At 67.8% G+C, this 111144-nt stretch carries 115 protein-coding genes, 3 tRNA genes and 1 other RNA gene (1 of these 119 only partly in view); 56 read left to right on the forward strand and 63 right to left on the reverse strand.

Going from position 1 to position 111144, the window contains the following annotated elements; translation table 11 throughout:
- Positions 1-247 precede the first annotated feature (247 nt).
- A tRNA-Cys gene (locus C5B91_RS07090) sits at positions 248-324 on the forward strand.
- 63 nt (positions 325-387) lie between these two features.
- Here C5B91_RS07090 and C5B91_RS07095 read toward each other — a convergent pair.
- Positions 388-3939 (reverse strand): tetratricopeptide repeat protein, encoded by a 3552-nt coding sequence (locus C5B91_RS07095; RefSeq protein ID WP_233514257.1) that lies wholly within the window; start codon positions 3937-3939, stop codon positions 388-390.
- A 216-nt stretch (positions 3940-4155) separates the two neighbouring features.
- On the opposite strand from C5B91_RS07095, the gene C5B91_RS07100 reads away from it, so the two are divergent.
- On the forward strand, positions 4156-5010 hold the full coding sequence (locus C5B91_RS07100; protein ID WP_115819779.1) for a hypothetical protein: 855 nt from the start codon (positions 4156-4158) through the stop codon (positions 5008-5010).
- Positions 5011-5022: 12 nt separating this feature from the next.
- Here the strand turns inward: C5B91_RS07100 and C5B91_RS07105 are convergent, their stop codons facing one another.
- The 3 genes from C5B91_RS07105 to C5B91_RS07115 all read right to left on the reverse strand — a co-directional run bounded on the left by C5B91_RS07105 (position 5023) and on the right by C5B91_RS07115 (position 8623).
- Positions 5023-5250, reverse strand: coding sequence for a hypothetical protein (locus tag C5B91_RS07105; RefSeq protein WP_049913687.1), 228 nt, complete (start codon positions 5248-5250; stop codon positions 5023-5025).
- Between the two features lie 49 nt (positions 5251-5299).
- Positions 5300-7882: a heavy metal translocating P-type ATPase gene (locus tag C5B91_RS07110; RefSeq protein ID WP_115819778.1), complete on the reverse strand. Its 2583-nt coding sequence runs from the start codon at positions 7880-7882 to the stop codon at positions 5300-5302.
- A 141-nt stretch (positions 7883-8023) separates the two neighbouring features.
- Complete coding sequence (locus C5B91_RS07115; RefSeq protein ID WP_115819777.1) at positions 8024-8623, reverse strand: AsnC family transcriptional regulator; 600 nt, start codon at positions 8621-8623, stop codon at positions 8024-8026.
- 132 nt (positions 8624-8755) lie between these two features.
- Here C5B91_RS07115 and C5B91_RS07120 point away from each other — a divergent pair, with 132 nt between their 5' ends.
- The 7 genes from C5B91_RS07120 (at position 8756) to C5B91_RS07150 (ending at position 13734) form a co-directional block, all read left to right on the forward strand.
- Positions 8756-8953 (forward strand): heavy-metal-associated domain-containing protein, encoded by a 198-nt coding sequence (locus C5B91_RS07120; protein ID WP_004976528.1) that lies wholly within the window; start codon positions 8756-8758, stop codon positions 8951-8953.
- A gap of 112 nt (positions 8954-9065) precedes the next feature.
- Positions 9066-9248 (forward strand): hypothetical protein, encoded by a 183-nt coding sequence (locus C5B91_RS07125; protein WP_004976527.1) that lies wholly within the window; start codon positions 9066-9068, stop codon positions 9246-9248.
- A gap of 110 nt (positions 9249-9358) precedes the next feature.
- The gene (locus tag C5B91_RS07130) at positions 9359-9718 is read left to right on the forward strand and encodes a hypothetical protein (RefSeq protein ID WP_004976525.1); all 360 of its coding nucleotides are present in this window, start codon (positions 9359-9361) and stop codon (positions 9716-9718) included.
- A gap of 225 nt (positions 9719-9943) precedes the next feature.
- The gene (locus C5B91_RS07135; protein ID WP_008096692.1) at positions 9944-10480 is read left to right on the forward strand and encodes a DoxX family membrane protein; all 537 of its coding nucleotides are present in this window, start codon (positions 9944-9946) and stop codon (positions 10478-10480) included.
- 247 nt (positions 10481-10727) lie between these two features.
- Positions 10728-11741, forward strand: a complete 1014-nt coding sequence (locus C5B91_RS07140) for an FAD-dependent oxidoreductase (protein WP_008096691.1) — start codon at positions 10728-10730, stop codon at positions 11739-11741.
- A complete protein-coding gene (locus C5B91_RS07145) occupies positions 11738-12853 on the forward strand; it encodes an iron ABC transporter permease (protein ID WP_199519527.1) in 1116 nt (371 codons plus the stop codon). The genes C5B91_RS07140 and C5B91_RS07145 overlap by 4 nt, the downstream gene beginning before the upstream one ends.
- 32 nt (positions 12854-12885) lie before the next feature.
- Entirely contained in the window at positions 12886-13734 is an 849-nt protein-coding gene (locus C5B91_RS07150) for an ABC transporter ATP-binding protein (RefSeq protein WP_394325021.1), read from the forward strand.
- Between the two features lie 85 nt (positions 13735-13819).
- Here C5B91_RS07150 and C5B91_RS07155 read toward each other — a convergent pair whose 3' ends face one another.
- The 5 genes from C5B91_RS07155 to fer all read right to left on the reverse strand — a co-directional run bounded on the left by C5B91_RS07155 (position 13820) and on the right by fer (position 18206).
- Entirely contained in the window at positions 13820-14293 is a 474-nt protein-coding gene (locus tag C5B91_RS07155) for a peptidylprolyl isomerase (RefSeq protein ID WP_115819776.1), read from the reverse strand.
- Positions 14294-14361: 68 nt separating this feature from the next.
- Complete coding sequence (locus C5B91_RS07160) at positions 14362-15858, reverse strand: hypothetical protein (protein ID WP_233547671.1); 1497 nt, start codon at positions 15856-15858, stop codon at positions 14362-14364.
- 49 nt (positions 15859-15907) lie between these two features.
- Positions 15908-16735 carry a hypothetical protein gene (locus tag C5B91_RS07165; protein WP_008096680.1) on the reverse strand — a complete coding sequence of 276 codons (828 nt, stop codon included), beginning with the start codon at positions 16733-16735 and terminating at the stop codon, positions 15908-15910.
- A complete protein-coding gene (locus C5B91_RS07170; protein WP_049967368.1) occupies positions 16729-17328 on the reverse strand; it encodes a hypothetical protein in 600 nt (199 codons plus the stop codon). Before C5B91_RS07170 ends, C5B91_RS07165 begins: the two co-directional genes overlap by 7 nt.
- A gap of 113 nt (positions 17329-17441) precedes the next feature.
- Complete coding sequence (gene fer, locus C5B91_RS07175; RefSeq protein WP_115819774.1) at positions 17442-18206, reverse strand: ferredoxin Fer; 765 nt, start codon at positions 18204-18206, stop codon at positions 17442-17444.
- A gap of 146 nt (positions 18207-18352) precedes the next feature.
- Here fer and C5B91_RS07180 point away from each other — a divergent pair, with 146 nt between their 5' ends.
- Positions 18353-19354: a lysylphosphatidylglycerol synthase transmembrane domain-containing protein gene (locus C5B91_RS07180; RefSeq protein WP_008096674.1), complete on the forward strand. Its 1002-nt coding sequence runs from the start codon at positions 18353-18355 to the stop codon at positions 19352-19354.
- A 57-nt stretch (positions 19355-19411) separates the two neighbouring features.
- On the opposite strand, the gene C5B91_RS07185 is transcribed toward C5B91_RS07180, so the two are convergent.
- Both C5B91_RS07185 and C5B91_RS07190 read right to left on the reverse strand, forming a co-directional pair.
- The gene (locus tag C5B91_RS07185; protein ID WP_115819773.1) at positions 19412-20371 is read right to left on the reverse strand and encodes a hypothetical protein; all 960 of its coding nucleotides are present in this window, start codon (positions 20369-20371) and stop codon (positions 19412-19414) included.
- A gap of 181 nt (positions 20372-20552) precedes the next feature.
- Positions 20553-21092, reverse strand: coding sequence for an Lrp/AsnC family transcriptional regulator (locus C5B91_RS07190; protein WP_004976509.1), 540 nt, complete (start codon positions 21090-21092; stop codon positions 20553-20555).
- Positions 21093-21284: 192 nt separating this feature from the next.
- Between C5B91_RS07190 and C5B91_RS07195 the strand changes: the two genes are divergently transcribed.
- From C5B91_RS07195 to C5B91_RS07255, 13 genes are all read left to right on the forward strand, one after another.
- Positions 21285-21767 (forward strand): hypothetical protein, encoded by a 483-nt coding sequence (locus C5B91_RS07195; protein ID WP_115819772.1) that lies wholly within the window; start codon positions 21285-21287, stop codon positions 21765-21767.
- Between the two features lie 303 nt (positions 21768-22070).
- Positions 22071-23759, forward strand: a complete 1689-nt coding sequence (locus C5B91_RS07200) for an ABC transporter substrate-binding protein (RefSeq protein WP_008096668.1) — start codon at positions 22071-22073, stop codon at positions 23757-23759.
- 51 nt (positions 23760-23810) lie between these two features.
- Positions 23811-24830 (forward strand): ABC transporter permease, encoded by a 1020-nt coding sequence (locus tag C5B91_RS07205; RefSeq protein ID WP_008096667.1) that lies wholly within the window; start codon positions 23811-23813, stop codon positions 24828-24830.
- Between the two features lie 2 nt (positions 24831-24832).
- The gene (locus C5B91_RS07210) at positions 24833-25738 is read left to right on the forward strand and encodes an ABC transporter permease (protein ID WP_004976505.1); all 906 of its coding nucleotides are present in this window, start codon (positions 24833-24835) and stop codon (positions 25736-25738) included.
- 1 nt (position 25739) lies between these two features.
- Positions 25740-26864 (forward strand): ABC transporter ATP-binding protein, encoded by a 1125-nt coding sequence (locus C5B91_RS07215; RefSeq protein ID WP_115819771.1) that lies wholly within the window; start codon positions 25740-25742, stop codon positions 26862-26864.
- Positions 26861-27925, forward strand: a complete 1065-nt coding sequence (locus C5B91_RS07220; protein WP_008096661.1) for an ABC transporter ATP-binding protein — start codon at positions 26861-26863, stop codon at positions 27923-27925. Before C5B91_RS07215 ends, C5B91_RS07220 begins: the two co-directional genes overlap by 4 nt.
- A complete protein-coding gene (locus tag C5B91_RS07225) occupies positions 27922-28284 on the forward strand; it encodes a hypothetical protein (protein ID WP_008096659.1) in 363 nt (120 codons plus the stop codon). Before C5B91_RS07220 ends, C5B91_RS07225 begins: the two co-directional genes overlap by 4 nt.
- A complete protein-coding gene (locus C5B91_RS07230; protein WP_008096658.1) occupies positions 28281-29450 on the forward strand; it encodes a DUF917 family protein in 1170 nt (389 codons plus the stop codon). Before C5B91_RS07225 ends, C5B91_RS07230 begins: the two co-directional genes overlap by 4 nt.
- 8 nt (positions 29451-29458) lie before the next feature.
- Complete coding sequence (locus tag C5B91_RS07235) at positions 29459-30376, forward strand: DUF1177 domain-containing protein (RefSeq protein WP_049967374.1); 918 nt, start codon at positions 29459-29461, stop codon at positions 30374-30376.
- A 1-nt stretch (position 30377) separates the two neighbouring features.
- On the forward strand, positions 30378-31037 hold the full coding sequence (locus C5B91_RS07240) for an AroM family protein (RefSeq protein ID WP_008096656.1): 660 nt from the start codon (positions 30378-30380) through the stop codon (positions 31035-31037).
- Position 31038: 1 nt separating this feature from the next.
- Positions 31039-31986, forward strand: coding sequence for an aminopeptidase (locus C5B91_RS07245; protein ID WP_008096655.1), 948 nt, complete (start codon positions 31039-31041; stop codon positions 31984-31986).
- A complete protein-coding gene (locus tag C5B91_RS07250) occupies positions 31983-32906 on the forward strand; it encodes a nitroreductase family protein (protein ID WP_049967375.1) in 924 nt (307 codons plus the stop codon). Before C5B91_RS07245 ends, C5B91_RS07250 begins: the two co-directional genes overlap by 4 nt.
- Positions 32906-33565: an aspartate/glutamate racemase family protein gene (locus tag C5B91_RS07255; RefSeq protein ID WP_115819770.1), complete on the forward strand. Its 660-nt coding sequence runs from the start codon at positions 32906-32908 to the stop codon at positions 33563-33565. Before C5B91_RS07250 ends, C5B91_RS07255 begins: the two co-directional genes overlap by 1 nt.
- 178 nt (positions 33566-33743) lie before the next feature.
- Here the strand turns inward: C5B91_RS07255 and C5B91_RS07260 are convergent, their stop codons facing one another.
- The gene (locus tag C5B91_RS07260; protein WP_008096652.1) at positions 33744-34544 is read right to left on the reverse strand and encodes a TrmB family transcriptional regulator; all 801 of its coding nucleotides are present in this window, start codon (positions 34542-34544) and stop codon (positions 33744-33746) included.
- 385 nt (positions 34545-34929) lie between these two features.
- Between C5B91_RS07260 and C5B91_RS07265 the strand changes: the two genes are divergently transcribed.
- Positions 34930-35724, forward strand: a complete 795-nt coding sequence (locus tag C5B91_RS07265) for a TrmB family transcriptional regulator (protein WP_008096651.1) — start codon at positions 34930-34932, stop codon at positions 35722-35724.
- Between the two features lie 49 nt (positions 35725-35773).
- On the opposite strand, the gene C5B91_RS07270 is transcribed toward C5B91_RS07265, so the two are convergent.
- Complete coding sequence (locus C5B91_RS07270; protein ID WP_008096649.1) at positions 35774-36100, reverse strand: hypothetical protein; 327 nt, start codon at positions 36098-36100, stop codon at positions 35774-35776.
- Between the two features lie 351 nt (positions 36101-36451).
- Between C5B91_RS07270 and katG the strand changes: the two genes are divergently transcribed.
- On the forward strand, positions 36452-38608 hold the full coding sequence (katG, locus tag C5B91_RS07275; protein ID WP_008096648.1) for a catalase/peroxidase HPI: 2157 nt from the start codon (positions 36452-36454) through the stop codon (positions 38606-38608).
- A gap of 203 nt (positions 38609-38811) precedes the next feature.
- On the opposite strand, the gene C5B91_RS07280 is transcribed toward katG, so the two are convergent.
- The 6 genes from C5B91_RS07280 to C5B91_RS07305 form a co-directional block, all read right to left on the reverse strand.
- On the reverse strand, positions 38812-39885 hold the full coding sequence (locus C5B91_RS07280) for a methyl-accepting chemotaxis protein (RefSeq protein ID WP_233514255.1): 1074 nt from the start codon (positions 39883-39885) through the stop codon (positions 38812-38814).
- Positions 39886-40202: 317 nt separating this feature from the next.
- Positions 40203-40275, reverse strand: a tRNA-Arg gene (locus C5B91_RS07285).
- A gap of 62 nt (positions 40276-40337) precedes the next feature.
- Entirely contained in the window at positions 40338-41804 is a 1467-nt protein-coding gene (locus tag C5B91_RS07290; RefSeq protein ID WP_304999687.1) for an MATE family efflux transporter, read from the reverse strand.
- 209 nt (positions 41805-42013) lie between these two features.
- Positions 42014-42595 carry a 2Fe-2S iron-sulfur cluster-binding protein gene (locus tag C5B91_RS07295; protein ID WP_049913683.1) on the reverse strand — a complete coding sequence of 194 codons (582 nt, stop codon included), beginning with the start codon at positions 42593-42595 and terminating at the stop codon, positions 42014-42016.
- Between the two features lie 161 nt (positions 42596-42756).
- Positions 42757-43656, reverse strand: coding sequence for a phosphogluconate dehydrogenase (NAD(+)-dependent, decarboxylating) (gnd, locus tag C5B91_RS07300; RefSeq protein ID WP_008096639.1), 900 nt, complete (start codon positions 43654-43656; stop codon positions 42757-42759).
- 74 nt (positions 43657-43730) lie between these two features.
- On the reverse strand, positions 43731-44603 hold the full coding sequence (locus C5B91_RS07305; RefSeq protein ID WP_008096637.1) for a RimK family alpha-L-glutamate ligase: 873 nt from the start codon (positions 44601-44603) through the stop codon (positions 43731-43733).
- A 141-nt stretch (positions 44604-44744) separates the two neighbouring features.
- On the opposite strand from C5B91_RS07305, the gene C5B91_RS07310 reads away from it, so the two are divergent.
- Entirely contained in the window at positions 44745-45839 is a 1095-nt protein-coding gene (locus tag C5B91_RS07310) for an aminopeptidase (protein WP_008096635.1), read from the forward strand.
- Between the two features lie 116 nt (positions 45840-45955).
- Positions 45956-46453, forward strand: coding sequence for a high-potential iron-sulfur protein (locus C5B91_RS07315; protein WP_049913682.1), 498 nt, complete (start codon positions 45956-45958; stop codon positions 46451-46453).
- A gap of 3 nt (positions 46454-46456) precedes the next feature.
- On the opposite strand, the gene C5B91_RS07320 is transcribed toward C5B91_RS07315, so the two are convergent.
- A complete protein-coding gene (locus C5B91_RS07320; protein ID WP_004976476.1) occupies positions 46457-46759 on the reverse strand; it encodes a rubrerythrin-like domain-containing protein in 303 nt (100 codons plus the stop codon).
- Positions 46760-46914: 155 nt separating this feature from the next.
- Between C5B91_RS07320 and C5B91_RS07325 the strand changes: the two genes are divergently transcribed.
- The 3 genes from C5B91_RS07325 to C5B91_RS07335 are packed head-to-tail and all read left to right on the forward strand — an operon-like array spanning position 46915 to position 48261.
- A complete protein-coding gene (locus C5B91_RS07325; RefSeq protein ID WP_004976475.1) occupies positions 46915-47316 on the forward strand; it encodes a 30S ribosomal protein S6e in 402 nt (133 codons plus the stop codon).
- Between the two features lie 24 nt (positions 47317-47340).
- Entirely contained in the window at positions 47341-47778 is a 438-nt protein-coding gene (locus C5B91_RS07330; RefSeq protein WP_008096630.1) for a hypothetical protein, read from the forward strand.
- Positions 47779-47832: 54 nt separating this feature from the next.
- Complete coding sequence (locus C5B91_RS07335; RefSeq protein ID WP_008096628.1) at positions 47833-48261, forward strand: DUF5807 family protein; 429 nt, start codon at positions 47833-47835, stop codon at positions 48259-48261.
- Positions 48262-48306: 45 nt separating this feature from the next.
- On the opposite strand, the gene C5B91_RS07340 is transcribed toward C5B91_RS07335, so the two are convergent.
- Both C5B91_RS07340 and C5B91_RS07345 read right to left on the reverse strand, forming a co-directional pair.
- Entirely contained in the window at positions 48307-49572 is a 1266-nt protein-coding gene (locus tag C5B91_RS07340) for a DHH family phosphoesterase (protein ID WP_115819769.1), read from the reverse strand.
- A gap of 103 nt (positions 49573-49675) precedes the next feature.
- The gene (locus tag C5B91_RS07345; protein ID WP_004976471.1) at positions 49676-50137 is read right to left on the reverse strand and encodes a universal stress protein; all 462 of its coding nucleotides are present in this window, start codon (positions 50135-50137) and stop codon (positions 49676-49678) included.
- A 101-nt stretch (positions 50138-50238) separates the two neighbouring features.
- On the opposite strand from C5B91_RS07345, the gene C5B91_RS07350 reads away from it, so the two are divergent.
- Positions 50239-50694: a universal stress protein gene (locus tag C5B91_RS07350; protein WP_004976470.1), complete on the forward strand. Its 456-nt coding sequence runs from the start codon at positions 50239-50241 to the stop codon at positions 50692-50694.
- A 36-nt stretch (positions 50695-50730) separates the two neighbouring features.
- On the opposite strand, the gene C5B91_RS07355 is transcribed toward C5B91_RS07350, so the two are convergent.
- On the reverse strand, positions 50731-51285 hold the full coding sequence (locus tag C5B91_RS07355; protein ID WP_008096624.1) for a GNAT family N-acetyltransferase: 555 nt from the start codon (positions 51283-51285) through the stop codon (positions 50731-50733).
- The gene (locus C5B91_RS07360) at positions 51282-51650 is read right to left on the reverse strand and encodes a universal stress protein (RefSeq protein ID WP_004976468.1); all 369 of its coding nucleotides are present in this window, start codon (positions 51648-51650) and stop codon (positions 51282-51284) included. The genes C5B91_RS07355 and C5B91_RS07360 overlap by 4 nt, the downstream gene beginning before the upstream one ends.
- 121 nt (positions 51651-51771) lie before the next feature.
- On the opposite strand from C5B91_RS07360, the gene C5B91_RS07365 reads away from it, so the two are divergent.
- Positions 51772-52536, forward strand: a complete 765-nt coding sequence (locus C5B91_RS07365) for a DUF5806 family protein (protein WP_008096620.1) — start codon at positions 51772-51774, stop codon at positions 52534-52536.
- 49 nt (positions 52537-52585) lie between these two features.
- Here the strand turns inward: C5B91_RS07365 and C5B91_RS07370 are convergent, their stop codons facing one another.
- A complete protein-coding gene (locus C5B91_RS07370) occupies positions 52586-53107 on the reverse strand; it encodes a hypothetical protein (RefSeq protein WP_008096618.1) in 522 nt (173 codons plus the stop codon).
- A gap of 124 nt (positions 53108-53231) precedes the next feature.
- On the opposite strand from C5B91_RS07370, the gene C5B91_RS07375 reads away from it, so the two are divergent.
- On the forward strand, positions 53232-53684 hold the full coding sequence (locus C5B91_RS07375; RefSeq protein ID WP_008096615.1) for a hypothetical protein: 453 nt from the start codon (positions 53232-53234) through the stop codon (positions 53682-53684).
- Positions 53685-53716: 32 nt separating this feature from the next.
- Here C5B91_RS07375 and C5B91_RS07380 read toward each other — a convergent pair whose 3' ends face one another.
- Positions 53717-55006, reverse strand: a complete 1290-nt coding sequence (locus C5B91_RS07380) for a dihydroorotase (RefSeq protein ID WP_115819768.1) — start codon at positions 55004-55006, stop codon at positions 53717-53719.
- Between the two features lie 114 nt (positions 55007-55120).
- Positions 55121-55807 (reverse strand): lipoate--protein ligase family protein, encoded by a 687-nt coding sequence (locus C5B91_RS07385; RefSeq protein WP_115819767.1) that lies wholly within the window; start codon positions 55805-55807, stop codon positions 55121-55123.
- A 54-nt stretch (positions 55808-55861) separates the two neighbouring features.
- Between C5B91_RS07385 and C5B91_RS07390 the strand changes: the two genes are divergently transcribed.
- Together C5B91_RS07390 and C5B91_RS07395 are read left to right on the forward strand one after the other, a co-directional pair.
- Positions 55862-56773 (forward strand): hypothetical protein, encoded by a 912-nt coding sequence (locus C5B91_RS07390; RefSeq protein ID WP_115819766.1) that lies wholly within the window; start codon positions 55862-55864, stop codon positions 56771-56773.
- 219 nt (positions 56774-56992) lie between these two features.
- Positions 56993-57694 carry a helix-turn-helix domain-containing protein gene (locus tag C5B91_RS07395; protein WP_049967391.1) on the forward strand — a complete coding sequence of 234 codons (702 nt, stop codon included), beginning with the start codon at positions 56993-56995 and terminating at the stop codon, positions 57692-57694.
- 200 nt (positions 57695-57894) lie between these two features.
- Here the strand turns inward: C5B91_RS07395 and C5B91_RS07400 are convergent, their stop codons facing one another.
- The gene (locus C5B91_RS07400) at positions 57895-59022 is read right to left on the reverse strand and encodes a hypothetical protein (protein ID WP_008096605.1); all 1128 of its coding nucleotides are present in this window, start codon (positions 59020-59022) and stop codon (positions 57895-57897) included.
- Between the two features lie 83 nt (positions 59023-59105).
- Positions 59106-61697, reverse strand: a complete 2592-nt coding sequence (locus tag C5B91_RS07405) for a PAS domain S-box protein (RefSeq protein ID WP_115819765.1) — start codon at positions 61695-61697, stop codon at positions 59106-59108.
- Between the two features lie 114 nt (positions 61698-61811).
- On the opposite strand from C5B91_RS07405, the gene C5B91_RS07410 reads away from it, so the two are divergent.
- Complete coding sequence (locus tag C5B91_RS07410; RefSeq protein WP_008096600.1) at positions 61812-62297, forward strand: PaaI family thioesterase; 486 nt, start codon at positions 61812-61814, stop codon at positions 62295-62297.
- 54 nt (positions 62298-62351) lie between these two features.
- Here the strand turns inward: C5B91_RS07410 and C5B91_RS07415 are convergent, their stop codons facing one another.
- Positions 62352-62924: a cysteine hydrolase family protein gene (locus C5B91_RS07415; protein ID WP_008096598.1), complete on the reverse strand. Its 573-nt coding sequence runs from the start codon at positions 62922-62924 to the stop codon at positions 62352-62354.
- A gap of 99 nt (positions 62925-63023) precedes the next feature.
- Between C5B91_RS07415 and C5B91_RS07420 the strand changes: the two genes are divergently transcribed.
- The 3 genes from C5B91_RS07420 to C5B91_RS07430 all read left to right on the forward strand — a co-directional run bounded on the left by C5B91_RS07420 (position 63024) and on the right by C5B91_RS07430 (position 67219).
- Positions 63024-64469, forward strand: a complete 1446-nt coding sequence (locus C5B91_RS07420; RefSeq protein ID WP_049913680.1) for an Hvo_1808 family surface protein — start codon at positions 63024-63026, stop codon at positions 64467-64469.
- A 45-nt stretch (positions 64470-64514) separates the two neighbouring features.
- Positions 64515-65945, forward strand: a complete 1431-nt coding sequence (locus C5B91_RS07425) for an Hvo_1808 family surface protein (protein ID WP_008096596.1) — start codon at positions 64515-64517, stop codon at positions 65943-65945.
- Between the two features lie 116 nt (positions 65946-66061).
- Positions 66062-67219: a nicotinate phosphoribosyltransferase gene (locus C5B91_RS07430; protein ID WP_049967392.1), complete on the forward strand. Its 1158-nt coding sequence runs from the start codon at positions 66062-66064 to the stop codon at positions 67217-67219.
- Positions 67220-67307: 88 nt separating this feature from the next.
- Here C5B91_RS07430 and C5B91_RS07435 read toward each other — a convergent pair whose 3' ends face one another.
- Positions 67308-67910 carry a TIGR00296 family protein gene (locus tag C5B91_RS07435; protein ID WP_004976452.1) on the reverse strand — a complete coding sequence of 201 codons (603 nt, stop codon included), beginning with the start codon at positions 67908-67910 and terminating at the stop codon, positions 67308-67310.
- A gap of 150 nt (positions 67911-68060) precedes the next feature.
- On the opposite strand from C5B91_RS07435, the gene rnpB reads away from it, so the two are divergent.
- From rnpB to C5B91_RS07455, 4 genes are all read left to right on the forward strand, one after another.
- Positions 68061-68492: RNase P RNA component (gene rnpB, locus C5B91_RS07440), an RNA gene on the forward strand.
- A 125-nt stretch (positions 68493-68617) separates the two neighbouring features.
- Positions 68618-69733, forward strand: a complete 1116-nt coding sequence (locus C5B91_RS07445) for a matrixin (RefSeq protein ID WP_115819764.1) — start codon at positions 68618-68620, stop codon at positions 69731-69733.
- Positions 69734-69841: 108 nt separating this feature from the next.
- Positions 69842-70153 (forward strand): hypothetical protein, encoded by a 312-nt coding sequence (locus C5B91_RS07450; RefSeq protein ID WP_004976450.1) that lies wholly within the window; start codon positions 69842-69844, stop codon positions 70151-70153.
- Between the two features lie 232 nt (positions 70154-70385).
- On the forward strand, positions 70386-71618 hold the full coding sequence (locus C5B91_RS07455) for a digeranylgeranylglycerophospholipid reductase (protein ID WP_008096593.1): 1233 nt from the start codon (positions 70386-70388) through the stop codon (positions 71616-71618).
- An 81-nt stretch (positions 71619-71699) separates the two neighbouring features.
- On the opposite strand, the gene C5B91_RS07460 is transcribed toward C5B91_RS07455, so the two are convergent.
- Complete coding sequence (locus tag C5B91_RS07460; RefSeq protein WP_049967394.1) at positions 71700-72053, reverse strand: hypothetical protein; 354 nt, start codon at positions 72051-72053, stop codon at positions 71700-71702.
- 85 nt (positions 72054-72138) lie between these two features.
- On the opposite strand from C5B91_RS07460, the gene C5B91_RS07465 reads away from it, so the two are divergent.
- The gene (locus C5B91_RS07465) at positions 72139-73371 is read left to right on the forward strand and encodes an MBL fold metallo-hydrolase (protein WP_008096591.1); all 1233 of its coding nucleotides are present in this window, start codon (positions 72139-72141) and stop codon (positions 73369-73371) included.
- A 50-nt stretch (positions 73372-73421) separates the two neighbouring features.
- Here the strand turns inward: C5B91_RS07465 and C5B91_RS22345 are convergent, their stop codons facing one another.
- Together C5B91_RS22345 and C5B91_RS07470 are read right to left on the reverse strand one after the other, a co-directional pair.
- Positions 73422-73562, reverse strand: coding sequence for a hypothetical protein (locus C5B91_RS22345; RefSeq protein WP_181950668.1), 141 nt, complete (start codon positions 73560-73562; stop codon positions 73422-73424).
- A gap of 168 nt (positions 73563-73730) precedes the next feature.
- Positions 73731-74114 (reverse strand): SHOCT domain-containing protein, encoded by a 384-nt coding sequence (locus C5B91_RS07470; protein ID WP_008096587.1) that lies wholly within the window; start codon positions 74112-74114, stop codon positions 73731-73733.
- Between the two features lie 238 nt (positions 74115-74352).
- On the opposite strand from C5B91_RS07470, the gene C5B91_RS07475 reads away from it, so the two are divergent.
- A complete protein-coding gene (locus tag C5B91_RS07475) occupies positions 74353-76461 on the forward strand; it encodes a PAS domain-containing protein (protein WP_115819763.1) in 2109 nt (702 codons plus the stop codon).
- Positions 76462-76477: 16 nt separating this feature from the next.
- Here C5B91_RS07475 and C5B91_RS07480 read toward each other — a convergent pair whose 3' ends face one another.
- Positions 76478-76753, reverse strand: coding sequence for a hypothetical protein (locus C5B91_RS07480; RefSeq protein WP_008096583.1), 276 nt, complete (start codon positions 76751-76753; stop codon positions 76478-76480).
- A 44-nt stretch (positions 76754-76797) separates the two neighbouring features.
- Positions 76798-77286, reverse strand: coding sequence for an Lrp/AsnC family transcriptional regulator (locus tag C5B91_RS07485; protein WP_004976442.1), 489 nt, complete (start codon positions 77284-77286; stop codon positions 76798-76800).
- A 202-nt stretch (positions 77287-77488) separates the two neighbouring features.
- On the opposite strand from C5B91_RS07485, the gene C5B91_RS07490 reads away from it, so the two are divergent.
- Positions 77489-78436: a DMT family transporter gene (locus C5B91_RS07490; RefSeq protein WP_115819762.1), complete on the forward strand. Its 948-nt coding sequence runs from the start codon at positions 77489-77491 to the stop codon at positions 78434-78436.
- A gap of 39 nt (positions 78437-78475) precedes the next feature.
- On the opposite strand, the gene C5B91_RS07495 is transcribed toward C5B91_RS07490, so the two are convergent.
- The 4 genes from C5B91_RS07495 to C5B91_RS07510 form a co-directional block, all read right to left on the reverse strand.
- Positions 78476-79396, reverse strand: a complete 921-nt coding sequence (locus C5B91_RS07495) for a DMT family transporter (protein ID WP_115819761.1) — start codon at positions 79394-79396, stop codon at positions 78476-78478.
- Between the two features lie 318 nt (positions 79397-79714).
- Positions 79715-79999 (reverse strand): DUF6360 family protein, encoded by a 285-nt coding sequence (locus tag C5B91_RS07500; RefSeq protein ID WP_008096578.1) that lies wholly within the window; start codon positions 79997-79999, stop codon positions 79715-79717.
- 85 nt (positions 80000-80084) lie between these two features.
- Complete coding sequence (locus C5B91_RS07505; protein ID WP_008096577.1) at positions 80085-81863, reverse strand: nitrite/sulfite reductase; 1779 nt, start codon at positions 81861-81863, stop codon at positions 80085-80087.
- 88 nt (positions 81864-81951) lie between these two features.
- Entirely contained in the window at positions 81952-82275 is a 324-nt protein-coding gene (locus C5B91_RS07510) for a hypothetical protein (protein WP_008096576.1), read from the reverse strand.
- Positions 82276-82579: 304 nt separating this feature from the next.
- Between C5B91_RS07510 and C5B91_RS22350 the strand changes: the two genes are divergently transcribed.
- Both C5B91_RS22350 and C5B91_RS07515 read left to right on the forward strand, forming a co-directional pair.
- Positions 82580-82750 (forward strand): hypothetical protein, encoded by a 171-nt coding sequence (locus tag C5B91_RS22350; protein ID WP_199519526.1) that lies wholly within the window; start codon positions 82580-82582, stop codon positions 82748-82750.
- A gap of 180 nt (positions 82751-82930) precedes the next feature.
- Positions 82931-83605: a hypothetical protein gene (locus tag C5B91_RS07515; protein WP_004976434.1), complete on the forward strand. Its 675-nt coding sequence runs from the start codon at positions 82931-82933 to the stop codon at positions 83603-83605.
- Here the strand turns inward: C5B91_RS07515 and C5B91_RS07520 are convergent.
- Positions 83593-84837 carry a M20/M25/M40 family metallo-hydrolase gene (locus C5B91_RS07520; RefSeq protein ID WP_049967397.1) on the reverse strand — a complete coding sequence of 415 codons (1245 nt, stop codon included), beginning with the start codon at positions 84835-84837 and terminating at the stop codon, positions 83593-83595. The genes C5B91_RS07515 and C5B91_RS07520 overlap by 13 nt on opposite strands.
- Before the next feature lie 86 nt (positions 84838-84923).
- On the opposite strand from C5B91_RS07520, the gene C5B91_RS07525 reads away from it, so the two are divergent.
- Positions 84924-84997 (forward strand) — tRNA-Lys (locus C5B91_RS07525).
- A gap of 77 nt (positions 84998-85074) precedes the next feature.
- Here the strand turns inward: C5B91_RS07525 and C5B91_RS22065 are convergent.
- The 3 genes from C5B91_RS22065 to C5B91_RS22355 form a co-directional block, all read right to left on the reverse strand.
- The gene (locus C5B91_RS22065; protein ID WP_156037871.1) at positions 85075-85248 is read right to left on the reverse strand and encodes a hypothetical protein; all 174 of its coding nucleotides are present in this window, start codon (positions 85246-85248) and stop codon (positions 85075-85077) included.
- 393 nt (positions 85249-85641) lie between these two features.
- A complete protein-coding gene (gene pepF, locus C5B91_RS07530; protein WP_008096571.1) occupies positions 85642-87441 on the reverse strand; it encodes an oligoendopeptidase F in 1800 nt (599 codons plus the stop codon).
- An 84-nt stretch (positions 87442-87525) separates the two neighbouring features.
- Positions 87526-87681, reverse strand: a complete 156-nt coding sequence (locus tag C5B91_RS22355) for a hypothetical protein (protein ID WP_013035426.1) — start codon at positions 87679-87681, stop codon at positions 87526-87528.
- 138 nt (positions 87682-87819) lie between these two features.
- Between C5B91_RS22355 and C5B91_RS07535 the strand changes: the two genes are divergently transcribed.
- Positions 87820-89157 carry a M28 family metallopeptidase gene (locus C5B91_RS07535; protein WP_049967398.1) on the forward strand — a complete coding sequence of 446 codons (1338 nt, stop codon included), beginning with the start codon at positions 87820-87822 and terminating at the stop codon, positions 89155-89157.
- 9 nt (positions 89158-89166) lie between these two features.
- Here the strand turns inward: C5B91_RS07535 and C5B91_RS07540 are convergent, their stop codons facing one another.
- The 10 genes from C5B91_RS07540 to C5B91_RS07585 form a co-directional block, all read right to left on the reverse strand.
- The gene (locus C5B91_RS07540; protein ID WP_008096569.1) at positions 89167-89490 is read right to left on the reverse strand and encodes a hypothetical protein; all 324 of its coding nucleotides are present in this window, start codon (positions 89488-89490) and stop codon (positions 89167-89169) included.
- Between the two features lie 81 nt (positions 89491-89571).
- Positions 89572-90219: an HAD family hydrolase gene (locus tag C5B91_RS07545; RefSeq protein ID WP_008096568.1), complete on the reverse strand. Its 648-nt coding sequence runs from the start codon at positions 90217-90219 to the stop codon at positions 89572-89574.
- A gap of 64 nt (positions 90220-90283) precedes the next feature.
- On the reverse strand, positions 90284-91177 hold the full coding sequence (truA, locus tag C5B91_RS07550; RefSeq protein WP_115819760.1) for a tRNA pseudouridine(38-40) synthase TruA: 894 nt from the start codon (positions 91175-91177) through the stop codon (positions 90284-90286).
- 98 nt (positions 91178-91275) lie between these two features.
- Positions 91276-91722 (reverse strand): universal stress protein, encoded by a 447-nt coding sequence (locus C5B91_RS07555; RefSeq protein ID WP_008096566.1) that lies wholly within the window; start codon positions 91720-91722, stop codon positions 91276-91278.
- Positions 91723-91839: 117 nt separating this feature from the next.
- On the reverse strand, positions 91840-93135 hold the full coding sequence (hisS, locus tag C5B91_RS07560; RefSeq protein WP_008096565.1) for a histidine--tRNA ligase: 1296 nt from the start codon (positions 93133-93135) through the stop codon (positions 91840-91842).
- Positions 93136-93256: 121 nt separating this feature from the next.
- Positions 93257-94162 carry an EamA family transporter gene (locus C5B91_RS07565; RefSeq protein ID WP_008096564.1) on the reverse strand — a complete coding sequence of 302 codons (906 nt, stop codon included), beginning with the start codon at positions 94160-94162 and terminating at the stop codon, positions 93257-93259.
- 75 nt (positions 94163-94237) lie between these two features.
- A complete protein-coding gene (locus tag C5B91_RS07570; protein WP_008096562.1) occupies positions 94238-94828 on the reverse strand; it encodes a hypothetical protein in 591 nt (196 codons plus the stop codon).
- A 3-nt stretch (positions 94829-94831) separates the two neighbouring features.
- Positions 94832-95197 (reverse strand): DNA-binding protein, encoded by a 366-nt coding sequence (locus C5B91_RS07575; RefSeq protein WP_004976420.1) that lies wholly within the window; start codon positions 95195-95197, stop codon positions 94832-94834.
- Between the two features lie 105 nt (positions 95198-95302).
- Positions 95303-95758, reverse strand: coding sequence for a 30S ribosomal protein S19e (locus tag C5B91_RS07580; protein WP_004976418.1), 456 nt, complete (start codon positions 95756-95758; stop codon positions 95303-95305).
- Between the two features lie 115 nt (positions 95759-95873).
- On the reverse strand, positions 95874-96902 hold the full coding sequence (locus C5B91_RS07585) for a lysylphosphatidylglycerol synthase transmembrane domain-containing protein (protein WP_008096559.1): 1029 nt from the start codon (positions 96900-96902) through the stop codon (positions 95874-95876).
- Positions 96903-97068: 166 nt separating this feature from the next.
- On the opposite strand from C5B91_RS07585, the gene thiL reads away from it, so the two are divergent.
- Positions 97069-97959 carry a thiamine-phosphate kinase gene (gene thiL / locus C5B91_RS07590; RefSeq protein WP_115819759.1) on the forward strand — a complete coding sequence of 297 codons (891 nt, stop codon included), beginning with the start codon at positions 97069-97071 and terminating at the stop codon, positions 97957-97959.
- A gap of 27 nt (positions 97960-97986) precedes the next feature.
- On the opposite strand, the gene C5B91_RS07595 is transcribed toward thiL, so the two are convergent.
- The 4 genes from C5B91_RS07595 to C5B91_RS07610 form a co-directional block, all read right to left on the reverse strand.
- Positions 97987-99126: a site-2 protease family protein gene (locus C5B91_RS07595; protein WP_115819758.1), complete on the reverse strand. Its 1140-nt coding sequence runs from the start codon at positions 99124-99126 to the stop codon at positions 97987-97989.
- A 437-nt stretch (positions 99127-99563) separates the two neighbouring features.
- Positions 99564-99809: a hypothetical protein gene (locus tag C5B91_RS07600; RefSeq protein WP_008096551.1), complete on the reverse strand. Its 246-nt coding sequence runs from the start codon at positions 99807-99809 to the stop codon at positions 99564-99566.
- Positions 99810-100116: 307 nt separating this feature from the next.
- Complete coding sequence (locus C5B91_RS07605; protein ID WP_049967402.1) at positions 100117-100899, reverse strand: molybdopterin synthase; 783 nt, start codon at positions 100897-100899, stop codon at positions 100117-100119.
- Between the two features lie 24 nt (positions 100900-100923).
- The gene (locus tag C5B91_RS07610; protein ID WP_008096547.1) at positions 100924-101268 is read right to left on the reverse strand and encodes a hypothetical protein; all 345 of its coding nucleotides are present in this window, start codon (positions 101266-101268) and stop codon (positions 100924-100926) included.
- 93 nt (positions 101269-101361) lie between these two features.
- On the opposite strand from C5B91_RS07610, the gene pyrH reads away from it, so the two are divergent.
- Together pyrH and lysS are read left to right on the forward strand one after the other, a co-directional pair.
- Positions 101362-102075, forward strand: a complete 714-nt coding sequence (gene pyrH / locus C5B91_RS07615; protein WP_004976409.1) for a UMP kinase — start codon at positions 101362-101364, stop codon at positions 102073-102075.
- A gap of 1 nt (position 102076) precedes the next feature.
- Positions 102077-103750: a lysine--tRNA ligase gene (gene lysS / locus C5B91_RS07620; protein WP_008096544.1), complete on the forward strand. Its 1674-nt coding sequence runs from the start codon at positions 102077-102079 to the stop codon at positions 103748-103750.
- 39 nt (positions 103751-103789) lie between these two features.
- Here lysS and C5B91_RS07625 read toward each other — a convergent pair whose 3' ends face one another.
- Positions 103790-104305, reverse strand: coding sequence for a BGTF surface domain-containing protein (locus tag C5B91_RS07625; RefSeq protein WP_115819757.1), 516 nt, complete (start codon positions 104303-104305; stop codon positions 103790-103792).
- 97 nt (positions 104306-104402) lie between these two features.
- Positions 104403-104942, reverse strand: a complete 540-nt coding sequence (locus C5B91_RS07630; protein WP_008096540.1) for a hypothetical protein — start codon at positions 104940-104942, stop codon at positions 104403-104405.
- A gap of 131 nt (positions 104943-105073) precedes the next feature.
- Here C5B91_RS07630 and C5B91_RS07635 point away from each other — a divergent pair, with 131 nt between their 5' ends.
- The 3 genes from C5B91_RS07635 to C5B91_RS07645 all read left to right on the forward strand — a co-directional run bounded on the left by C5B91_RS07635 (position 105074) and on the right by C5B91_RS07645 (position 109062).
- Positions 105074-105526: a hypothetical protein gene (locus tag C5B91_RS07635; RefSeq protein WP_115819756.1), complete on the forward strand. Its 453-nt coding sequence runs from the start codon at positions 105074-105076 to the stop codon at positions 105524-105526.
- Positions 105527-105665: 139 nt separating this feature from the next.
- Positions 105666-107453 (forward strand): site-2 protease family protein, encoded by a 1788-nt coding sequence (locus C5B91_RS07640; RefSeq protein WP_115819755.1) that lies wholly within the window; start codon positions 105666-105668, stop codon positions 107451-107453.
- Positions 107454-107559: 106 nt separating this feature from the next.
- Complete coding sequence (locus C5B91_RS07645) at positions 107560-109062, forward strand: heme-binding protein (RefSeq protein ID WP_049967404.1); 1503 nt, start codon at positions 107560-107562, stop codon at positions 109060-109062.
- Between the two features lie 175 nt (positions 109063-109237).
- Here C5B91_RS07645 and C5B91_RS07650 read toward each other — a convergent pair whose 3' ends face one another.
- The 3 genes from C5B91_RS07650 to C5B91_RS07660 all read right to left on the reverse strand — a co-directional run.
- Positions 109238-109486, reverse strand: a complete 249-nt coding sequence (locus tag C5B91_RS07650; RefSeq protein WP_008096533.1) for a hypothetical protein — start codon at positions 109484-109486, stop codon at positions 109238-109240.
- A 134-nt stretch (positions 109487-109620) separates the two neighbouring features.
- Entirely contained in the window at positions 109621-110067 is a 447-nt protein-coding gene (locus tag C5B91_RS07655; RefSeq protein ID WP_115819754.1) for an SHOCT domain-containing protein, read from the reverse strand.
- Between the two features lie 49 nt (positions 110068-110116).
- On the reverse strand, positions 110117-111144 hold the 3' end of the coding sequence (locus tag C5B91_RS07660) for an alkaline phosphatase PhoX (protein WP_115819753.1). It continues 1135 nt past the right edge of the window; only the last 1028 of its 2163 coding nucleotides appear in the window; its start codon lies beyond the right edge, outside the window — the gene reads right to left on this strand; the stop codon is at positions 110117-110119.

The following is a 111144-nucleotide window of genomic DNA, read 5'->3' on the forward strand; positions in this document are numbered from 1 at the left end:
TAAGCTCACCTGCGTTCTGGTCAGTACTGGAGTGAGCGATCCTCTGGGAAATCCAGTTCGCCGCCCCCACTCATACAGAGCCCACTGGACTTCGGTCCAGTGGGCTTTTTTCATTTATAGCGAGCGGTAATCGCTCGCTCGCACACCGCACAGACAGCGACTGCTCTCTCGGTCGAGACAGCGAAAACGCCCGACTCAGGTCGCACACCGTCAGGCTTAAGCACAAGACAGGGATACCAGTAACTGCGCCAAGGTGGCAGAGTTCGGCCCAACGCATCCGCCTGCAGAGCGGAACCCCCGCCGGTTCAAATCCGGCCCTTGGCTTTTCTCTTCGAACGCAACTCTCGCGAGCGACGCGTCTCGGTATCGAAGCAGCGACTGACGACGCTATCGTACGAGCCGCTGTTCGAGCGCGCTGACCGCGTCGGCGTCGCCCAGTTCGTGTGCGAGTTCGAGGGCGTCAAGTGCAGTCTTCCGCGCTCGAACCCCGGCTTCGACAGAGGAAAAGCACGCTGCAGCGCGTCGTAATTCGGCGAGTGAATCGGAAACGTCTCCGGTCTCACAGAGCGCCGTAGCGTACTGTCGGCGACACCGGCCTTCGAGAGCTGCCGTCGGGGCGGATTCGATTGCAGTTCTGAGCAGGGAAATCCCGTCGTCAGTCTCTCCCGACCGCACGTACACCTCTCCGAGCGTCACGCTCGCGAGCGTCCTCGGCTCGTCGCCGAGTCCGGACGCTCGTTCGTGGGCGCGTTCTGCGACCGTTCGCGCGTCGTCGAGATCGCCGCTGTCCAGGAGGGTTCGAGCGCGGACTGTCTGGAGTTCGGTCCGCTTCGACTCGTTTTCTTCGAGGAGGTCGATGGCGCGTTCGGCGTATTCGATGGCGGTCTCCGGTTCACCGAGTTCAGAGAGCGTTTGGGCGAGACCGTAGTACACGTCCCTTCGAATCCAATCGAACTCCGGGTCCTCGACGTCGTCGAGAAGCGATTCGTAGCGCTCGCGCGCGTCCTCGAGCGCGCCGCGGTCGAACGCTATCTTTCCGAGGTTGTTCGATGTCGACGCGATGCCGATGGAGTCGCCGATTTCGACGCGGATGTCGAGCGCGAGTCGGGCGTATCGCTCCGCTTCGTCGAGCGTCCCGTTTTCGAGTTCGATACGGCTGAGAACGGCGAGGCTCAGCGCTTCCCCCCACGGATACTGAATCTCGCGGCGAATCTGGAGACTCGTACGGGCGTGCGCTGCGGCTGACTCGAACTCTCGGAGCGTTATCTCGACGAGTCCGAGGTTCGCGAGCGTGCTCGCAACTTTCGTATCGTCTTCGAGGTCGCGGCGGAGTCCGAGCGCTCGCTGGTAGTAGACTTTCGCGGCCTCCGGATTGTCGGTCTGTGCCTCGATACCACCTAGTGCGTTCAACACGTCGCTGCGGCCCACCTCGTCGTCGATTCGACTGAATCGTTCGAGGGCCTCCTGTGCGTATTCGCGGGCGGGCTCGAACGAACCGCGGTAGCGTCCGACCTCGGAGAGTCCGGCAAAGCCGTCGGCGCGCGCGCGGACCAGTGCCGTCTCGTCGAGGCGCTCGTCGTCGAGCGACGCGAGCGACTCGAACTCTCGTTTGGCGCGTTCAAGTTCGCCCCCGTTGACGAACATGCGGGCGCGCCACCGACGAACGTCGAGTCGGAGCGTCCCGTCGCAGGCCCGCGGCACGTCGACGTCGGAGTAGTCGGTCTCGGCGTACAGCTCGGAGAGCGTCGGCGTGTTGACGCCGAGTTCGAACACGCTACGGACGAGTCGTTCTCCCCACGTCGCGGGGTCGCTCTCGATAGTGCGAACGATATCGGCGGTGCCGCCGAACACCGATTGGACGGTCCGGCGCGCGTCGCCGTCGTCGACGAGCGAGCAGAGCGCGTCGAGACATCGCTCGAACCGGCGGCGGGCGCGACGCTCGGATTCGAGGTCGAGCAGCCGCTGGAGGAAACGAGCGGACCACGTCTCGTGGACCGCGCGAACCCGCTCGCCGTCGGACTCGTCGTCGCCGAACGCGGAGTAGAGGACGGTCCGTTCGAGCGCGTCGAGCGCTTCTTCGACGACCGATTCGTCGCGCTTCGACTCGGTGAGCGCGTACGCGAGCGGCGGCGAGACGCCGATGCCCGAGGCGTTCAGGAGATTCACGAGAACGCCGACGTCGATGCCGAGTCGCTCGTCGACGCGTTCGAGGTCGGCGTAGACGGAATCGATATCGTCGAGGAGGCTCGTCGGGGCGGCGTTCCCTCCGGCTGCCGGCTCGGCGTGCCGGGCGAGTCGATGCAAAAAGAGATACATCTCTCCTGGTTCGAGGTCTCCGCCCTCGTTCGGGGTGAGTTCCTCGGGGTCGATATCGACGTTCGTTCCGACGGTCGCCTCGAAGTGCTCGACAAGTCTGGCCCGCTCGCGGGCGTCGACGACGGGAACGGGGACCACGTCTATCGATTGTCTCCGGTGGAATTCGAGGCGAGCGGTGCCGCGGAGCGAGTCGTCGCGCCACTCGCTTTCCCGACTGTCGAGGAGGAACGTCACGCGGTCGTCGTCGTCGAACTCGCGGACGAGTTCGAAGATGCTGTTCGCCTCGGTCCGGGTCGCGTCCTCGACGACGACGAGGACGTGCCCGCTGGCTTCGGCGAGGTACGACCCGAGGTGCGCCGCGGAGGTAAACGGGTCGTGCTGGCCGGACTTTCGGTAGAGGACGGTACCCTGCTCGTGGTCGTACCACCGGCACGCGACGGACATACAGACCGTGCTCTTTCCCGCGCCGGGCGGACCCGTCACGACGTGGTCGGTACCCGAGCGGAGACGGGAGAACAGGTCGTCAGTCACGTTCTCGCGTCCGTCTTCGGTCGGGCGTTCGCGGTCGAGCGCGTAACCGGCGCGGACCTCGCCGAGGTCGAAACCGGCGCGCCAACACGCCAGCGGCGGCGAGACGCCGACGCGGTCGAAGTACGCCGGAGCGAGTCGGGCGAACCCTTGCGACCGCAGCACCGTGGAGAGCGCCGGGCCGCGAATCGCTGCACTCCCACCGCGGTCGTCAGTTACGCTCCGGGGACCAGCCGTCGTCGCTTTACCGTCCGCATCGCCCGCTTTGGCGTCCGCGATGTCGGCTTCGGTTTCGGGAGCGTCACCGTCGGCGTTTCCGTTGAGGTCGAACGGGCTCGCGGCTTCCCAAATCGACTGCACGCGGCTCCGGGCCCACGCCACGGCGCGCTCGCTCGTGTTCTCGATGACGCAGCGGGCGCGCGCGTCGTCGTCGTAGGCGACTACCATCGCGTGGGGCGTCCCGTCGAGCGTCGTCTGCGCGATGGCGAACGGGGGAACCTCGCCGACCCGAAGCTCGCAGTCCGGGACGGTCTGTACGGTTTCGAGAAACGCCGGGTACGCCCGCCAGATAGCGGTGACGACGGAGTCGGGCGCGACGAACCGACAGGAGTGCCCGTCGACGAGCCAGGTCGTACACCGGTCGACGAACGTCTGACTCGGCAGGTACGGGAGGACGAACGTCCCGTTGGTCGTCGCTTTGAGCCTGTTTCCGAGCGCATCGAACGGGTGTGAGACGCGCGGGTCGGTCCGCAGTTCGTCGGCCCCGACGACGGCCTCGACCGGAAGCGGGTAGTCGGCGGCCGCTCCGGCGACGAACGAGTCGAGTTCGAGCACGTCGGCGGCGGCGTCGCGAGTGGCGCGAAACAGCGAAATGAACTGTCCGCCCTTCAGCGACGTGGTGTAGTCGCCGTCGTCGACGACGAACCCCGCGGCGGTCAGGTCGCGTATCGCGCGGTCGACCGTCGAGCGGGAGTACGGCAGCGCCTCGGTCAAGTCTCGCTTGTCGAGGCGCGTACCGTCCAGCGCGTTGAGGAAGTCGAACCGATCGGCGGCGAGTTCCAACTGTTCTGTGACGAGGTCGTCGTCGCGCGTCACGACCAACTCCCGGTTCGGCTCCGTCGAACGACTGGTCGGTATCTCATTGGCGGGAGGTTCGGCCAATAGTTTCAAAAACCCTTGTCAATCCACAGCTTCGACTGTTCGTCTGCACCGTCGTATTGGGGGCGGGAGTCGCCGCCGGCAGTCGCGCGACGCGGTGACACGCTCCGAGGAAAAGTAATCGTTATACGCCGCGTGGCCCATGCCGAAACCATGCAACGACGCGCCGCGGTCATCTCCGTCGTGTTCTTCCTGGTCATCGGTGCCGGTGCATACTCACTTATCGCGACTGCATCGACGCCGTCGGTCAGTTTCGAGAACCCCGAGTACTCGCTGGCACAGGGGGACGAGTTCTCCGTCCCCGATAGCGACCAGGCGTACACAGTGTCGTCGATAACCGAAGAGGAGGAGTCGGGCGGTCACGGTGGTGGCACCACGCTGGTCGGCTCTGGTGAACTCACCTACGTGAACGACTCCGCTCGCTTCACCGAGACGTGGGACAACGAGAGCACCGTCACGCTCGACGGCACGGACTACCGTGTCGAAATCGCCAACGTCTCCGACCCCACCGAGGCGACGCTGGTCGAACTGTACAACGAGACCGCAATCCTCCAAGCCGACTCGAACGCCGACAACGAGACCGTCACCCGTGACGGCGAGCGCTACGTCGTCGTCAACGATTCGACGCTCGTCTCGGTCGACGAGTACTTCCCGGCGAACGAGACGCGCACCGTCGCCGAAGGTGACTCCTTCGACTACAACAACCAGTCCGTCACCGTCGACGCGGTCGAGACCTCCGGCGTGACCCTCGAGTGGTTCGCGTCCGAGGAGAACACCGTCACCGTCGAAAACGAGGCGAATCTGACCCTCTCGGGACAGCAGTACCTCGCGTACTTCCCGGACGGCGAGACGCTCGTCCTGACGCAGAACTACGACAGCTACCAGGCACAACTGTCCGAAATCGACAGCTTCCACGAGACCGAAAACGGCCTCTGGGGCATCGCCATCGTCTCGTTCACCACGGTCATTCTCCTCATCGGCATGGCGTTCCTCCCGTCGCGGTACTGAACGCCCCGTCCGTCACCGTTTTTCGCGCGCTCCGACCGCCCCGAGCCACGCGGCTCCGGCACCGATGACGACCGCCGACAGCGACCCGACTATCTGGAGCGCGGCGACCGCGACGACCGACCCGCCGGCCGCGTAGCGCCACGGGGCGCTCGCGAGCGTTCCGAGGCCGACGAGAACGAGGAACGCGCCGACGGCGACCAAGAGCCACGGCTCCGTCCGCGCGGGGGTTCGAGTGGACATACCCTGAGAGAATCGCCGCGCGAGGACAAAAGCGAGACGGCGAAACGGACTACCGCCGGAGGAAGTCGAGGAAGCGGTAGTCGTGGTCCGGCGTGTAGGCCCGGAATAGGAGACTGTTCGTGAGGACGGACACTGACGACAGCGCCATCGCGCCCGCGGCGAACACTGGCTGGAGGAGGCCGAGCGACGCGAGCGGAATCATCGCGGTGTTGTAGCCGAGCGCCCAGAACAGGTTCTGTTTGATTTTCGCGAGCGTCCCGGCGGAGATGCGGATGGCCTTCACCACGTCGAGCGGGTCGTCGCGCATGAGCGTCACGTCGGCCGCCTCGATGGCGACGTCGGTTCCCGAGCCGAGCGCCGTGCCGACGTACGCGGCGGCGAGCGCGGGCGCGTCGTTGACGCCGTCGCCGACCATCATGACTCTCGTTCCGTCGGCCTGCAGGGACTCGACGGCGTCGGCCTTGTCCTCGGGGAGGACGCCGGCGCTGACGTTCTCGGGGTCGATGCCGACCTGTTCGGCGACGGCGCGGGCGGTCCGCTCGTTGTCGCCGGTAATCATGTGGACGGTCGCGCCACGGTCGCGGAGCGCGGCGACGGCCTCCGCGGCCGACTCCTTGATTTCGTCCGCGTCGGCGACGACGCCCGCGAGGTCGCCGTCGACCGCGACGAGCATCGCGGTCTTCCCCTCGCTTTCGAGGTCCTGGAGCGCGTCCTCGGCGGGGGCGGGGTCGACACCCGCGTCCGAGAGGAATTTGCGGTTACCGACGAGGACGGTTTTCCCGTCGACGGTCGCGCGAATCCCGTGACCGGGGACGTTCTCGAAGTCCTCCGGGTCGGCGAGGTCGAGGCCGCGGCCTTCCGCGCCGGCGACGATGGCGCGGGCCAGCGGGTGTTCGCTGTTGCGCTCGGCCGAGGCGGCGTACCGGAGCACCGCGTCCTCGTCGAGCGTCTCGTCGTCGGCGGTGACGACGCCGGAGCCGTCGGCGGCGGGGCCGACGGCGACCACGTCGGTCAGCGTCATCTCGCCTTTGGTGAGCGTGCCGGTCTTGTCGAAGACGACCGTCTCCACGTCTTTGACGCGTTCGAGCACGTCGCCGCCCTTGAACAGGACGCCGTTTCGCGCGCCGATTGCCGTCCCGACCATCGTCGCGGCCGGGGTGGCGAGGCCGAGCGCGCAGGGGCAGGCGATGAGCACGGCCGACGCGAAGACGACGACGGCGAACTCGAACGTCGAGACCGCGCCGCCCGCGGCGACGGGGCCGCCCGCGACGAGCCCCCAGACCGGGAGCGACCGGATGAAGCCCGCGAGCGCCTCGGGGAAGAGGAACCAGACGACGCCCCACAGGAGGGCGTTGGCGATGACCGCGGGCACGAAGTACGCCGAGATGCGGTCGGCGAGGTTCTGAATCTCGGGTTGGCGGCCCTGCGCCTCCTTGACGAGCGAGACGATCTGCTGGATTGCGGTCTCGGAACCGACCTTGGTCGCCTCGACCACGAGGACGCCGTTTTGGTTCACCGTCGAGCCGACGACCTCGTCGCCTTCGGCCTTCGAGACGGGGACGGACTCGCCGGTGACCATGGACTCGTCGACCGCGGAGTCGCCGTCGACGACGACGCCGTCGGTCGGAATCTTCTCGCCGGGACGGACCTTCATGCGGTCACCGACCTCGACCTCGTCGAGGGGGACCTCGCGTTCGGTCCCGTCGTCGTCGACGAGCGTCGCGGTGTCGGCTTCGAGTTCGAGGAGCGTTCGGAGCGCCTCCGACGCCTGTCCCTTCGAGCGGGCTTCGAGATAGTTCCCGAGCGTGATGAACACCAAGATGAGCGCGGCGGTGTCGAAGTAGAGGCTGCCGGCGAGGAGGCCGACGAGGACGGCGACGGAGTAGAGGTACGCCGTCGAAGACCCCATGGCGATGAGCACGTCCATGTTGGCGGTTCGGTTCCGGACGAGCGCCGTGTAGGAGTTCTCGTAGAACTCGCGGCCGAGGTAGACCTGCACCGGCGTGGCGAACGCGAAGCCGACCCAGCCCATGGGGACGCCCGTGCCGGGAATCGTCTCGGGGAGGCCGCCGCCGAACAGTTCGACTGCGAGCATCCCGAGGAGCGGCAGCGACAGCGCCGCGCCGAACAACGTCAGGCGCTTCTGTCGGCGAATCTCCTCGTTGCGGGCGGCGTCGCGGGCGTCTTCCGCACCCTCCTCGTCGCCGGCGTCTTCGCGGACGGGCGTGTAGCCGGCCGCTTCGACCGCCCGGTACATGTCGTCGAGGCTCGCGTCGGCGGGGTTGTAGGTGACGTGCGCCTCGTCGGTGGCGAAGTTGACCTCGGCGGCGACGACGCCCGGAACCGACTCCAGCGACTTCCGGTTCGCGTCGGCGCAGTTCGCACAGCTCATCCCGGTGATGCCGATGGTCCGGGTCTCCGAGAGCGCCTCGTAGCCGGCGTCCTCGACGGCGTCGTATATCTCGCCGAGCGATACCTCCTCGGGGTCGTACTCCACGGAACCCTCGTCGGTGGCGAAGTTGACGCTGGCGCTCGCCACGCCGTCGAGTGACTCCAACGCCTCGCCGACGGTGCGCGAGCAGTTCGCGCAACTCATTCCGCGGATGTCTAAGTGGGCCGTTCGGCTACTCATCTCATCTATACGTACGTGCCCCTCTCTTACCTCGATTGTCCCTTCAGAACCGAGCGTCATCGAGGGGCCGAACTTTGGATTCGAAACCGCTGGCTTCGAGGCTCAGTCGCCGTTCACGCCACCCACTCGTCGCCCGCCCGGTCAATCATCGTTCGCGCCGGCTTCGAGGCGGTCGTACCGGTCTTCGAACCGGCCGAGACAGGACGAACAGCAGAAGTGGTAGAGCGTCCCGCCGATGCGGGCGCTCTCGCCCTCGCTCGTCACCGTGTTGCCGCACTCGGCGCACTCGAGGGCGAAGCCGGTTCCGTTGACCGTCGGCGTCCACTCGGCGGATTCCACGAGGCTCACCTCGTAGTCGCGGACCCGCGAGAGGTCCACGAGCTTGTCCAACTGGGCGCGGACGGAGTCCCCGTCGAGCCGGGCGTGAACGGTCACTTCGCCGTCCGCCGCGACGAACAGGTGGTGGACCGGGTCTGCCGCTCGGAGGGCGTCGCGGACCTCGTCGACGAACTCCGGGCGGACGGTGAGTCTGACGAGTACGGGCGTCCCCCCCGAGAGCGTCGACTGGTCGAGGCCGACGGTGAATCGGCGAATGATGCCCTCCTCGCGGAGGCGGTCGATACGGTCGGAGACCGCCGGCGCGGAGAGGCCGACTTCGGCGGAGATGTCGCTGAAGGGTCGGCGGGCGTCTTCGGCGAGGAGTTCGAGGATGTGGAGGTCTGTTTCGTCGAGCGCGCGCATGCGACTCAGTTGGTACCACGATGTCATAGGTGTTCCTCGCGTTTGGCTTTCGAATCGAAAGTTAACGTCGGGAGTTTGTCGACCCGACGAAAGGGAAATCCACTAAATCGGGAAGCTCCTATCTCGAACCGCATGTCGACCACGCTCACCGTCACCGGGATGACCTGCGAACACTGCGAACAGCGCGTCGCCGACGCCCTCGCCGGCGTCGACGGCGTCGAGGACGCGACCGCCGACCGCGAGGCGGAGCGGGCGACCGTCGAGGGCGACGCCGACACCGACGCCCTCGTCGCGGCCGTCGAAGAGGCGGGCTACGACGCGAGCGCCTGAATCCGAGACGCGCCCGACCCGGACGGCGGGGAGAACTGGGTGTCACGACTGGGGGTACCGGTTCGATGCGCCGACCTGAACGGTTTTCACCGGCGACCCGCTACCCCCGACCATGCACGCGCGGTCGTGGGCGGCCGTCCTGTTCGCGCTCGTCATCGGACTCCTCCTCGCGCTCGGCGTCGTCCGACTCGCCGCCGGCGACACCGGCGACTTCGCGCGGAACGCCGGCATCGCCGCCCTTCTGACGGTTTTCGCCGTCGCGCTGGTCAGAGACTGGGCGTCGAACGCGGAGTGAGGGTCGGCGACCGGGAGCCTCGCCCGGCCGATTCCACGGGAATTTATCAACAGATTGTCTTTCACTTCGGGGGCAGGCGGTTACAAGAGGCCGCGGTCCCAATCCCGCCTGTGTCTCCACCGAGCGACGACGACTTTCGCACGCACTCTCCGACGGCCCCGATAGACGATACGCCGACCGTCTCGTGTTCGCGGTGCGGCGAGGAGTGGGACCTCTCGTACGAACTGGACGAGCTACAGCTCGGCAACCAGTCGGTCGAGCAGTTCGCGCTCGACCACCGTCGCCACACCGGACACTTCCCGGACGACGTCTCGCCGTGGGTCGTTAGCTGCCGACAGTGTCCCGACGGCGAGCAGTTCCTCTCCGAGGCCAGCGCCCGTCGATGGGCCCGCACCCACGCCCGCCACACGCGACACGAGGTGGCGATGGACCACGCCGACGACGACGGGGTCGTCATCACGCCCGAGTGAGTCGGGGGGACGGGTCAGTCTCGCCCGACGACGGCGGCCGTCGGCCGCGTGACCGGTGGAACCCACGACACCGCGTCGAGACGTATCTTCGCGTCCGCGCCCGCCGAGGGTACCGGTTCGAATCGACGTGGACGGCCCGCCGATTCCCAGTTTCCGAGGATTCGAAAATCGGTCCGGGTTTATAATCTCCCGGCGGCCCACGCTTCACATGTGAGGTGACAGACGATGGCCGCAACCGGCGAAATCGAGATGCTGGGGAACCGGATGGAGTTCGACTACGCCGAGGGCGTCACCGGCTACGTCCTCGTGTTCGCCCGACTGGTCACGGGGTATTGGTTCCTCCACGCGGGGGTGACGAAGTACCTCGCCGCCGAGCCGTTTAACGCGGGCGGCTGGCTCGTGAACGGCACCACCGGCGCGCCCGGCCCGGTCCACGCGTTCCTCGCGTGGGTCGGCCAGACGCCGTGGATGCTCGAGTTCACGAACTTCATGGTCCCGCTGGGCGAGACGCTCATCGGGTTCGCGCTCATCACCGGGGCTGCCGTCCGACTCGCCGCCGCCGGGGGGACGTTCCTCATGACGTTCTTCTACCTCGGCAACGCCGACTGGGGACACGGGCTGGTCAACGGCGACCTGCTGGGGCTCGTGCTGTTCCTCGTCGTCGGCGCGCTCGCGGCGGGCCGCATCCTCGGCCTCGACGCGTACCTCGAGGAGATAGAGTTCGTCCGCCAGCGACCGAAGCTCCGGTACCTCCTCGGCTGAGGGGATTTCGGCCACGCTGGGCCGCGTTCGTCCGGCAGTCTGCCGGCCTTTCTCTCGGACGTCGTTACCGCTGATTCGCGTGCGCCAGCCGCTTTGCGGGCCGTTCTCCGCGTGTCGGTGGATTTAGGAGTCCCTAAAATCCGAAAGTGGTTTATTGTATTAGGGACGCCTAAAACGTATGAACGAAGACGGAGCCGGCTTCGACCACGCGTTTCGACGGGCTGTTCTCACGGGGGCGGTCTGAGCCGTGACCGACCAAGGCACCGAACCCGACTCGACGGACGTGGTCGTCGTCGGCGGCGGTCCCTCGGGGTGCGCCGCGGCCGTCTTCACCGCGCGATACGGCCTCGATACCGTCGTTTTCGACCGGGGCAACGCCGCCTTCCGCCGGTGTGCGTACCTCGAAAACTACCTCGGCTTCCCCGCTGGTATCGGCGTCGACACCTTCACCGCGCTCATGCACGAACACGTCGCGGAGGTCGGCGCGGACTACGTCGCGGACATGGTCGTCTCGGTCGAGCGACCGGGCGACGATGCGGGTGGAAACGCGAGTGACGCCGACGAGAACGCGGACGCGAGCGAGACCAAGTCGAGCGTGTTCGACGCCGACGCCCGGCGCTTCGTCGTCCGTACGCAGGACGGCCGCCGGGTCGAAGCCGACTACGTCGTCGCCGCCGCGTGGTACGACGGCGACTACCTCCGCGGCCTCGACGACGAGGACGCGATGTTCGAGGAACACGACCACCACGGCGAGGTCCACGAGCACTTCGATTCCGACTACGCCGACGACGACGGGCGGACCCCGGTCGAGGGGCTGTACGTCGCCGCCCCGTCGGGCGAGCGGAACGCGCAGGTCGGTATCGCCGCCGGACATGGCGGCCACGTCGCCCGGTGTCTCGTCGAGGACCGCCGGCGCGAACGCGGCTTCCCCGGCGACCTCGCGGCCCACTACGACTGGCTCCGCGCCGACACCGAGTTCCAAGGCGAGTGGGGCGACCGCGACCGCTGGCGCGAGTGGTTCGAAAGCGAGGTCCCCGACGACGCCGACCTCGACGACGAGCGCCTCGCGGAACTCCGCGAGTCCTACATCGACCGGGCGTTCGACACCCGCCGGACCGACCACGAGGTCGAGACCGCCGAACCCCGCGGCATCCGGCGACTCGTCGAGGTGATCGGCACCGAACGCGTCCTCGACGCGCTCCCTGACGAGGCGCTCGCGGACTCCCTCGACGGACGCGAACTCGGAGGTGTCGAGCAGTGAGCGGGACGACGCCGACAGAACAGTCCTCGGGGTCGGTGCTGAACCGGCTGTTCGGCTGGATAGACGGTTCCCTCGTGTCGCTTTGTCTCGTCAGCCTCGTGGTCGTCGTGGCCGGCGGCCTCGTGCAGGTCAGCTTCGGCGCCTTCTCGATGACCATCGGCGAGGCGTGGCGCGCCGTCTTCGACCCCGCGGTCATCTTCGACCCGCAGGTCTGGCAGGTGTTCCTCCTCGGCGGCGAACTCCCAGACCTCAGTCGGCGGACGCTCATCGTCTGGAACATCCGGCTCCCGCGGGTGTTCGTCGCCGCTCTCGTCGGCGCGAACCTCGCAATCTCGGGCGCGATTTTCCAGGCGGTCACCCGGAACGAACTGGCCAGCCCGTTCATCCTCGGCGTCTCGTCGGGGGCCGGACTGCTCATCCTCCTCACGCTCGTCGTCTTCTCGGGGCTCGCGGCGTACCTCCCGCTTCTGGCGGCGCTCGGCGGGATGTTCGCGTTCGTCCTCGTCTACCTCATCGCGTGGAAGAACGGCACCTCGCCGGTCAGGCTCGTCCTCGCGGGCGTCATCGTCGGCACCGTCTTCCAGAGCCTCCAGACGGGGCTGTTCTTCTTCGTCGACGACATCGGCGTCGTCCAGTCCGCCATCGCGTGGACGACCGGCTCGCTCACCGGAACCGACTGGGAGCAGGTTCGCATGGCCCTCCCGTGGTCGATTATCGCTATCGGCCTCGCGCTCGGGAGCTCCCGACAGCTCAACGTCCTGCTTCTGGGCGAACAGACCGCCCGCTCGCTCGGGATGTCCATCGAGAAGGTCCGATTCGCCCTCTCGGGCGTCGCGGTCCTCGCGGCCGCGGCGAGCATCGCCGTCGCCGGCATCGTCGGCTTCGTCGGACTCGTCGTCCCGCACTTGGTCCGGAACGTGGTCGGCAGCGACTACAAGCGCCTCGTCGTCGGCTGTCTGTTCGCCGGCCCGGCACTGATGGTCGCCGCCGACGTGGGCGCGCGCCTCGCGCTCAACCCGATTCAGCTCCCGGTCGGGGTCGTCACGGGCCTCGTCGGCGGGCCGTACTTCCTCTACCTCATGCGCAAACAGCAGAACATCGGTGAAGTGTGATGTCCGAACAGCAATCAGGAGACTCCCAACAGATGGTACAACACGGCGAAACGGACGCGACCACGGACGGACGCGCGAGCGTCGAAGACGGCTCGACACGCGAGAGCGCGCTCACCGGTGACGCACTCGAACTGTCGTATCCGACGAGCGAGGAGCCGGTCGTCGAGTGTGACCGAATCGACATCCCGCGCGGCGAAATCACGGCGCTCGTCGGACCGAACGGCTCCGGCAAGAGCACGCTCCTGAAGTCGCTCGCCAAACAGCTCTCGCCCGACACCGGGAACGTCTATCTCGACGGGAAGTCCATCACCGAGTACGACGACAAGGCGTTCGCGCGCGAGCTGGGACTGCTCTCTCAGCAACACGACTCGCCCACGTCGCTCACCGTCGAGGACCTCGTCTACCACGGCCGGTACCCCCACCGGAGCTTCTTCGAGCAGGTCAGCGACGACGACCACGACGCGGTCGAACGCGCCATCGACCTCGCGGGCGTCGAGCACATCCGCGACAAGCAAATCGGCAACCTCTCGGGCGGACAGAGTCAACTGGCGTGGATTGCGATGGTGCTCGCACAGGACACCGACGTGCTCCTCCTCGACGAGCCGACGACGTACCTCGACTTGCACCACCAGCTCCGCGTGCTGGAGACGGTCCGCCAACTCAACGAGGAACGCGGCGTCACGGTCGCGGTCGTCCTCCACGACATCGCGCAGGCGGCGCGCTTCGCCGACTACCTCGTCGCCATGCAGGACGGCGAACTGTACGACTGGGGCCCGCCGCGCGAGGTCGTCACCGAGGAGCTCCTCGCCGACGTGTTCCGTGTTGAGGCCGCGGTCAACTACACGCCCGACCCAGAAATCGTCCCCAAGCACTCGCTGTAGCGGTTCGGCGCTCTTTATAGACTCTCAGTTCCGTTCCGTTCCGTTCCATCGCCACGTCACAGCTGCTCCGACCGGCCGCGACCGTCTACCGGACGGCGACGATTTCGATGTCGAAGACGAGCGCCTTCCCCGCCAGTTCGTGGTTGAAGTCAACCTCGACGGCGTCGTCGCGGACGGCGATAACGTCGCCGTGGAGCCCGTTTTCGGCGTGGACGTGCAGGCCGACCTCGGGCGTCTCGCCGACCATTCCCTCGAACGTCTCGGGGTCGTAGGTCCGAATCCGGTCGGGATCGAACTCGCCGTAGGCGTCTTCCGGCGGGACCGTCACGGAGGCCTCCTCGCCGGCCGACATCCCGACGACGGCCTCGTCGAGCCCCGGAATTATCTGCCCCGCGCCGACGACGAACGTCTGGGGGGCGTAGTCGTCGCGGTCCTTCTCCTGGGCCTCGTACAGGCCGTGTTCGACCGCGACCTCGTACCGCGAGGTGTTGAAGACGGTCCCGTCTTCGAAGCGTCCGACGTACGCGAGCGCGACTCGGTCTCCCGACTCGATTGCCATAGCGGGGCTCGGCGGAGGACGCGCATAAAAGTCGTCATCGAGGCATCCCGCCGGGGGTTTACTGCGGTTCAGGCGGGCGTCCGAAGCGCCGGCGGCCTGTTGCTGTCGGCTGTCGTCGCCATCCCAGCTACGGTCCCGTTTTCGACGCCCTCGACCCACGCCGGGGGTGCCACAGTCGTCTCGCCGACGCGGCCGTAGGTCCACTCGAAGCGCACCCAGTAGAACCCCTCGTCGGAGACGAGCGCGTAGGTCGCCGTCGCGTCGGCGACGAACCCCTGCTCGTCCACGTGAGCGACGAACTGGTAGTCCTGGACCGGTTCGACGCCACCGATGGCCGGGCGTTGACTCCCCTCGATTCGGTAGTACGTGACGTTCTCGTCGGTCACTTTCCCGGTCACGTTCGTCGCCCGCGTGTCGAGGTACTGGCGGACGAGCCCGCGGTTCAACCCCCGTGGCTCGAACTGCACCGGCGGCGCGGTGGTGTTGCCGTTGACCCGCCGGGTCCGCTCGACCCCGTCTTCGGTCTCGGCGACGTACCACGCGTCCCCGTCGTAGTAGACCGTCTCCAGTCGGGTCCGCTCGCGGCCCGACTCGACGGTTTCGGCGATAACGTACCGCTCTCCGGCGACGGCGATGTCGGTGTCGTACTGTCTCCGCGTCGAGTTCGGGCCCGCGCCCTCGGGTCGGTAGATGTCGACCCACAGCGTGTAGGACTCGTCGGCCAGCGCGCGCTCGTGGGCCGCGCTGAGAGCGGTCAGATTCTCGATGCCGTCCGGCCCGACACCCGGTACGCGCTCCAACTCGCCGGGTTCGATGGGTTCGACCGGCCCGGGGCGCTGGCCGCTCCCGAGTCCCGGCGCGCCGGCGTTCCGCGGTTCCGACCCGGAGGCGGTCTCGGTCGCCGCGGTTTCCGACGGTTCCTCCGCCGCCGCGTCGTCGCGCTCGGGCGTGGCCGTCGGCGGTCCCGACTCACCGGCCCCGCCCGTCCCGACTCCGGCGGACTGCATCGACCCATCGAGCGGCGAGGGAACGAGGTCGAGGGCGACAGCCGCCCCGCTCACGACGGCGACGACGACGAAGAGCGCGGTGATTCCCCGGGCGGCGTCGCGGCCGACCGCGGCGGTTCGGTCCCCGAGCCGTCGGACCCTCCGCCGGGCGCGCATCCGGAGCGGCGGCCGGAGGTCGTCGAGCGACGCGCCGAACTGGCGGCGACAGACCGCATCGGCGTCCTGCCGGTCGATGGCGTACAGGAGTGCCTCGGCGATGTCACCGGCGTCGAGGTGTCTCACGCCGGCCGTGTCTCGCTCGGCCGCCGCCGACGCTCTCGACCGACGGCCGAAGACGGGTCGAATCCGAACCGACCGGCCGCGGCGCTCGGCGCGGACGACCCCCGCCTCGACGCGCGTCTCGAAGCCGCGGGCGGCCCAGAGGTCGGAAACGAAGGCCAGTCGCGCCCGTGTCGGGAGGCGTTCGAGGCGGGCGACGACCGTCCGGTACCGGTCTGCTCGCTGGTCGGCGTTCATCTGGTGCTTCTCTAGATAGAGGGGGCCGACGGTGATAGGCACTTCTGCGGGTCCGGGGTTCGCGACGGTCTCCGCCGGTCGAGTTCCCGGCTCAGACGACCCCGTCGAGGAGCGATTCGAGGACGGGCGCGACGCCGAGCACGTCGAAGACGACGAGCAGGTAGTAGGCGCTGACGACGAGCATGACCGCGCCGGTGACACGGTTGATGGCGGTGGTGTGTCGGGCGAACCACCGGGTCGCCCGTCGGCTGTACCGCTCCGAGACGAGGGCGAAGGCGAGAAGCGGCGCGCCGATGCCGAGGCCGAACGCGAGGAACCCGAGGAGGCTCTCGGCGGCGGTGTCGAACAGCACGGGGACGCGCGCGAAGAACAGGGCGATGAAGCCGGGGTTGCAGGGCAGGACGATTGCGCCGAAGAAAAAGCCGTAGGCGAACGCCGACAGCGCCGGGTGGCGCGTCTCCGGCGGCTCGACCGTGGGGAGCCGCGCGAACACCTTCGCGTCGAAGAGGAGCGCGAGGCTCACGACGAAGAGGACGCCGAAGGCCGCCGGCGAGACGACCTCGACGACCGCCGTGAGCGACAGTTCGAGGAGGAACGAGAACACGACGCCGACGACGAGCATGAACGATACCGCGCCGGCGGTGACGAGGCCGCCGAGGACGGCTATCGGGAGGCCACCGTCTCCGTCTCTGTCTCCGTCCTCACCCTCGCCTCCGTTCCCGTCGCCGCGGCCTCTCGAACCGCGTCCGTCGGCGGTCCCGCCGGCTGGTGACGGCGACTCCGCGTTCGCCCGCGAACTCTGCCGCGCGAGGTACGCGAGGAAGCCGGGATACAGCGGGAGGGCGCAGGCCGCGGTGAGCGGGGTGCCGACGCCGAGGACGAACAGTTCGAACAGCCGTGGCGCGAGGTCGGTCAGCACTCGTCGACCCGCTCGCGGAGGAACGCGGTCGTCTTGTGACCGTCCTTGAGCCGCGTCGCGCTCCCGTCGGGACAGAGCCGGACCATCGGCACAACCGGGGCGCTCGCCATCGACGAGCCGAACTCGGCGGTGAGGGTCTTCGTGACCGGTTCGGGCGAGACGGCGTAGCGCCAGTCGAAGCCGTGGTCCTCCGCGTGTTTCCTGACCTTCTCGGCGTCCTCGTTGGGGTCGATGTCGAGCGCGACCGTCAGCACGTCGTCGCCGACGGCCTCGTGAAACTCGACCAACTCGCGCTGTTGGCGCAGGCAGTTCGAACACCACACCGCGAACGTCTCCAGGAGAATCGGTCGGTCGAGGAGCCCCTCGATAGTGAACGTCTCGCCGGTGCGAACGTCAGTGAGTTCGGTCGTCCGCCACGCGCCCTCGTCGGTCGACGCTCCGGTCGACCCGTCCCCCGTCGTCGTCGCGTCACCCCCGGCGTCGACAGTTCCGCCGCCGCTTCCGCCGAGGCAACCAGCCAGCCCGACCGTTCCCGCCACGGCGCCCGCGCCCGCGAGCCGAAGGACGTCTCTCCGCGTCGGCGTTCCTTTCATATCGTTGTAGGGTCGCTATCGGAGCTTAATTCGGCCGCGTTGGGGCGCGGGTGACGCACAACCCCGAGGTCGCGCCGGGGCGCACGTCGGACGGGCCAGCCGCCGGTCTCCGGTCAGTCGCCCGCGCTCATCTTCCGGGCGTGCTGCGGGGGGAGCCGAAGTTCGTCGAGGCCGGGGAGGTGTTCGATGTTGTAGACGACCTGTAGGTCGTCGGTCACCGGGAGGCTGATACACGACAGCCGGACGCCCTGTTCCAGCATCTCCTCCGAGAGGATGTGGTTCGAGGGCATCTTCACGTCGCCTTCGACGACCGCCACCGCGCAGTTCGCGCAGGCACCGCCGCGACAGGCGAAGGGCCAACTGTGGCCCGCGTCCTCGGCGGCCTTCAGGAGGTTGGTCCGCGGCTCGACGAACACCTCGCCGTAGGCGTCGCCGTCGAGGCCGCTTTCGGCGGCCTTCTCGAAGAGGTCGTCGTCGGCGAGCGACCAGCCGCGGTCGGTGAGCACGTCGTAGTCGAGGAACTCGACCCGCGCCCCGCGTCGTTCGGGTTCGGGTTCCGGGTCGGCCCCGGTATCGGAACCCGCGCCGCCGGTCCCGTCGCCCGTCTCGCCGTTTCGGGCGGTGCCGGCGTCGTGCTGTCCGTTTCGGCTCGCCCCCTCGTCGGCCGGGCGACGGCCGTCCGTCTCGACGGGTTCGAGTTCGTCGCCGGGTTCATAGCCGGCTCGAATCGCCTCGTAGGCCGTCCGAACCGCCTGAAATTCCTCGGCCGACCCGCCGTGGTCGGGGTGGGCCGATTTCACCCGCCGACGGTACGCGTCGACGAGTTCGTCCTCGTCTGCGTCCGGGTCGATGCCGAGCGTCTCGAACGGGGAGTCCACATCGGGGCTAGTAGGAACTCGCGAGCATAAATCCACGGCCGCCGGCCGTCTCGTCGTGGTTTAGTCCTCGAATCGAGGCAAGGCCCCGACGACCGACGCGGCCGCGAGTCGCGGCGGTTTTGTAGCGGGCTTCGCTTCCTTCGGGTGTGAGACGCGGGATTCGGTTCGCCGTCGGCGCGGGGCTCGGTATCGGAGCGCTCGCGGCGTACCTCTGGTACGTCGGCCCGGAGGAGGTCGGTTCGCGCGTCGCGGCCGTCGCCCCGTGGGCCGTCGGCGTCGTCTGCGTTCTGATGCTCGCCGAGGCGACCGTCGACGGCCTCGGCGTCTGGGCGTCGGTTCGGCCCCTTCGCGGCGGGCTCTCGCCGCGGGCGAGCGTCCAGTTCGCGTTCGCCGGCGACTTCTTCGACGTGCTCAGCCCCGCCGGCCCGGTGAGTTCGGAGCCGATCATGGCGCAGTTCTTCGGCGTCGCGACCGAGACGAGCTACAGCGAGGCCCTCGGGGTCCGCGGCGTCGCCAAGTACGTCAAATCCGCCGCACAGCTCCTTCTCTCGGTCGCCGTCGTCGGCGTCCTCTTTCTCGACGCACCGACCCCGCGGTTCGTCCTCGTGACGCTGGCCGGCGCGGTCGTCGCGCTGTTCGTCGTCGGTGTCGCGCTCGTCTGGGCGCGAGACGCGCTCTCGGCGGTCGTCGTCGCGGTCCTGACCCCGGTCGTCCGCGCTGTCTCTGGACTCACCCGTGAGACGCCGCTCGGCCGCGACGCCGTCGCCGCCGCAGTCGAGCGGTTTTGGGAGCGCGTCGTCCACTTCCGCGACGCGCCGGAACTCCTCGGCGTCATCGCGCTCAGCGGCGTCTTCGAGCAACTGCTCACGTCGCTCGCGCTCTGGGCCGCGCTCGCCGGGACCGGCACGAGCGTTGCGTTCCTCCCCATTGTCGCCGTCATCCCGCTCCCGCAGGCGGCGAGCGTCGTCCCCGTCCCGGGAAGTCTCGGGGCGTACGACGTGCTCCTCGCTGGCGCGCTTAGTCTCACGACGGGCGCTCCGGCCGCGGGGGCGGCCGCGGCGGTGCTCGTCGTGCGGACGTTCGAACTCCTCGTGTCGCTCGGGTGCGGCGGGGTCGCCACCGGGTTCCTGCGCGGCTTTCGGGCCTGAGACGGAGTCGAAAGAGCGCCCGTCGCGTCGGCGCGAGGGGACGAGACGAAAAACGAGTCAGTCGGCCGCGCGCTCGTGAATCGGGACGCTCGCCAGTCCGACCGCGTTCGATTTCGAGGAGACCGAAAGCGTCGCGTGCCAGCCTTCATCGGCCGGCGTGACGTGCAGGGAGACCGGCTTCCACGACTCCGCCCGGCGGTAGAGGTCGAGGACGACCGGTAACACCGGAAGCCGTCCCTCGCGCGCCGAGAGTGCGTACCGTTCGAGGGTCAATTCCGCGGACCTCGTCCCGGAGTCAGGACCGGGCCGCCACGACGAGCAGGTGTACGACCCGACGAGGTCGAGTCGCTCCATCTCCGCCAGCGTCGCCTCCAGCGCCCCGGCCGACTCGGGCCGCGACGAGAGGTTCGAGGCGGCGCGTTCGAGCACGTCCGCCTGCTCGGTCGACGTGAGGTGGACGTGGAGCGCCGTCGCCATGCTCTCCAACAGGCGCAGACAGAGGTCGTCCGCGCTGGACATCGTCTCCGCGAGGTCGAAGTACGCGTCCATCACCGCCGTCTCGACAGTCCGATGGTCGGCGTCCACGAGCGCCTCGAACACCGCCGCCGCGACCCGGTGGCAGAACTCGACCCGCTCGGAGCGCCCGCCGCCGGCGCACTCGGGTCGGCCGTCCGCGTCGGTTCCGAGGTCGCAGGGCGGTTCGGGAAGACCGGGCGTCGCACCGGCGGTCGCCCATCCCTTTGCGGTCGCGTCCGCGCCGCCGAAGCCCGGAACGTCGTCGTGTTCCGAGACGATGAGGTCGTAGTACGGGACGTTCGGGTCGTACCGCCGGAGCGCGGAGCGGTACTGTCTCGCCGCGCGGGCGGCGGCCTCCGCAGTCGAACGGTCCTCGAACCGGAGCCCGTCCACCGGGACCGGCCGCTCTCCGGTCCGTCCGCAGACGAGTTCGTACGTCCCGTCGTCGCTCGCGAGCGATTCGATGTGAGTCCGAATCTGGGTGAGTGTCGTGCCGACCATAGTGTCTCTGTGTGTTGGTTCGCGGGCCGTCGCCGACGCCGCGGTCCGTTCGTCGTTCGCTCGACAGATTGTTTAGGCTAACCTAAAACGTGTTGGTTCGGCCGGTCGGAGGCCCCACGAGGACCGGCGGCTCTCGACTGTACGCTCGACCCGACGCTCGCTCGCGGCGACCCCGACCCGGTTACGACGCGTCGGGTGCCTCTTCGCCCGGCCTGTAGAACGTCCGGTGGAACATCTTGTACGAGTCGGTGATGGGGACGATGGTGTAGCTGTCGACCACGTCGCTGTCCTGCAGGAGTTCGCGGACGTAGCTGTTGATACTGCTCAAAGAGGACTGCCAGACGCGAATCAGCAGGTCGTACTCGCCGATGCACTCCGCGACCTCGTAGACCAGCCCCTCGTCGAGGAGCCGTTCGATGAACGCCGTAATTTCGTCGTTCGTGGAGCCCTTGTCGTACGAGATGTGGACCTCGGCGTAGGGGTAGTCGGCCGCCCGAAAGACCAACAGCGCGAAGATTTCCAGAATGCCGTCCTCTTGGAGCATCTTGCGGCGCCGCCGCGCGGCCGTCCGAGAGAGTCCGACGCGGTCGGCGAGCTCCGTGTCCGAGATTCGCCCGTCCTTGTTCAGTTCGCGGAAGATGAGATAGTCCTTCTTGTCCATCCGGTCTTCGAGAAGTTCGACAACGCGCGGGTCCTCTATCCACTCCTGCGAATCGGGCATTGCTATTCTCACGGTTATACCGCTTAGCTTCATATATATGAATGTTTCTTCAAAATCTCCGAATCGGATACAAAGTGTGAACGAATCGTTTACTCTCAACGGCGCGGCCGACGACCGGAATCGCAGGCCGTCGGTGGAACGCGGATCTCTGTCCCCAAACACTTTTACTCCGCGTTCTCGGAGGGTGTCGGCATGGTACGCGGAAAAATCAACCGAACGAACAAGGCCCTCGCCGATTGGGCTGATATCCTCACCGAGATCGACGAGGTTTCGGCGGAACTCGAAGATTCGGGCTGGGAGACGCTCGTTCTTCATCCGGGAGACGTCGCCACGACGGACGCGGCGGCGGCCGCCGACGCCGGGTTTCGGCTCCTCGTCCCGGATTCGGAGCTCAAAACGCTCTACTCGACCGTTTCAGAGCCTGACACGGCGTTCGACCAGTTCGAGGTCTACCGCGCCCGCGACACGAACGTTCGAATCTTCGTCGTCGTCGTGAAATCGGAAGAAACGATGCAAGCGGTCCTCTACCCCGTGTTTTACGACCCTGGAACCGACCGCTCGTTCGTCGAAACGCTTCGGACCGAACCCGAGATTCGGACGACGGTGAGCGACCTGGGGGACACCCGTCGTTGCTCGTTCCGACACACCGAACCCGCCTTGTTTCTCCCGGAATAACTGTTCGCGGCGGCGTCGATTCCGTCTCGTCCTCGGCCGCGCTCGCCGCGACGTCCCGTGATTGTCGCGCCGACTACTGTCCACTACTACCACTTTTGACTGTGCATATCTGTTCTTAGATAACTGAAGTAGAAGAGAATCAGCTTCTATTTCTTTCTATGGTGCGTATTCGTCCATATCTGTGTGTTCTCGGCCCTCTCTATAATTATTACAAAGTCATGATTAGATGAATCAACTTCTTTTATCGACGATATGTTTAATCACTAGGAAAGCTTTATACGAATAGGGTATCCACAACTCTCCATGCCAACCGGCAACATAGAACGCAGAAAACTCCTGAAACTCATGGGTGCGGGAGCGACGAGCGTCGCACTCGCGGGTTGTCAGGGGACCCAGCAGACCGAGACCACCGAGGGCAGTTCGGGTGGCGACTCGACGACGACCGAACAGACGAGCGACGGCGGAAGCGGCGCGAGCGGCGGTAACGACTTCCACTTCGTCGCCGGGCAGGTCTTCGGGACGCTCGACCCCGCAGAGCAGGTCGACTACACGCAGGGGCTCGCGGCGCAGAACCTCTACGACGAACTCATCACGGTCGACGCCGAGACGCTCCAGCCGACGGCGCACATCGCCGAGAGCTGGGACACCGAAGACGAGGGGAAGACGTGGGTGTTCACCGTCCGCGACGACGTGACGTTCTCCGACGGCACGCCGCTGACCGCCGACGACGTGGCGTACTCGCTCACCCGGATGCTGGAGCTCCAGCGCGGGTACTCGTCGTTCTGGCTCGACTACCTCGACCCCTCGAACATCACCGTCCGCGACGAGCAGACGGTCGCCTTCGAGTTCAATCAGGCGTACGGCCCGGCGCTGGCGACGTTCGTCCAGTTCTACATCGTCAACAGTACCGTCGTCCAAGAAAACGAGACCGACGGCGACTACGGCAACGCCTACCTCCAGAACAACTCCGCCGGCTCCGGCGCGTACGTCCTCGACAACTGGGAGCAGGGCAACTCCATCGAGGCGTCGGCCTACGAGGACTACTGGAAGGGCTGGAGCGAGGACAGTTTCGACACGTTCCGCTCGACGGTCATCACCGAGGAGTCCACCATCAAGACGACGATGCAGCAGGGCGAAGGCGACATGACCGACCAGTACATGGGCACGCAGGCGTACGCCGAGATGGACTCGTACTCCAACGTCCGCGTCCCCGAGGTGCCGCAGCTGCAGTTGTTCCACTTCCCGCTGAACTGCCAGAAGGCACCGACCGACGACATCAACGTCCGGAAGGCCATCGCCTACGCGTTCGACTATGACAGCGCCGTCAACGACATCATCGGCGGCGGCGGCGTCGCGGCCGGGCCGGTCCCCCGGGAGATGGCGGGCCACAACGGCGACCTCGTCCCGATGGAACAGGACCTCGACAAGGCCAAGGAGTTCCTCGACAAGGCGGACTACTCCGTCGACGAAATCAACGAAATCGGCCTCGAACACGTCGTCGTCGCCGGGACCGAACTCCAGCGCCAGATGGGGCTTCTCAACCAGGCCGGGCTGAGCGAACTCGGAATCGACCTCGAAATCAACCCGCTGCAGTGGGCCCGCCTCACCGACCGCGCGACGAGCGCCGAGTCGACCGCCCACATGACGAACATCTTCCACACGGCGAAGATGCCGTCGCCGGACAGCCACACCTACCTGATGTACCACCCCTCCTCGTTCGGGTCGTACATCTCCCAGTCGTGGTACTCCACCGACGAAATCGCGGCCACCCTCGAAGAGGCGCGCCAGACCTCCGACCTCCAGTCGCGACTGGAGACATACGAGGAGGCGCAGGCGCTCATCGTCGAGGGCATGCCGAGCGTCTACATCGCCAACCCGCCGTACCGCATCGGCATCAACGAGAACGTCGAGGGCTGGCAGTACCGCGGCGTGATGTCGTTCGACTGGGACGTCCACTCCATGACTCGCAGCGGCGAGGGCCGGGCGAAGTAGTCACCCGACGACTTTCGACGCCCCGATTCGGGCCGTCTTTCCAACTCACCAATGTCATACGTAGATTACCTCGTTCGGCGCGCAATCCACTCGGTCCCCGTCATCTTCGGGCTGTCAGTGCTCATCTTCCTGATATCCCGTGTGATTCCGGGCGACCCCGTTCGGTTGGCGCTCGGACCGGAAGCAACGCAACAGCAAGTCGCGGCGCTGCGGGCCGAGATGGGCCTCGACCAGCCGCTGCCGATGCAGTACGCTGACTGGCTGTTCGGCGTCGTGCAGGGCGACTGGGGAATGTCGCTTCGGACGAACAACAACGTCTTTTCGGACATCGTCGCCCGCCTGCCCGCGACGCTCGAACTGACCGTCGTCACGCTGTTTTTCGCCGTGCTACTGGCGATTCCGTTCGGCGTCGTCGCCGGAACCAACAAGGACCGCTGGCAGGACCACCTCTCGCGTATCACCGCCCTGTTCGGCGTGTCGATGCCGCGGTTTTGGGTCGCAATCGTCCTGCAAATCGTCTTCGTCGTCAGCCTCGGACTGTTGCCCCTCTCGGGGCGGCTCAGCGACGGCGTCGCTCCCCCGCCGGCGGTCACGCACCTGTATCTGGTCGACAGCCTCATCGCCGGCCAGTTCGGGACGTTCCTCGACGCGGCCACGCACCTCCTGTTGCCGACCGTCGCGCTCGGCCTCGCCACGCTGGCACAGGTGATGCGGCTCATCCGCTCGGACATGATCGACGAGCAGCGCAAGGACTACGTCCTCGCCGCCCGGGCCTACGGCCTTCCGAACGCCCTCATCGAATACAAGTACATGCTACAAAACGCCTTTACGAGTTCACTCACGGTGGTCGGCCTCGCGTTCGGCTTCCTCCTCGGGAACGCGTTCCTCGTGGAAATCGTCTTCGCGTGGCCGGGGATGGCGCGCTACGGCGTCCAGGCCATCCTCTATCAGGACTTCAACGCCATCGTCGGCGTCACCATCGTGGTCGGTATCGGCTTCGTGACCGCCAACTTCGTGGTCGACCTGCTGTACGGCTACCTCGACCCGCGGGTGCGGCTGGAGGAGGGATAGCCGTGTCTACGAAGACCTCGCTCCCGTTTTTCGATACCGAGAGCGCCGCCCGAAAAGAGCGGATTCGACAGCTCAAACGCGGCTTTCGGACCTTCGCGGGCAACAAGCTCTCGCTCGTCGGACTGGCGATGATTCTGACGCTCGTCGTCGCGGCGCTCCTCGCGCCGTACATCGCGCCGTTCCCCGAACACGCCGGTGCGGGCGTCTACTTCGACCAGGCGAGCGAGCCACCGAGCGCGACGCACCTGATGGGCACCGACACGACCGGCCGCGACATCTTCAGCCGCGTCCTGTTCGGGGCGCGCTTGTCGCTCCTGATGAGCGGCATCGTCCTCTCGATCGCCATCTCCATCGGCGTGACGCTCGGGCTCATCGCGGGCTACCTCGGCGGGACGACGAACACCGTCATCATGCGAGTGACGGACATCTTCCTCGCCATTCCGCCCACGCTCCTCGCCATGGCGGTGGTCGCCGCGACCGGCGCGTCGCTGTTCAACGTCATGGTCGCCATCGCCTTCTCGTGGTGGTCGTGGTACGCCCGCCTGGTGCAGGGCGAGGTGCTCTCGATAAAGGAAGACGAGTTCATCGAGTCGAGTCGGGCGCTCGGGTCGGGGTGGGTGCGGACGACGTTCAAAGAGATTCTCCCGAACGTCGTCAGCCCCATCACGGTCAAGGCGACCCTCGACATGGGCTTCGTCATCCTCGTCGGCGCGGGCCTGTCGTTCCTCGGCCTCGGCGCGCAGCCGCCGACGCCGACGTGGGGCGCGATGATTGCACAGGGCCGCAACTACGTCACGAGCTTCTGGTGGATAGCCGTGTTCCCCGGGCTGGCGATTTCGTTCGCCGTCCTCGGGTTCAACTTCATCGGCGACGGCCTGCGCGACGTGCTCGACGTGGAGGTGGACTGAGATGGCCGACCCCATCTTGGAGGTCAAGAACCTCCACGTCCACTTCGAGACCCACGACGGGACGGCCGAAGTGATAAACGGCATCGACTTCAGCATCGACCGCGGCGAGACCGCGGCGCTCGTCGGCGAGACGGGCTGCGGCAAGAGCGTCACCGTGAAATCCATCATGGGACTGCTCCCCTCGGCGACCATCCCCGAAGGCGAGATTCGCTACAAGGGCGAAGACGTGCTTTCCCTCTCCGACGCCGAGCGCCACTCGCGGCGCGGCAAGGAGATGAGCATGATAATGCAGGACCCGATGACGAGTCTCAACCCCGTCTTGACGGTCGGCGAGCAGATGATGGACGTGCTGAAGTGGCAGGGGCGACCGCGCCTGTCGCTGTCGAAGCTCGTCCGCGACACGCTGTCGACCGGCGCGAAGGCCGAACACAGAACGCGGGCCATCGAGATGCTCGGCGAGGTCGAAATTTCGGCCCCCGAGCGCGTCTTCGAGAGCTACCCGGTCGAACTCTCCGGGGGGATGCGCCAGCGCGTCCTCATCGCCATCGCGCTCCTGTCGGAGCCGGACCTGCTCATCGCCGACGAACCGGGCACCGCCCTCGACGTGACGACCGAGGCGAAGGTGCTCGACCTCCTCGACGAACTCGTCGAGGAACGCGACACGAGCGTCCTCTACATCACCCACGACCTCGGGGTCGCCCGCGAGGTCAGCGACCGAATCAACGTGATGTACGCGGGCGAAATCGTCGAGCAAGCGCCGACCGCCGACCTGTTTGCGAACCCCCAGCACCCCTACACCCGCGGGCTGTTGGAGAGCATCCCGACGCTCTCGACCGGCATCGGCGACGGCATCGAGGGGCACCTGCCCGACTACACGAACCCGCCGGCCGGCTGTCGGTTCGCCGACCGCTGTCCGCACGCGGAGGCGGCCTGCCACGAGGCGTACCCGTACCCGCGGCAGACCGGTCCCGACCACGCGACCGCGTGTCACCTGTTCGACGGGTTCCCGGCCCGCGAGCGTCACGAATCGCTCGCCACCGACCCGGTCAACATCGGCACTGCGCCGTGGCTGACCGGCGGCGACGCTCCCGGCGACATCTCCGCCGACGGGGGGACGGACCAATGAACGACTCAGCGTACACGACCGAACCGACGGCGGCGGCACAGCCCGACCGGGACCTCGACGACCCGATGGTCTCGGTCGAGAACCTCAAGAAACACTTCCCGCTGTTCGAGGGCATCTTCCAGAAGAAGGCGGGGGAAGTCCGCGCCGTCGACGGCGTGAGTTTCTCCATCGCGGAGGGCGAGACGTTCGGCCTCGTCGGCGAATCGGGCTCCGGCAAGACGACGACCGGCCGGTCGATGCTCCGCCTGACGGAGCCGACCAGCGGGCGGGTCGAAATCGACGGCCAGAACGTCGTCGACCTCTCCGACGGCGAGCTCAAGCGGTTCCGCCGGAACATGCAAATCGTCCACCAGGACCCGGCGTCGAGCCTCAACCCGCGACACCGCGTCAAGTCGATTATCGAGGCCCCCCTGAAGATTCACGACTACGGCGACTCCGAGGCCCGACTCGAACGGGTCGAGGAACTGCTGGACATGGTGGACCTCCCGCGGGAGTTCATGTACCGCTACCCCGGACAGCTCTCGGGCGGCCAGAAACAGCGCGTCGGCATCGCCCGCGCCGTGGCGCTCAACCCGAAGTTCGTCGTCCTCGACGAGCCGACGAGCGCCCTCGACGTGAGCGTGCAGGCCCGAATCATCAACATCCTCGAGGAGATACAGGAGGAGTTCGGCATCACCTACCTGTTCATCACCCACGACCTCTCGCTCCTGAAGAACGTCGCCGACCGCATCGGCGTCATGTACCTCGGTCGGCTCGTCGAGGTCGGCGACGTGGACTCGGTGTTCGGGTCGCCGCAACACCCCTACAGCCGGGCGCTCCTCTCCGCCATCTCGACCATCAGCGAGGAGGACGAACTGGCGAAGCCCGACCGAATCACGCTCGACGGCGAGGTGCCGGACCCGCGGGAGAAGCCGAGCGGCTGTGCCTTCCGCTCGCGCTGCGCCCACGAGTTCGACGCCTGCGCGGTCGAGGAGCCCGAACTGTACGAGCGCGGCCCGGACCAGGTCGCCCGGTGTTTCCTCCACGACGACCGGTTCGAGGAGGGCGCGGAGTGGGAATGACCGCAGAGCGCGCAGCGCGCCTCGCCGCCCTCCGGCGGGCGCGACGGAACCGCCCGTGGACCGATGAACTCCTCCGATCGTGCGCGTCGGACCCGGCGGCGTTCAAGGCCGCCCAGCCGGCGTGTTCGGCCTGCGACCGGCCGTGCCGCGACGACGAGGTCTGCGCCACGGCGGTGGCGAAGTCCGACGGGCTGTTCGAATCGATGGGCCGCGACCAGACGTACCACCTGCTCGCGGCGGGCATGAAGCGGCTCCGGGCGCGGGGGACCGCGACGCTTCGCAACGCCGACAAACAGCGGCCGAACGCCTTCCTCAGCGTGACGGCCGACGACGCAGACGCCCCCGAGGAACCCCAATGACGACAGACGACACGCGGACACAGACGGACGGAACGCAGAGCGCGCCAAGAGACGACGCACAGCCCGCGCCGACGGACGGGCCCGCGCCGACGGACGGCGAGCGGACGATAACGGCGGAATGGGTCGAAGACGTCGCGGTCGGCGGCGCGGTCCTCGGCGGCGGGGGCGGCGGCTCGCTGGCCAAAGGTATCGAGTTCGGCGAACTCGCCGTGGAGTACGGGCGGCCGACAATCGTCTCGGTCGCCGACCTCGACCCGACGGACGTGGTGTTGACCGTCAGCGGCGTGGGCGCGCCCGCCGCGACCGACAGCCACGTCGACCCCGCGGACTACGTACGCGCGGTGGAACTGTTGGTGGACAGACTCGCGGCCGACGGGACGACCGTCGGCGCGCTGATGACGAACGAGATGGGCGGGTTCGCCACGGTGAACGGGCTGCTCCAGTCCGCCGTGACGGGCCTCCCGCTCGTCGATGCCGCCTGCAACGGGCGGGCGCATCCGACCGGGCCGATGGGCTCTATCGGGCTGTCGCAGGACTCCGAGTCGGTGCAGGCGGCGGTCGGCGGCGTGCCGGGCACCGCGGCCCGACTGGAGACGGTCGTCGAGGCCGAACTCGGCACGGCGGCGTCGCTCGTCCGGCACGCGGCCGAAGACGCCGGGGGCCTCGTTGCGGTCGCCCGCAACCCGGTTCCCGCGAGCTACGCCGAGGCGAACGCGGCGCTCGACACGTACGACCAGGCCGAAGCGGTCGGTCGCGCGGTCAGGCTCGCTGACGACGGCCGCGACGCCGCCGAACGCGTCGCCGACGCCGTCGGCGGCGAGGTCTCGCTCGTCGGTCCCGTCGAGTCGTTCGCACTCGAAACGACCGGCGGCTTCGACGTGGGCGAGGTCGAAATCGAGGGGCGCGAACTCACCTTCTGGAACGAGTACATGACGCTCGAACTCGACGGCGAGCGCCTCGCGACGTTTCCGGACCTCATCACGACGCTCGACGCCGAGACGGGGATGCCCGTCTCGACGGCGGAACTCGCGGAGGGCCGGTCGGTTGCGGTCGTCGTCGCGCCCGCGGCGAACCTCTCTTTGGGCGCGGGGATGGCCGACCCGGCGCTCTTCGACCCGGTGGAACAGGCGGTCGGAAAAGCGGTCAAATCACACGTATTCAACTAACCCAACTCATGTTCGACAAGATTCAGCAAGCCTACGACATCCTCAGCCGTCCCGACGCGGACGGCGAACTGGTACGCGACGCACTCGAAACGTACGGTCTCGACACGGAAGTGACGACCATCTCGACCGACGAGGGGTCGACCGACTTCGTCAAGACGGTCGTCCCCGGGGCCGACCGGGACGCGCCGACGCTCGGCGTCATCGGTCGCCTCGGCGGGGTCGCCGCCCGGCCGGCCGAACTCGGCCCGGTCTCCGACGCCGACGGGGCCATCGTGGCCCTCGCGGTCGCGCTCCACCTCGGCGAGATGCGCGCCCGCGGCGACGTGCTCGCCGGCGACGTTCGCATCGCCACGCACGTCTGTCCCGACGCGCCGACCTCCCCCCACGACCCGGTGCCCTTCATGGGCAGTCCGGTCGATACGAGCACCATGAACGAACACGAGGTGGACGAGGAGATGGACGCCGTCGTCTCCGTCGACGCCACGAAGGGCAACCGCGTCCACTGCGAGCGCGGCTTCGCCATCACGCCGACCGTCAAGGAGGGGTGGGTGCTGAAGGTGAGCGACAGCCTCCTCGACATCCAAGAGCGGTCGACCGGCCGCCCACCGAGCACGCTCACGCTCACGATGCAGGACATCACCCCCTACGGCAACGACGTGCACCACATCAACAGCATCCTCCAGCCGGCGACGGCGACCGACGCGCCCGTCGTGGGCGTGGCGACGACGAGCGTCTCGCCCGTCCCCGGCTGCGGGACCGGCGCGAACTACCTCACCGACCTGCTCGACGCGACCGGGTTCGTCGTCGAGACGGCCAAGGACTTCACCCGCGGCCGCGCGTCGTTCTACGACGAGACCGAGTACGACCGACTCACGTCGCTGTACGGCTCGATGGGCCGCCTCCAGACGCTCGGCGAGGGCGTCTGAGATGTCGACGCTCGGACTCGTGACCATCGGACAGGCACCCCGGAGCGACGTGACGCCCGACATCGCGGCGGCTCTCCCGCCCGAGGTGGACATCGTCGAGGTCGGCGCGCTCGACCAATTCGACTCGGCGGCCGAGGTCGAAGCGGCGGTCGGCCCGCAAGAGGGAGAGCCGGTGTACGTCTCCCGGCTCGCCGACGGGACGCCCGTCACCGTCGACCGCGAGTCGGTCGTCGAACTCCTCCGCGAACGTATCCGCGCCCTCGAATCGGAGGTCACGGCCATCGGCGTCCTCTGTACGGGCCACTTCCCGCCGTTCGACGCCGGCGTGCCCGTCTTCGAGCCGAGCGACCTGCTTTCTGCGTGGGTCTCGACCATCCTCGACGGCGGGACCCTCGGCGTCATCATGCCCAAGGAGGAACAGGAGGCCATGACGTTCGAGAAGTGGGCCGACTACGACCTCGTCACCGCCGCGGGGTCGCCGTACGCCGACGAGGACGAGGTGTCCGCGGCCGCCGCCGAAATCGGCACCGACGCCGACCTCATCGTGATGGACTGCATGGGCTACACGCCCGAAATGAAAGCGACCGTCCGCGAGATTACGGACACGAGCGTCCTGCTCGGGCGGTCGGTGCTGGCGAAGACCGCCGAGGAGGTGCTCTGACGTGGCCGACCACCGCGCCGTGGCGAAGCGACTCCTCGCCGAGAATATGAACGCCCATCCCGGGGAGACGCTCCTCGTCGTGACCGACACCGACACGAACCACATCGGGCGGGCGCTGTTCGATGCGGGGGTCGAACTCGGGCTGGAGTCCGGCCTGTTCGAGATTCCGCCGATGGAGCGAAACGGGATGGAGCCGCCCGGGTCGGTCGCCCGCGCGATGGAGTCGGCCGACATCGTGGTCTGTCCGACCAGCGCGTCGCTGACGCACACGCGGGCGCGGGAGGCCGCGACCGAGGCCGGCGCTCGCGTCGCCACGATGCCCGGCATCACGGACCAGATGTTCGGAGAGGGCGCGATTACGGCCGACTACGAGGAGGTCGAGCGCCTGACGGCGGCGCTCACGGAGAAGCTCACCGCGGCCGACGAGGCCCGCATCGAGGCCGACGGCGCGTCGGCGACGATGTCGCTTTCGGGCCGCGACGGCATCCCGAGCGACGGCATCATCGCCGAACCCGGCGACTCCGGCAACCTCCCGTCCGGCGAGAGCTACATCGCGCCGGTCGAGGGAACGGCGACCGGCACGCTCGTCTTCGACGGCGGCCTCGCGGGCGTCGGCGTCCTCGACGAGCCGCTGACGGTCGAACTCGACGAGGGGCGCATCACGGCCGTCGAGGGCGCGGCCGCCGACGAGTTCCTCGACGCGACGAGCGGCGACGACTGCGCCCGGCGAGTGTGCGAACTCGGCCTCGGGACGAACCCGGCGGCGAGCATCATCGGGACCGTCCTCGAAGACGAGAAGGTGTACGGAACCTGCCACGTCGCCTTCGGCGACAACCTCGGCTTCGGCGGGACCATCGACTGCGACTCGCACCTCGACGGCGTCATCCTCGAACCGACGGTCTCGCTCGACGGCGAGGTCGTCGTCGCCGACGGCGAGGTGCTCGTGTGAGCGACCGCACGCCCGCAGGCGGTGACCGCGCCGGCACGGACCGCACGAATCGCACAGACCGGCCCGCGCTCGCCGCGGCGGTCGCCGACGTGCCGGACCTCGCCCCGTGGCTGGCGCGTCGCGCGACGGTCCGCCAGTTCGACACCGACGCCGAAATCCCCGACGACGAGGTCCGCGCGATGGTCGACGCCGGGCGGAAGGCCCCGACCAGCGGAACGACCCAGATGTACAGCTTCGTCTGGATACGCGACCCCGACCGCCGCGAGCGGATTCACGAGCTGTGTAGCCGCGGCACCGTGCAGGTCGAGGAGGCGAGCCACTTCCTCCTCGTCTGCATCGACCTCCGCCGGATTCGACTGCTGTTGGAGCACCGCGACCGCGAGTTCCGGACGGCGCCCGCGATGGGGCTGCTGGAGGGAGCGATAGACGCCTCGCTGGCCGCGATGGGCGTGATGCTGGCCGCAGAAAGCCGCGGTTACGGCGTCTGTCCCATCGGCAACATCCTGAACAACCTCACCGAGGTCGCCGCGACGACCGGCCTCCCCGCGGGCGTCCTGCCAATTTTCGGGCTCTGTCTCGGCGTCCCGCGCCACGGCGAGGCGACCGAGCACGCCCCGCGGGTCCCGCTCGACGCGGTCCTCCACGAGGGCGGCTACCGCGACGCCACCGACGACCAACTCGACGCCTGCTACGACGCGATGAACGAGATGTACGGCGACAGCGTCTACGGCGACGACCGCCGCGAGTGGCAGGAGACGCTCGAACGCTACTGGGGACCGACCGGCTTCATGAACCGCCGCGAGGGCGAACTGCTCGACGCGCTCCGCCAGCAGGGGTTCTTCGAGGCCCGCGGTATCGACGAACCGGCGGATACAGACCCCCGCCGGGACGCCGACCGGAACACCGGAGGAACCGCCTGATGGTCGAACTCGGCGTCCTCCGCGTGCTCACGCTCGACGACCCCGAGGAAGTCGCCCTCCACGGACGGCTCATCGAACGGCACTACCCGCACGTCTCGACGCTGTCGCGGTGTATCCCCGCCCACCCCGACGGGATTCCGAACGCGGCCGCCGAGGCCGACGCCCTCCCGCACATCGAGGCGCTCGGCCGCGAGATGGCGACCGAGGTCGACGCGCTCTGCGTCAGCTGCGCGCTCGACCCCGGCGTGGAGGCGCTCGGCGACGTGCTCGACGTCCCGGTCGTCGGCGCGGGCGCGAGCGTGGCCGCCGTCGCGTCCGCCCGCGGCGAGCGCGTCGGGACGCTCGGCCTCGAAAACGGGGCCGGGTCGAGCATCCGACATCTGCTCGGCGACCGGCTCGCGGCCGAGGAGGTCGTCGAGGGCGCGGCGACGACGAACTACCTCACGACCGACGAGGGTCGGGCGGCGATTCGTGCGGCGGTCGACCGCCTCGTCGACGCCGGCTGCGACGTCGTCGCGCCGAGCTGTACCGGCATCTCCTCTTCGGGCGCGATTCCCGACGTGCGGGCCGACGTTCCGATACCCATCGTCGACCCTGTCGTGGCGATGGGCGCGGTGGCGACGACCGCGGTCGCGCCGCCGCGTCCACTACAGCAGTAGGTTGCCGGACCCGCCCCGATGGCATTCCGCGCCGCTCGCGCCGCGCTCGGGGCGACTCGCGCGAGCGTTTTTCTCGACAGTCGTCGGCCGATTGTAACGGGTCGCAGTAAGGAGTCCCAGGCTTCGAAGGCTTCTATCCCCGTGTTTCGAGTCGCCCACGGCTCCGGAGCCGTCCGCCTCAGTCGGCGGGGTCAGCGTTTTCGAGCCGCCACGTGAATATCGCACGGAGCACCGCGACGAGGCTGTTCGTCTCGCCCACACCCCAAATCGCCGTCTCCGAGCGAGGGTCGGACGGAGTCGCGTCCCTGCCGTTGACGAGCACGCTCGCGAGCGTTTGATTCCCGTCGACCATCATGAGGCGTCCCGCGGGCGTGTCCGACCACATCCAGAGCGTGTCGAACAGCTCCGCGTCGGGGATTTCGTCGCGAATCATCCCCTGAACGTCCGGCGAGATTCCCGCCACCCGAATCGAGACGCCCCGGCGTGCCGCCTCCCCCAGCGCCTCGACGATGTCCTCGGTAAGCAGTCCCTCGACGGTCATGTAGACGATTTCGTCCTCCGCGCCGCCGATAAATTCGAGGACACGGTCCGTGACGGCAGGCTGGCCTTCAACCGTCCAGACGCCACGCTGTTCCTGCTTGCGCTGGGTAGTTCCGAGTTCCTGAAGCGCCGTCGTCAGAAGGGAGGTCCGCTGTCTCATCTCCTGTTCGAACTTCTGGCACGTCGTCTCCGCGGATACCACCCAGAACTTCTTCGGTGAGGACTGTTGGATGTCGACGAGTCCCCGCTCGCGTAACTCGTCGACCGCGTCGTACACCCGAGTTCGTGGGACTTCGGAGACCTTGCTAATCTCCGTTGCCGTGCCGGTACCGAGGCTGGTGAGTGCGACGAAGGTCCGTGCGGCGTACGTGCTGAGGCCGAGTTGTTTCAATTGTTCGATTGCGACAGAACGGAAGTCGTCGCCCGAATCAGTACTCATAATGGGTGCCTCGATGTCTGCGAAACTCAGCCACGACGAGTGGCTGAGGCGGCACGTGTCAGTTGTGGTTGGGACACAGTACTCCACTGTGTGCCGCAGTCGCGATTCGTCCCGGCGCCGTATAGTTGTTTGTGATTATCTGAGTGAATTCATTACGTGTCGATTATCCGCGCGTAACGTACGAAAACTATGGAAAGTTACCCTGTCACTAAGAGCATAACAACACCGTGTTCAGAACCACCGTGAAAACACGGTTTTAACCCCGAATTAACTCAGTTGGCTAACCTTGCCGAAACGTATTCACTCAAAAAGTAACAATTGTTATCCGTTCGCCGATACAAGCGTTCGTGAGGAGACGGGACGCCTCGGAGTTCGGTTGAGACATATGAGCACGGGAGATTCACAAGAGGACGCTATCGACGTACTTCAGCAACTCGGACTCAAAGAGTACGAGGCAAAGTGTTTCGTCGGTCTCACTCGGGTCTCGACGGGCACGGCGAAGCAACTCAGCGAGATTACCGACGTACCGCGGACTCGCGTGTACGACGCCGTTCGCGTGCTGGAGGCACAGGGGCTCGTCGAAGTCCAGCACTCGAGTCCGCAGCGGTTCCGGGCCGTTCCGCTCGCGGAGGCGACCGAGACGCTCCGTGCGCAGTATCAAAACCGAATCGACCGGCTCACGAACGCGCTGGAGCGGACCGACAGAATCGACTCGGGCGAACAGGGCTCGGTTCAGGAAGTCTGGGCGATGTCCGGGGCCGAGGCCATCGCGAACCGGACGCACAAGCTCATCGACGACGCGGACGACGAAATCGTACTCGTCCTCGGCGACGACTCGCTTCTGACCGACCGGTTCGCCAATGACCTGAACGTCCGAGCCGAGGATGTGGACGTGATCATCGGGGCGGCGACCGAATCCCTGCGACAGCAGGTGCGGGCGGCCGTCCCGAGCGCGACGACGTTCGTTTCCGGTCTCGAATGGCTCCGCGGCGAGAGCGCCGACGAGAACCTCGCTATCGGCCGGCTCTTACTCGTCGACCGCTCGTCGATTCTCGTCAGCACCATCGTTCCAGACACCGGCGAAGAACACGCAATTTTCGGCAGTGGATTCCAGAACGGCCTCATCGTCATCTCGCGTCGGTTGCTGTCTCAGGGATTGCTCGGCCGCGACTCGGATTAATCCGCTAACGACGCTGCCGTTCGTTCGCACGCCGGGTCCCTCGACGGCGCTACAGTACGTCGCCCGGCAGTTCGTTTCGGTGGTCGTCGATGACGCGCAACAGCGGTACGATGTCGTTGAAGCGCGGACCCCTGCGGATATTGTACCAGTTTTCGTTCGGCTCGATGAGGCCCATCCGTTCGAGTTTCGGGAGGTGTACGTGATACATCTGCAGTTTCAGTTCCCGAATGTCGGTTTCGGGTGTGGCGCGGCTGTTGCCGAACGCGGCGTCGTTAGAAGTCGATTTGAGAAGCGCGAGAAGTAGTTGGCGTCGCTCGACGTGCTGTATCGCCGAAAGCTGTGAATCAAACGAGAGGCCGGGAGCTTCGTCGCTCATCGTGCACGACAGTACAACCGGCGCGGGCCTCAATGGTAGACAAATTCATGTCTACAGTCTTTTTGATTATCTGAGTGATCCTCTGGGCGCTCTTCGGTACAGGCCGGTTCGGTCCGACGTTGAACGACCCCGCTTGCGACGTATCCATGTAGTGTTAACAATGGACGTACACGGACGAGCGATACATCGCACGCCGGCCCCAGTTAGATACTCGAATTCGAAATAGAATACTCGCCTCGTGAGCGCCTCCATCGAGAATTATTCATAAAGTAAAAAGATTGCTTTGGCTATAACCAAGACTTAATTCAAAATCAGTCAATTTTATCACCCAAAAGCGGTAACCGGTTGTGTATGAATGGCTCCGACCATGACTGGTGGCCGAACCAGTTGAAACTCGAAATCCTCGACCAGAACGCACAACAGACCGACCCGGTGGGCGAGGAGTTCGACTACGCAGAGGAGTTCCAGAAGCTCGACTACGAGCAGGTGAAAGCCGACCTCGAAGAGCTGATGACCGACTCGCAGGACTGGTGGCCGGCCGACTACGGTCACTACGGGCCGCTTTTCATCCGGATGGCGTGGCACAGCGCCGGCACGTACCGCGCCCACGACGGCCGCGGCGGCGCCTCCGGCGGGCACCAGCGCCTCCCTCCTATCAGCAGTTGGCCGGACAACGTGAACCTCGACAAGGCGCGCCGACTCCTTTGGCCCGTCAAAAAGAAGTACGGGAACCAGCTCTCGTGGGGCGACCTCATCGTCCTCGCCGGAAACGTCGCCCTGGAGTCCATGGGCTTCGAGACGTTCGGCTTCGCGGGCGGCCGCGCCGACGACTACGTCGGCGACAAGGCACCCAGTTGGGGTCCCGAAGAGGAGTGGGAGACGACCTCCCCCGACCGCTTCGACGAGGAGGGTAACCTCAAAGAGCCGCTCGGAAACACCGTGATGGGCCTCATCTACGTCAACCCCGAGGGTCCCAACGGCGAACCCGACCTCGAAGGCTCCGCGAAGAACATCCGCCAGACGTTCAGCGGCATGGCGATGAACGACAAGGAGACCGTCGCGCTCATCGCCGGCGGCCACACCTTCGGGAAGGTCCACGGCGCGGACTCCGGCGACAACCTCGAAGCCGAGCCCGAGGCGGCTCCCATCGAGGAACAGGGTCTCGGCTGGGAGAACGAGTTCGGCTCCGGAAAGGGCCCCGACACCATCACCAGCGGCATCGAAGGGCCGTGGACCAGCGCGCCGACCCAGTGGGACATGGGCTACGTCGCCAACCTGCTCGACTACGAGTGGGAAGCACACAAGGGCCCCGGCGGCGCGTGGCAGTGGCGGCCGGCCGACGAGTCGCCGGCAGACAAGATTCCGGACGCGGCTCCGGACGCACACCTCCCCGACCAGTTCGTCGATCCGATGATGCTCACCACCGACATCGCGCTGAAGAAGGACCCCGACTTCCGCGCGGTGCTCGAGGAGTTCCGAGAGGACCCTGCGGAGTTCCAGGAGTCGTTCGCCAAGGCGTGGTACAAGCTCCTCCACCGCGACATGGGCCCGCCGTCCCGACTCTACGGTCCCGAGGTCCCGGACGAAGCGATGCTGTGGCAGGACCCCATCCCCGACGCCGACTACGACCTCATCGACGAGGACGACGTCGAGGAACTCAAAGCCGAGCTTCTCGACTCGGGCCTCTCTGTCTCTCAGCTGGTCAAGACGGCGTGGGCCTCGGCGTCCACGTACCGCGACAGCGACAAGCGCGGCGGCGCGAACGGCGCGCGCATCCGGCTCGAACCCCAGCGTAGCTGGGACGTCAACGAGCCCGCCCAGCTCGATGACGTGCTCGGCACCCTCGAAGGGATTCAGGAGTCGTTCAACGCCGCGCAGTCCGACGACACCCGCGTCTCGCTCGCGGACCTCATCGTGCTGGGCGGCGCTGCGGCCATCGAGCAGGCGGCGGCCGACGCCGGCTACGACGTCGAAGTACCGTTCGAGCCCGGTCGGACCGATGCGTCGCAGGAACAGACCGACGTCGAGTCGTTCGAGATGCTCAAGCCCGACGCCGACGGCTTCCGGAACTACATCGCGGACGACGTCGACGAGCGCCCCGAAGACCTGCTCGTCGACAAGGCGGACCTCCTCGACCTCTCGGCGCACGAGATGACCGTCCTCGTCGGCGGCATGCGCGCGCTGGGCGCGAACTACCAGGACTCCGACCGCGGCGTCCTCACCGACGAGCCCGAGACGCTCACGAACGACTTCTTCGTGAACCTGCTCGACATGGACTACGAGTGGGAGCCGGTCTCGGACGACCAGTACCTGTACGAAGTGCGCGACCGCGAGACGGGTGACGTCGAGTGGGAGGCCACTCGCTTCGACCTCGTCTTCGGCTCGAACTCCCGTCTGCGCGCCATCGCGGAAGTGTACGGCGGCGACGACGGCGAGGAAGAGTTCGTCGAGGACTTCGTCGAGACGTGGCACAAGATCATGAGCCACGACCGCTTCGACCTCGAATAACCGCGCTCCCCGCCGCTTTCGGTCGCGGTTGAGGCGCGCGAAGTCGGTTTCCGCGGCGGCGTCTGCGGTCGCGGTCGCCGCGGGCTGACTTTTTCGCTCGCGTTCTCTGACTCGTCCTCGAGCGACTGCAGACGCGAGTCGGCGGTCGTTCGTCGGTCTCGACTCGACCCGACTCGGCCGGACGCCGTCGGGCGTGACCCGGTTCAGTCGTCGGCCGGAACCTCGCAGTCGAACGTTTCGAGCTGCTCTTGCAGGCCGCCGGTCTGGCCCCTGAGGTCATCGAGTTGCGCTCGAATCTCCGAAATCGTCGCCGCTCTGGACTCGGCTTGGCTCGCCAGCGCGTCGCTCTGTTCTGCGATGTCCCGCGAGTGGTCGGCGATGCCGATAATCGCGTCGACCACTTCTTCGGTCGTCCGCGCGCCGTCGTCGGTCGCCGTGGCGACCTCGTTGACCGACATCTCGACGCTCTCGACGATTTCCGAGACCGCCGCGAACGCCTCGGCGGCGCCGGTCGTCGTCGACCGTCCGGTTTCGAGTTGCGCCCTCGTCCGTTTCATCTCCGCCTGCACGCGCGCCACGTCCTCGACCGTCTCGGTTATCGTCCGCTCGATGGCCGCCGAGTGGTTCTGCGTCTCGTCGGCGAGGGACTTCACCTCGTTCGCGACGACGGCGAACCCCTCGCTGCCGTCCGAGGCGCGGGCGGCCTCGATGTTCGCGTTGAGCGCGAGCGTGTTCGTCTGCTCGGCGATTGACTCGATGAGGTCGGTGCTCTTGGAGACGTCGTCCATGCGGTCGTCGAGCGACTCGACGAGCGACGCGAGTTCGCCGACGCTCTGTTCGACGTTCTCTATCACCTCGATGGCCGCCGCCGCGGTGCCCGTGCCCTCGTCGGCGGCCGTCGCCGCGTTACTGGCCTCGTCAGAGACCTGGTCGGCGTTCGCGGCGATTTCCTCGATTGTCGCCGAGAGACTGCTCAGTTCGTCGGTTGTGGATTCGAGGTTCTGCGCCTGCTCGCGCACGTCCGTGGCGAACGCCCGCACGTCGGCCGCGAGCTGTCGTTGCGTCCGTTCGAGCGTCTCCGCGTCGTCGTGGGCCGACCGCGTCGTCCGCTCGACGGTCGCCGCGAACGCCCGGAGGTCGACGATGGTCGACGAGAGGTCGCGCTTCATCGCCACGAACGCGTCGCTGATGGCTTCGATAGCCTCGATATTGGTGTTCTCGGGCGGGTTCGCGGTGAAATCCCCCTCCTTCGACTTCGCTGTGAAATGAATTGCCACCCGTTTATCAGGTTTGGTTCTCGAAACGGGGAATGTGGCCACTAAAACCCATGTATTGTGGCGTTTTGTGGGATTTTGCCATCCGAATATTCGATTGGCGACGGGTCTTCGTGTGGTTGACGAGTCTCGTCGTTGGATGTCTCTCGGCCCGGAGGGGACAGCAAGTTAGTAACGAACGAAGTTGAGTGGGTTCGATGGGGGATTCGGTACGAGACGATGCACCGCTCGTCCAGACGAAACCGCGACAAACTGGACCCGACGGGAGTCACGTGAGCGTCAGCGAACGTGACTCCCGTCGGGGGAGTGAGCGAAGCGAACGGACCCGACGGGATTTGAACCCGCGACATCTTGGTCCGGAACCAAGCACTCTGTCCACTGAGCTACGGGCCCTCAGCGGAGAGAGCTACACGGCACCGACGTAAAACCGTTGTGGAACCCACGCCGGCGGCCGATTACGTTCCGGTCGCGTCGGCGTCGACGACGCTGTGTTTCCACGTGCCGCGGGTGAACCACGCCGTGGCCGCAATCGCGCCGAGAATCTGTCCCACGGCCATCCCGAGCCAGATGCCCGTCTCGGCGAACCCGAACTGGAACGAAAGCAGGTAGACGATTGGCACGCGGCCCAACCAGAGCGCGAACAGCGAGAAGCCGAGGGCGGTCTTCGTGTTCCCCGCGCCGCGGTACGCGCCGAGGACGACTTGGAGGACGCCGATGAACCCGAATTCGAACGCCCGGATGCGGATGTACTCGACGCCGAGGTCGATGGTCTGGGCGGCCGACGCGGTCCCGGTTTGGAGGAAGAACGCGACGACGGGTTCGGCGAAGACGTAGGCGAGCACGCCGGTGACGAGCATGACGCTCGCGCCGACCTTGGCGGCGAGCCAGACGGCGCTCTCGGCGCGGTCGGGTTTCTGTGCGCCGAGGTTCTGGCCGACGATGGTGTTCGTCGCTCGTCCGAGGCCGAGCGCCGGGAGGAACACCAGCGACGTGAGGCGGTTGCCGAGGCCGAACGCGGCGACGACTTCGGGGTTGAACGTGACGACCATCGCGGTGAGTGTGATGAAGCCGAGGGCGGTGGCGGACTGCTCGATGGCGCTCGGGACGCCGATATCGACGATTTTCTTGATGTACTCGAACTGCGGGCGGAAGTCGCCGAGCTGCACGTCGGGGCCGGCGCTCGTCCCGAAGATGACGTAGATGCCGATGATGGTGGCGACGGCGCGCGAGAGAACCGTCGCGTACGCCGCGCCGGCGACTTTGAACCCATCAAAGCCCGTGGCGGTGAAGAGGCTCGCCTGAAGGCCCTCTAATCCGAGCATCGAAAACAGCGGATTGGCGTCGAAGCCGAAGATGAACACGGGGTCGATGACGATGTTGATGACGACGCTGATGAACATCACGACCATCGGGGCGCGGGTGTTGCCGTAGCCGCGCATGAGCGCGGAGAAGACGAAGAAGCCGAAGAGGAACGGCAGGCCGAGGAAGAACACGCGCATGTAGTCGCCGGCGAGGGGGATGACCTGCCCGGCGGTCGCCTCCGAGCTCGGGAGGACGCCGAGCATCGCGTCGGTGGCGAAAAAGCCGATGACGCCGACGACGACGGCGATGACGGTGATGAACGTGAGCGTCTGCCCGGCGACGGTCCCGGCGGAGCCCTCGCTTTTCGCGCCGGTGTACTGCGCGACGAGCGTGCTCCCGGCGACGGTGAAACCGCCACCGACGGAGATGAGCAGGAAGATGAGGGGAAATGCGAGGCTGATGGCGGCGACGGCGTCGGTCGAGAGCCGACCGAGCCAGACGGTGTCGGCGAGGTTGTACGCCACCTGGAGGAGTTCGGTGACGATAATGGGCCACGCCAGTTCGAACATCGGCCGTTTGAGGTCGCCTTCGGTGAGGGAACCTCCTTCGGGGAGGGACACTGAACAGGTGAGACACGCGGAGACCGTTTGAAAGCGTCGATAGGCGTCTTCACCCCTCGGATTCACCTCGCCGACAAGCGGGAGCGACCGGGAGCGACAGCCGCGAACCGTGAACCGCGAACCGCGACCCTCGGTGCCGAACGGGACGGGCGCGGCTCACCGAAACGGGTGGCGTCGAGAGAAACGGTGGGTGGTTGCGGTTCGTCGCGTTACGGCGCTTCGCCGGTCTCGATGGCGAAGTCGGCCTTCGGGTAGGCGACGCAGGTGAGCGTGTAGCCGTTGTCCATCTCCTCGTCGGAGAGGGTCTCCTGCGTGTGGTGCGTGATGTACTCCTCTGCCGGGCCGTCGGTAATCTTCGCGGCACAGGAGACACAGGAACCCTGCCGGCACGCATAGGGGAGGTCCATTCCGGCGTCTTCACCCTGGTCGAGCACCGTCTCGTTGCTCGCCAGTTCGATGGTCTCGCCCTGCTTGACGAACTCGACTTCGAAGTACTCGACTTCGTCTTCGGGCATGTCGGCGGGGCTCGGCTCTTCTTCCGCCTCCTCGCCTTCGAGTTCGGCGCCCTCTTCGCCGCCCGCGACCGCGGCGACGCCGCCGCCCCCGCCGATGGAACGGTTCATCGGCTCGGGGAAGTCGGTCTCTGCGACGGTCGCCGCGCGGCGTTCGAGGACTTCCTGTGTGATGTCGGCGGTCGGCTCCCAGCCGGTGCCCTTCGAGTAGTGCAGGGCGACGGCGAGGAGTACCAGGACCAATCCGGCCCCGACACCCACCAGACTGATGACTGCCATACCGGCGGATATGGAGGGAGGGGTTAAGGAAATTGTGATTGTGGCGGCACCCGCGGGCGGTCGATTTCACCGCCGAGACGCGGGTCTCACGCGGATTCCCACAATATCGAGGCCGCCCCCGGTATCGCGGTCGCGCCGACGGGGGCCGGCGTCAGACCCCGTCAGTCGTCCTTCCGCGCGACCTCGTGGCGGCCGAAGCCGTACCGGAGCCGGTTGGCGAGGCGACGGGAGAAGCGGTCGTCGGCGCGGGAGCCGAACCGCTCGGCGAGCGACTGGTAGATGAGCGGGACCGGGACCTCCTGTTCGAGCGCCTCTTGGACCGTCCACGTGCCCGTCGAGCCGCCCGCGACGTGGTCGTCCACGTCGCCGAGGTCGCTTCCCTCCTCGCGGAACGCCTCCTCGCAGAGTTCGAGGAGCCACGAGCGGATGACCGCGCCGTTGTTCCACGTCTGCGCGACCGATTCGAGGTCGAGGTCGTACCGGCCCTCGGCGAGCAGTTCGAAGCCCTCGCCGTACGCCTGCATCAGCGCGTACTCGACGCCGTTGTGGACCATCTTCACGTAGTGGCCGGAGCCCGACTCGCCCATGTGGCCGTGGCCGGCGGGGCCGGTCGCCACTGCGTCGAAGACGGGAGACAGCTCGTCGTAGGCCCACTGCGGGCCGCCGACCATGAGCGAAAAGCCGAGTTCGGCACCGGCGGGGCCGCCGGAGGTGCCGCAGTCGAGGTAGGCCGCCGAGCACGCCTCGGCGCGTCGCACGGACTCCTCGAAGTGGGAGTTGCCGCCGTCGACGACTACGTCGTCCCCGTCGAGATGCGGGTCGAGGTCGTCGAGGGTCGCGTCCACCGCGTCGCCCGCGGGGACCATGAGCCAGATTCGCTTGTCGTCGCCGAGCCGGTCGGCGAGGTCGGCGACGCTGTCCGCGGGTTCGGCACCCGCGTCGGCGGCCGCCGCGACGGCTTCCGCCGAGAGGTCGAAGGCCACGACCTCGTGCCCGGCATCGAGCACTCGGTCGACTACGATGCGCCCCATCCGGCCGAGGCCGATGACGCCTAGTTGCATGCGTCGGCATCGTCCGCGGGGGGTGGTAGTGGTTGTGGTTTGGCGCGTGCGCGGTCGCCGTCGGTCCCGACCGCTCAGAGCCGCGCCAACAGCGCCTCGGCCAATCGGTCGCCGGCGTCGTCGTCGGTTCGGAAGAACAGTTCGGGCTCGATGAGTTCGACTTCGAGGAGGAGGAAATCGTCGCCGCGCTCCACGCCGTCGACGCGGGCGTACAGCGGCGGGTCGCCCCCGAGGTGGGCCGAGACGGCGTCGACGACGCGCCGGGCGTTGTCGAGCAGCGTCTCGCTTGGCTCCTCGACGTGGACGCTTCCGCCGTGTTTCTCTTGGACGCGGTAGTCGCCGGGTTCGGGGCGCTTGACCACCGCGTGGCTGAACTCGTCGCCGAAGAAGACGAGCGACCACTCGCCGTCTTCGATGTCCGGCGCGAACTCCTGAACCAACACGTCCTTTTCGGCGACGAGGTCGTCCACCCACGGCTGGGCGTCGGCGGCCTCCGCGCGGCTCAACTGTCTCGTCTCGAACGCGCCCGCGCTCACGGCGGGCTTGACGACGAGCTCGTCCCACCCTCGCGTCTCGAAGACGGCTTCGAGGGACACGTCGCCGCCGCGCTCGACGTACTCGGTCGGCAGCGTCGAGACGCCGGCGTCGGCGAGGTCCCGCAGGTAGAACTTGTGGCTGTTCCAGTCGAGCGTCGTCGGCGGGTTCCACACCGCGCAGTCGGCGTCGGAGAGGCGGTCGACCCACGCGGCGTAGGCCCTCGGATGCCGGTAGTAGTCCCAAATCGACCGGACGACCACGGCGTCGAAGCCGTCCCAGTCGACCGACTCGTCGGACCAGACGACCGGCTCCGCCGCCACGTCACGCTCCCGGAGCGCCGCGAGGAACGAGGCGTCGTCGTCGACGAGTCCGGGGAGGTCCTCGGAGGTGGCAAGTGCGATGGAAGTCACGGGGGTGGATGGCAGACATCGGGCGATAAGCGTTCTGTAACGCTCGGTCCGTTCGCCGCAATCACCGCTTTCGGGACCGCGGTCGGGCGGCTTCGCGGCCGCAGACGCCGACGTTTTTACCGCCCCGCGCGAGGCTCGGGTATGGACGAACGCATCCACGAGCACGCCGCGGTGCTCGTCGACTGGAGCGCGCGAATCGAGGCCGGCGACGACGTGGTCGTCTCCGTCGGTGAGGGAGCTCACGACCTCGCGGTCGCCGTCGCCGACGCCCTCGGCGAGCGCGGCGCGAGCGTCGTCACGACCTACGCCTCCGAGGAGGTCCAGCGGGCGTACCTCCGCGCGCACGACGGCGACTTCGACCTCCCCGAACACGAACTCGCCCTCTACGAGACCGCCGACTCGGTGCTCTTCCTCGGCGGCACTCGCAACACGGCGGCGACCGCCGACGTGCCGACCGAGACGCGGCAGGCCTACGGCCGCGCCACGAGCGAGGTCAAAGAGGCGCGCATGGACACCGACTGGGTCTCGACGGTCCACCCCACCCGCGCGGCGGCCCAGCAGGCGGGCATGCCGTTCGAGGAGTACGCCGACTTCGTCTACGACGCGATTCTCCGCGACTGGTCGGAACTCGCCGACGAGATGGCGAACATGAAAGACGTGCTCGACGCCGGCTCGGAGGTGCGCATCGTCAAGGCGGACACCGACCTCACGATGTCAATCGAGGGCCGCACCGCGGTCAACTCCGCGGCCTCCGTCGCCTACGACTCCCACAACCTCCCGTCGGGCGAGGTGTTCACCGCACCCGTCGAGGACGCGGTCGAGGGCGAGGTGTTCTTCGACGTGCCGATGACGCTGGAGGGCCAGCGCGTCGAGAACGTCCACCTGACGTTCGAGGGCGGCGAAGTGGTCGACTTCTCCGCGGGCGCGGGCGAGGACGCGCTCGCCGGCATCCTCGACACAGACGAGGGCGCGCGCCGCCTCGGCGAACTCGGCATCGGGATGAACCGCGGTATCGACCGCTTTACCGACAGCATCCTCTTCGACGAGAAGATGGGCGACACCATCCACCTCGCGGTCGGGCGGGCGTACGGCGCGTGCCTCCCCGAGGGCGAAGACGGCAACCAGTCCGCAGTCCACGTGGACATGATAACCGACATGAGTGAGGACTCGCGCATCGAGGTCGACGGCGAGGTCGTCCAACGAAACGGCACGTTCCGCTGGGAAGACGGGTTCTGAGCCGTCACACCGACGGTTTCTGAACTCGCCGTCCGCTGGGGTTGAGACGGTTAAGATACCATGTTGAACGGTAACTTTGCGCTTACTAAAACCGTCTGAGGACGTAGCTGTCGGCTATGGCGCGATTCGGCCGAACGAGGCGGCGGTTCCTCGAACTGGTGGGGAGTGGTGCGGTGGTGGGTGTCGCTGGCTGCCTCGGTGGTGGCGGCGAACAGGAGACGGAGACGACAACGACAGCAGAGGAGACGGACGACGACCACGACGAGGAACGTCCCGAGGGCGTCTCCGCGGAGGAGTTCGAACACGGCCCGGTTCCGGAGGCCTACCGGACGGCGCTCTCGCAGGCGAACGAGCAGCGGGACCCTGAGAACCTGTTCACGAAGGAGGCGGTCAAGTTCCAGGAGGCGGACGACGCCGTCGAGGCGGGCCTCACCGAGGCCGGACGAGACTGCGGCAACTGCGCCGAGTACATCCCCGACAAGAACGGCGACGGCTTCGGTGCCTGCGCGAAAGTCGAGGGCTACGTCGACCCCGCAGACTGGTGTTCGCTCTGGGAGTCTATCGAGGAAGCCGAAGGCGAGACGGGCGGAGACGAGACCGCATCCGTCGCGTGAGGCTCACTCCTGAGCCACGCCGATGTTCTTCAGCGACCCGCCGCACCGCGGACAGACCTGCTCGTAGACGCCGTGTCCCGAGCGGTGGCCGCAGGCGGTACACTCGTACCACGAGCGCTCGACGAGCGTCGTCGGCTCCGCCTCGACTAACATCTCCGTCCGGCGTTCGACGAGCGCATCGGTCCGGCGCTCGACCAACTCCGTCGGGGGCCGTTCGACGAGGTCTGTCGGCTCGGGGCCGACCAGCGCCCTGGATTTGGCTTTGACGAGGTCTGCAGGCTCACGAGTGGTGATATCGTTGCTCATGAGACGATATACGCAGTGTCGGATGTTAACTCTTGCCAGCACCTGTCGTTCCTCCCTGACGCCGCCGAATTCGGCCGTTTCGCCCCGATTCGGCGGGTACGGTCCCGAGACGCGCTTTCGACGTACTTTTTATCCGCGACCGTTTTCATCCGCGCATGGCAGAATTCATGGTCGTCGTCGCCGACCCCGACACCGGTGCGACCTACCAAGTCGACGTCGAAGGACAGGACGCAAACCGATTCCTCGGCCGCGACCTCGGTGACGAGGTCGACGGCGCGGCCGTCGGTCTCGACGGCTTCACGCTCGAACTGACGGGCGGTTCGGACAAGGCCGGCCGACCGATGCACCCCGACGTGCCCGGCGGCGCGCTCAAGGAAATCCTCGCCAAAGACGGCATCGGCTACAAGCCGTCCCGCGACGGCGAGCGCAAGCGCGTCACCGTCCGTGGCCGCGAGGTCTCCGGCGAGACCGTCCAGATCAACGCGAAGGTCGTCTCCGGTGAGGGCGACGTCGCCGCCGCCTTCGGCGAGGGCGACGACGAAGAAGCGGACGAATAACGCCGTCTCACTCCTCTCTTTCCCGTGCCAGAGCAACTGCCCTCCGACCATCCGTCGGTCCAGACGTTCCGCGCGAACATCGCCCGGAGCGGCGGTACCCGTCGCCCCTGTCTGCGCGTCCCCGACGACGTGACCGCCGAAGACGGCGATTTCGTTCGGCTCCACCTCGACGGCACCGCCTATCACGCCCGCCTCTCGGCCGACGCCTCGGGGCTCGTGATTCGCGGCGCGTACGACAACAAGCGCCTCGCGCGCACCCCGAACAACGGCGAGAATCGGCTCGTCGAGTGGTGCCGAGAACACGACCGGGCCGACGGCGACGCCGTCGAACTCGACGAACTGGACGACGGCTACCAGTACGGCCTCCGCGTGCCGGGCGTCCGGCAGGTGTACCGCGTCACCGAGCGGCCGAACGACTCGCTTTCGAGCATCGCCGAGAAGTTCGGCCTGTCCGACGAGTGACCGGTCGCACTCCGAGACACGCCGCTTTTACGCGCCGACCGCCCTAGGCGGGGTATGAGCAAGGTAACGGAGTACCTCGCAGGCGAGCGCCTCGACGACGTGGCGCTCTATCTCACCCACGAGTACCTCGACAGCCAGGGCAAGCTCCCGAACATGGGCGTCGAAGTCGAAAACGGCTACGTCCTCGTCGTCCCCGGCGACGACGGCCGCCGGGCCTTCGCGGCCGGCACGGGCATGGACGCCATGGAGTTCGCCCAGACCGCCATGGGCAACGACGGCGACATCGACGACGACCTCAGCGGCGGCACCTGCCCCGAGGCGGCCTCCGAGGAGAACCACGAGGTGAAGTTCATCTTCTCGTTCGCCGAGGCGCAAAACGAGGAGGTCGGCGGCATCTACGAGGAGGGCGACGTGGTCCACGCCTACGCCAAGTGTACCTGCGGAACGACGTACTCCGACCGCTGGGTCGTCGACGACGCGTAATCGACCTCCGTTTTTCCACGCCGCGTTTCGAGTTCGGCTTCGACGTTAGCGCTCGGTCTCGACGCCTTCGTCGTCCGCCTCGTCCGCGTCGTCGGTTTCGGCTTCCGCTTTCTCGACCGCGTCGGCGACCTGCTCGAACGCCCGGAGGATGACGCGCTTCGTCGTCGCGCCCTGCGTCGTCCAGTGGTGGGCGTAGTCGAGCATGTCGTCGTAGATGTCGGGCTTACAGCCGGCGGCCTTCGGGTGGCCGCCGCCGTTGACGAGGTCGGCGACCTCGTGACAGCGCTCGAAGTCGTCGGAGCCGCGGATGCTGGCGCTCCCGGCGGGCTTGACGACGACCGCCGCGTCCGCGCCCGCCTCGCGGAGGGCGTCGGCGACCTCGTTCTGGGAGCATCGTCCGTAGGTAACGCCGACCGTCCAGTCGCCGACGGTCTTCAGTTCGGCGCGGTCGACGGCGGCTTGGATGAGGTTCTCCTTTTCGACGCGGCGGTGGGCGATGTACTCCTCGACGACCGGCGGGAGGTCCGCGCCGTACGCGCCGACGACGGCGACGTACTCCTCTTTCGAGGTCCAGTAGGCGTAGTCCGCGAGGTCCTGACTCCGCTCGTCTTCGTTCAGCCAGAGGTCGTGGTCGCGGGTGACGGCCGCGAGTTCCGAAAAGCGCTCGTCGAACTCGTAGTCGAGTTCGCGGAGCGTCACGTCGGTCGAACACTCCTCGTCGGACTCACCGACGACGAGGTCGACGCCGGCATCGCGGACCGCCTCGGCCACCTCGGGCTTCCACTGGTGGTGGTCGTACCAGTGAATCTCGCCGGCGGTCTCGACGAGCGCGGCCAGTTCCTCCTCGACGTACTCGAACTTGTCCGGACAGAGGTCGCAGACGTACACCTCGACGCCCTCGGGGGCGTAGTCGGCGACGCGCTGGAGGTCGTCTTCGAGCGAGTACGGGCTCGACCCCATCAGCGCGACCGGCGATTTCGGTCGCTCTTCTTCCTCCTCGTCTTCCTCGGCGAGGGCGGGTTCCTCGTCGTCTTCGTCTTCGTCCTCGTCGCTGAGTTTCTCCTCGATTCGCGCTTCGAAGTCGGCCACGTCGAGGGCCGCATCGTAGGCTTCCCGGAGGAGGGCGACGCAGCCGAGTCCGTCGGCGTCGGTGTCGGTGACGACCGCGACCGACGCGTCTTCGAGTTTCTCCTTGGCGCGCTCTTCGGCGCGTTCCTCGTCGAACGAGTCGGGGTAGAAGAATCCGGCTCCGGGGAGCACGGACTTGCGGGGGAGCGAGAGCTGAGAACTGTCGATGAGCTCGTCTTCCATACGCCGAACTCGGGCGCGACGGGGAAAACTCCTCCCGATTCCGTCGGCGGCGACCACATCGAGCGTCTCGCGGCCCGCGACCGAACCGAGTCCCGCAGCCCACTCAGGCGGCCTCGTCGCTCAGTAAGGAGTCCGTCGTCCCCTCTTCCAACTGGCGGACCGTCAGCACCGGCACCGGACAGGTCCGGACGACGCGCTCGGCGACGCTCCCGATGAGAAAGCGGTTCTCGCCGTGGCGGCCGCGGGTGCCCATGGCGACGGCGTCGGCGTCCACCTCGCGGGCGTAGTTCGAAATCTCGGCGGCGGGGCGGCCCTCTCGAACCGCGAGGGTCACGTCGCGGTCGGTCGCGGCCTCGACCTCGGCGAGCGCCTCCTCGCCGCGCTCGGTGAGCGCGTCGCGCATCTCGTCGCGGAGTCGCTCCGGCGCGGTCTCCACGTCGCCGGCGTCGACGACGTACAGCGCGTGGACCGACGCGTCGAACCGCTCTGCGAGGTCGACCGCGACGCGGACCCCCCGGCGGACGCTCGCCGAGCCGTCGGTGGCGATGACGATGGTGTCGAACATGCCTACGGGTTCACAGTGGGGCGGCATAAAACCAGTCTGGGACGACCGACCGTCGGGACCGTGGGGTGAGTTTTTTGTCGTCGCCCGACGCAGGTGGGGACATGTCACCGCGCCCGCTCTCTATCGACCTCGTTCTCGTGCCGGTCGACCAAAGCGACGAGGCGACGCGCGCGGCGGAGTACGCCGCCGCCGTCGCGGCCGAGTACGACGCCGCGGTCCACGCCGTCCACGTCCTCGGCGAGGACGTCGTCCGCGCCATAGAGCAGGGCGTCGTCGACGAGGACGCCGTCGCCGAGGACAGCAAGGCCGTCACCGACACGGTCTCGGCCCTCGCCGACGAGGCCGACGTCCCGGTCACCTCGTCGGTCGCCTACGGCTTCTCGCGAACGAGCAAGCTCCGCCACCCCGGAAGCGTCGTCCTCGACACCGCAGAAGAGCTGAACGCGGACTTCATCGTCGTGCCCCGAGAGCCGGTCTCGGGCGACCCCGGCGAAGTGCTCGCCAAGGCCGCCGAGTACGTTCTCCTGTACGCCAGCCAGCCCGTCCTCTCGGTCTGAACCGCAGGTCGTTGTCGCCGTGACTCGCCGTCGCCCTCAACCTCCCTCGTCGTCCGGGGGTTCGGCGAGTCGGATGGTCATCTCCAGCTCGAAGCTCTCTGCGTCGCTCGTTTCGAAGCCGACGGTCTGGTAGAGGCCGACCGCCGCGCGGTTCCAGCGCTCGACCGTGAGCCACACCTTCTCGACGCCGGACACCCGGCCGTAGCCGAGCAGCGCCTTGATGAGCCGCGTGCCGATACCGGCGCGCTGGTACGTCTGGTGGACGAAGATGGCGAGTTCGTAGGCGTCACCGTCGGGGACGAGCGTCGCGTGACCGGCCACCTCGCCGCCGTCCCACGCGATGACGTTCAGGCAGTCCTCGTCGAGGATGTTCTCCAGCCAGTCGCGGATGCGGTCCTCGCGCCCCGGCGGGATGCCCTGCGCCCGGTCCGAGGGGTCGAACGCGTCGTACATCTCGACGAGCGCCTCCATCTCCTCGTCTGAGCCGTCGTAGGCGCGCACCTCGATGGTGCGGTCTTCCCTGTCGGTGAACGACAGTGGCGGCGCGTCGTACGGGTCGGCGACGGCGTCGGAGAACGTTCGGTCGCTCATCGTACTAGGGTGACGGTCACGTGGGAGTTCAGCAGGACGAACTCCGCGATGCTACCGATCTGTATCTTCCCCATCGGACTCGTCTCGCCGCCGCCGAGCACTAGTTGGTCGAACCCCTCGTTCTCGGCGAGGTCCACGAGGGCGCTCCCCGCGTCGCCGTCGAGCAGACGGACGGTCGCTTCGACGCCCCGTTCGTCGAGCAGTTCCGTCACCCGCGTTTCGATGTCCTCGCGCGAGCGCTCGACCGACGGGTTGTCGACGATGGCGACCGTGAGGTCGTCGTCCACGTTGGCCGTCCGTTCGACCGTCTTTTCGAGCGCTCGGATGGAATCGTCGCTGCCACCGATTCCGAGCAGTACCTTCATGATTCCCAATCTCGCGGTCGCGATAGAAAACCCTTGCCCGGAATCGGGGGGCGACACCCCCGCCGGCGGGGGGACCGCACGTCGCGGAACCCTTTTCGGCCGTGCCGCGGTAGCCCGCGGTATGACAGACGAGTCCGACGAGTTCGAGACGGGCGCGAGCGACGCCGAGGAGGGGGCTCGCCCCGATGCGGACACGCGAGCGGAGGCGGACGAAGCGGCGGCAGACGCGGCGGCGGCAACTGCGGAGTCCGCCGCCGGTACCGAGAGCGCTCCGGCCGACGATGACGCGACCGACTCCGAGGCCGACGAGGTCGCGACCGACTCCGAGGCCGACGCCGCCGGAGCGGGTTCCGACGCTGAAGGTACTGAGGACGCCGAAGACGCCGTTCCGGAGGACGTACAAAAGTACGCCCGGTTCAAGAAAGTCGACGGCGCGCAGTACGACCGCGTCAACGACTTCCTCCGCCAGCGGACCTACGTGACGGCCCGCGAGTGGGCCATCGCGCGGCTCTGCGCCGACTTCCGAACCGAGACGGGCGTCGAGATGACGAAAATCGGGAACAACCTCCCCGAGCTCGTCCCCTTCATGACCGACACCTACACCCCGCAGGCGGTCAATCAGGCCCGCTCGGCGTTCCGAGACAAGGTCCGGAAGTCGGGAGCGACGTTCCTCTACGGCGCGATGTCGGGATTCTTCACGGCCGAGGAACTCGACGAGATGATGTACGAGGTGACGGAAATCGCCAAGTTCCTGCTCGAAGTCGAGGGCGTCGACCTCTCGGTCGAAGAGGAACTCGAAGCCGAAGAGCGCATCTCCAGCGTCATGCGCGAGGTCCGCGAGGCGAGCACGGAACTGCGACAAGAAGAGCTGTCGGACGAGGAGTGAGCCCTCGCGGCCGGGGTCGGTTCGGAGCCGACTCCGCGCCGACTCGGGGTCAGGGGAAAAGCGGGTCCGGTTCCGACTGGACTAACTCGACGCGTCGGTCCGCCTCGACCGGCCGGACGTAGAGGCGCAGTTCGCCCTGTTCTCGCGCCTTCGTCGCCATCGCGTCCACTCTGTCCAGCCCGTAGTACAGCGGGACGACGACGGCCTTCGACGCCGCGGCGTCCTGGACGACCGAGACGACGAACACGGTGTCGTCCTCGCGGGCGCGGTACACGTCGTAGCGGTCGAAGGCGGCCGATTCGACCCACGTCGACAGCGACTCGAACTCGCTTCCGGGGACGAGCACGTCGAAGCCGACGCGCTCCGTCGCCTCGGGGAGGGTCGCCGGCGGCAGCACCGTCACATCGCCGGGATGGAGCACGAGCGTCTCCCAGCCCTCGTCTTCGTACTCGGCCGCGGTCGCCTCGGCGTCCTCCACGACCGTCTCCCAGAACGACAACAGTCCCGTGAGTGCGTGCGGTTCGTCCGCGTTCGGGTCACGACCTCGGGGAGGCGTCTGCTCGTCGGTCATGCGTGTCACTCCCTCGGGGTGTCGGACGGGAAAAGGATTCGCTTGCATCGGGGTCGTCCGACTCCCGGCCGACGCCCCGGCCGCGACGGAACTGCTATCTGTCTCCCCGCCGACAGTCGGCCCGATGCGATGGTCGCTCCGCGCGGTCCTCGGCTCGCTCCAACTCCCCGTCGCCGGTGTCGGGGCCGCGCTCCTCGCGTTCGTCTGGCGGACCGCCGTCACGATGCCTCCGCCGCCGCCCGGAAGCGACGGCTTCGCCCACGGGCTCGCGGGCTTTTTCCTCCTCGTGTTCGGGCTCGTCGGCTTCGTCCTCCTCGCGGGCGGCCTGCTCATCCCGCCGGGACCGGGATACGGCGTCGAGTTCACTCGCAACCAGCGCTGGCTGTTCGCCTACGCGCTGGTCTCGCCGGCCCTCGCCGTGGGCGGCTTCCTCGCGACCGTCGTCGCGTCGTCAGCGCTCGGCGGACTCGGCGGTCTCGCCGGGTCGGCCGTCTCGCTCGTCGTCCTGACAGCGCCGCTCGCGGTGCTCGTCGGCGTCGGCTGGAAAGGCGCGCAGGTCGCGGCTGCGCGGTTCTGACGGGCCGGCCCTCGGTCGGTTTCCGCCTCCGGTCAGTCGCGGACGTTCTCGCCGGCGACTTCGCCGAACCCGTCGCCATCCCAGACGAACTCGCCGCGGAGCATCGTCCACTCGGGGAACACGCCGGTGTGGCCCTCGAACGGGGTCCAGTCGCACTTCGAGTGGAGGTCCGCGCCGCGAATCTCGCGGGCGGCGTCGAGGTCGTAGAGCGCGAGGTCGGCGTCAGCGCCCGCCTCGATGCGGCCCTTGCGCGGCAGGTCGAACACCTCGGCGGGGTTCGCGGCGACCACGTCGCGGACTCGTTCGACGGTGAGGTCGCCCTCGACGACCGCGCCCAGAAGCAGGGGCACCATCGTCTCGACGCCGGGGACGCCGCTCGGGGCGTCGAGAAGCGACTGTTCTTTCTCCTCGCGAGTGTGGGGCGCGTGGTCCGTGGCGACCATGTCGATGCGGCCGTCGGCGAGGCGCTCGAACATGGCCTCGCGGCGCTCCTCGGAGCGCAGCGGCGGGTTCATCCGACCGTAGGTGCCCAGTTCGGCGAGGTCGTCGCGGGACAGAAACAGGTGGTGCGGCGTCGCCTCGCAGGTCGCGCCGCCGTCGCGGGCGGCGTCGACGCCCTCGGGCGTGCTCGTGTGGGCGATGTGAATCTGCGCGCCGGTCTCGCCGCCGACGCGGACGGCGCGCTCGACGGCGGCTTCTTCGGCCTCGGCGGTGCGGTAGGCGCTCCACGCGTCGGCGTCGGCGTCGTGGCCAACTCCCCCGAGGTCGCCCTCGATGGCGGACTCGTCGAACAGGTCGGCGTCCTCGGCGTGGACCGTGACGGGCACGCCCGCCTCGCCGGCGCGTTCTGCGGCCTCGGAAAACAGGTCGGCCTCGATGCCCATGTCGCCGGTCGAGTCGGCGAGGAACACCTCGCCGAGGGCGAAAAGCGGGCGGTCGAGGAGGCTGTCGGGGTCCCAGTCGGCGGTGACGCCGCCGTTGATGCCGTAGTCGATACACGACTTCGCGGCGCGCTCGGCCTTCGCGTCGAAGCCCGCGCCGTCGGTCGTCGTCGGGTCGGTGTTCGGTTGGTCGGCGACGGTCGTCACGCCCCCCGCGGCGGCGCTCCGCGCGCCCGTCTCCCACGTCTCTTTGTGTTCGAATCCCGGTTCGCGGAAGTGGACGTGCACGTCGATAGCACCCGGTAGAAGCAGGTTCTCTTCGGCGTCGACGGTCTCTTCGTCGGCGACGGGGTCGAGGTCGCCGACCGCCTCGACGGTCCCGTCCTCGACGCGGACATCGACCACGCGGCCGTCGGCCAGCGTCGCGTTCTCGATTCGCATACGAGGGGGTGCGACGCGCCGGGTGCTAAGTCCGGCGGTTCGGGTAGTGACCGCGGTTCGGAGAGCGGCCGCGGCCGGCCGCGTCGGCGCGTCGTCGGTTACGCCCGGAGTCGCTCACGCGATGTCGACCGCGTCCTCGACTCGGGTCGCCGGGTCGCCGACGAAGACGGCTTCGAGGGCGTCGCAGACTGCGTCCGAACTCGTCGGGCCGCCGGCGTCGGCGACGCTGCCCACCGAACCCGGGTCGAAGGGGACCTCGATGGCCTCGTAGACTGGCGCGAGCACGTCGGCAATCTCGTCGCGGTCGGCGACGACGACCACGCCGGAGACGAGCGCGCTCTCTTTTCGGACCCGCTGGGCGATACCGCAGAGCTTCCCGCCCGCTTGGACCGAGTGGTCGCCTGGGCAGTACGAGTTCGCTGGCTCGCCCCGCCGTGCGGGCACGCCGAGCGTTCGCAGGGCGCGGACGACGGCGGTCGTTCCGGCCTCGTACCGCGCGTCGAGTCCGCTTCGGGCGTCGTCGAGCGGGAGCGCGTGAGCGAACGCGACGGTGGTTCCCGTGTAGGCTACGGCCCGGCCGCCGACGGAGCGCTCGATTGCCGGAAACCCGCGCTCCTCGGCGGCGGCGACGGCCTCGTCGTACCGCGGGGCGCGGGTGTCGCGCCTGCCGAACGCGAGCTGTCGGTGCGGCGTCCACGCCCGGAAGGCCGGTTCGCCCGTTTCGCCCGCCTCGCGGAGCATGGCCGCGGTGACCGCCCGGTCTGCGTCTCGGTCGGGCCCGCGGCCGCGGATGACGCGCATGCCCGAAGGAAGCACCCCGACGTACCTAAGCACACCCGTCCCGTCCCGACGACCATGCTGCGACTGCCGCGGTCGGTCCTCTCGCACTTCGAGCGCTTCTCGCTCTACAACTCGCCGTACCCCGCCCACGACAGCGGCTGTGCCGTCGACCTCTACGTCGCGGACGACGACCCGGTGGCCCGCTCGCCCGTCGCGGGCGTCGTCCGCGAGACGCGGACCGTCCGCGCGCCCGACAAGCCCTACGCCCACGACGACGAGTACCTCGTGCTCGTCGACGTCGACGCCGAGGCCACCGGGCTGGACTGGCTCGGCGACGCCGGCGACGACCCCCGCGACGGACTGGTGGCGCGAATCCTCCACGTCCGACCTGACGTCGCCGCGGGCGACGAGGTCGCGGTCGGCGACTCGCTGGGACGGCTCGTCCGCTCCGGCTTCTTCGCCCCGTGGGTCGCGAACCACGTCCACCTCGGCTTCCGCCCCGCGGACGCGAACCAGCACCGCGCTCGGGGGTCGCTCCCGGTTTCGACCGACGTGACCGTCTCGCCGCTCGACTGGGACGGGACGGGAACCGTCGTCGAGACGGCCGAGACGTTCGTCGTCCTCGACGCCCCGACGCGCGCCGATGCGGACGTCGGACCGGACGAGTTCGTCGGCCTCGCCAGCGACGAGGGCGTCGTCCTCGACGGGGGCCTCGCCCACTACGGGTTCGGTGGCACGCTCTCACCCGTCGCGGACGGGCAACCCCTGTCGCTCCTCGGCGAGCGAGTCGGTCGGACCGCCGGCCGGGACGTTCCGTGGGCCGACTTCGACGTGCTCGTCGACGGACTTCGTATGACTGGGTTGTCATTATTCGCGTCCCGAATCGACTTCGGGACCAAGGTCGTCTGTCCCGGCCACGACCTCGCCGTCGGCGACGAGGTGTCGGTCGCGATTCGCCCCAGCGACGACCCGGTGCGCCTCGATTGATTCGACAGAAATGATTTAATACTAACACGAACGCGCCGCCCGGTGCCGACCGACCGACTCCCTCCATTTTGGGGTTAGTTTTTAAATGCCTTTACTATGAAAGGCCGAGCCTCCGCAAAAAATATCCTTCGCTCGTCCGTATTTTTCTCTGTTTGTGAGACTCGATATACGAACGTGCACCGTCGCTTCGGTCTTCGACGCCGCCGTCTCCGTGCCGCGATGACCGACGACCGCGACACCGGGTACGAGGTCGAACTCGGTCACCCGCTGGCCGGCGTGTCTCCCGATGCGACGCTCGAAGACCCCGAATTCGAACTCACGTTCGTCGGCGGTATCCCGGTGTCGGGCGAGCCGGTTCCCTACTTCGTCGCCCGCGGGAGAGACCGCGAGGAGCTCGACGACTTCCTCGACGACCACGTGAACATCGAGTGTTTCGAGCCGGTCTCCGACGGCCCCGAGGGACGGCTCTACCGCTGTGAGTGGGCGACTCACGAGGGCGGCATCATCTCGGCGATTCGCGAGTGCGACGGCATCGTCCGGCAGATGGTCGGCACGAGGTACGGCTGGTCGCTGTCGGTGTACTTCGCGTCGAACGAGCTGACTACCCGGTTCCACGACGCGTGTCTCTCCCGCGACATCGATATCGACGTGCGCCGGGTCGAACCGGCCCGCCTCGACGAGCGCCACCCGCCCGACAGCGACCTCTCGGAAAAGCAACTCGCGGCGCTTCGGCTCGCCTTCGAACGGGGTTACTTCGAGACGCCGAAAGAGACTGGCCTCGACGACATCGCGAGCCGATTGGGCATCAGCGAACAGGCGCTCTCACAGCGACTCCGGCGAGCGCTCCGACACCTCGTCGGCTCGGCGATAGACGATATCGACGATATCGACGACATCGACCGCGACTCGCGGTCCGAGTGAAGAGCCGACGACGCGTCAGAACGGGACCGTGGTGGGGATGTGGCAACCGGGCGCGGATTGCCACGGTGGTGTCGAGAGTGAACCGCGACGGAGGCGACCTGCGGTCTCTCCGGCGGTGCGCCCGTGTGGGGGGTGCCACCGACGCATATCGGTACGCCGATTCTAGTAATATATCTGACCCTTGTGTGGACAATCGGTATTTAAGCGGCGTCGAAGTAATCGAGGTACTCCGAGGCGAACGCACGGACCTCGTCGTACGTCGGCGGCGACCCGTTTCGGACGAAGTGTCCCGCGACGGCGTTGCCGACGACGAGGGACTCCGCGCGGCCGAGGTCGAGGACGTGCGCGAGCGCGAGTCCGGCGTTGAAGTGGTCGCCGGAACTCGTCGTCAACACCGGGTCGTCCGTCCGGGGAACGCCGACGGTCGCGGCCCCCTCGTCGTCGATGAGGTGGGCCGCTTCGATGCCGTGGCCCGCGAAGCGGCTGACGCCGAGGTGGTCGAACGCCGCCTGCGACTCGCGGCCGAAGTCGTCGCTCTCGACGCCCGCCAACCGCGCGAGATAGCGCGTCTCGTAGCGGTTCGCCGACGCGACGACGCGCACCGCGTCGTCCAGCGCGGACACCTGTTCGACGCCCGCGGCGACCACCTCGGGCTCCCGCTTTCTGAGGTCGCCGGGGTCCAAAAGCAGCGTCTCCGGCGGGTCCGACAGCGTCGGCCACAACTCCTCGCGGAGGCCGCGGGCCACGTCCGGTAGCTCGGGCATCTCCGACCAGTAGCCCATCCCGACGAGTTCGGTCCCGTCGACCAACTCGGCCAGTCGGTCGAGGCCGACCCGCGACTCGATTCCGGCCCAGTCGAGCGTCATCAGCGCGCCGATTTCGGTGAGCATCAGCTTCCCGTCGTCGAACTCGACGGCGTCGGTGTAGCCGGGCGACCCGAGCGTCTCCAGCGGGAGGTGGCCGAACTCCTCGACGAACGGCTCTTCGACCGGGTCGCCGAGACAGCCGACGACCCCGGGCTCGAACTCCAGTCGGTCGAACGCGCGGGCGAGGTGACTCACGTGCCCGCCGGTTCGGACGTTCGACTGAATCCACTCGAAAGAGAGCGAACTCTCGGCTTCGACCGAGTCGTTCACGCGGTCGGCGAACGCTTCGAGCGTCGGCACCCGCTCGTAGGCGTCGGCCGACTGCCGCTCGGAGACGAACTCCCGAACGCGGTCGATGTAGCCGTCGAACCCGAACAGCACCCGCCCGCCGTCGACGGTCTCTGGGAGCGACTCCCGGCAGGATTCGACCGCGCGGACCGTCGTCTCGTCTGGGGTTTCCATGGCGCCCCGTTCGGACGACCCCCAATTAGTGTTGCCGCCGGCGGCGACACTCTCGCGGCGTCAGCGGTCGTTTTCGGAGGCCGTCAGCGGTCGCTCTCCGTCGTGATTTCGAACCGCGCGCCGCCGGCGTCGCTCTCGACGAACCAGACGCTCCAGCCGTGGGCGTTCACGACGCTCATGACGACGCTGAGTCCGAAGCCGGTCCCCTCCGAACTCGTGGTGTAGCCCGCCTCGAAGATTCGGGGGCGGTCGTCCGGCGGAATCCCCGGGCCGTCGTCTTCGACGTAGAACCCGTCGCGGTCGCCGAGGGGGCCGACGCTGACGGTCACGTCGTCGCCGCCGTGACGGATGGCGTTCGAAAAGAGGTTTTCGAGGAGCTGTCTGAGCCGCCCGCGGTGGGCGTCGACCGCGACGTCGCCGTCGAAGGTGAGCGTCGCTTCCGGCGCGTCGCTCGCGGCGGTCGTCCACGCTTCCTCGGCGACGGAACCGAGCGACAGCCGTTCGGCCTGCTCGACCGTCTGGCCGTTTCGCGCGAGCGCCAGCACGTCCTCGACGATGCCGGCCATCCGCTCGTGGGCGTCGGCGACGCGGTCCAACTCGTCGCCGTCGTCCCGCTCGCGAGCGAGTTCGAGGTAGCCCATCGCCGCGTTCAGCGGGTTCTTGAGGTCGTGGGAGACGACCGACGCGAACGATTCGAGCTGCTCGTTCTGGCTGGCGAGTTCGCGCTCGCGCCGCCGCAGGAGCTGTTCGCGCTCGACCCGGTCCAAGACCGCGCGGGTGTTGGCGGCCAGCACCTTCGCCAGCGCGATGCGCTGGTCGGCCAGCGAGCCCTCGTCGAGGGAGGCGACGAAGAACACGCCGTGGTCGTGAATCGGAACGATGAGCTCCTCTCTGACCCCGGCGTCGAGGATGAACCGCTTCGGGTTCGACTCCACGTCCCGGTAGAGGTTGTGCTCGCCGCGCTCGAACACCTCCCACGTCAGGCCGGTCCCCCGCGGAATCGGCGGCACGTCGCCGAATACCTCCCACGCCTCGTCGGTGAACGCCGCGGGGACGAGCGCGTCAAGCGACTCGTCGTACAGGAGGACGCCGCTAATCGCGTAGTCGAGGACCTCGGTGGCGGCCTCGCGGACGATTTCGGCGACCTCCTCGCGGCTCGTCGCGCCCGTCAGCCGCCGGGTCGAGGCGTGGAGCGCGTTGAGCCGCCGTTCGTACCGCTTTCGCGCCGTGACGTCCGTCGAGATACCCACCGCGCCTTCGACAGCGCCGTCGTCGCCGACGATGGGCGAGACGGTGAACTCGACCACGTAGTTCCTCGCCGGAAGCGACAGCTCGATTTCGAACCGCTCGCGGTCGCTCTCGCCGTCGAGGATGGCGTCGAGGGCGGCCTGGGCGCGTTCGTACTGGTCGGCGGCCAGATACCCGGCGTCGCGGAGCGCAGAGATGTGCCGGCCGACGAACGCCGACATGGGGATGGTCGTCCGCGACAGCGCGGTCTCGTTGATGAACTGGACGACGCCTTCGCCGTCGACCACGTACGCGCCCTGCCCGATGCTCTCGACGATGGTTTCGTACCGTTTGAGCCGCTGTTCGTAGCTCCGCTGCTCGGTCACGTTCCGCGAGGTGACGACGAACCCGCCCACCGAGGTGTCCGCCTGGTTGCTTCCGACGGATTCGAGCCACGTCCACGACCCCTCGGCGTTCCGGTGGCGGTACCGGACGGGGTCGGTCCCGTCGGCCCCCGTCTGGAGCGCGTGGTCGAAGACGGCCTCGACGCGCTCCCAGTCGTCGGGGTGAATCACGTCTGAGACGCGTCTTCCGACCAGTTCGCCGGGGTCGAAGCCCAGTACGTCGGCGGCGGAGGGGCTCTGGTACTTGATTCGCCCGTCGGTCCCGACGAGGGTCACGAGGTCGCGCGCCAACTCCACGAGGCCGCGGAACTGCGCCTCCGTCGCCCGCTGTTCGGTCACGTCGCGCATGGAGACGAGGACGCCGTACGAGCCGTGGTACTCGATGTCCTTGACGTTCGCCGCACACTCGCGGACGTCGCCGGCGGCGTCGACGAGGCGGACTTCGTAGCTCACGGGCGCGTCGCCGCCCCGCCGTCGCGTCTCGGAGATGCGCCTGACTTTCTCCCGGTCGTCGGGGTGGATGACGTCCAGGAGCGCGGTCTCGGCGAGTTCGTCGTCGCTCCGGCCGGTGAGTTCGGTCAGCCGGCGGTTCCAAAAGCGGAAGTCGCCGTCCTGCGCGATGAAGATGGCGTCGTGGCTCTGCTCGACGACAGTCCGGTACAGCGAGTTCGAGTCGCGCCCGCTCGACGCCCACCGTGAGAACTCGATGGTGCGCTCGATTCGCGCGGCGACTGCGGCGGCCGCCTTCCGCGTCTTCGGCAGGCTGACGACGATAGCCCCGCTTCCGTGGGCCGACCCGCCGGCGGCCGCGGTCCCGCGGGTGACGAGGAAAAAGACGGGGACGACGCCGACTCGGTCGCGGACGCGGGAGACGAACTCGGTGTCCACGTCGCCGCAGAGGACGACGCCGCCGACCCCGTCGTCGAGGGCGTCGAACACCGCGTCCGGTCCCGCGCAGGTCTCGGTCGTGAAACCGCGTCGCTCGACGGCCTCGACGAGGTCGACGGGGCACTCGTCGACGAGGACGACGCGGGAATCGCTCATACCCGTACCAGTCCGGGAAACTGTATATATCTCACGTGATACCGACCTGACGAGTGTCCGACGAGACCGCCTCCGACCGTCGGTTACATGCCATTTGACACACTCGTTCGTGACATGACCGAGGACTTTCCCGCCGAGGCCGCGGCAATCGTCCAGCGGCACATCGAGGACGAACACGGCTACCTGTCGTGGCTCAACACCCGCGTCGACGCCATCGAGCGCGGCCGCATCGTGATGACCATCCCGTACGACGAGAAGCTCACTAACACCGTGTCGCCGCCGACCATCCACGGCGGCATCGCGGCGACGCTCATCGACACCGCGGGCGGCATCGCCCTCCGAACGATGCTCGACGACCCGCTCGCCGGCGGCGTCGCCACCATCAACCTCAACGTGAACTACCTGCGGCGGGCGTCGGGCGACCTGACCGCGGTCGCCGAGGTCGTCCGCGCCGGTGGGTCGGTCGGCGTGAGCACCATCACCGTCGTCAGCACCGACCCCGAGGAGGACTCGGACGTGGCCGCCCGGCAGTCGCCGTCGAGCGACTGGAACGACGCCGTCGCCACCGGACAGGGCGCGTACCGGCTCTTTCGGGAGTGAGGAGCGGCTACGGTCGCAGCCGCGGCCGCAGTCGTGCCCAGCGGGGCCGTCGACCTACTCGAACGCCACGTCCGCGAGGGTCGCCGTCTCGCCGAACAGCCAGTCGGCGTGGTCGACGGCGTACTCCTTGTGCCCCGCCTCGATGTAGCCGAGCGCGTCGGTGACGAGAATCGGCCGGTAGTCCCGCAGGCCGGCGCTCCCGGCGGTGTGGAGGACGCAGACGTTCGCCAGCGTGCCGCAGACGAGCAGGTCGTCCACGCCGTGGCTGTCGAGCCACCCCTCCAGTTGCGTCCGGTAGAACGCGTCGTAGGTGTGCTTCTCGACGACGAGGTCCTCGTCGCGGACGTCGAGGTCGCCGTGGAGGTCGGCGTCCCACGTCCCCTCGACGACGTGTTCGCCCCAGCGCTCGAACTCGTCGTAGTAGTGGTTGCCGTCGAACTGTTCCGGCGGGTGGACGTCGCGGGTGTAGACGACGTGCGCGCCGGCGTCGCGGGCGGCGTCGACGAGGTCCGTGACGGGTTCGATTGCGGATTCGCTCCCCGGCGCGAACAGGCTCCCGTCGGGGTGACAAAAGCCGTTCTGCATGTCGACGACGACCACCGCGGTTCGGTTCGGGTCGAGTGCCATACGCGTCGGTTGCGCCGGGACGACCAAAACAGTACGCGCCGCCCCGATTCGACGCTCGAACCCGACAAGGTACTTCACTCCGGAGTCCAAGGGTACGATATGCGAACGACCGGTCTCCGCGCCGTTTTCGCCGCCCTACTCTTGGTTCTCGCCGGCTGTGCCGCCCCCACGGCCGCGCCCGGCGGTGACGCGCCGCCCGCGACGCCCGACCCGGACAGAGACGGATTCGCCGACCCCGACCGGGACGTGCTCGGCTGGGAGGACGGCTACTGGTACGACGAGGCCATCGACGTCGACCAGTCCGACGGCCTCAACGAGTCCGAGATGGAGGCGTACGTCGCCCGCGGGATGGCCCGCGTCGAGCACATCCGACAGTTGGAGTTCGACGAACGCGTCCCCGTGGACGTCATCTCCCGCGCCGACTACCGCAGCGGCAACGCCGGTGGCTCCGGCTCGGCCGACTCCGAGTTCAACCGCTGGAACGACCAGGTGTGGGAGGCGCTCTTTATCACCGGCGAGTCGACCGGGAGCGCGAGCGCCATCTCCGAGACGACCGGGAGCTCGGTCCTCGGCTTCTACTCGCCGTCCGACGACGAAATCAAAATCGTCACCGACTCGACCGACGAGCCGACCATCGACAACGCCACGCTCATCCACGAACTGGTTCACGCCCTGCAGGACCAGCACTTCGACCTGACCGACGCCCGCTTCCGCGGCGAGACGCAGGACGGTGATCTCGCCATCGACGGCATCGTCGAGGGCGACGCCAAGTACGTCGAACGGCAGTACGTCGAGCAGTGCGACGCCGGCGCGTGGGACTGCGTCGTCACGCCCGCCGCGGGCGGCTCCGGCGGCGGGTCGGGCGGTGGCGGTCCAAACCTCGGCATTCTGCTCACTATCTACCAGCCGTACTCCGACGGCCCGGTCTACGTCCACGACCTGTACGAACAGGGCGGTTGGGAGGCCGTCAACGACGCCCTGCGCAATCCGCCGGCGTCCACCGAACAGACAATCCACGTGACCGACGAGTCGCCCCGCCCCATCTCCTTCGCCGACGAGGGGACGAACGGCTGGACCACCTTCCCCGAACAAGGCGTCGAGGGCTCCGACACGGTCGGCGAGGCGTCGATGTTCTCGATGTTCTGGTATCAGGCCCGCACGTCCGGCGCGCAGACCGTCCGCGTCCAGTCCATCCTCGACACGAACTCGCGGTACGACACGTACAACTACGACGCCGCGCCGTCGAACGGCTGGGCGAACGACCGCCTGTTCCCCTACCGCAACGAGGCCGGCGCTGAGACCGAGTACGGCTACGTCTGGGTGACCGAGTGGGACACCGACGGCGACGCACAGGAGTTCCACGACGCCTACCTGAACATCCTCAGCGCCAACGACGCCAGCCAGCGGGACGACGGCATCTACGTCATCGAGGACGGCTCGTTCAACGACGCCTTCCGGGTCGTCCGCACCGGCGACCGCGTCGTCATCGTCAACGGCCCGGCACCCGCCGACGTGGACGAGATTCGACCGGGGCTCGCGTCGTAACCCCCGCGTCGAGACGCTTTTTCGTCTCCCGCCCCTGCACTCGCTATGAATCGCCGCCGCCTCGCCGCAGTTCTCTCAGCCCTTCTCCTCGTCGTCGCCGGCTGTGCCGCCCCCGTCGCCGACCCGGACGCCGCGGGAGACGCGCCCAACGACGCGGACGGGACCGCGGACCCGGCCGACGACTGGTCGTGGCCCGACGACCCGCCGACCGACCGACTGGGCTGGGAAGCCGGCTACTGGCACAACGAGTCCATCGCGGTCAACCAGTCCGACGGCCTGAACGCGACGGAGCGCGAGGCGTTCGTCGCCCGCACGATGGCCCGCGTCGAGGTCGTCCGCGAACTGGAGTTCGAAGAGTCCGTGCCGGTCGAGGTCATCTCGCGCGCCGAGTACCGGAATCAGTCCGAGGAGCCCGCCGACCCGGTCCACAGCGACTGGAACGACCAGGTGTGGGAGGCGCTCCTGTTGGTCGGCGAGGACCGAACTATCGACGAGGTGTTCGACGAGCTGTACGGCGGCGCGGTGCTCGGCTACTACTCGCCCTCGGAGGACCGCATCGTCATCGTGAGCGACGACGACCAGCCGACCATCGACCGCCGGACGCTCGCCCACGAACTCCACCACGCCCTGCAGGACCAGCACTTCGGACTCGACGAGTCGCCGTCGACGCAGGACGCCCAACTCGCCGAAAACGGGCTGGTCGAAGGCGACGCCCGCTACGTCGACCGGCTGTACGAGGAGCGCTGTGAGACCGAGTGGGAGTGCGTCCCCCGGCCGCCGGCGAGCGGTTCGGGAAGCGGCTCGTACGACTACCCGGTCTTCCTGACCATCTACGCGCCCTACAGCGAGGGTGCGACGTTCGTCTCGGACCTGCGCGAGCGCGGCGGCTGGGCCGCTGTCGACGACGCCTACGCCGACCGTCCGGCCTCGACCGAACAGATTCTCCACCCGAAGCGGTACCCCGACGAGCGCCCGGTCGAAGTGACGGTCGAAGACCGGTCGTCGGCGGCGTGGACGCGCTACGACACCGACCCCGTCGCCGACACGGTCGGCGAGGCGTCCATCTTCGCCACGTTCTGGAAGCACCGCGCAATCGACCGGGCGCGGCTTCAACAGGACACCGGCGCGTACTCGCCGTACAACTACACGGCCGGTCCCTCCGAGGGCTGGGCCGGCGACGCGGTGGTTCCCTACCGGCCGGCGTCGGACGAGACCTACGAGACGAACCCCCACGAGCGCGGCTACGTCTGGCAGACGGTCTGGGATACCGAGGCGGACGCCGAGCAGTTCGAGCGGGCCTACGTGACCTACACGCTGAAGCTCCGCCTCGGCGGGTCGTACGCGGGCGAGGACACCTACCGCGTCGACGACGGCCCCTTCGCGGACGCCTATCGGGTGACGAGAGAGGGGAACACCGTCACCATCGTCAACGCACCGACGGTGGAGCAGTTAGACGAGGTTCACCGTCGGGAGTGAACCCAGTGGCCCGGAACCGTGGTGGAGCTGTCGCTCCGATTCGTCGAAGAAAATTCCTCTTCGACGCACGTGACCGATTATACACCTTTTTCATCGGCCGGGTGGAATCCGCGCCAATGAGTGACTTCGATATCGTCGGTCCCGAGGCCATCCGCGGCGGCGTCGCGACCGACGCCTACTTCGAGCGGACCGAGGCGACCCTCCGACACGCGGGCAAGAACCCCCGCGTCGTCGCCGAGGTGACGGCCGACCAGTTCCCCGACGGCGACTTCGAGCTGTTCGCCGGCGTGAAAGACGCCGCAGAACTGCTCTCCGGCCGCGATATCGACGTCGACGCCATGCCCGAGGGCCTGCTGTTCGACGGCGGCCCCGTGATGCGAATCGAGGGTGACTACCTCGACTTCGCCCGGCTCGAAACCTCGCTTCTCGGCTTCCTCTCGCACGCGTCTGGCTGTGCGACGGCCGCCCTCGAAGCCCGCGCGGCGGCCCCCGACTCGACCGTCCTCTCGTTCGGCGCGCGGCACGTCCACCCCTCCATCGCCGCGATGGTCGAGCGGAGCGCCCTCGTCGCCGGCCTCGACGGCTTCTCGCACGTCGCCGCCGGCGAGATTCTCGGGAAGGAGGCGTCGGGGACGATGCCCCACGCGCTTCTCATCGCCTTCGGCCGCGGCAATCAGGCGGAGGCGTTCCGCGCCTTCGACGAGGCCGTCGACGAGGACGTGCCGCGAGTCGCTCTCTGCGACACCTACGGCGACGAGACCGAAGAGGTGCTGCAGGCGGTCGAGACGCTCGGCGACGACCTCGACAGCGTCCGCCTCGACACCACGTCCTCGCGCCGCGGCGACTTCCGCCACATCGTCCGGGAGGTCCGCTGGGAACTCGACGCCCGCGGCCACGAGGACGTGGGCATCTTCGTGAGCGGCGGCCTCGGGCCGGCGGAACTCCGGCACCTCCGGGACGTGGTCGAGGGATTCGGCGTCGGCGGCTACATCTCGAACGCCAACCCGGTTGACTTCGCGCTCGACATTGTCGAAGTCGACGGCGAACCCACGGCCAAGCGGGGCAAGCTCTCCGGCGTGAAGGAGGTCTACCGCACGGCTGACGGCGGCCACCACGTCGCCCTCCGCGGGCGGCCCGGCCCGACCGACGGCGAGGCGCTCCTCGAACCGCTCATCCGCGACGGCGAGGTCGTCTCGGAGTTCGACTTCGACATCGACGCGGCCGCGACGCGGGCCAGAGAAGACGCCGAGTTGGTCGGCTTCGGCGACGAGTAAGACGCGTTCTCGTTTTGCGGCGACGCTCGGTGCCGTCGCTCGCCAGTTTGGTTCTCCCCCCAAGGAGTCGAGTCGTCGCCGCGACGACTTACAGCGCTTCGACGCTCCCGCCGTCGTCGCGCTCGCGGAAGACCTGCCCTTCGAACAGGGTAATCATGGTGTCGTCGTCCTGCCACGCCAGCGGCGACAGGCCGGCCTTGCGGCAGGCGTTCGTGAGGAACTCCTCTTTCGACCAGCCGAGCTCGATGGGCAGGGTCGGGTACATCCAGCCGTGGGTGCCGCCGGCGTCGATGGCGACCCCGTGCGTGCCGAGTTCGATGTCGGCGACTGGGTCGTTAGTCAGCGTGTAATTGTTGACGATACAAACAGAGATGTTCAGATTCGGGAGTTCGGGTGCTTCGATTTCGGTTTGGCACGAGTCGCCCGACGCGGCCTTGATGGCCGCGTCGACGATGGCGTGACCGAGCTGGTCTTTCCCCCGATATGCGCCCGCACAGCCCCGCAGCCGACCGCGCCCACGTGTCGACTTGATGCGGACGAACGCCCCGGTTCGGGCGTAAAACGCGTCGCGCATGCTGCCCGGTTGCTCTCTCTGTCCGTGAAGAACGTACGATTCGACCGATTCCCGCGCTAGTTCGACCGCCCGCGCCCCATCCTCGTAGGTGAGGTGTACGGTCTGCGCCTCGGACATATTATCATTCAAGTTCTGTGGTGACTTCAACGCTTCCCTCGAATGTTATCGGGTTGTTATGTAGAACCGGTGCCACATAACGGGCGACTAAACCCGCGTATGACCCCGTTAATCGAACCGCTTATCCGACCGACCGGACTAGGGTAGGTCGGCAGAGAGAGCCCAGTTCCCGTGCCCGAGACGGGCATGAGGAAAGTCCCCCCACCGTCCGAACGGGTGACCGGGCGCAAGCCCGGAGTCGGAGACGGCTGGCGCTGGAACAGAAACGAGACCGCTCGACTTGACCGATGATGCGCGCGCGACGGCTCCGCCGTCGCCGGCGCGGACGGTTCTCCCGTCCGCGTGCGAACCGACCCGTAAGGGAAGGGAGTTAACCCGCAGAGGGAGTGAGATGGCGTCGCCATCTCTGACGGTCGAGAACGGATGGAACGGCGAATCCTCACCGGTGCAAGTCCGCGCCGCGAAGGTAGTTCGGACGGCGCGTCGGGTTCGCCCGTCGCGCCCTCGGGGCTCGCCCCGAGAAGGACGCGGACGCTGAGCCGAATGCTGGGACGAACAGAAGGGGGCTTACTCCTCTCAGCCGCTTTCGAACGCTGAGCGGCCGCTTTACCGGCCGAATCGCGGTGTCTGGCTCCGACAACCGAGCGACTGAACCGCCCCGGGGCCGTCGGGAAACGCTCTTGACCGTTCGCCGCCGCAGTCTCGGTATGCGCGGTTCGACCCTCCTCGTCGCGGCGCTCGTCGTCCTCGCCGGCTGTGCCGCACCGGTGTCGACCGGAAACGACGCGACGACTGCGACGACTTCGACGACCGCTCCGGCCGCGACGACCACCGAAACGCCGTCGACCGCAGTCTCGACTACTGCTCCGCCAGCGACCGCGACTGCAACGCCGACCGCGTCGCCGACGCCCGAGCCGACAGAGACGTTCACGCCCGCCTCCGGCTACGGCCCGTGGGGCTCCGAGCCGGTCGTCGTCGCCGTCGAGGCCGCCGCCGCCGACCGCGACTACACCGCGCTCGTGAGCGAGGCGACGACGTTCTGGGAGGCGAACGACGCGCGGTACCTCGGCTACGAGGTCGACTACGAGGTCGACGCCGACGCCCGCGACCCGGACATGGTGGTCCGCTTTTCCGACACCATCCCCGAGTGTAGCGGACAGGCCGACGCGGTCGGCTGCGCTCCCTACATCACCCGCGCTCGGCAGATAGACCGCCCCGAAACGGTCTACATTCGGACCGGCTTCGGCGACGAGTCGACGGTCGAAATCATCGAACACGAACTCGGCCACACCCTCGGACTCGCCCACGGCGACGAGCCGGCCGACCTAATGAACGCCACGGGTATCCTCTATACGCTCCCGCGGACGAACGCGACCGAGAAGGCGTTCCCGTGGGACGACCCGAACTTCACGGTTTACGTGGACGACGCGAACGCCTCGGACCCCGACACGGCCCGCGAGCAGGTCCGTCACGCCCTCGATTACTTCGCCGACGGCGCGCCGGGGATGCCCGACAACCTCACCTACTCCTACGTGGACGACCCGGCGGACGCCGAGGTTCGCATCTCCTTTGCGGACTCCTCGCCGTGCGCCGCGGGCGCGGTCTCCTGTGCCGCCGCCAGCGGCTACGACCCGGACGGGGACGGCGCGTTAGAGACGTATGGTAGCTACCGGGTCATCCTCGTCGACCTCGACACCGAGGCCGTCGGCTGGCACGTCGGCTACTGGACCGCACACTACCTCGGCGCGGAGGCCGACGACGAAAAGCCAGAGCCGTTCCGGAACGCGACGTACAACGAGCGCCGGAGCGAGTGGTGGACGTAGCGCCGTCGCCGCGTCGCCCGCGCCGGCGCGTTTCGCGCCGAAAACGGCGGTGCTCGTCCGGTCGAATCGGCCGAGTCCTTCTTTGGGACGGCCCCCGTAGGAGCAGTCGTGATTCCCACCGACAGGCACGGTGACGCCCACGCCGCCTTCGACGAGGAGTCGTTCCGCGACGCGCTCGCCGAGTTCGGGGGCACCGATGCGGAGCGTCGGGTCGTCGCGCGCCAGGCCCGCGACCTCGCCGACTCGGGGCAGGCCGAAGCCGACCGCGGCGCGGCGCTCACGGGCGACGAAATCGTGCGGAACATGCGCGACGCGCCAGAGGGCGGCCCCGCGACGCGCTGGAACTGGTGGCTCGGGGCGCTCGAAGCCGCCTACGGCGGCTACCGCGAGTTCCAAGTCCGCCGCATCCCGAAAGCCTGAACGTCGTCTTCCCTGCCGTTCCGTGGCTCCATGTCCGTTCTTTCGCTTCTAGCGACAGCGATACGCCACTTTCTCGTCGCTGTCGTCGCGTCCGAGTGTCGTCTCGGACGGGTGCGGCCCGACCGGACACCCCCGTATTTCCGACCGTTCAAAACCAAAGCAGATTACACGCTTGTTACAGAAAGGGTGTGTAACGCGTACGACCAACCCTACCGGTGATGCCTACTCTACAATGACAGACAACTACGACGTGATTATCGCAGGCGCGGGCCCTGCAGGTGGACAGGCGGCACGAGACCTCGCCGCCCGAGGCTACGACGTGTGCGTCCTCGAAACCGAGTCCGAAGACGAGTTCCCCTCCAGAAGCAACAAGTCGACCGCCGGGACGTTCCCGTCGACGATGGCCTCGTTCAACATCCCCGACGAGGTCGTGATGAACTTCACCGACGATGTCGTCTTGGAGTCCCCGAACCACCACTACCACCGGCACCAGCCCGGTGCGGTCCTCGAGTTCGCGGACTTCAAGAACTGGCTCGTCGACGAGGCGGAAGCCGACGGCGCGGAGTACCACTTCGACGCGCGCGTCTCCAAGCCGATCATGGAGGGCGGCGAAATCGTCGGCGTCCGGTACAACGGCGACAAGGAAGTGTACGCCGACATCGTCATCGACGCGACCGGACCGAGCGCGCCGCTCGCCAAGGCCCTCGACGTGTGCGACCTCAATCGCCAGAAGCAGGCTATCGGCATCGAGTTCGAGTTCGAGGGCATGGACCTCGCGCCCGAGGGCTACGGCGACCTCACCGACGCGATGATGCTTCGGCTCGACCACGACATCGCGCCCGGCGGCTACTCGTGGATATTCCACACCGGCGGCGACACCGCGAAGGTCGGCGTCTGCTACATCCAAAACGAGGGACACCGCCACAACGCCAAGTCGGGCTACACCATCGACGACTACCTCCAGTACTGGCTTGACACCGACCCGCGCTTCGCGAACGCGGAGCGCATCGCGGGCAAACAGCACCGCGGTTCCGCGCACATCCAGCTTCCGGGCCGCATGAGCACGGACAACTTCATGGCTATCGGCGACACGGTGCCGACCGTCGACCCGCTGTGGGGCGAGGGCATCGACAAATGCATGCGCTCGGGCCGGGCCGCGGCCGCGACCGCCGACCGCGCGCTCACGAACTCCGACCGCGACACCTCGGCGTCCGAACTCGCCATCTACGACCAACTGTGGCACGAGCGCGTCGCGCCGAAGGTCAAAAACCGCCTGTTCATGACGGAGATGCTCTACCGCGCCTCCAACGAGCGCTACGACAAACTGCTCGAAGACCTCCATCGCCTCCCCAACGAGCAGTTGGACGCCGCCAACGGCGGCAGTCCCCTCGCCATGTTCCGCATGCTCAAGTTCGAAGACCTCTCTATCCTCGCCTCGACCGCGAGGGACTGGTTCTCGAACTGAGCGCCGGACGGAACGGGCATCTCTCTCGGTCCCCGCGGTTCTCGTCTCTCGTCTCGATGCGGTCTCTCTTCTCTCCGCCGCTCACTCGCTTTCGTCGCGCTCGTCGCGCTCCCCGCCGCCGTCGCCGAGCGTCGCCAGCGCGTCGGCCAGTGCCGCCCGCGCCGACGCGACGTGTTCGTCCGCCGCCTCGTCTTCGGTTTCGCCGACGTTCGACAGCAGGTGTTCGACGTGGCCGAGTCGCCTCCGAACCACGTCGTCGTCCGGGAGCGGGCCGACCGCGAGGTCGCCCGCGACGGCCTCCGCCTCGCCGAGCCACCGGCTCGCCGCCTCGCGGACGGGTCGGGTCGCCGTCGCGGCGAGTCGGTCGTGGAGCGTCGTCACCAGTCGGTCGAGGTCGTCGCCACCGCGGTGGGATTCGGGGTCGGAGCCGGTCACACCTCCGAAGACGGCGGCCGGCGTGAAAAGCGTCGAGTGCGGCGGGACCGACGAGCAAAAGCCCCTCCGGTCGGTACTGCCGGCAATGAAACTCCAGTTCCTCGGCGGGGCCGAGGAGGTCGGGCGCAGCGCGATTCTCGTCAACGAGTCGCTGCTGCTCGATTACGGGATGCTGACCGGGAACCCCCCGCAGTTCCCCGTCGGCTCCGTCGAGCCCGACGCCGTCGTCGTCTCGCACGGCCACCTCGACCACGTCGGGACGGTCCCCTCGCTCCTCTCGGGCGACGACTGGCCGGCGGTCCATTGGACGCCGCCGACCGACGAACTCGCCCGGACCCTCGCGCGCGACACGCTCAAACTCCACGGCGGGAGCTACAACTGCCCGTTCACCGAGACGCACGTCCGACGGATGACCCAGCAGTCGGAACATCACGACTACGGCGAGACGTTCGCGGCCGCCGGCCACGAGGTCACGTTCTACAACGCGGGGCACATCCCCGGCAGCGCCCACGTCCTCGTCGACGACGGGGAGACGCGCCTGCTATACACCGCCGACTTCCACACCGACGACCAGCGGTTGGTCTCGGGCACGACCGACCGCCCGGACGCCGACGTGGTCATCTGCGAGTCCACCTACTCCGACGTGGAACACGACGACCGCGCGACCGTCGAAGAGCGGTTCGTCGAGTCGGTGCGGACGACCGTCTGGGAGGGCGGCACCGTCGTCGTCCCTGCGTTCGCCATCGGCCGGACGCAGGAGCTTCTCATGGTGCTCGACGCCCACGACATCGACTGCTACGTCGACGGCATGGGGACGCGCGTGCTGCGGATGCTCCGGAACCACCCCGACTACGTCCGCGACGCGGCGGCGCTCAAGCGGGCGAAGTCGAACGCCCGAATCGTCTCGGGTCGAGACGGTCAGCGAAAGCGCATCGCCCGGCAGAACTCGGTCATCGTGACGACGAGCGGGATGCTCTCGGGCGGCCCGGCGATGACGTACATCCCCGAGATTCGGCGAGACCCGACGAACAAAATCTGTCTCACCGGCTATCAGGTCGAGGGGACGCCGGGCAGAGAACTGGTCGAACGCGGCCGGTGCGAACTCAACGGCGGGGTCGTCCCCGTGGCCGCTCGCGCCGAGATGTACGACTTCTCCGCCCACGCCGACCGGCACGGGCTCCTGTCGTTTCTCGACGACTACCGCGGCGCGCCGGTGTTCGTGAACCACGGTGACCGCTGTGCGACGTTCGCCGAGGAACTCCGCGCCGACGGCTACGAGGCCGCGGCTCCAGAAATCGGAACGACGGTCGAGGTCTGAGGCGCGCGGCGGCCAGCGCGGAGCGACCCGACGTCTCCGGTCTCCGGCGCTCAGTCGCGCTCGTCGTCCGTTTCCGGGACCTCTATCGACCGGCTCGCGGCGACGCACGCGGACACGCGAAGTCGCGTTCGCCGCGACCGAAAGCGACCGAGGAACGAGCCGAACGCCCCATCGGATGAATCCGAACTCATGCTTTTAGGTTGGCCTAAATAATATTAGTCGTTGCGGTCGGCGTGCGCACTCTCTCCGACGGAGTCGGCCGTGCACCGACTCCCCGCGACCGCCTTTCGCCGACCGCTACCTGGCCGGAACCCCTTCGTTTCGCCTGCAACGCGACGACCGTCCCGAGTTCCGACGCGTCAGTCGCGTTCGAGTCGCTCGCGGCGGCGGTCGAACTCCTCGTCGTCGATGTCACCGCGGGCGTAGGCCCGGCGGAGTTCGTCGAGCGCGTCGTCGCCTCCGTCGCCCCCGTCGCGCAGGGCGCGGAACAGGAGGACGCCCCCGCCGACGACGACTGCGAGGACGAGCAGTTGGCCGAACAGTCCCATCCCCCACATCCACCACGGGACGGTCCCGCCGGTTCCGCCGTGCATCCACGTGTCGTGCATCCAGCCGCCGCCCCACCCCATCGGCATGCCGCCGCCGAGGCCGGCCATCCCGAAGAGGACGGGGAGCGCGAACAGCGCGGCCAGCGCGAGCAGGACGATGCCCGCGAGTCGCGTCGAGTCGTTTGTTGTCGTCATAGTGTTCACCGGAGCGGTGGTGTCCGCCCCACAGGTGTCAGTACGCGCTCCACGTTTAGGTCGATTGTCGCTTCGAGCCTTCGGCTCCGCCGTCGGCAAAGCTTCTATTCCGCCGCTTTGCGTCGCCCTGACTTTGGAATCTTCGACGCGGGTGGGCGCAGCGTTCGCTCCCCGCCAGTCGTGATTCTTCGCCGACAGCTGTCGGTTCATACTTGAACCTCGCTGTCCTCTCGCCGGTATGCCTGGTCGGTTGAACGTCCTCGTCGTCAGCGGGGACGCCGCCGTTCGCGAGCGTCTCGCGACCGAACTTCCCGATTCGGTCGGCGACGCCACGACCGACGTCCGCGTCTCGACTGCCGACAGCCTCGACGCGGTTCACGCGGTGCTCGAACGAAGTCGCATCGACTGTCTCGTCGTCTCGACCGAGGTCACCGACTCGGAGGGGCGACCGCTCGTCTCGAAACTCCGCGTCGACGGTGTGCCGCTCGTCTCGTTCGAGCGGCCGACCCCCGACGAGCACGACCTCGACAACCTCGGGCACGTCGTCTACGACGCCGCCCGCAACACCGTCGGCTCGCTCGACCACCGCGCGCTCTTCGAGGCCGTCAACGTCGGTCTCGCGGTTCGCAACCTCGAAACGCTCGAACTCGCCGACATCAACCAACACTATCTGGACATCCTCGGCATCGACCGCGCGTCGGTCATCGACACGACCCCCGCTCACGTCACCGCGGACGTTCCCGGTTACGACGCCGAACGCGCCCTCGACGAGGTCGAGACCGCCCGCGAGGAGGGCGAACACGTCTTCACGTGGCCCATCGAGAACGCGTCGGGTGACACCGTCTGGATTCGCGTCAGCCTCACCGTCGCCGAGATATCGGGACGAGACCGACTCATCTCGACGGTCGAGGACGTGACCGAAGAGCGCCGGCGCGAACGCGACCTCGAGGCGTTCAAGGGCGCGGTCGACGCCGTCGACGCCGGCGTCACCATCACCGAGAACGACCGGCACACGTACGTCAACGAGACCGCGGCCGACATCTGCGGCTACTCGGACCCCGAGTCGATGCTCGGGACGGGCTGGGGCCACCTCCACGACGAGTCGGAGCTCGAACGGCTCAGAGAGACGATTCCGCCCGCACTCGAAGCCGACGGCAAGTGGCAAGGCGAGGTGGCGATTCGCCGGCCCGACGACGAGCTCGTCCCGGTTCGGTTCTCCATCACGTCCCTCGAAGGCGACCGCAACGTCATGGTCTTCCAGAGCCTCTCCGAGCAGAAGGCGCGCGAGGACGAACTCGAACGGAGCCGCGACTTCCTCGAACGCACCCAGCGCATCTCGAAGGTCGGCGGCTGGGAACTCGACCTCACGGCCGACACGCTGGCGTGGACCGACCAGACCAAGCGCATCCACGAGGTGCCGCTCGACTACGAGCCGAACGTCGACGACGCCATCGAGTTCTACGCCGCCGAGGACCGCGACCGGGTCCGCGAGCTGTTGGACCGCTGTCGGTCCGAGGGCATCCCGTGGGAAGACGAGTACCGACTGGTGACCGCAGAGGGGTCGGAGCTGTGGGTCCGTACCCGGGGCGAACCGGTCATCCGCGACGGCCGGGTGGCGGCGCTCAGAGGGACGATTCAGGACGTGACCGCCCGCCGCACCCGCGAGCGCGAACTCGAGCGGACGAACGCCGAACTGGAGGCGCTCAACCGAATCGTCCGCCACGACATCCGAAACGACATGGCCGTCGTCGTCGGCTGGGCGGAGCTACTCCGGGAACACGTCGACGGAGCGGGCGCGGACATCCTCTCGCGCATCCTCTCGACGGGTCGCCACACCATCGAGATAACCGAGGTCGCCCGCGACCTGATGGAGACGATGAGCGGCGGCGGCGTCGAGACGCGCCCGATGTCGCTCGTGAACGCCGTCGAGCGCGAACTCGCGGTCCGCCGCGAGGCGTTCCCGCACGCGACGTTCGAGGTCGACGGCGAGATACCCGACGTGGCGGTGCGCGCGAACCCGCTCATCGCGTCAGTGCTTGGCAACCTCTTCAACAACGCCGTCCAGCACAACGACGGCAGCGCCGTCGTCACCGTCTCGGCGACCGTGGACGACGACGCCGACATGGCGGTCATCCGCATCGCCGACGACGGTTCGGGTATCCCCGACGCGCGGAAGTCGGTCGTCTTCGGTAAGGGCGAAAAGGGACTGGAGAGTACCGGAACCGGCCTCGGGCTCTACCTCGTCCACCAACTGGTCGACTCGTTCGGCGGCAAGATTCACTTCGAGGACAACGAACCCGCGGGCACGGTCGTCGTCGTCTCGCTCCCGCTCGCGTCGGCGGACTGAGCCGAGCGCAACGCTCTCAGACCGTGTCGGTCGGCTCGTGCGACTCGGCCATCTCGGTCGCGGCGGCCGCGTACGCCGCTTTCGTCTCCTCGTCGGAGACGCGGCCCAGTTCGTCCTCGGGCACGTCGACGGCGGCGTAGGTGTCGCGCACGTCGGACTCGAAACTCGTCAGCGAGCGCTCTTTGCGGTGGTAGCGCGTCCCGTCGGTGGTCGCGTACACGAGGATGATGATGTTCTGTTCGTCGTCCGAGTAGGTCCGTTCGACCAGCCACGTTCGCACGTCGTTCGACATGGTCGATAGTACGCGACGAACCGTGATACGTCCCCGGCCGATTCTCAGTCCTCGATGCCGAGCTCGTCGAGGAGCGTCTCCAGCGTGTAGCTCTGGAGCGCCCGGTGGCTGTCGCGCATCGCGGAGATGACGAACGTCGAGTTCGTCCGCTCGACCTCCGGCGTCGCCTCGAAGTCGCTGATGAGACGCTCCACGCGGTCGGAGTCCGCGAGGTGGGCGACGACGATGAAGTCCGTCTCGCCCATGGTGAAGTAGAGCTGCGTGACGCCCTCTATCTCCAGCAGTTTGTTCCCGACTTCCTCGTACGACCCGCTGTAGTCCGCCAGCACCTCCACGACCACGGTGACGCCGAGTCCGAACGCCTCTAGGTCGATGTCGTAGAGGTCGTTCTCGATGACGCCGTCGTCCTTCAGGTTGTTCAGGCGGTAGTGGATGGTCGACACAGGGATGTCTGTCGCTTCGTGTAGCTTCTCGGGACTGCCCGTCCCGAGGTCCGCGATGGCCTTCAACAGGCGCACGTCGCGTTCGTCCATACCCTCTCGTTGCGGTCGGTGACGTAAGTCCTTGTTCTGTCCGCCGTTTTCGCCACCTCTCTCGCGCTCTCGAACTATCACGAATTATAGAAACTTTAGAACAGCAAAACCCAGAATTCTTCCTCTAAAATTCAATTCAAAACAAATCTCTTGTAGAAGGATTTAACAAGACGCGTCTCTGAGAACTGAAACAGATTCGACCATGACGCGAACCACTTGGAGAAACATTCCGACGACGCCCCTGCTTTTCGTCGCGCTCGCGGCGATGTGGGGCACCTCGTTCGTCGCTATCGAGGTCGGCTTGGAGTTCTTCCCGACGCTCTCTTTCGCCGCGCTCCGCTACGAACTCGCGGGGCTCGTGATGCTGGCGTACGCCTGCTACTCCACCGACCGCTGGCGACCCGAGGCCAGAGACGAACTGCTCGCGACGGCCATCGGCGCGGTGTTCATCATCGCCGCCTACCACGGCCTGCTCTACCTCGGACAGGAACACGTCCCCGGCGCGGTGGCCTCTATTATCATCAGCCTCTCGCCCATCCTGACTGCGGTCTTCGCCTCCGTTATCCTCACCGAGGGGTCGCTGGGAAAGACCGGGACGCTCGGGCTGCTCGCCGGGTTCGCCGGTGCCGTGCTCGTGGCTGACCCGGTCTCGGCGTTCTCGGGGTCGTCCGGGTCGGCGCAGGGACTCGGCATCGTCCTCATCTTCCTCGCGGCGGTGTCGTTCGCGCTCGGTGCGGTCCTCACCCGCCCGCTCCGGAGCGACCTCCCGGTCCAGTCGATGCAGGCGTGGTCGATGCTCCTCGGTGGCGTCCTGCTCCACGGCTGGGCGCTCGCCCGCGGCGAGTCGCTTTCGACTATCGAGTTCGCCCCCGCCGGTATCGCGTCGTTCCTCTACCTGACGCTCGTCTCCGGCGCGGTGGCGTTCCTCCTCTACTTCGAACTCTTAGACCGCCTCGGGCCGACCGAACTCAACCTCATCGGCTACGTCGAACCCGTGGTCGCGGCGCTCATGAGCTGGACGCTCCTCGGACACGTCATCGACACGACGGCGCTCGTCGGCTTCGGAGCCATCTTCTTCGGCTTCGCCGCGATGAAAAAGGAGATGTTGGTGTCGGTCGCCGTCGCGGTCCGGCGACGGGTCGCGGCCTGAAGCCGGTCCGCGTTTCGAATTCTCTTCTGTTCTCTTCTCTCACTCCGCTTCCGCGGGGATGCTTCCCCGCAGGCCGACAACCCGGGCCACGCTGTCGCGCTGGACCAAGATGAACCCCGAGAGGATGACCCCGAAGCCGAGAACGGTCGCCGACGAGACGGACTCGCCGAGGAAGGCCCACCCGGTGACGGTGGCGACGACCGGCATCGCGTAGGCGACGAGGTTGCCGCGGACGGGGCCGGCCTCCGCGAGGAGCGCGAAGTAGACCGGGTAGGCCGCGGCGGTCGCGGGCATGCCCACGTAGAGAATCGCGGCGACGAGTTCCGGCGACCACGCGACCTGCGTGACGGACTCGCCGAGACCGAGGCTGGCGGCGTGGATGCCGACGGCGGCGACCGCCATCGCCCACGCGGTCTGCGGGAGCGTCCCGATGGACGGCCCGACGCGCTTGAGCAGGACGGTCCCGAAGGCGACCGACAGCGCCGAACAGACGATGAGCGCCTGTCCGACGCTCCCGCCGCCGAGGACGCTCTCGGGGCCGACGATGACGACGACGCCGACGAGTCCGAGCAGGATGCCGGCGGCGTCGACCGCGGAGATGCGCGCGTCGTCGAGGAGCAAGACGGCGAACACCGGGGAGGCCACGGGCATGATGCTGTACATGACGGCCGCCGCGCCCGTCGTCGCGTGCTGCTGGCCGAGGAACAGGAACACGTTGTTCGCCCCGAGGACGAACGCGGCGCTGGCGAGGATGCCGAGCGCGTCCGCGCGGGTCCGCGGGAGCCAGTAGCCGCCGCGGACGGCGACGAGCGTCAGGAGGACGACGGCGGCGACGTCGACGCGGAAGGCCGCAAAGAGCACCGGCGGGACCGAGCCGATGGCGGCCTTGATGCCGACGAAGGAGGTGCCGAACAGCACCGCGGCCGCGACGAAGAGGACGAGGGTCCGGTGACGGCTCACGCCACCACCCCCCGCGCTGTGGCCGGCGTTCGATTCGCCGGGTGGGCGCGGGAGGTGGAGTGCGGTCGACGCTCGGTGCGTGGACGGCGTAAGGGCGTCGTCTGTATCACAACACATCCTGCGACTTCCGAAGGCATATGTCTAACGATTGGGCTTGTTGCAACACAATTCGAGCATTCGAGACACAGATTCACACGATTCGTTGACTAAATCAGGATAGAAGTTCTCATGGGTGGTGTTGCCACGAACCGTCGGGGTCGCGCAGACGGTCGCGCCGCTCGGGGCGTCGAACGCTCGTCGAAAATCGGGGGGCTGCGGTCAGTCGCGCTGTTCGGCTTCGACGCGGTCGGCGTGCTTTTCGAGGTCGGCCGCGAGGCTTCGAGCCTCCTCGGGCGACAGCGTCAGTTTGTCGGCGTGCGGCGGGAGCGCGTCGAGCTGCGTCCAGTCGAGTTCGAGTTCGAGGGTAATCTCGTCGGGGTGCTTCCGCGGCGAGGTGACGTTGCACACCGCGAACGCCGACTCCTCGAAGTCGTGACCCGTCGCCGACGCGTCGACGAGGTCCAGCGTCGTGTAGGCGTTGACCTTCAGGATTCGGTCTGGCATCTGTGATTGAGTATCGGCGTCGTCGTAAATAGGTAGCGCGGCGGCGAGTCGTCACCGACGCGGATCGGTCCCGAGACAGGTCCGCTCAGTCGTCGCTCGCGATGGGCGTGCCGTCACCGTGGGTCGGTGCGGGACTCGCGTCCATCGAGTCGTCTTCCGCGTAGGGGTACCACGTGCGCTTCGTGTTGTGCATCATCGGGTCCTCGTAGCTGGTCTCTTCGGGTTCGACCAGTTCGGCGAGGTCCTCCTCGTCCGTCCGGGCGACGAACTCGCGGAACGTCTCGTCGCCCTCGCGGCGCTCTTCGAAGTTCGCGAGCAGGTTCTTGATGGCACCCGGCACCTCGTCGACGGGGACGCGCTGGGTGACCCACTCGGCGAAGTTGGGGTTCTCGCCGAGGCCGCCGCCGAGGCCGATGTCGAGCGCCTCGACCGGCTCGCCGTCCTTGCGGGTCTTCATGCCGCGGAGGCTGATGTCCGCAATCTGCGGCTGGGCGCAGGAGGCCGTACAGCCCGAGAGGTGGATGTGGAAGTCCTCGACGCCTGCGGGGAGTTCGACGTTCTCCTTGAGCCAGCGGGCGTAGCGGACCTGCCGGTTCTTCGTCTCCACGATGGAGAGCGAACAGAACTCGGTGCCCGTACAGGCGATGGAGCCGCGCATGAACGGGTGCGGGTCGGGCGAGTAGTGGTCGAGGAGTTCCTCGTCCTGCAGCGCGTCGAGCTTCTCTTCGGGAACGTCGGTGATGATGACGTTCTGGCGCTGCGTGACGCGAACCTCGCCGGAGCCGTACTCGTCGGCGACGCGGGCGAGCTCCTTCGTGTCGTCGACGCCCATGCGGCCGACGAGGACGTCGAGTCCGACGTAGTAGTTGCCGTCGGCCTGCTCGTGGATGCCGACGTGGTCCGCGTGGCCGCCGTTGGCGTAGCCGGAGTTGTAGGAGTACTCCGAACGCAGGTCTTCGCCGGCGGTCTCCAGTTCGAAGTCGACGAACTCCTCCTGGAGGACGTTGCGGAACTTCTCCGCGCCCCACTCGTCCATCAGGAACTTGATGCGGGCGTTGTAGCGGTTGTCGCGGTCGCCGTTCTCGCGGAACAGCGCGGAGATGGCTCCCGAGACCTCGGCTGCCTGCTCGGGAGTCACGAACACGTCGATGTCGCGGGCGAGCCGCGGCTCGTTCCGCGAGAGGCCGCCGCCGATGCGGATGTTGAAGCCCCTCGTCTCCTCGCCGTCTATCTCCTTGGTCGCGGGTTCGAGCGCGAGGTCGTTGATGTCGCCCTGTCCGCAGCCCTCGCGGCAGCCGGTGACGGAGACCTTCCACTTCCGCGGGAGGTTCGAGTGGTCGTCGTTGCCTTTGAACGTCTCGTTGAGCTCCATCGCGACGGGGAGCGCGTCGACGTGCTCGTGTTTGTCCTTGCCGGCGACGGGGCAGCCGACGATGTTCCGCCACGAGTCACCACAGGCCTGCTGCGTCGAGAGACCGACCGATTCGAGTTTCTCGAAGATTTCCGGGATGTCCTCCAGTTTGATCCAGTGGAGCTGAATCGACTGGCGGGTCGTCCAGTCGACGTACCCGTTGCCGAAGATGGGGTTCTCGGCCGGGCCGCGAGCGTACTCGTCGGCGACTTCCGCGACGACTTCGGTCTGGCCGGGCGTCAGCACGCCGTTCGGCGTCCCGATGCGCATCATGAAGTAGCTCTCTTGGCCGTTGCGCTGGTGGTACAGCCCCCACCATTTGAAGCGCTCGAACCAGGCGTCTCGCTCGTCTTCCGGGATGGTGTCCCAGCCCTGCTCGGCGAATTCGAGCAGGTGCTCTCGTATCTCGTTACCGTAGACCTCCGACTTCCAGCGTTCGACGTCCGTGGGCATTCGTATGAATGTCCATATACGTGCCCACGTAAGGCCCCGAGCGTACCGTCAACCCTTCCCGGTGCTGCCCAAAAGCGGAGAATGTTGCCTATTCACTGTCGTCGCCGCGTCGAACCGGGAGGACGACCCGCTCGCGGTCGATATCGACGAATTCGCCCTCGCGGAGCCTCCCGACCGGAACCCAGCCGGGCACGCCCGCGTGGCCGCAGGCGATGCACTGGCCGTACACCTTCGCGGAGACGGTTCTGCCGTCCGCGCCGACGTCGAGGACGTTCTCGACGACGAAGTCGGGAAGCTCGCACCCACAGAATGACGGGTCGTCGAGCCGCCAGAGTTCGCTCACGCTCACTTCTCTGGCGTCGTTCACGGAGACCCACGCCCCGTCGTCGAGGACGCGCAGGGAGACGCTCATGGCTCACCCTCCGCGCTCCGGCTACCTATGCGGGGCGGCGCCCGCAATCCCCGCGGGGGAGCGCGACGCGCGTTCCGGCGGTCGTTCCGCCGTAGTCGTGCGATTGTGGCCGAAATCGGCCGTCAGAGGTAGGGGCAACCCGTTCCGGTAGCCGGGAGTGGGGGTACACATTACAGGTGCGGATTCCCTTATGCGGGTCCGCCCGGTACGTGGTGGTGATGAGTGACCACCGCACCGCCGTCCGACAACACGCCTCCGCCGACGTCGCCCCAGAGCTGTTCGAACCGTCACGGGAGGGCGACGCATGACCGGCGAGGCAGAACTCGAACCCGAACGCGACTGCGAGGCCGACGCCGAGGTCGAGTCGTCGACCGAGGCGGAGGAAGAAGACCCCACGGCTCACCTCAAAGACCTCGAAGACGGTGCGGGCTGTACCGAAATCTGGTCGCACCTCTCGGAGTCCCGCGAGGAGTAACCGCCCGCCGACCGGCCGCTGACCGCCCGCAATCGGTCGCTGTCGGCGTATCCCCGCCCCGGCCGTCCCTCGTTTGCCGGCCTCCAGCCACTCGCCCGTATTCCGCCCAGCGACCGTCCGCGCGCGAATCTCGCCTCTCGGGGGGACGTTTTTAAGCCAGAACGCGTTACCGATTCGTAGATGACGAACGACGAACGCCGACGAACGACTGAGGTCCCGGCCGACCGACGGGAACCGGTCGGTGAACCGGTCGTCCGCGGCGACCCCGCCGTCACGGGCGACCGCGCCCGCGAGGCCGTCGGCTTCGACCCCACCGACCCCGACAGCCTCGCCGAGGCCGCCAGAACGGTCCGCTCGTTTTCGGAGTCCACCGCCGGCGACGACGACCACGTGTTCATGCTCCGCGGCGCGGCCGCCTGCGCCGCGCTCGTCCGCGGTGTCGGTTCCTACAAGCGCGCCGCCGAGCGCGCCGGCGGCGACGTATCCGTCTCCTTCATCCGCAAGTGGGCCCGCGTCCACGACCTCCCGCAGTCCGTCCGCCGACACGTCGCCCGGGGTAGAATCGCTCCCACGGCCGCAAAACACATCGCCCGCGTCTCCGGCGACGCCAGACTCCACCTCGCGTGGGCCACGCTCGACGCCGGCCTGACCGTCCGCGAGGTCCGCCGCCTCGCCAGCGAGGTCAACGACGGCACGCCCGTTGTGGACGCGCTCTCGGCCCACGGCGTCGATATCGGCACGCTCGAGGTGACGCTCCCCGCCGACGTCTATCTCGAACTCCGCCGTCGTGCCTCGCTCGAAGACGCCGCTCCCGGCGACGTGGTCGCGGACGCCCTCGACGACTACCTCGACTGAAGAAAGCGCGTCGCAGTCTCCCGAATCACGTCCCGCGCGACCCCGACTTCTTCCCACTCGACGGTCTCGTCAGGGAAGTGCGCCTGGTCGATGTCGCCCGGTCCGAACAGCACCGTCGGGATACCCGCTTCGACGTAGTGCCGCGAGTCCGCCCCGTAGGTCACGCCGACCGGCTCGTCGTCGCGGCCGTCCGCCCGCAGCGCCCCGCGCAACGACTCCACGACCGGTTCGTCGGCGTCGATTTCGGCCGGCTCGAACTGCACCGAAAAGCGCTCGAACACTGGCGGGTGCGCCGAGAGCCACTCGTCGTCGGCGACGACGCGCGCCAGCCGTTCTTCGAACGCCGATTCGACCGCTGCGACCGTCTCCCCCGGCGCGACGCCGAGTCGCCACTCCGCGGTGAGCGTCCCCGCGACGCTCGACGCCCACGACCCGGCCTCGACGCGGCCGACGCAGACGGGCCACGGAATCGGGTAGTCGAAAAGCGGATGAGTGACCGCGTCGGTCCGCTCCGATTCGAGGTCGAAGAACGCTCCGCGAATCGCCTCGAACTTCTCGATGACGTCCACTCCGCGCCACCGCGAGGCCGCGTGTGCCGTCCGCCCGGTCAACCGGAGCCGCTTCATCACCGAGCCCTCGGTGGCGACGACCGGCTTGACCCGCGTCGGTTCGGCGACGAGCGCGGCGTCTCGCTCGAACGGATAGGGGGTGTCGAGCGCGGCCGCCGCGGCCCCGATGCCGCCTTCCTCCTCGCCGACGACGCTCTCGACGACCACCCGCCCGTCGAGGTCGAGATGGCCCGCCTCGACGGCGTCTCGGAGGTCGAGCGCGGCGAAGACGCACGCCGCGAGTCCCGCTTTCATGTCGGCCGCGCCGCGGGCGCTGACGGTGCCCGCGTCGTCGTCCCAGTCGGGTACAAACGGGTCGTGGGTCCACAGTTCCCTGTCGGCGGGCACCACGTCGACGTGGCCGTTGAGGACGAGCGTCCGGCCCGCGTCGGGGTCGCCGAACTCGACCACGCCGGCGACGCTCGGTCGGTTCGCCGCGTCGATGTCGTCGGGGTCGTCGGGAAACGACGGGTGTTCGGCCAGGCGCGCCGGGTCGGCGGTCCACTCGTGGGTGTCGAAGCCGAAGTCGTGTAGCCGGTTTTTGACCCACTGCTGAGCAGGGGCCTCGGCGCGGGCGACGCTCTCGAACCGGAGCAGCGTGTCCACGAAGTCGCGCAGGTCCATATTATGGGGGACGTGAACGGGGTACAAAGCAGGAGGGGGCGGCGAAAATAAACGCTTATCAGTATCCCCACTTAAAGAAAATCCGAGGGCTGGTAGCTCAGTTAGGCAGAGCGTCTGGCTTTTAACCAGACGGTCGGGGGTTCAAGTCCCTCCCAGCCCGTTTCTGCGACGGACTTCGTGCGGAGTGCAACGGCTCTGGAGTCGTCGAATCTGGGGGCGAGTCGCGCGGAACGTAAGCTACGCTTCGCCGTCCTCACCGGCCGCGTCGTCTTCTCGCTGCCTGATTTCCGCCTCCACCGGCGGCTCGAGACTGATGAGCTCGTAGAACTCCCCGTCTTTTCGAAAGCCGAGCACCACCTCGTCGACCCCCGTCGCCTCGTCCAACGTTAGCGTTAGATACTCTTCTGCCACGTCTGGTAGCCCTCCGAAACGTGTTACTCATCCAATCACACAACTGTTCTGGCAGACCCACAGTTCCGTGCGAAATTCGGACACGGCCGGTAACCGCCGCCCCGTGTTCATGCGAGAATCCTCGGAACTCGCGAATAGGACGTGTAGTCCGCCCACACTTCTGACGCATTCCCACGCGGGCGACACTGTGCGCTCACGTCGTCGGCTCAGTCGGTAGCAGTCCGGAAGCGGCAAACACCCTCCGCCCCGTGGCCACCGCCGACGGGTGGCAGGGGGCGACCGAGCGCCCGAAGACGTTCGCAACTGCACCGGTGAGTCCGACGCCCGCACCGACAGCGCGTCCGGGCAGGCCAAACTCGTTCAGGTCGGCTGAGCCCGCCCGGCGATTTTCGGTTATTCGAGGTCGAGGAGCGTCGCGGCCTCGTCGAGGAACTCCGCGTAGACCGACATCGCGTCCTCGATGGGTTCGGGCTCGGTCATGTCGACGCCGGCGGTTCGGAGCACGTCGAGTGGGTACTCGCTGCCGCCGAGCGCGAGCGCCTCGCGGTAGTCCGCCGCGGCGGCCTCGCCCTCCTCGCGGATGCGCTCGACGATGGCCGCCGCCGCGGAGATACCCGTCGCGTACTGGTAGACGTAGTAGTTGTAGTAGAAGTGCGGAATGCGCATCCACTCGCGGGCGATGCGGTCGTCGGTCGCCGCGGGCTCGTAGTACGCCGCCTTCAGGTCGCCGTACAGCTCGTCGAAGCGGTCGGGCGTGAGCGCGCCGTCGTCCTCGATTATCTCGTGAATCTGGAGCTCGAAGTCGGCGAACATCGTCTGGCGGAACAGCGTCGAGCGGAACCGCTCGAGGTACTCGTCGAGGACGTGCGTCCGGAGCTCGTCGTCGTCGACGTTCTCCAGGAGGTACTCGGTCAGGAGCGTCTCGTTGACCGTGGAGGCGACCTCGGCGGTGAAAATCTCGTAGCTCGCGTCGTGCCACGGCTGGGCGTCGTTGGCGAGTTCGGAGTGCATCGAGTGACCCAGTTCGTGGGCGAGCGTGAACATCGACGCCGCGTCGTCCTGGTAGTTCATCATGATGAACGGCTGGGTGTCGTAGGTGCCCGCGGAGTACGCCCCGGAGCGCTTACCGCGGTTCTCGTACACGTCGACCCAGCGGTCCTCGAGGCCCTCGGCCATCCGTTCTTGATACGCCTCGCCGAGCGGTTCGACGGCCTCGACGATGTACTCCTTCGCCTGCTCGTACGGAATCTCGGGGCCGTGGTCGCCGGTGAGCGACACGTACAGGTCCCACATCCGGAGTTCGTCCGCGCCGATGGCCTCACGCTTCAACTCGGCGTGGCGGTGGAGGTGCCCGAGGTTGTCGCGGACGGTGTCGAGCAGGTTGTCGTACACCTCGACCGGGACGTTGGGGCCGTCGAGGGCGGCCTCGCGGGCGGTCTCGTAATCGCGGATGCGCGCGGTCTTCACGTCCTTCTTGACGCTGTTTTTCAGCGAGGTGCCGACGGCGTTGCGCACGTCGGCCCAGCGGTCGTAGAACTCCTCGTGGACGGTCCGGCGGAACTCGCGGTCGGGGTGCTTCTGGAGCTTCGTGAAGTTGCCCTGCGTGATTTCGACCGACGTCCCGTCGGGCTTTTCGACGGTCGGGAACTCGAGGTCGGCGTTGGCCAGCATGGAGTAGATGTCGCTGGACGCGCCGGTCACCTCCGAGAGGTCGGCGAGAACCTCTTCGACCTCCGCGGAGCGGGTGTGTTCTTTCGTCCGGAGCACGTCGTCGAAGTAGTGCTCGTAGGCGTCGAGTTCGGGCTCCTTTTCGACGAACTCGGCGACGCCGTCGCGGCCGAGTTCCTGCAGTTCGGGGTCGAGGTAGCTGACCGCGCTACGGGCCTTCGACGCCAGCGCCTCGGCGCGACCGGCCTGCGCCTGGTACTCCTGGTTCCGGGTGTCTTGGCTGCTGCGGAGGTTCGCGTAGGAGACGACCATCGACACCTCGCGGAGCACCGACTCCATCGTCTCGAAGAGTTCGAGGAGCGTCTCGGGGTCCTCGGTGGCGCGGCCCTCGTAGCTCGCCAGTTCGGGAACGCGCTCTGCGACGTCCTCGTACGCCGCCTCCCACTCCTCGTCGGAGGCGTAGATGCTGTCGAGGTCCCACTTGTACTCCTCGTCGATGTCGCTCCGCTCGGGAACCGAACTCATGTCGGGTGATTCGACGCACGCGCGGGTGGTAAGCCTTATCAATCGACGGGCGAAGCGGGGTCGAGGAGGGCGGTCGCGTCGCGGTTAGTGTCGGGTCGCTCTCGCTTCTCGGACCTGCGAGCCGTCCCGGACTAAATCCTCGCAGTGCGGACAGACGCGGGGGGCGTCCATGCCCTCCGGGGCGAACACCCTGACGTAGCCTTCCGTGACGAAAGAATTGCAGTTCTGACATGTAGGCATGGCGGTCGTGCGTACCACGTCAACTGAGTTAGATGTTATGGGCGATTTTCGGCAGCCGACACCGGCATCGGATGCGGGGCTCGCCCGGGCCGACCCACCGGCGCAAACCACTTTGACCGGCGGGTGTGTGGAAGCCCCATGGACGACCTCTCCCCCGCAGTCCGCGAGGCGTTCGCCCGGACCTGGGTCGACGACCGCCCGTGGGCGTTCCTCACCGATCTGACCGCCATCGGCGACCGGATGGCCGGCGGGCCGGGCGACCGTCGGGCGAGTACGCTCGTCGCCGACGCTTTCACCGACGCGGGCGTCAGGCGCGTCGAGTTCGACCCCTTCGAGATGGCCCGGTGGACCCGCGGCGACACGACGCTCGACCTCACCGCGCCCGACGAGCGGCGCTTCGAGGCCGTCGCGCTCCCGTACGCCCCGCCGGCGGCCGTCTCCGGCCCGCTCGTGGATGTCGGCTACGGCACGCCCAGCGAAATCGACGCCGCCGACGTGGACGGCGCGCTCGCCGTCGCCAGCACGACGACCCCCGCCGGCGGCCGGTTCGTCCACCGGATGGAGAAGTTCAACTACGCAATCGACGCCGGTGCGGTCGGCTTCGTCTTCGTCAACCACGTCCCCGGGCAACTCCCACCGACCGGGGCGCTCCGCTACGACGAGGAGGCCGCCGCCCCCGCGGTCGGCGTGAGCGCCGAAACCGGGTCGTGGCTGACCGACTACGCGGCCCGCGGCGGCGAGGCGACCCTCGCCGTCGACGCCGAAACGACGCTCGGCGAGAGCCGGAACGTCGAGGGTCGCGTCGGCCCCGACACCGACCGCGAACTCATCTTGTGCGCCCACTTCGACGCCCACGACATCGCCGAGGGCGCGCTCGACAACGGCTGCGGCATCGCGGTCGTCGTCACCGCGGCGCGGCTCCTCGCCGAGATGGACCTCGACCTCGGCGTCCGCGTCGTCGGCGTCGGCGCGGAAGAACTCGGGCTGACCGGCTCCGAACACCTCGCCGACCGCCTCGACCTCGACCGCGTCGCCGCCGTCGTCAACGTCGACGGTGCGGGGCGGTTCCGCGACCTCGTCGCCCACAGCCACACCTCCGAGGCGACCGCCGAGGTGGCCACCCGGGTCGGGAACGAGACGCGCCACCCGGTCGAAATCGAACCCGAGCCGCACCCCTTCAGCGACCAGTGGCCGTTCGTCCGCGCCGGCGTCCCGGCGCTCCAACTCAGGAGCGAAAGCGGCGAGCGCGGCCGCGGGTGGGGCCACACCCACGCCGACACCCGCGACAAGGTCGACGACAGAAACGTCCGCGAACACGGGATGCTGACCGCGCTCGTCGTCCGCGAACTCGCGGCGGCGGCCGCCGACGGGGAGATTCAGCGGCTCGACGACGACGAACTCGCCGCGGCGTTCCGCGACGCCGACTTCGAGACGGGGATGAAGGCCGCGGGTATCTGGCCCGACGGCTGGGAGTGAGAACCGCGGTCAGTCGCCTGCGGACGGGTCGGAGCCTCCGTCGCGGTCGACGCCCGAGTCGTCGCGCCCGTTTGCCTCGCTGTCGACGACTTCGACCGTCAGGTCCGCGGCCGACAGCGCGCTTTTTGTCGCGGCCTCGACGACTATCCCGGCCCCGATGACGACGTAGTACATCCCGTAGACGAACGTCGGGACGGCGACGAGGAGGTAGAGCGCGAGGCCGGCGATGCCCGTCGTGCTGGCGAGGAAGCCGCCGACGGCGTTGCCGACGCCGATGATAAACAGGCCGAAGACGATGCGGAGGGTGGCGTCCCACGCGGCGGACCGGTCCATGCCTGAGCCGACGGCGAGCCGCGTGATGTGTCTACTGGTCGATACGCGGTGCGGACCCGCGAGAAGTCAGTCTCCCGCGCGTCAGCACACCGCGAGGAGTTCGTCCAGCGAGTCGAGTTCGTAGGTCGGTTCGGCGGCCAACTGGTAGCCGTCGCGGTGGGGTCGGCGGATGAACGCCGAGTCGATGCCGGCGCGGTCGGCCGCGACCACGTCGACGTTGCTGTCGCCGACGTAGAGCGCCGAGCCGACGCCGAGTTCGCCCATCGCGCGCTCGATGTAGTGGGGGTCCGGCTTCTTCACCCGAGCGCCCTCGACGGTCGGGTCGCGGCCGTAGGCCACCTCGAAGCGGTCGTCGATGTCGAACACGTCGAGGATGTGTTCGATGGTCGCGTGCTGGTTGTTGCTCACGACCGCCAGCGGGTGGTCGATGTCGTCGAGGGCGACCACGTCGTCGTACAGCGGCTTCGTCCCGTTTTCCAGACACGCCCGCTGGGTCGCCGCGGCGTGACTCTCGTGGTGCGACCAGAAGTCGTCGACCGGCACGTCGTGGACCGCACAGATGCGGCGCAGGCGCGTGAGTCCGCCGTTGATGACGCCGTCGACCGTCTCGGTCGTCGGCTCGACGTCGAACTCGGCGAACGCCCGTCTGACCGCCTCCCGTTGGACTTCGAGGAGCGTCGGCTTCGTCAGCACGCCGTCGTTGTCGAAGATGACAGCGTCGTAGCACATGGTCGGGGTTTCGCACCCGGGCCAGGATAACGTTACTATGTGCGACCCCAACCGCTCCGGAGAGCTATTGACTCCTTGCGTCTCCGCGGCTCCTCCCGACGCCGCCGTTTTCGCCGGCGGCGTCGGCGTTCCCGTCGCTGAGGTCGCCCGCCCGCTCGACCCCGTTGCGGATGCGCGAGCCGACGCGCCAGCCGATGCGGTCCGCGAGGGCCTGTTCGCCGAAAGCCGCGGCGGTGCTCTCGGCGGCCATCGAGTCCACGTCGAACTCGACGTTCGGGTAGTCGACCGCCGTGAGAAGCAGGGGGGTCGGCGGCGCGGCCGGGACGCCCTCGGGGCCAGCGAGGTGGCTGGGACCGAGCACGTCGTCCACCTTCGACGGCGGGGCCGCGCCCGACCCCACGGCGCGGACGAGCGAGACGAGTCTGCGGACGAGTTCGCGGGCGAAGCCGCCGGCCTCGACGCGGACGAGGAGGAAGTCGCCGTCGCGGGTCAGGTCGCCGTCGATGGCCCGGGCCGTCCCGTGGGCGTCGGGGGTGAGGTTGTGGAAGTCGTGTTCGCCGCGGCAGGCGTCGAAGGCGTCTCGCGCCCGGTCGTCGTCGAATCCGTCGCTCGGGGCGTGGAGGTCGTAGACGTACTCGCGGCGGGTCGGTCGGTGCCGGGCGTGGAAGTCGTCGGGGGCGTCGGCGTCGGCCCACGCTCGGACCGTTCCCGGTAGCTCCGAGTTCAGCGCCCGCGGCGTACACCAGTCGGGACACTCGAATGCGACGGTCTGGGCGAGCGCGGAGACGCCGGCGTCGGTCCGCCCGGCGGCGGCGTAGTCGGTCGGCTCCTCGTCGTCGTCGCAGACGCCGAGCGCGCGGCAGGCGTCGAAGAGGGCGTCTTCGACGGTCGGCACGTCCGGCTGTCGCTGGAACCCGTGGTACGGGCGTCCGTCGTAGGCGACGCGGAAGGCGCGCATGCCGGCTGCTTTCCCGGCGGACTACTTAACCGACTCCACCCGGTTCGACGGCTCCGACCCCGCGGTCATCCTGCGGTCGCCGCGCGCTCATCCGCGAGTCACTCCTCTTCGACCGGGGAGTCCTCGCTTCGGATGGTGAGCACCGGCACGTCGGCCATCCGGAGCACGCGCTCCGTGACGCTCCCGAGCAGGTAGCGCTCGATGCCCCGGCGGCCGTGGGTCCCCATCACGATGAGGTCCGCGTCGACCTCCTCGGCGTACCGGAGAATCGCCCGGTGCGGCGAGCCGTGTTCGACGGCCGTGACGACCTCGACGCCGACCGGTTCGGCCGCCTCCACGGCTTCGGAGACGATGCGCTCGCCTTCCTCCTCGTAGGCGCGGACGAGGCCGCCGGCGTCGAGTTGGGTCGCATGGAGGACGCGTTCGTCGACGACGTAGAGTGCGTACACCGTCGCGTCCGCCGTCGCGGCGAGGTCGATGGCGCGGTCGAGCGCCTCGTCGGCGGGGGCGCTCCCGTCGAGCGGGACGAGAATCCTGTCGTACATGTCACTCGTCTGTACGACGGGCGGGAACAAAAGGGCGTGCGCCGGTTCCGGGGCGCGGGAACGCGGCGGGAGTCTGCCGGTACGAGGACCGGGTTTCCCGGTGCGAGCCGGCGTTCGCTACTCGTAGTCCTCGTAGGTCGGCGCGTCGCGGTCGCCGGGGAAGTCGTCGACGGGGACGGTGGTCTGGTCGCCGCTCGCCATGTCCTTGACCGTCACCTCGCCGTTTTCGAGGTCGCGTTCACCGACGATGACGACCGTGTCGGCGTTGACGGAGTCGGCGTAGGACATCTGCGCGCCGAAGCTCCGGCCGGACACGTCGACCTCGACGACGTTGCCCGCGGTGCGGAGGTCGCGGGCGATGTCGGAGGCGACCGCGCGGGTGTCGCCGACGGTGAGGAGGTAGTAGTCGGTCGCCAGTTCCTCCTCGGGCCAGACGCCGGCGCGCTGGCAGAGCAGTTGGAGCGTCGCGCCGCCGATGCCGACGCCGACGGCGGGGGTCGGCTGGCCGCCGAACGACTCGATGAGGTCGTCGTAGCGGCCGCCGCCGAAGGTCGCCCGCGACACGTCGCCCGTGGAGTCGAAGCACTCGAAGACGACGCCGGTGTAGTAGTCCAGCCCGCGGGCGGTCGAAAGCGACACCTCGCAGAACTCGCCCGCGCCGAAGTCGTCGGCGGCGGCGAGGACGTTCCGGAGGTTCTCGACCGCGGCTTCGACGTCGTCGCCGCCGAATTCGGCGATTTCGTCGAGGTCGCCGCGCTCGATGAGGTCGGCGAACTCGCCGGCCTGGTCGTACGAGAGCCCGGCGTCCGAAAGCAGGCCGAGGTACTCCTCGCGTTCGACCTTCTCGGACTTGTCGACGGCGCGGACCGCGTCGGCCACGTCCACGTCGGCGTCGAACGACCGAAGCAGGCCGCCGAGGATGTCGCGGTGGGAGACGCGGAACTCGAAGTCGTCGGCGGTGAGGCCGAGGTCGGTCAGCGCGTCGGCGCAAAAGGCCAGAATCTCGGCGTCGGCCTCCGGCTCCGAGGAGCCGAAGATGTCGGCGTTGGTCTGGTAGAACTCGCGGAAACGGCCCTGTTGGACCTGTTCGTAGCGCCAGAAGGGTCGCGTCGAGACCCACTTGATGGGCTTCGACAGCGCCTGCTGTTTGGCGACGACCATCCGGGCAACCGTCGGCGTCAGCTCGGGCGTGAGGGTGACCTCGCGGCCGCCCTTGTCCTCGAAGGCGTACAGCTCCTCGACGATTTCTTCGCCGGACTTGTCGACGTACATCTGGGTCCGTTCGAGGTGGGGCGTCCCGATTTCGCGGAAGCCGTAGCGGGCGGCGGCGGTCTCGACGGTGTCGACGACCTCGCGCCGGGCCGACATCTCGCCGGGATAGAAGTCACGAAATCCCTTGAGTCGGTCGTACATGCGCGTTGGTTGGCGAAGGTCGCGCTTGAAACCTGTTGTTCGGGTCGGCGGGCGGTCGTCTGTTCGCTGTCGGTTCGCCGTCGAGTCGCCGGCGCGGCGCGGTTCGTCGGGCCGCGCCCGACTACCCGACCAGCGCCGCGAGCGCCGAGAGGTCGCCGAGGGCGATGAGCGAGACGCCCGCGACCGCGAGGACGGCCGCGGCGAGGCGGAGCCCGAACTGGGACTCCTTGAGGACGACCCCGCCGAGGACGACGGCGACGATGGCCTGCGTGTTGACGATGGGGGAGGCGATGCTCGCCGGTACCAGTCCGAAGGCGGTCGAGGTGACGTGCTCGCCGACGGCGACCAGCGCGCCCGCCGCGACGAACTTCGGAACGTCGCCGCGGATGCTCGTCCAGTTGCGGGCCGCGACGGGCAGAACGGCGAGCGCCGCGCCGGTGAACAGCACCGGGACGAACACGCTCGTTGGGATGCCGAGTTCCTGCAGGGCGACGCGCTTTCCCACGTCGCTGGCGGCGTAACAGGCCGCGCTCGCCAGCGCGAGTTGGGCGGGCCGCGAGCGGACCGCGCGCCGAAGCGGGTCGAGGAACGCCCCGCCCTCGTAGTTCGCGACGTAGACGGCGACGGTGGCGACCGCGACGCCGAGAACCTGTAGCCCGGTCAGAAACTGGTTCAGAAACAGGATTTCGATGGGGAGGACGAACACCGGGACGAGCTTGTTGATGGGCGCGACGTAGGACACGTCGCCGGCGGCGAGCGCGTCGACGAACAGGATGAACGCGACGCCGACCAGAACAGCCGTGCCGGCGACGATGAGGACTCCCATCGCACCGAGCTCGGCCAGCGAGGGCACGGCCGCGGGGTCGTACGTCACCGCCGTGACCGGGAGGTACAGGAGGACGGCGAAGGCGTTGACGACGACCGTGATGACCGCGCCGGAGTACCCCGGAAAGTACCGCTTCAGGGCGAAGATGTAGACGCCCCAGACGAACGCGGCGAGAACGGAGTAGGCGATGCCGGGGTCCATGATTCATCCGGCGCGCGGCGGGGTGAAAAACGACGCGGTACGGACCGAGCCGGCGGTTACCGGACAGCGGCGTCCTCAGCGTCGACCGTGGACGTAGCTCTGGATGTGGTCCGGGAACACCTCGTCGACCGCCGCCTGCCCGTGTTCGGCGGCGATGAGTTGGCGGAGTTCGCCCTCGTAGTCGGCCTTCGGAATCTCCTCGGACGGACCGGTTTCCACGTCGAGATGCGACTCCACGAGGCGGTCGACCGCGCCGCGGCCGAAGCCCGAAAGCGGCGAGAGATAATCGACGCCGTGGCGGTCTTCGAGGCTCTGGGCCTGCGCCCGGGAGATGGACGGGACGCGGTCGTCGCGGCGGGTGCCGTCGGCGACGGCGTCGAAGTCGAGGCCGCAGACCGCCTCGAGGGCGTGTTCGTGGACGCGCTGGATGCCGCCGCGGGGGTAGCCGTCTTCGACCATGCGGACGGTCGCCTCTTGTGCGACCTCGCGGTCGAGTTCCAGCGTCTCGAAGGCGTAGCCGAGCTCGGCCGCCGCGTCGCGGGCGTGCGTCCAGTCTTCCGTGACCCCGAAGTGGGCGGTCACGAGCGTCACGTCGTAGAAGGTATCGAGAAGCAGCGCGGCGAGCGAGGAGTCCTTGCCGCCGCTGTAGAGGAGCGCGAGTTCCACGTGTTACCGGCGTCGGATGTTGAAGCTCTTCGACTCGGGCTGCAGCTCTTTCAGGAGCGCCTTCATCTTGTCGTCGTCGATGCGGCCCTGGATGCGTCCGCTCTGGGCGAGGGCGACGATTTGGCGCTCGACCTGCTCTGCGAAGTCCGGCTTGGACATCTGCACCGCGTTGAGGCGCTGGCGGGCCTCGTCGGTCAGATGCTGTTTGAGAAGCGCCTGTTTCTGCTGTTCGGCGCGCTGTTGGGCGGCCTCCTCGGCCTGTTGTTGCTCGGCGGAGCCCTGTCCGCCGCCGCCCCGCTGTTCTTGGAGTTCCTGCATCTTCTTCTTTCGAAGCTCCTCCAGTCGCTCATCGTCGGGACTGCCACTCATACCCTAGCGCACGGTCCGATGTCTGAAAACCATTACGGACCCGCATACAGACGGCTCTCGGGGAATCCGCCGTCGAAGAAGAACTCTCGGTGTGTGTCGGCGGCTCTACGCGTAGCGTTCGAGTTCCGGGCGGTCGAGGTCGGAGAGCACGTCGGACGCGGCGTTGTCGAGGAAGCTCGTCCCCTCGGCGGTGATGCGGCGGCCCTCGCCCTTGGCGGTCTCGACGAGGCCTTCCTCTTCGAGCTGCTGGAGGAGCGTGCGGATGATGTTCTTGCTGCCGGCGTCGCTGTGCGCACCGGAGACGCTGTAGCGGTTGGAGCCGCGCTTGAGGCCGCCGTACTCGGTGGAGAGGCGGTCGACACCGACGGGGCCGTTCATGGCGACCTTGCGGAGCAGGCTCGCGCCGCGGACGAACCAGAAGTTGTCCTGCTGGGGCGGGAGTTCGCGGGTCTGGCCGCTCTTCGCGAAGGCCATCCAGTCGGGTTGCTCGATACGGTCCTCGAGTCGTCCGGCGACCTCTTCGATGAGGGCGTCCGCCGGGACGTCATAGATGGTTACCATGGCTATTGGTTCATAATCGCGGCGTTTAAAGGCATCGTATTCGCCCGATACGGGCGGTTGGAGGCTCCTGCGCCCCGACCGGCGTCTGCCGGGCCGACAGCCCGCGTCCGCGCCGTCAGGACCGCCACCCGCGCGCGCTCTCCGTGCTCATCACGAGGCCGCCGAGGACGACGGGCACCCAGTAGACGAACCCCCGGAAGACGACGACGCCGGCGGTCGCCACGTCGAACGAGACGGCGGAGCTCGCGGCGGCGACGAGGATGGCGAGCGTCCACTCGATGCCGCCCGCGCCGCCGGGGAGCGGCGTCACACCGGCTATCGCCCCAATAGGGACGACGAACAGCGCGATGGAGAAGGCGATGGGCGCGCCGATGGCGTGAAACGCCACCCAGAGCGCGACCATCTGGCAGAACCAGCCGAACCCCGACAGGCCGAGCGCGACCGCCAGCCCCCGCGGGTTCCGGCCGACGCGTTCGATAGAGCGGAAGAAGCCGTTGATGCGGCGCTCGATGCCGTCGTTCGTGGGCACCGACACCCGTGGGACGTATCGCGCGATGGTTCGGATGAACGGCGTCAGGGCACCGATGAGCCGGCGTTCGAGGCCGTAGCGGCGCTTCCACGCGGTGTAGACGGCCGCCGGAACGCCGACGGCGAGGGCGATGACGGCGACGAGCGCGATTTCGAGGTTGCGGCCGAGCGTCACTTCGGTGGCGTAGTAGCCCGCGCCGATGAGCGCGATGGTGATCGAGGGGACGAAGTTGATGGTGTCGACGCTGGCGATGGCCGCCAGCCCGGTCTCGTACTCGGTGTCGGTGCTCCGGGAGATGAGAAGCGCCGTCACGGGCTCGCCGCCCGCCTGTCCGAACGGGGTGATGTTGTTCGAGAACGTCGCGCCCGTGAAGATGAGAAACGAGCGGACTGTCGAGACGTTCACGCCGAGCACGCCGAGGACGGTCTTCAGCGACGCGCCCCACGCGACGAGCCAGACGAGCGTGATGGCGAGGATGGCGACCAGGTAGGTCGGCTCGGCCATCGTCACCCGGTCGACGAGTTCGTCCACGCCCGCGAAGTAGAACAGGACGGCGAAGACGACGACCGCCGCTGCGAAACCGAGCACCGTCGCGCGGAGGTTCTCGCGGGCCATTTGCTGGGGATGCGTCTACGACGGGCATTAAGTCACCGGATTCGACGGCCGAGTAACAGGTCCCGCGTCGCCGCCGTCGCGGATTCGGTCGCGTTCCCCCGGTCGGCGACACCGCCGCTCACTTTCGGATAGATGGACATTTCCGCTCCGCCCGACACGTCCCCATATGGACGAGCGTGCCGCCCTCAGACTGCTCGCCGCGGACCTGCCGGACGCCGGCGACGACGCCGCCGTCGTCGACGACCTCGTCGTCACGACCGACATGCTCCACGAGACGACGGACTTCCCCGCGGGGACGACCCGCTACACCGCCGGCTGGCGCGCCGTCGGCGCGTCCCTCTCTGACGTGGCCGCGATGGGCGCGAGCGCCACCTGTGCCGTCGCCGCCTACGCCGCCGTCGAACTCGACGAGACGGAACTCGGCGACTTCGTTCGGGGCGCGCGAGACGTGTGCGAGGCGGTCGGCGCGGAGTACGTCGGCGGCGACCTCGACACCCACCGGGAGTTCACGACGGCGACGACGGCCATCGGCCGCACCGACGACCCGGTTCGCCGCTCGGGCGCGGAGCCGGGTGACCTGCTCTGCGTCACGGGCGAACTCGGCCGGTCTGCCGCCGCCGTCCGCCTGTTCGAGGCGGGCGAGACCGACCGCGCCAACGACCTCTTTCGGTTCACGCCCCGCGTCGCCGCCGGCGTCGCCCTCCGCGGGTCGGCCACGGCGATGATGGATTCGAGCGACGGCCTCGCCCGCTCGGTCCACCAGCTCGCGGAGGCCAGCGACTGCGGCTTCGAACTCGACTTCGACGCGCTCCCCGTCCACGACGCGGTCGAGGAGGTCGCGGCCGACGCCGACGACAGACGCGACCTCGCGGCGTTCTTCGGCGAGGACTTCGAACTCGTGTTCACGCTCCCCGAGTCGGCGCTCGCGGGCGCCCGCGACGTGGCGGACATGCCGCTCACGGTCGTCGGAAGCGTCGTCGAGGAATCCGCCGACGCCGCCGTCGTCGCCGACGGCGAGCCCGTACCGGACCGCGGTTACACCCACGGCGACGAATAGCGTCGCCGTTTTCTCCGCCGTCGCGCCTCAGCCCGGAATGACCTGAACCGGCACGAGAAGGAAACACGCCGCGCCGAGGGCGAACGTGAACAGGCCGACGGCCATCCGAGCCGGTCCGAGCGGCGTCTCGTCTATCGGCTTCGCCGAGCCGTTGTAGGCGATGAACGTCGACATCAGCCCCCAGAAGAACCACAGGCCGACGGACTGGTTGAGGCCGAGGCCGCGAACGTAGTGGAGGTAGCCGGCGATGCCGAACAGGACGAGCGGCACGGCCGCCGCGAGCGACTCCTGGCGCTCGCCGAGCATCGCCCGGACCATGTGGCCCCCGTCGAGTTGGCCGACGGGGAGCAGGTTGAGGACGGTGAAGAACATCCCGACCCAGCCGCCGATGACGACCGGGTGCACGACGGTCCGGGGGTCGGCGTACTCCGTCGGCCGACCGAGCACGGCTGCGATGGCGTCGAGGAGCGGCGGGTTGTTGAACACGATGACGTCGCCCGACCCCGCGAGAACCCGGCTCGGGACGGTCATCGGTTCGAGCGAGAGGCCGATGACGGTGACGACGACGGTCGCCGCGAGCCCGGCGAGCGGGCCGGCGACGCCGATGTCGAACAGCGTCTTTCGGTCGGGCATCTGGCCGCGCATGCGGATGATGGCACCGAGCGTGCCGAACGGGAAGATAAACGGGATGAGGTAGGGCAGCGAGACGTTGACGCCGTGGTATCGGCCGACCGCGTAGTGGCCGAGCTCGTGGACCGAGAGGACGCCGAGGACGGCGGCGGTGAAGGGCCACGCCTGAAGCAACACCAGCGGGTTCGCGGTGATGTCGGACAGGGGGATGTAGTACCACGCGTACGCGCCGACGAAAAGCGTCGAGAGGACCGTCAGCGCGAACAGTGTGATGTTCTTCCACGGGATGCCCTCGACGCCCTGCGAGGCCGGCTCGACGATGACCACGTCAGTCTGCCCGAGTTCCGAGACCTGCGCTTGCACGTCGTAGCCGGCCTGCCGGAACGACGGCCAGATTTCGCGGACGAGCATCCGCTCGGGGACGAGCGACTCGCCGTAGTAGATTCGTCGGCGACCGTCTGACCGCACTTCGTGAACGTCGAAGACGGCGCGAAGTGCTTCCACCGGCGGTCCGTCCGCCGATTCGGACTGTTCCATCGACGGCAGGTAGGCGCGGGACGTTCATAAACCCCGTGACGGACCCGTCTCTGAGCCGACGGCGGCGACCGAGACGGCTCTCGTTCGGGTCGTCTGCGACTAACTTGAGAATCCGGAGCGTCGGCGAAAACGTGCGGTCGTCGCCGCGGAGCGGGTGGGCCGTCACCGGGGGAGTGTGGTGGAGCCCGTTCCAGCGGGCTTACGCGGGGGTTCGGTTACGCTGCGCCGTGGGAGGGACATCGGTTCGTCGGCGTCACGAACCGAGCGGGGCAGTCGGGCAGTCGAGTCACGTCTCGGCTTGGGTTCCGAGCGCACTCGGTGTGGGCTGTGGGGCTGTGGGTCGCTTCGGGGTCGCGTTCAGTTCGTCCGGGGACCGTCCGGGCGGTGCGCGGTGTTGGCGCTGGTGTCGGTCGGGGCCGGGGCGGGCAATGCGGGTTTCAGGCGGTCTCGACGCGCCACGTGGTCGCGCTCGTGTACGACCACTTCTCGATGGTCAGGTCCGTCGCGGAGTCGCGGAGCTTGACCATCAGTGCGCCGATTTCCTTGGGAGACAGGCCGACGTCGTCGGCGATGAATTTGCTCTTGAAGTACATCTCGCCGTCTTTCGCACGGTCGAGCAGGTACTGCTTGAGGCGGTCTTCCTTGGAGCCACTGTCGGTGGAGGGGGATACTGTTGCGCTCATCTGGTACACCTCACTTCCACCTAATGGCCTATCACCTGTTATAAAGGAAGGACCGTTGGAATTAGTTCGGCCGCTTTCAGTCTGAATCGACCCAAATGGTACATTTTAGGAATCTTCGAAACCAGCTTAGATTTTTTATAACTGATTTTGAGAGATTCTTTCTATTAAAATTATTTTGAATATATGGGGGCAAATACGCCCCGTTTTGCGCCGCCAGACGCCGCATTTTGCGGCAACAACTTCCTCAATATCGGTCGATTTTCGCGCCTTCGCGACTATCCGCGTATTCTGAATAATCCGCCCCACCTCAGCGGTCGTGGACCCAGAACTCTTCGTCGGTGGTCGTCTCCTTCTTGAATATCGGCACCTCGTCTTTCAGCCGGTCGATGCCGTCTTCGACCGTTCTGAACGCCTCTCGCCGGTGGCCGGCGAGGACGACGACGAACACGATGTCCTCGCCGTCGCCGACGACGCCCACCCGGTGGTGCATGAGGACGCGGAGGACGCCGTCGCGAGCCTCCAATTCCTCCGAAATCGCGGCCATCTTCGACTCCGCGACGCCGTCGTACTTCTCGAATTCGAGGCTGAGCGTCGGGTCGTCGCCCTCGGACTCCTTCGCGCGCACCCGCCCGGTGAACGTCGCAATCGCTCCGGCGTACACTTCGAGCGGGTCCGCCTTCGCGCGCTCGACCAGCGTTTCGAGCGTGACGTGCGGTTCGTGCGAGTCGACTTCGGCGGCGAGCGCTTCGACGTCGGCCAAGTCAGTTTCGACCTCCGCAACGACGTTCACCGCGTCGGCACCCGCGAGCGCGACGGTCGGGACGCGCGCGTCGGGGAATCCCGAGAGGAGCGCGTAGTCGTACTCCGCCGAGAGGTCGTCGAGGAGGCCGTCGAGGTCGCGGTCGTCGCCGGTTCCGACCCAGTTGCCGTCCGGCGAGAGCCCGTACGCGGCGGCGGCACCGTCTGTCGACTTCGGTTCGGTCGCGCTCTCGGGGAGCGATTCGACGGTGGCGACGCGGCCGTCCAACTGCGCGGCGAGTCGGTCGCAGAGCGTCGTCGCGCCCGCGCCGACGATTCCGAGGACGTGCATACCCGAAGGACGGCCCGCGGCGGTTTAAGATTGCTCCGTGCCGGTCTCGTCAGACTCGGCCGGCGGCTCCGTCTCGTCCATCTCTGGGCGCGGGCGGGTCCGATAGAGGTGGACGGCGAGGGCCACGCCGGCCAGACTGAGGAGCGTCGCCAGCCACGGGGCCGCCGCGCCGACGGGCGTGTCTGCCGTCGCGGGCAGCGTGTCGAACTGCCAGAGCGCCCAGCCGACCGAAAAACAGGCCACCAACGCCCAGTTGAAGACGGTCCGCCGGTCGAACTCGCCGCGCCGGTGGCGGGCGAGAATCGCCCCGAGGGCGAGCACCCAGCCGACGACGATGAGCGTGACCGTCTCCACGGTGACGAGTCGCATACCGGTAGTCGCCGCGAGAGTGGTTTAAACCCCCCGACACGGGCGTCTCGCACTTGATAACCCTTAAGATGCGCTCACGGATATCCGTGTGCAATGAGAGTCGTCATCTCCATCGGCGGAAGCGTGCTCGCGCCGGACCTCGACGCCCGACGCGTGGAGGGTCACGCCTCCGTCGTCGAAACGCTCGCGCGAGACGGGTGCGAAATCGGTGCAGTCGTCGGCGGCGGCGGCGTCGCCCGCGACTACATCGGTGCCGCCCGCGACCTCGGCGCGAACGAGGTTCAACTCGACCAGATCGGCATCGACGTGACCAGAATCAACGCCCGCCTGCTCATCGCGGCGCTCGGCTCGCAGGTCGACCCCAAAGTCGCCCACGACTACGAGGACGCCGGCGACGCCATCCGGCGCGGCGATATCTCGGTGATGGGCGGCGTCATGCCCGGCCAGACCACCGACGCCGTCGCGGCCGCGCTCGCCGAGTACGTCGACGCCGACCTGCTCGTCTACGCGACCAGCGTCGACGGCGTCTTCAGCGCCGACCCGAACACCGACCCCGACGCGACGAAGTTCGAGGAGATGACCGCCGCGGAACTCGTCGACGTCATCGGCGACATCGAGATGAACGCCGGCTCGTCCGCCCCGGTCGACCTCCTCGCCGCGAAGCTCATCGAGCGCGCGAAGATGCGCACCATCGTCCTCGACGGCACGGACCCCGACCGCATCACGCCGGCGGTCCTCCGCGGCGAGCACACGGGCACCGACATCATCCCCGAGGGCGGCGACGAACCGACCTACTGGGCTCCCTGAGATGACGACTGACGACCCCTTCCGCGGCGACGCCTCCGCCGCGGACGCGACCGACGGCGACGGCGACGCGGCCGCCAACCACCACGGCTTCTGGGCCGACGAGGTCGCCGACGAAATCGAGGCCCGCGACCCCGACGAGCCGGTCGTAATCAAGGGCGGCGTCTCGCCGTCCGGCGTGGCCCACCTCGGCAACTTCAACGAGATTATGCGCGGCTACTTCGTCGCCGAGGTGCTCCGCGAGCGCGGCCACGAGGTCCGGCAGGTGTTCACCAGCGACGACAAGGACCCGCTCCGAAAGCTCCCGCGGAAGCTCGCTGACGCCGACGGCAACATCGTCGGTCTCGGCGAGGTCGACGCCGGCGCGCTCGGCCGCAACCTCGGCAAGCCGTACACGTCGATTCCGGACCCGTTCGGCGAGGCCGAGTCGTACGCGGCGCACTTCGCGGCGCTCCTGAAGGCCGACGCCGACCGCCTCGGCGTCCCGGTGGAGATGATTTCCAACACCGAACTGTACGAAAACGGCGACTTCGACCCCGTGGTCGAACACGTCCTCGAACACGCCGACACCGCCCGCGAGGTGCTGGGCGAGTACCAGTCAAAGGTCGACGAGGACTACGTCCCCTTCAACCCCGTCTGCGCCGAGTGCGGCAAAATCACCGAGACGGTCACGGACATCGACCTCGACGCCGGTACTGTCGACTACGTCTGTACCGACATGACCGTCGGCGACAACACCATCGACGGCTGCGGCCACGAGGGGACCGCGACGTTCCGCGAGGGGAAGCTCCCGTGGCGCTTCGAGTGGCCCGGCCAGTGGCAGGTCCTCGGCGTCGACTTCGAGCCGTTCGGAAAGGACCACGCCGAGGGCTCGTGGCCCTCCGGCAAGGACATCGCCGAGAACGTCCTCGGCATCGAACCGCCGGTGCCGATGGTGTACGAGTGGTTCACGCTCAACGGCGAGGCGCTGTCGTCGTCCGCCGGCAACATCGTCACCGTCGCGGAGATGCTCGACCTGCTCGAACCCGAGGTGCTCCGGTACTTCTTCGCGCTCAACCCGCGGAAGGCCCGCGACCTCGACCTCACGCGGCTCGACCAGCTCGTCGACGACTTCGACCGCTTCGAGCGCGCCTACTTCGGCGAGGTCGACGACGAGAGTCTGACTCGCTTCGCCGAGCGCGCCTACCCGTTCGTCGTCGACGAGGTCCGCGAGGACCGGGTTCGGCTCCCGTACACGTTCGCGGCCGTCCTCGGCATGACCGACGACGAGGACCTGCGCGTCAAGATGGCCCGCAACGAGGGCTTCTTCGACGAGGACACGCCCGACGAGGTGGTCGAAGAGGCGCTCGCTCGGGTCGAACGCGCCCGCCGCTGGGCCGAGAAGATGGACAACCAGTACAACTACCGCCTGCAGGTCGAGCTCCCAGAGTTCGACTTCGAGCCCGCGGTCGAGGCAGCTCTCGACGACCTCGCGGACTTCGTCGCCGAGGGCCACGACGGCGAGGCGATTCAGGGCGAAATCTACGAGACGGCGCGCCGCCACGACATCGAGATGGGCGACTTCTTCGCCGCCGGCTACCGCCTGTTCTTCGACGCCGAACAGGGGCCGCGGCTCGGCGAGTTCCTCGGCGAGCTAGAGCGCGACTTCGTCGTCACGCGGCTCCGCCGCGAGGACTGACCTCGCCCGAACCGCGGTTCGCTGTTTGCGGTTCTATTCTCACGCTCGACGACCCGCGAGCAACGCCACCGCGCCGAGCCCCGCGACCGCGAGTGCGCCGAGCCCCGCGCCGAAGCCGGGGATTCCGGTGTCGGTCGTCTCATCGGTGGCGGTCGTCGACGCTGCGTCCTCGACGACGACGCCCTCGGCTTCCGCGAGCGCGTTCGACTCGTTACGGACCGAGACGGAGAACGTCGAGCCCGGCGGAATCTCCGAGAAGTCGAGGGTCGCCGAGAAGTTCCCGTCCTCGCCGACGATGGCCTCGCTCGTCTTGAGGAACCGCGGGCTCGTGTCGCCGGCGGACTGGACGCGGACCGAGAGCGTCGTCCCCGCTTCGAGGTCGCTCGTCCCCCGAATCGTCGCGTCTTCGGCCTGCGTGACGGTCACGTTCCCGCCGGTCGTCGCGAGCGACACCGACGAGGCGTTCTGTGCTGCGGCCGCGGTCGTCCCGCCGACGAGCGCGGCGCAGACGACGGCGGCGACGACGAACCAACGGAGTCGGATTCGTTCGAACATGCCATCCGACACTACTCGAATCCGCGAAAAATAGTTACCCGAATGTCAAATAGCTCTTTGAGTTACCGGCGGCGCGCGGGCGATGACTCGTCCGGTTTCAGTTTTCCTCGATGGCGTCTATCACGACCGCACCGACGACGGCGAGTCGCGGGTCGATACGCTCGCGGTCCACGTCGATAGTGTACTTGTCCCGGAGAGAGAACTGCTCGCTCACCGCGCCGACCGGTTCGCCGGCCGCGTCCTCGATGCGGTACGAGAAGGGAATGAGCGTCGTGAGGAGCCGTCTCGCGACCGCCATCGGGACGTTGTCCTCGACGATTCGTCCCACGACGGAGCCGTCGGGGCCGAGCAGTTGGTAGGTGTGTTTGGCGAACGAGAACGCGCCGCGTTTGACCGCACCGACGCGCTCGCCGGTCCGACTGTCGACGATGTCGTAGGCGGCCGACACGTCGAGGACGCTGTCGGCCTTGACGCGGAAGCGCTCCTCACCGGTGTCGTGGTCGTTCAGCCGGAAGTCCTCTTTCAGCTTGAACTTCTTTTGCTTCGCCGAGAGGATGGGGTCGTCGCCCTCGTAGACGACGTACTTGTTGCTGATGGACACCTTCTGTCGGACCTCGTAGCGGGAACTGTCGAACACGACTCTCGATGGTCGCCGGGGTGGCTAAAACCCTTCTGGGGGACGACTTATGTCCCCGACGCGCGTACGGACGGACGGGCTCGTTCCCCCGCGAACGACGCCTACCGCGGCCTCGCCGCACCACACTTCACATGTCTCTCATCGACTTCATCCGGTCCGTGGAGGAATCGCAAGACGAATTCGACGTCGAACTGGAGGAGTTCGACGCCGACTCCGAACAGGAAGCCGTCGACGACGAGTCCTCGGGCGGCCGCTCGTACGGCCGGCTGTTCCTCGTCGCCTTGCTCCTCGTGGGCGTCGCCTACGCCGTCTCCCGGCTTCGCTCGTCGTCCGGCGACTCCTTTACCGACATCGCGCTCGCCGCCGACGACGCCGAGAGCGAGGCGGTGACCGACGACGACGCGGCCGACGACGAAGACGCCACGGTCACCGTCGAACACGACCCCGAAGACGAGACGGAAGACGCGGCGTCCGCCGACGAAACTGACGAGGCGGACGGCGACGAAGCGGCCGACGCGGACGACGACGGCGCGGTCGAAGTCGAAATCGAGTCGCCCGGCGACGACGGCGACGAAGACGAGTAATCCCATTCGTGACGGCCGGCTGGCGGCGGCGCTCGCGGCCGCCGACGCCCGCCCGCGGTCGTCGAACAGCGGTACCGTGACCCGAACGGTGGTACCGTAACCCGAACGCCTTTTGGCCCGCGCCGCTTCCCTTCGGGCGATGAACACGCTGCTTTGGGTTCTCGCCGGTTTCATCGCCTACTCTCTCCTTGCGGCGCTGTTGCGTGCTCGCGGGATTCTCCCCGAGTACGTCCGCGTCCAAGGTCCGCTCACGACGGTCCACACCCGTCGCGGCCGCGAACTCCTCGACAGGCTCGCCGCCCCCAAGCGGTTCTGGCGGGCGTGGAGCAACGTCGGCCTCGGCATCGCCCTCGTCATCATGGCGGGGACGTTCGTCCTCCTCGTCTACCAGGCGGTCGTCATCCTCCAGAACCCGCCCGCGCCGACGCAGGTGAACCAGCCGCAGAACTTCCTCGTCATCCCCGGCGTCAACGACTTCCTCCCGCTTTCGGTCGCGCCCGAGATTCTCTTCGGCCTCCTCGTCGGCCTCGTCGTCCACGAGGGCGGCCACGGTATCCTCAGCCGCGTCGAGGGTATCGACGTGGAGTCGATGGGCATCGTCCTCCTGACGATACTCCCCATCGGGGCGTTCGTCGAACCCTCCGAGGAGAGCCAGCGCCGCGCCGACCGCGGCGGCAAGTCGCGGATGTTCGCCGCCGGCGTGACGAACAACTTCGCCGTCACGCTCGTCGCGTTCGCCCTGCTTTTCGGCCCGGTCATCGGCTCTATCACCGTCGCGCCGGGAGTCGCCGTCTCCGGCGCGTACGCCGGCTCACCGGCCGACGTGGCGGGCATCTCGGGCGGCGACCGCGTGACCGCCATCGAGGGCACGCCGGTCAACACGACGCAGGAACTCGACGCCGTGCTCCTCGCGACCGACGCGGGAACGGTGTCGGTCGAGCTCGACGGCGAACGGACCGTCTCGGTCACGCGCGAACTCGTCGTCGCCGGCTCCGTCGAAGGCAACCCCGCGAACCTCACCGTCGAGTCCGGGAGCGACCCGATTCGCGTGACCGCAGTCAACGGGACCGCCGTCTCGACGCGCGCCGGCTTCGAGTCGGCCGTCGGCGACTCGCGGTTCGCCCGGCTCGACACCTCCGCCGGCGAGCGCACCATCCCGGTCGGTGCCTACATCACGAACGTCGCAGAAGACGGTCCGCTGTACAACGCCACGGGGACGACGCAACCCCTCATCGTCTCGTCGTTCAACGGCGAGCGAATCACCTCCTCGACGGAGTTGCAGGAGGCGCTCGACCGGACCGACCCCGACCAGACCGTCGCCGTCGAAGTCTACCGCGACGGCGGCTTCGAGACGGTGCAGGTGACGCTCGGCGAGAACCCGCAGGACGGAAACGGGTTCCTCGGCGTCAACATCTTCCAGGGGACGAGCGGCCTCCTCCTGACGGACTTCGGCACGCAGGAGTACCCCGCGGGGACGTACCTCTCGCTTCTCGGCGGTGACGGCGGCGACGGCGGCGGCCTCGGCAGCGCCTTCGCCGGGTCGCCCCTCCAGCTCGTCTACGTGTCGCTCCTGTTGCCCCTCGCGTCGGTCGTCCTCGGGATTCCGAACTTCCCCGGCTTCACCGGCGAGGTCATCAACTTCTACCAGGTCGGCGGCCCGCTCGGCTTCCTCGGCGGCGGCGTCTTCATCTTCGCCAACGTCCTGTTCTGGACGGCGTGGATAAACCTCCAGCTGGGGCTTTTCAACTGCATCCCCGGCTACCCGCTCGACGGCGGTCGCATCCTCCGGACCTCGACCGAGGCCGTGGTCTCGCGACTCCCGGTCGACGACCCCCACACCGTCGTCCGGACCATCACGACCTCAATCGGGCTCACGATGCTCGCGTCGCTCGTGCTCATGATATTCGGGCCGACGCTCCTCGGCTGAGCGCCTCGGCCACCCCGGGTCGGGGTCGACTCGCCTCCCTTCGACGGTTCCCGAACCGCGAAAACGACTCGCAACTTCAATACCGGATGACTCCCTAGGCCCCCGTATGGTAGAGGCCCCACAGACCGACGAGGGCTGGTTCGCGCTGCACGACTTCCGAACCGTCGACTGGGACGCGTGGCGTGACGCGCCCGACCGCGAGCGCCGCCGCGCAATCGAGGAGGGCGTCGCGTACCTCGACGCCCACGAGGCGGTCGAGGACGCCGAGGCGGGCGCGTCCGCCGTCTTCTCCGTGCTCGGCCACAAGGCGGACTTCGTGGTCGTCCACTTCCGGCCGACGCTCGACGACATCTCCCGCGCCGAACGGCAGTTCGAGCGGACCGCGCTCGCGGCCTTCACCGAGCAGCCGACCTCCTACGTCTCCGTCACCGAGGTGTCCGGTTACGTCTCGGACGACTACTTCGAGGGTAACGAGGAGGACATCGACACCGGGCTGCTCCGCTACATCGAGGGCAAGCTCAAGCCCGACATCCCGGAGGACACCTACATGTCCTTCTACCCGATGTCGAAGCGCCGCGGCGAGGAGCACAACTGGTACGACCTCTCGTTCGACGAGCGCCGCGACCTGATGTCCACCCACGGCGACACCGGCCGGAAGTACGCCGGGAAAATCAAACAGGTCATCGCCTCCTCGGTCGGCTTCGACGACTACGAGTGGGGCGTCACGCTCTTCGGCGACGACCCGACCGACATCAAGGACATCGTCTACGAGATGCGCTTCGACGAGGTTTCCTCGAAGTACGGTGAGTTCGGCCAGTTCTACGTCGGCCGGCGCTTCCCACCGTCGGACCTCGGCGCGTTCCTCGCGGGCGACGGCGTCCCGACCAGCGAGTTCGAAGACGAGTCCCACCACGACGCGCACGCGCACGACGAGGGTGGCCACCACCACGGCGGCGACGGCCACCATCACGGCGAAGGCGACGACGGCCACCACCACAGCGACGACGGCGGCGACGAAGCCGACGACGAGGACATTCGCGGTCAGCTCGAAGACCTGAACATCTACGCCGGCAAGCCCCACGGCGAGGACGTGTACGCGACGGTCCTCTACTCTGAGGCCGACGCCGACGAGCTGTTCGACGAGGTCGAGGGCCTCCGCGGCAACTTCGACCACTACCCGACGCACGTCAAGACGGCCGTCTACGAGGCAAACGAGCGCGGTCGGGTCGCCGTCGTCTCCATCTGGGAGACGGCGTCGGCCGCCGAGACCGCCGCGGGCTTCCTCTCGGAGCTTCCCGGCATCGTCGAGCGCGCTGGCGAGGAGTCCGGCTTCGGCACGATGGGGATGTTCTACACCGTCAAGTCCGAACACCGCGGCGACTTCGTCGAGAAGTTCGGCACCGTCGGTGGCCTCCTCGAAGAGATGGACGGCCACTTCGACACGGACCTGATGGTCAACGTCGAGGACGAAGACGACATGTTCATCGCCAGCCAGTGGCGCTCGCAGGACGACGCCATGGAGTTCTTCCGCTCCGACGCGTTCCGCGACACGGTCCAGTGGGGCCGCGACGTGCTCGCGGACCGCCCGCGACACGTGTTCTTAGCGTAACTCCGCGACCATCGGGAGCGGGGTGAGGAACCCCCATCGGGGGTGACGAACCTTTTCGTCCAGGTTTTGCCAGCGAGCGGAGCGAGCGCAGGAAAAGGTGGCGTGTACGTGCTCGCGGACCGCCCGCGACACGTCTTCCTCGCCTAACGCGGCCGAAAACCAGACGCGGCTTTTTTCACGCGAGCGCGGCGCGAACGTCCCGGAACTTCGGGCGGACCTTGTCGGTACCGACGTTGTACGCGAAGTACAGCGCCACCGCGCCCATCACGACCGCCCACGCGGCGATTTCGACGTTGCCCTGTTCGAAGGTGACGAGCGCGAAGCGCTCGATGTACGCGCCGGCGAGCGAAAGCCCCGCACTCCCGAGACTGAAGACGAGAAGTTCGAGGAGCTCCGGAAGCAGGTCGACGAGTGAACTACGCATGGTCGTCCAGGACTCGGTCGAGTGTTGTGTCTCTTTTGGTCCCGGCACACGGGGTCGCCGGCGAGGCGCGCTCCGACTCCGACTCGGTCACCGGTCGCCGCGGCCGTCCCGGAGTCCGGCCAACCACCGGCTCGTCAGTTCCGCTCGAAGGCCCGCTCTCTCGCGTTTCCGGAGGGCGACTGCGACCCGGCGACGTAGCTCTCGGTCTCGACCAGTTTGTCGAGGCGGCGCTCGAACTCCTCGTCGGAGAGGTCGCCGGCCGCGTAGCGCTCTCGCAGGCGCTCGATAGCAGATTCGTCGTCAACGGGGTCGTAGGCGGCTCCGTCGGCCGTCTGAGTCCATTCGTCTTCGCCGCCGGAGTCGTCACGGAAGCGACGCAGGACGCGCCGCCCGCCGTAGGCCACTACCGCCGTCGACGGGGCGACGGCGAGGAACCAGACGACCGCGAGATGCGCTTCGAGCCCCGCCATCAGCGCGATGAGCAGTATCCACACGCCGGTGACCACGCCCAAGAGCGGTGGACTTCGGGCGACGACGCGGGCCTCGAGGGAGAGTGCCGAACCGAATCGTTCGAGGACCATCGGTCGAAGGTGTCTCTCGAAATACAAAAAACTGCGTGAGCGGGGCGGGTTAGTTTCCGTTGCCGTTGCCGTCACTGCGTCCCGGATTGTCGTCGTTGTCGTTTCCGCCGCTCCCGCGGCTGGGACCGCCGGTACCGTTCCCCGGGTTATCGGCGTCGTCGCCGTCGGGGTCGTTCCCGTGGCCGCGGTCGTCGTCCTCGGGCGTGTAGACGTACAGGCAGTCGTTCTTGTACGAGCGGCCGAACTGGTCGGCGTCCTCGCAACAGAGCACGCGGCCGTCGTCCATCACGGCGAGGTTGTCGACGTTGATGAGCGCGTCGTCGGCGACGGCGGCGGGGTCGCTCGCGTCGGGGCCGACGATGACGGGTTCGAGCGTCGAGACGTTGTAGTCGGACTCCAGTTCCGCGCGGTAGACGACGCCGCCGTCGACCCGCTGGAGCTGGAGTTCGCCGGTGGCGTTCGACATGTCGTCGTTGAGTTCGGAGATGCCGAAGTAGACGTCGTTGCCGGGTTCCGCGCCGTCGACGCTGTCGATGCCCTCGGCCTTGTTGAACTCGATGGTCGCGCCGATTTCCTTCGCGGCCGCCCGGGTTTCGAGGAACGGGACGTGCCGGAGGTCGTCGTCCACGCCGTCGGGACCGTACCACTCGTACTGCTTGCCCCACTCCACGATTTCCTCGTCGGTGACGTAGTCGCGGTTGCCGTTCTCGACGACCTCCCTGTCGGCCGCTTCGAGGAGGTCGGCGGTCACCTCGTCGCCTTCGGACCAGTCGGTGTGAGTTCCGAGGTAGTCGGCCTGTGTGACGTCGTCGTACTCCGCAATCCACGCCGCGACCTCGTCGTTGGTGGCGTGACCGAGCTTCAGCCACTCGAATTCGAGGTCTACGTCGGCCGGGGGCGCGGCCTCGGCCTCGTCGTCGTTCGTCACGAGCGGGGCGTAGAGCGTCCCGGCGAGGCCCATCGGGTCGTCGTAGCTCGGAATCGGCTCGTCGGCGACGAACTTGTAGACGCCCTTGCTGTCGCCGTCGGAGGCGAGGTAGACCGTCCGCTCGTCGGACTGCACGTCCGGACACTCCC

Source organism: Haloferax sp. Atlit-10N, assembly GCF_003586325.1.
Classification (GTDB): Archaea; Halobacteriota; Halobacteria; order Halobacteriales; family Haloferacaceae; genus Haloferax; species Haloferax prahovense.

What these genes read in the sequence shown, in the direction of transcription:
- C5B91_RS07315 (WP_049913682.1), top strand. Translation starts at nt 45,956, where the DNA reads ATGGCGCGATTCGGCCGAACGAGGCGGCGGTTCCTCGAACTGGTGGGG.
- C5B91_RS07225 (WP_008096659.1), top strand. Translation starts at nt 27,922, where the DNA reads ATGACCGCAGAGCGCGCAGCGCGCCTCGCCGCCCTCCGGCGGGCGCGA.
- gnd (WP_008096639.1), bottom strand. Translation starts at nt 43,656, where the DNA reads ATGCAACTAGGCGTCATCGGCCTCGGCCGGATGGGGCGCATCGTAGTC.
- C5B91_RS07325 (WP_004976475.1), top strand. Translation starts at nt 46,915, where the DNA reads ATGGCAGAATTCATGGTCGTCGTCGCCGACCCCGACACCGGTGCGACC.
- C5B91_RS07650 (WP_008096533.1), bottom strand. Translation starts at nt 109,486, where the DNA reads ATGCGTAGTTCACTCGTCGACCTGCTTCCGGAGCTCCTCGAACTTCTC.
- C5B91_RS22345 (WP_181950668.1), bottom strand. Translation starts at nt 73,562, where the DNA reads ATGAGTTCGGATTCATCCGATGGGGCGTTCGGCTCGTTCCTCGGTCGC.
- C5B91_RS07375 (WP_008096615.1), top strand. Translation starts at nt 53,232, where the DNA reads ATGCGATGGTCGCTCCGCGCGGTCCTCGGCTCGCTCCAACTCCCCGTC.
- C5B91_RS07430 (WP_049967392.1), top strand. Translation starts at nt 66,062, where the DNA reads ATGAGTGACTTCGATATCGTCGGTCCCGAGGCCATCCGCGGCGGCGTC.
- C5B91_RS07125 (WP_004976527.1), top strand. Translation starts at nt 9,066, where the DNA reads ATGCACGCGCGGTCGTGGGCGGCCGTCCTGTTCGCGCTCGTCATCGGA.
- C5B91_RS22350 (WP_199519526.1), top strand. Translation starts at nt 82,580, where the DNA reads ATGACCGGCGAGGCAGAACTCGAACCCGAACGCGACTGCGAGGCCGAC.
- C5B91_RS07360 (WP_004976468.1), bottom strand. Translation starts at nt 51,650, where the DNA reads ATGAAGGTACTGCTCGGAATCGGTGGCAGCGACGATTCCATCCGAGCG.
- C5B91_RS07610 (WP_008096547.1), bottom strand. Translation starts at nt 101,268, where the DNA reads ATGCGACTCGTCACCGTGGAGACGGTCACGCTCATCGTCGTCGGCTGG.
- C5B91_RS07190 (WP_004976509.1), bottom strand. Translation starts at nt 21,092, where the DNA reads ATGCCCGATTCGCAGGAGTGGATAGAGGACCCGCGCGTTGTCGAACTT.
- C5B91_RS07110 (WP_115819778.1), bottom strand. Translation starts at nt 7,882, where the DNA reads ATGAGTAGCCGAACGGCCCACTTAGACATCCGCGGAATGAGTTGCGCG.
- truA (WP_115819760.1), bottom strand. Translation starts at nt 91,177, where the DNA reads ATGCGCGCCTTCCGCGTCGCCTACGACGGACGCCCGTACCACGGGTTC.
- lysS (WP_008096544.1), top strand. Translation starts at nt 102,077, where the DNA reads ATGACGACTGACGACCCCTTCCGCGGCGACGCCTCCGCCGCGGACGCG.
- C5B91_RS07510 (WP_008096576.1), bottom strand. Translation starts at nt 82,275, where the DNA reads ATGAGCGTCTCCCTGCGCGTCCTCGACGACGGGGCGTGGGTCTCCGTG.
- C5B91_RS07155 (WP_115819776.1), bottom strand. Translation starts at nt 14,293, where the DNA reads ATGGCAATCGAGTCGGGAGACCGAGTCGCGCTCGCGTACGTCGGACGC.
- C5B91_RS07240 (WP_008096656.1), top strand. Translation starts at nt 30,378, where the DNA reads ATGTCGACGCTCGGACTCGTGACCATCGGACAGGCACCCCGGAGCGAC.
- C5B91_RS07635 (WP_115819756.1), top strand. Translation starts at nt 105,074, where the DNA reads ATGTCTCTCATCGACTTCATCCGGTCCGTGGAGGAATCGCAAGACGAA.
- C5B91_RS07455 (WP_008096593.1), top strand. Translation starts at nt 70,386, where the DNA reads ATGACAGACAACTACGACGTGATTATCGCAGGCGCGGGCCCTGCAGGT.
- C5B91_RS07565 (WP_008096564.1), bottom strand. Translation starts at nt 94,162, where the DNA reads ATGGACCCCGGCATCGCCTACTCCGTTCTCGCCGCGTTCGTCTGGGGC.
- C5B91_RS07230 (WP_008096658.1), top strand. Translation starts at nt 28,281, where the DNA reads ATGACGACAGACGACACGCGGACACAGACGGACGGAACGCAGAGCGCG.
- C5B91_RS07115 (WP_115819777.1), bottom strand. Translation starts at nt 8,623, where the DNA reads ATGCGCGCGCTCGACGAAACAGACCTCCACATCCTCGAACTCCTCGCC.
- C5B91_RS07370 (WP_008096618.1), bottom strand. Translation starts at nt 53,107, where the DNA reads ATGACCGACGAGCAGACGCCTCCCCGAGGTCGTGACCCGAACGCGGAC.
- C5B91_RS07420 (WP_049913680.1), top strand. Translation starts at nt 63,024, where the DNA reads ATGCGAACGACCGGTCTCCGCGCCGTTTTCGCCGCCCTACTCTTGGTT.
- C5B91_RS07390 (WP_115819766.1), top strand. Translation starts at nt 55,862, where the DNA reads ATGCTGCGACTGCCGCGGTCGGTCCTCTCGCACTTCGAGCGCTTCTCG.
- C5B91_RS07605 (WP_049967402.1), bottom strand. Translation starts at nt 100,899, where the DNA reads ATGCACGTCCTCGGAATCGTCGGCGCGGGCGCGACGACGCTCTGCGAC.
- katG (WP_008096648.1), top strand. Translation starts at nt 36,452, where the DNA reads ATGAATGGCTCCGACCATGACTGGTGGCCGAACCAGTTGAAACTCGAA.
- C5B91_RS07435 (WP_004976452.1), bottom strand. Translation starts at nt 67,910, where the DNA reads ATGTCCGAGGCGCAGACCGTACACCTCACCTACGAGGATGGGGCGCGG.
- pepF (WP_008096571.1), bottom strand. Translation starts at nt 87,441, where the DNA reads ATGAGTTCGGTTCCCGAGCGGAGCGACATCGACGAGGAGTACAAGTGG.
- C5B91_RS07575 (WP_004976420.1), bottom strand. Translation starts at nt 95,197, where the DNA reads ATGAGTGGCAGTCCCGACGATGAGCGACTGGAGGAGCTTCGAAAGAAG.
- C5B91_RS07335 (WP_008096628.1), top strand. Translation starts at nt 47,833, where the DNA reads ATGAGCAAGGTAACGGAGTACCTCGCAGGCGAGCGCCTCGACGACGTG.
- C5B91_RS07260 (WP_008096652.1), bottom strand. Translation starts at nt 34,544, where the DNA reads ATGAGTACTGATTCGGGCGACGACTTCCGTTCTGTCGCAATCGAACAA.
- C5B91_RS07355 (WP_008096624.1), bottom strand. Translation starts at nt 51,285, where the DNA reads ATGAGCGACCGAACGTTCTCCGACGCCGTCGCCGACCCGTACGACGCG.
- C5B91_RS07185 (WP_115819773.1), bottom strand. Translation starts at nt 20,371, where the DNA reads ATGGTCGGCACGACACTCACCCAGATTCGGACTCACATCGAATCGCTC.
- C5B91_RS07520 (WP_049967397.1), bottom strand. Translation starts at nt 84,837, where the DNA reads ATGGACCTGCGCGACTTCGTGGACACGCTGCTCCGGTTCGAGAGCGTC.
- C5B91_RS07170 (WP_049967368.1), bottom strand. Translation starts at nt 17,328, where the DNA reads ATGAAAGGAACGCCGACGCGGAGAGACGTCCTTCGGCTCGCGGGCGCG.
- C5B91_RS07150 (WP_394325021.1), top strand. Translation starts at nt 12,886, where the DNA reads ATGGTACAACACGGCGAAACGGACGCGACCACGGACGGACGCGCGAGC.
- C5B91_RS07540 (WP_008096569.1), bottom strand. Translation starts at nt 89,490, where the DNA reads ATGGACCGGTCCGCCGCGTGGGACGCCACCCTCCGCATCGTCTTCGGC.
- C5B91_RS07295 (WP_049913683.1), bottom strand. Translation starts at nt 42,595, where the DNA reads ATGGCAGTCATCAGTCTGGTGGGTGTCGGGGCCGGATTGGTCCTGGTA.
- C5B91_RS07345 (WP_004976471.1), bottom strand. Translation starts at nt 50,137, where the DNA reads ATGTTCGACACCATCGTCATCGCCACCGACGGCTCGGCGAGCGTCCGC.
- C5B91_RS07310 (WP_008096635.1), top strand. Translation starts at nt 44,745, where the DNA reads ATGGACGAACGCATCCACGAGCACGCCGCGGTGCTCGTCGACTGGAGC.
- C5B91_RS07555 (WP_008096566.1), bottom strand. Translation starts at nt 91,722, where the DNA reads ATGTACGACAGGATTCTCGTCCCGCTCGACGGGAGCGCCCCCGCCGAC.
- C5B91_RS07410 (WP_008096600.1), top strand. Translation starts at nt 61,812, where the DNA reads ATGACCGAGGACTTTCCCGCCGAGGCCGCGGCAATCGTCCAGCGGCAC.
- C5B91_RS07395 (WP_049967391.1), top strand. Translation starts at nt 56,993, where the DNA reads ATGACCGACGACCGCGACACCGGGTACGAGGTCGAACTCGGTCACCCG.
- C5B91_RS07640 (WP_115819755.1), top strand. Translation starts at nt 105,666, where the DNA reads ATGAACACGCTGCTTTGGGTTCTCGCCGGTTTCATCGCCTACTCTCTC.
- C5B91_RS07120 (WP_004976528.1), top strand. Translation starts at nt 8,756, where the DNA reads ATGTCGACCACGCTCACCGTCACCGGGATGACCTGCGAACACTGCGAA.
- C5B91_RS07545 (WP_008096568.1), bottom strand. Translation starts at nt 90,219, where the DNA reads ATGTGCTACGACGCTGTCATCTTCGACAACGACGGCGTGCTGACGAAG.
- C5B91_RS07400 (WP_008096605.1), bottom strand. Translation starts at nt 59,022, where the DNA reads ATGGAAACCCCAGACGAGACGACGGTCCGCGCGGTCGAATCCTGCCGG.
- C5B91_RS07625 (WP_115819757.1), bottom strand. Translation starts at nt 104,305, where the DNA reads ATGTTCGAACGAATCCGACTCCGTTGGTTCGTCGTCGCCGCCGTCGTC.
- C5B91_RS22355 (WP_013035426.1), bottom strand. Translation starts at nt 87,681, where the DNA reads ATGCCTACATGTCAGAACTGCAATTCTTTCGTCACGGAAGGCTACGTC.
- C5B91_RS07135 (WP_008096692.1), top strand. Translation starts at nt 9,944, where the DNA reads ATGGCCGCAACCGGCGAAATCGAGATGCTGGGGAACCGGATGGAGTTC.
- pyrH (WP_004976409.1), top strand. Translation starts at nt 101,362, where the DNA reads ATGAGAGTCGTCATCTCCATCGGCGGAAGCGTGCTCGCGCCGGACCTC.
- C5B91_RS07350 (WP_004976470.1), top strand. Translation starts at nt 50,239, where the DNA reads ATGTCACCGCGCCCGCTCTCTATCGACCTCGTTCTCGTGCCGGTCGAC.
- C5B91_RS07585 (WP_008096559.1), bottom strand. Translation starts at nt 96,902, where the DNA reads ATGGCCCGCGAGAACCTCCGCGCGACGGTGCTCGGTTTCGCAGCGGCG.
- C5B91_RS07105 (WP_049913687.1), bottom strand. Translation starts at nt 5,250, where the DNA reads ATGTCCACTCGAACCCCCGCGCGGACGGAGCCGTGGCTCTTGGTCGCC.
- C5B91_RS07505 (WP_008096577.1), bottom strand. Translation starts at nt 81,863, where the DNA reads ATGCCCACGGACGTCGAACGCTGGAAGTCGGAGGTCTACGGTAACGAG.
- C5B91_RS07600 (WP_008096551.1), bottom strand. Translation starts at nt 99,809, where the DNA reads ATGAGCGCAACAGTATCCCCCTCCACCGACAGTGGCTCCAAGGAAGAC.
- C5B91_RS07500 (WP_008096578.1), bottom strand. Translation starts at nt 79,999, where the DNA reads ATGCCAGACCGAATCCTGAAGGTCAACGCCTACACGACGCTGGACCTC.
- C5B91_RS07320 (WP_004976476.1), bottom strand. Translation starts at nt 46,759, where the DNA reads ATGAGCAACGATATCACCACTCGTGAGCCTGCAGACCTCGTCAAAGCC.
- C5B91_RS07595 (WP_115819758.1), bottom strand. Translation starts at nt 99,126, where the DNA reads ATGGAACAGTCCGAATCGGCGGACGGACCGCCGGTGGAAGCACTTCGC.
- C5B91_RS07485 (WP_004976442.1), bottom strand. Translation starts at nt 77,286, where the DNA reads ATGGACGAACGCGACGTGCGCCTGTTGAAGGCCATCGCGGACCTCGGG.
- C5B91_RS07385 (WP_115819767.1), bottom strand. Translation starts at nt 55,807, where the DNA reads ATGCGCGTCATCCGCGGCCGCGGGCCCGACCGAGACGCAGACCGGGCG.
- C5B91_RS07200 (WP_008096668.1), top strand. Translation starts at nt 22,071, where the DNA reads ATGCCAACCGGCAACATAGAACGCAGAAAACTCCTGAAACTCATGGGT.
- C5B91_RS07380 (WP_115819768.1), bottom strand. Translation starts at nt 55,006, where the DNA reads ATGCGAATCGAGAACGCGACGCTGGCCGACGGCCGCGTGGTCGATGTC.
- C5B91_RS07470 (WP_008096587.1), bottom strand. Translation starts at nt 74,114, where the DNA reads ATGACGACAACAAACGACTCGACGCGACTCGCGGGCATCGTCCTGCTC.
- C5B91_RS07265 (WP_008096651.1), top strand. Translation starts at nt 34,930, where the DNA reads ATGAGCACGGGAGATTCACAAGAGGACGCTATCGACGTACTTCAGCAA.
- C5B91_RS07580 (WP_004976418.1), bottom strand. Translation starts at nt 95,758, where the DNA reads ATGGTAACCATCTATGACGTCCCGGCGGACGCCCTCATCGAAGAGGTC.
- C5B91_RS07195 (WP_115819772.1), top strand. Translation starts at nt 21,285, where the DNA reads ATGGTACGCGGAAAAATCAACCGAACGAACAAGGCCCTCGCCGATTGG.
- C5B91_RS07465 (WP_008096591.1), top strand. Translation starts at nt 72,139, where the DNA reads ATGAAACTCCAGTTCCTCGGCGGGGCCGAGGAGGTCGGGCGCAGCGCG.
- C5B91_RS07655 (WP_115819754.1), bottom strand. Translation starts at nt 110,067, where the DNA reads ATGGTCCTCGAACGATTCGGTTCGGCACTCTCCCTCGAGGCCCGCGTC.
- C5B91_RS07480 (WP_008096583.1), bottom strand. Translation starts at nt 76,753, where the DNA reads ATGTCGAACGACGTGCGAACGTGGCTGGTCGAACGGACCTACTCGGAC.
- C5B91_RS07490 (WP_115819762.1), top strand. Translation starts at nt 77,489, where the DNA reads ATGACGCGAACCACTTGGAGAAACATTCCGACGACGCCCCTGCTTTTC.
- C5B91_RS07205 (WP_008096667.1), top strand. Translation starts at nt 23,811, where the DNA reads ATGTCATACGTAGATTACCTCGTTCGGCGCGCAATCCACTCGGTCCCC.
- C5B91_RS07475 (WP_115819763.1), top strand. Translation starts at nt 74,353, where the DNA reads ATGCCTGGTCGGTTGAACGTCCTCGTCGTCAGCGGGGACGCCGCCGTT.
- C5B91_RS07220 (WP_008096661.1), top strand. Translation starts at nt 26,861, where the DNA reads ATGAACGACTCAGCGTACACGACCGAACCGACGGCGGCGGCACAGCCC.
- C5B91_RS07425 (WP_008096596.1), top strand. Translation starts at nt 64,515, where the DNA reads ATGAATCGCCGCCGCCTCGCCGCAGTTCTCTCAGCCCTTCTCCTCGTC.
- hisS (WP_008096565.1), bottom strand. Translation starts at nt 93,135, where the DNA reads ATGTACGACCGACTCAAGGGATTTCGTGACTTCTATCCCGGCGAGATG.
- C5B91_RS07215 (WP_115819771.1), top strand. Translation starts at nt 25,740, where the DNA reads ATGGCCGACCCCATCTTGGAGGTCAAGAACCTCCACGTCCACTTCGAG.
- C5B91_RS07405 (WP_115819765.1), bottom strand. Translation starts at nt 61,697, where the DNA reads ATGAGCGATTCCCGCGTCGTCCTCGTCGACGAGTGCCCCGTCGACCTC.
- C5B91_RS07515 (WP_004976434.1), top strand. Translation starts at nt 82,931, where the DNA reads ATGACGAACGACGAACGCCGACGAACGACTGAGGTCCCGGCCGACCGA.
- C5B91_RS07100 (WP_115819779.1), top strand. Translation starts at nt 4,156, where the DNA reads ATGCAACGACGCGCCGCGGTCATCTCCGTCGTGTTCTTCCTGGTCATC.
- C5B91_RS07535 (WP_049967398.1), top strand. Translation starts at nt 87,820, where the DNA reads ATGGACGACCTCTCCCCCGCAGTCCGCGAGGCGTTCGCCCGGACCTGG.
- C5B91_RS07445 (WP_115819764.1), top strand. Translation starts at nt 68,618, where the DNA reads ATGCGCGGTTCGACCCTCCTCGTCGCGGCGCTCGTCGTCCTCGCCGGC.
- C5B91_RS07415 (WP_008096598.1), bottom strand. Translation starts at nt 62,924, where the DNA reads ATGGCACTCGACCCGAACCGAACCGCGGTGGTCGTCGTCGACATGCAG.
- C5B91_RS07365 (WP_008096620.1), top strand. Translation starts at nt 51,772, where the DNA reads ATGACAGACGAGTCCGACGAGTTCGAGACGGGCGCGAGCGACGCCGAG.
- C5B91_RS07270 (WP_008096649.1), bottom strand. Translation starts at nt 36,100, where the DNA reads ATGAGCGACGAAGCTCCCGGCCTCTCGTTTGATTCACAGCTTTCGGCG.
- C5B91_RS07255 (WP_115819770.1), top strand. Translation starts at nt 32,906, where the DNA reads ATGGTCGAACTCGGCGTCCTCCGCGTGCTCACGCTCGACGACCCCGAG.
- C5B91_RS07340 (WP_115819769.1), bottom strand. Translation starts at nt 49,572, where the DNA reads ATGGAAGACGAGCTCATCGACAGTTCTCAGCTCTCGCTCCCCCGCAAG.
- thiL (WP_115819759.1), top strand. Translation starts at nt 97,069, where the DNA reads ATGGACGAGCGTGCCGCCCTCAGACTGCTCGCCGCGGACCTGCCGGAC.
- C5B91_RS07645 (WP_049967404.1), top strand. Translation starts at nt 107,560, where the DNA reads ATGGTAGAGGCCCCACAGACCGACGAGGGCTGGTTCGCGCTGCACGAC.
- C5B91_RS07235 (WP_049967374.1), top strand. Translation starts at nt 29,459, where the DNA reads ATGTTCGACAAGATTCAGCAAGCCTACGACATCCTCAGCCGTCCCGAC.